The sequence below is a fragment of the Streptomyces sp. NPDC059373 genome (assembly GCF_042751495.1).
Lineage (GTDB): Bacteria > Actinomycetota > Actinomycetes > Streptomycetales > Streptomycetaceae > Actinacidiphila.
Map to the genome: position 1 here is coordinate 336,351 of NZ_JBHYXC010000002.1, position 113,910 is coordinate 450,260.

A 113,910-nucleotide genomic window follows, 5' to 3' on the forward strand; every position below is an offset into this window, starting at 1 on the left:
GATCACCGGGTCGTCGGAGGCGATGGCGGCGCGCAGCAGCCCGTACGCGTCCGCGACGGTGGCCGGGGTGACGACGTGCAGCCCGGGCGTGTGCAGGTAGTACGCCTCGGAGGAGTCGCTGTGGTGCTCGACGCCGCCGATGCCGCCGCCGTACGGCACACGGATGGTGAGCGGCAGCGGCAGTTCGCCACGGGTGCGGTTCCGCATCCGCGAGACGTGGCTGACCAGTTGCTCGAAGGCGGGGTAGGCGAAGGCGTCGAACTGCATCTCGACGACCGGCCGCAGCCCGTACATCGCCATGCCGACGGCCGTGCCGAGGATGCCGGCCTCCGCCAGCGGTGTGTCCGTACAGCGGCTGTCGCCGAACTCCTTGGCCAGCCCGTCCGTGATGCGGAAGACGCCGCCCAGGGTGCCGATGTCCTCGCCGAGGAGATGGACCGACGGGTCGTCGGCGAGTGCGTCGCGCAGGGCGCGGTTGAGCGCCTGCGCCATGGTGGCGGGCTTTCGCGCGGTGGCAAGGGCGGTGGTCATGACCCGGCCTCCGCGTCCAGCTCGGCGCGCAGCATCTCGGCCTGCTCCCGGAGCTGGGGGGTCGGCTCGGCGTAGACATGGGCGAAGAGGTCCATGGGATCCAGGGCCGGGTCCTCGTTCATGCGGTCGCGCAGGTCGGCCGCCATCCGCTCGGCCTCGTCCTCGGCGGCGCTGACCAGGGTCTCGTCGAGCAGCCCGCGGGCCCGCAATTCCTGCTCCAGCAGGGCGATCGGGTCGCGGTCGCGCCAGGCCTCGACCTCGGCGTCGTCGCGGTAGCGGCCGGCGTCGTCGGCGTTCGTATGCGCCTCGATCCGATAGGTGACGGCCTCGACCAGCGTCGGCCCGCCGCCTTCCCGGGCCCGCCGCACCGCTTGGGTGAGGACCTCGTGGACGGCGGCCGCGTCATTGCCGTCGACGAGCCGGCCCGGCATGCCGTAGCCGACGGCCTTGTGGGCGAAGGACGGCGCGGCGGTCTGCTTGGCGAGCGGCACGGAGATGGCGAAGCCGTTGTTCTGCACGAAGAAGACGACCGGCGCCCGCCATACGGCGGCGAAGTTCAGGGCCTCGTGGAAGTCGCCCTCACTCGTGCCGCCGTCGCCGACCATGGCGAGGGCCACGACATCGTCGCCCTGGAGCCGGGCGGCGTGGGCGAGGCCGACGGCGTGCGGCAACTGGGTGGCGAGCGGGGTGCTGAGCGGCGCGACATGGCAGGCGCGGGAGTCGTAACCCGAGTGCCAGTCGCCGCGCAGCAGCGTGAGCACCTGGACGGGGTCGACGCCACGGGCGACGACGGCGAGGGTGTCGCGATAGCTGGGGAAGAGCCAGTCCTGCGGCCGGAGCGCGAGCGCGGCGGCGATCTGGCAGGCCTCCTGGCCGGCGCTGGAGGGGTAGACGGCGAGCCGGCCCTGCTTGGTGAGCGCGGTGGCCTGCCGGTTGTAGCGGCGGCCGTGCACCAGCCGGCCGTACAGCTCGGTGAGCAGACCGGGCTCGAGCGTGCGGGCCTGCGGGGTGCCGAGCACACGGTAAGGCTCCGCGTCGGGCAGCAGCGGCGCGGGCTCGGTGCGGGGGTGCCAGACGGGCTGGTCCAGGACGGTCATCGCGAGCACCTCCTCGTGGGCATGTTCGAATCCCGGGTCTCACCGGGCCGAAGAGCGGGTATCGCTCCCCTACCGATTGTTCGGTCGTCGGAGGCATTTTGGCTACAGGTCGGTTCCGCCTGTGGACAAACGGTTCTCCACAGCCTGAGATGGAGCCAGTACGTCCATGGTAGGGAGGCTCGGGGGCGTGACAGATGAACAGATGGCCGATACCGCGCCGGCCGGGCGCCCTCTCGACGCCATCGACCGCGCGATCCTGCGATACCTGCAGGAGGACGGACGCGCCTCGATACGGTCCGTCGCCGAACGCGTCCACGTGTCGCGGGCCAATGCCTACGCGCGCATCAACCGGCTCATCGAGGACGGCGTCATCCGTGGCTTCACCGCCCGCGTCGACCACGAACGCGCAGGTCACGGCGCGTCCGCGTACATCACTCTCAAGATCGTCCAGAATTCCTGGCGCACGGTCCGCGAAAAGCTCCTCGCCCTTCCCGGCGTCGCCCACATCGCGCTGGTGAGCGGCGATTTCGACGTCCTGATGCTGGTCCACACCCCCGACAACCGCAGCCTGCGCGAGCTGGTCCTCACCCGCATCCAGGCGGTGCCGGAAGTCCTGAGCAGCCGCACCCTGCTGGTCTTCGAGGAGACCGACCAGGTCCTGGGCTAGGAGCAGCCGGGCCCGGTCCGCCCGAGCGGCGCCTACGCGCGGCGCAGCCCGTCGAAGGCCAGGTGCACCACCGCGTCCGCGACCTGGTCGCTTTCGAGGCCCCCGCCGTCGTCCTTGGGGCGGTACCACTCCACTATGGAGTTGATCATCCCGAAGAGCAGCCTGGTCGCCAGCCTCAGGTCCACGTCGGCGCGCAGATCGCCTTCCGCCGCGGCCGCCTTCAGCAGGTCCGTCACGCGGTGGTCGAACTCCCGGCGCCGCTCCATGGCCCACCGCTCGGTCTGCGTGTTTCCGCGCACCCGCAGCAGCAGCGTGACGTACGGCAGCTCCGCCATCAGCACCTCGGCGGTGCGCCGCGTGACGTATTCCAGCCGCTCGACCGCCCGCCCGTCCTGTGCGGCGGGCTCCTCCAGGATGCCGAACAGGCCGTCGAGCGCCCGCCCCACGGCCCGGCGCAGCAGTTCCTCCTTGCCGCGTACATGGTGGTAGATGGAGGACTTGGAGATTCCGGCGGCCCGCGACAGATGCTCCATGGAGGTGCCGTCGTAGCCGCGCTCGATGAACACCTCGACGGCGACGGCGAGGAGGGTCTCGGGCGTGTACGTGTCGCGCTGGGCCATGGTCATGATTACAGCAGCCTCTCCTGGGAGGCCGCGCGGCGGATCAACAGCTGAGAAGGCGCGTAACGGCCGGTCGGATGTGTGGTGTGCATCAGCTCGAGGAATGCGCAGACCCAGTCGGCGCCGAGGAGTTCGCCCCACCGCAGGGGGCCCAGCGGATAGTTGACACCCAGGTGCATCGCGATGTCGATGTCGTCCGGTGACGCCACGCCCTTGGCGGCCGCGTCGGCGGCGAAGTCCACCAGCATGGCGACGGTACGGGCGACGATCAGGCCGGGGGTGTCGTCGATGACACTGACCTTCTTGCCCAGCGCCTGGAAGAGGCCGATCGCGGCCTGGACCGTCTCGGGGCGGGCCGTGTCGGACGGCGCCAGGGCGATGCGGGTGGCGGCGCGGTAGTCCAACGCCAGGTCGAACTGCACGCGGTCGTCGCCGAACGCGGTCGCCAGGCCGCCGTCGGCCAGACACAGCACACCACCACCGGGCAGCTCGACAGAGCCGTCGTACGCGCCGTCCGGCTCGCCCTCCACCACCTCGATGCCCGCCGCGGCGATCAGTTCGGGAAGCACGGCGGCGGGCCCCCGCCCGCCCGGGCGCACGGTGACCTCGGCGGGCGCCTTCTCCAGTGCGGCCGTACGCGGTTCGGGGCGCGCCGCGCCGTCGTACGCGTACCAGCCCCGCCCGGACTTACGGCCCAGCCGCCCGCCCTCCACCAGGCGCCGCTGCGCGAGCGACGGAGTGAACTTCGGGTCCTGGAAGAAGGACTCCCACACGGAGCGGGTGACCGCCTCGTTGACGTCCTGGCCGATCAGATCGGTCAGCTCGAAGGGCCCCATCCGGAAACCGCCGCACTCGCGCAGCACCGCGTCAATGGTGGCGGGATCGGCCGCGCCCTCCTCATAAAGGCGGAACGCCTCCGCGTAGAAAGGGCGGGCGACCCGGTTGACGATGAAGCCCGGGGTGTCGGTGCAGCGCACCGGCGTCTTGCCCCAGGCGACCACCGTCTCGTACGCGGCCGTGGCCGCCGCCTCGTCGGTGGTGGCGGCGGCGGAGACCACCTCGACCAGCGGCAGCAGGGGAGCGGGGTTGAAGAAGTGCAGGCCGAGGAAGCGGCCGGGGCGGCGGAGGGCCGCCGCGACGGCGGTGACGGACAGGGACGAGGTGTTGGTGGCCAGCAGGCAGTCGTCGCCGACGACGGTCTCCAGGGCGGTGAAGAGCTGCTGCTTGGCGCCCAGGTCCTCCAGGATCGCCTCGATGACCAGCTCCGCGCCGGCCAGCTCGCCCAGCTCCGCCGCCGGGGCCAGCCGGGCGCGGGCGGCATCCCTCACTGCGGCGTCCAAGCGGCCCTTGTCGACCAGCCGGTCGAAGCGCTCCGTTATGGCCTGCTCGGCCAGCTCGGCGCGCCCGGGGGCGACGTCGTAGAGCCGCACATGGTGACCGGCGGCCAGGGCGACCTGGGCGATTCCCTGGCCCATGGTGCCCGTGCCGACGACGGCGATCGTGCTGCTTCGGTCAAGCGGGTCCGGCGCGGTCATGGCGAGCTGCTCCTCGGCGAGTTATCCACAGGTCCGGCCGACCCCTCTTGTCCCGACCGAACATTCGGTTAATCTAGCGGTGTTGCCAGCACGAAGCATCCCGCCCATCCGCCCGCACCAGCTCGACGAGGAGTTGGCCCATGGCTGCCGAGCTCACCGATCCCACCGGTCTCACCGCTGTCCCCTTGATCGAACGGCATCGCGAGACCCTCGACAAGGCCCTCGCCGCGATCCGTACTCGCGAGTACTGGTCGCCGTACCCCGAGCACCCCAAGGCGTACGGGGACGGCGAGACCGGCAAGGCCGCCTTCGACGCCCTGCTGCACGGCCGCTTCGACCTGGACCAGCCCGGCACGGACGGCTGGACGGGCGGCGAGGTGTCGCCGTACGGCATCGAGCTCGGCGTGGAGTATCCGCACCCCGATGCGGATGTGCTGCTCCCGGCGATGCGCGCCGCCCTCCCGGCCTGGCGGGACGCCGGCCCGGAAACGCGGGCCGCGGTCAGCCTGGAGATCCTCTCCCGGATCAACGCGCGGACCAATGAGTTCGCGCACGCGGTCATGCACACCTCAGGCCAGGCCTTCATGATGGCGTTCCAGGCGGGCGGCCCGCACGCCCAGGACCGCGGCCTCGAGGCGGTCGCGTACGCCTACGCCGAGCAGACCCGCACCCCGGAGGCGGCGGAGTGGGTCAAGCCGCAGGGCAAGCGGGATCCGCTGAGTCTGCGCAAGGACTTCAAGGCGGTGCCGCGCGGCATCGCGCTGGTCATCGGCTGCAACACCTTCCCGACCTGGAACGGCTACCCGGGGCTCTTCGCCTCCCTGGCCACCGGCAATCCCGTGCTGGTCAAACCGCACCCCCGGGCCGTGCTGCCGCTCGCGCTCACGGTCAAGGTCGCCCGCGAAGTGCTCGCCGAGGCCGGCTTCGACCCGAATGTGGTCGCCCTGGCCGCCGAACATCCCGGCGAGGGCCTGGCCAAGACGCTGGCGGTGCGCCCCGAGATCCGCGTCATCGACTACACCGGCTCGACCGCCTTCGGCGACTGGCTGGAGGCCAACGCCCGCCAGGCCCAGGTCTTCACCGAGAAGGCCGGGGTCAACACGGTGATCATCGAATCCACCGACGACTACCGCGGCCTGCTGTCCAATCTCGCCTTCTCGCTCTCGCTCTACAGCGGCCAGATGTGCACCACCCCGCAGAATCTGCTGATCCCCCGCGACGGCATCGACACCGACGCCGGTCACAGGACCTACGACGAGGTGGTCGCCGACCTCGCCGGGGCCGTGGGCGGACTCCTCGGCGACGACGCCCGGGCCAACGCCCTGCTCGGCGCCCTGGTCAACCCCGACGTGAAGAGCCGCCTGGAGGCCGCCCCGTCCGTCGGCGAAGTCGCCCTGGCCTCACGTGCCGTGCCCAATCCGGAGTTCCCCGACGCCGTGGTCCGCACCCCGGTGATCGTGAAGCTGGACGGCGCCAAGCCCGACGACGAAGCGGCGTACATGACGGAGTGCTTCGGCCCGGTGTCCTTCGCGGTCGCCGTCGACTCGGCCGAGGCCGCGGTGGACCTGCTGCGCCGCACGGTGCGGGAGAAGGGCGCGATGACGGTCGGCGGCTACACGACCTCCCCCGAGGTGGAGCGGCTGATCGAGGAGGCCTGCTGGGACGAGTCGGCGCAGCTGTCGCTGAATCTGACCGGCGGGGTCTACGTCAACCAGACCGCGGCGTTCTCCGACTTCCATGGCTCGGGCGGCAATCCGGCCGCCAACGCGGCCCTGTGCGACGGCGCGTTCGTCGCCAACCGTTTCCGGGTCATCGAGGTCCGCCGTCCCAATGGAACAGGGTCATAGCCACGCTGGTGGCGAGGTTGTAGCTGGAGACCTGGGGGCGCATGGGCAGCGCCACCAGCCGGTCCGCGCGGCTGCGCAGTTCCGCCGAGATGCCGTGCCGCTCGGAGCCGAAGGCGATCAGGGCATCGTCGGGGATGACGACGGACCGGATGTCCTCGCCCTCCGGGTCGAGGACATGGAGCGGCCCGGGCGGCAGGTCGTCGACGCCGAGCCGCTCCACGGCGGTGGCGAAGTGCAGCCCGGCCCCGGCTCGTACGGCATTGGAGTGCCAGGGGTCCAGGTCGCCGGTGGTGACCACGCCCGTGGCGCCGAAGCCGGCGGCGAGGCGGACGACGGCGCCGACATTGCCCAGGTTGCGGGGGTTGTCCAGGACGACGACCGGCGCCGGCCGGGGAAGCCGGAACAGGCTCTCCCGGTTGGCGCGCTCGCTCGGCCTGACCGCCAGCGCGGCGACCCCGGTCGGGTGGACCCGGGGCACCAGCTCCTTCAGGACGGCGGCCGGGACCTCGACGACCGACGCGGCGAGCGCATCGGTGAGGTCGTCCGCCAGCTCGGCCGCGAGGCCGAGCACCGCGTCCTTGTCGGCGGCGACCGCCAGCCTCACGTCCGCGCCGAAGCGCAGGGCGTGCTTCAGCGCGTGGAAGCCGTCGAGGAGCACGGCTCCCGGGGCCAGCTCACGCCACGCCCGTGCAGCGGTCTTCGCCTCGTTGTCGCTGGTCACCCCACGAGGTTAGACCGGGCGGGATCGGCAGACGGCTCCGGCTGCCCTTCGGCCCCGTCCTCGGCACCCGCCGCGGCTGCGGCCGCAGGCTCCGGGACCGTACGGCCGCTGATACGGCGCACCCGCCGGGAGACCCGGTCGCCCACCCAGCGCAGGAAGCCGGTCGGCAGGAAGACCGCGTCGGCGGTGATCATCGCGAGGGAGAAGAACGGCAGTCCGAGCACAACCGCGATCGAGGCGTGCTCGACCATCATCAGCGCCAGCAGCACGTTCTTCACCCGGCGGTTGAAGAGCGTGAAGGGGAAGGCGACCTGCACGATCACCGTGCCGTAGGTGATGACCATGACCATGAGACCGCTGCTCGCCATGGCATGGGACAGCTCCGGCCAGGGACTGAAGTCATCGAGGTGGAGCGGGTAGTACAGCGCGGTGCCGTCCTGCCACCGATTGCCCTGGATCTTGTACCAGCCGGCGGTGGCGTAGATCAGGCAGACCTCGACGATGATCACCAGAAGCGTGCCGTTGTGCGCGAGGTTGGCGAAGATGTCCAGAACGGTCCGGGGCTCGCGGTCGGGCGCGTAACGATTCACCGCCCACCAGGCGGCCTGTGCGAGCCAGATGCCCCAGAAGATGGCCGCCCAGCCCCAGCTCAGCAGCCCCAGCGCGGTGACGAGCACCAGCGCCGCGCCCAGCAGCGACCAGAGCACGACGCCGGTGGTGTCACGCTTCGGGCCGCGTTCCGAGCCGTATTCCGAGCCGTATTCCGGACCGTTTTCCTGGCCGTATTCCTCGCCGTATTCCGGAGCGTCTTCCTGGCCGTTTTCCTGGCTGTCCTGCGGGCTGTCCTCATGGCCGGCCTGCGCGATCCGGGCCCGGCGCCGCGAGTCCAGCGACCAGACCTGGCCGCAGCGGGTCAGGACGAGGTAGATCGCCATGAGGTGGATGACGTTGTCGCCGCCGTCGCCGACGAAGACGCTGCGGTTCTGCAGCGACAGCACGCCGATCATGAACAGCACCGACGCGGTACGGGTCCGCCAGCCGAGCAGCAGCATCGCTGAGGCGAGGATGGCGCCCACGTAGACGAACTCGAACCACAGCTGGCCACGGGTCCACATCAGGACGGAGAAGGCGTGGTTGTCCGCGATGAGCTGGTGCGCCATGTCCCAGCTCCACACGCCGTCGGGCCCGTAGAGCTCCTGGCGGTGCGGCCACTCGCGCAGCAGGAACAACATCCAGGCCAGCGAGAAGCCCATCCGGACGACCGCCGTCTGGTAGCGGCCTATGGCCGTACCGGTGAGCCGGGCCAGACCCCCCGCGACGCCCTTGTCGATCCCCCTTCCCAAGCCTGCGAAGGGGGACGGAACGATGGTCCGCTCACTCACGAGCCGTCCTCCACTGTGTTCACGGGCCACCAGGGGAGCACCTGGTAGGTGGTCGTGGTGTTGATCTTCTCGTTGCTCCAGGGGGGCGCTGCGACCGGCATGGTGCTCGCGCGGACCTGGACCCGCTCGACGGCCCCGCCGTTGAGGCGCGGACCGAAGCGGGTCTCGACGATGCGCTGGACGTACGCCCTGCTCATCTCGCCGCGCGCGCCGATAGGGCGGTTCTGGTCGCCGTGCGTACTGGTGTAGAAGGACCAGGCCCGGCGCAGCTCGTTCTGCTTGGTGTGGCTGGGCGCCGGGTTGTGCCGGATGTCGGCGATGTCCATCGCGGTGAGGTCGACCCAGCCGGTGATCTCGGTGCTGCCGTCGTTCTTCCGCACCTCGGCGCGCGCCCAGACGTGGGTGTTCTGCTGCACCGGGTTGGGGGCGAACAGCTTCCAGTTCTGCTCGAACTCGGGATAGATGTACTCCGCCACCAGGTCGCCGTGCTTCTGGGTGATCGTGTTCTCCGGCGCCACGTGCAGGAACACGGCGAGGAGGTGGACGGCGACCATGACCGCCACGGCGGCGACGGCCAGCGCCACCGCTATCCGGGAGGGAAGCGACAGGGCGCCCAGGCCGCCACCACCCGGTCGTGCCCGTACGTCCTCGGGTGGCTCCATGTCGTCAGTACTCCTCGTTCCCCACGTTGCTTTCCGCACGGAACGGTACTCATGCCACACAGCCGCGGTACAGCCATCCCGGTTATCTCGGTTGTCCACAGGCCGCCGGGGATTGATCTTGACACCCTCCGGGGCCCGGCCCACCATGGGATCCAGTGCACCGAACGATCGGTCGGTCGGGAGTAAGGGGGCTCCGCATGACAACGACACCAGCGGTGGAGGAGGCGACGAGTCCGCCTTCCTGGCCGCCTTCGAAGCGGCAGTCGCCGCGGATTCCAGGATCGAGCCGCGATACGCCGGCCTGCCAGTCGCATCCGGCCGGCGATGCCGTGGAGGTGGACTTCGACGCCTGACCCCCCTAATCTGACACACCGTCAGAATGGTGGGTGTCGGCTGGGAGGTCGGGGCAATGGACTTCAGCTTCAGCGAGGAAGAGCTGGCGGCCGTCGAGGCGGCCCGGGCGGTCTTCGCCGGCGTGTCACCGGACGCGGTGCCCAGCCCGGCGCTCACCCCTGGGCCGGTGGCCGAGGACTTCGACCGGGTGCTGTGGCGCAGGCTCGCCGAGGCCGACCTGCTGAGCCTGGTCCTGGACGAGGCGTATGGCGGGGCCGGGCTCGGTCCGGTGGCCCTGTGCCTTGTCCTGCGCGAGGCCGGGGGTGTGCTCGCCCGAGTCCCGCTACTGGAGACCTGCGCCGCCGCGCTCGCCGTCCAGCAGTACGGCCCGCCCGAGCTGCGCGACCGGCTGCTGCCCGCGGTGGGGCGGGGCGCCCTCGTGCTCACCGTCGCGGCCAATGGCCGCACCGGCCACGATGCGGCGGAACTCGCGGTCAGCGCACGGCAGGTGGAGGGGGAGGGGGGTGGGTCCCCCGCCTCGTGGATCCTCGACGGCACCCACACCGCCGTCCCCTGGGCCCAGCACGCCGACCACATCCTCGTCCCCGCCGTCGCCCCCGACGGCCGGCCCGTCATCGCCCTGCTGCCCCGCACCGCCGCCACCGTGACCCTGGCCGACCAGGTCTCCACAAGCGGTGAACGCCTCGCCGAGGTCCGCCTCGACGGCGCCCGGGTGCCGGCCGCCGACGTCATCACCGCCGACGGCGCCTGGGACCGGCTCCGCCGGCTGCTCACCGTCGGCACCTGTGCGCTCGCGCTCGGCCTGGGCTCGGCCGTCCTCCGGATGACCAGCGAGTACACCGGCAAGCGCGAGCAGTTCGGGCATCCGATAGCCACGTTCCAGGCCGTCGCCATGCAGTCCGCCGACCGCTACATCGACCTCCGTGCCATGGAGGTCACCCTCTGGCAGGCGGCCTGGCGGCTCGACCCCACCGATGTCGCCGTCGCCAAGATCTGGGCCTCGGAAGGGGTCCGCCGGGTCGTCCAGACCGCCCAGCACCTCCACGGCGGCTTCGGTGCCGACACGGACTACGCGCTGCACCGCTACCACGCCTGGGCCAAGCAGCTCGAGCTCTCGCTGGGCCCGGCGGCAGCGCACGAGGAGGCCCTCGGCGACCTGCTCGCCGCCGAGGCCTAGCCCGGCAGCCCGCCAGCCCGTCCGCCAGCCCGGCAGCACGCCCGCCGGCCCGGCCGCCCCTACAGCACGTACGCCTCGGCACCGCCGTCCGTGACCAGCGGACGCCCCGCGGCCTCCCACCCCAGCATGCCGCCGTCGACGTTGACCGCCTCGACGCCCTGCGCGATCAGGTACTGCGCGACCTGCGCCGAGCGGCCGCCGACCCGGCACACCACATGCACGCGCTGGTCGCCCGGGACCTCGGCAGCCCGCGCGACGACCTCGCCCATGGGGATGTGCAGCGCCCCCTCGGCGTGCCCGGCGGCCCACTCGTCGTGCTCGCGCACATCCAGCAGGAATCCGTCCGCCGGCACGGCGGCGGCGTCCACCGCGGGCAGCTGGGCGTGGAACATGAAGATCGGCCTCCTCGACAGGGCGTTGACACGGCGATACGCCGAAAACGTACCGCTCAGTCCTTCGAGGAGCGAACGAGCTCCTCCAGCCGCGCCTCGCGATGGGCGACCTGGTTGAGCAGGGACTCGGCGATCTCGTTCAGCAGCCCGTCCGGGTCGTCCGGCGCGAGCTTCATCATCTGCCCGATCGCGCTGCCCTCCAGGTCGGCGGCGATCACGGCCAGCGTCTCCTTGCGCTCGGCCAGCCACTCCAGCCGGGCGTAGAGCACCTCGGCCTCGGTCGGCAGCTCCTCGTCCAGCGGCGGGCCGGCCGCCCATTCCTCCGCCAGTTCGCGCAGCTTCGCCTCGTCGGCGTAGGCGTACGCCTCGTTGACCCGGGCGATGAACTCGCTCCGCCGCTGCTTCTCCCCCTCGTCCTGCGCCAGGTCGGGGTGGGCCGCGCGGGCCAGCTCGCGGTAGAGCCGCTGGGCCTCCTTGCCGGGGCGCACCCGGCGCGGCGGGTTCGGGTCCTCGACCGGCCGGACGCCGTCGGCGCCCAGCAGCCCGCCGAACAGCTCCTCGACCCCGGGCATGGGCATGACCAGGGCGCGCGCCTCCCAGGCGCGCTTGATGTCGTCGCGGTCGCCGCTGCTGGCCGCGACCGCCTCCGCGATCAGCGCGTCCAGCTCGTCGAGCCGGGCGTACATCGGGCCGAGCTTCTGGTGGTGGAGCCGGGAGAAGTTCTCCACCTCGACCCGGTAGGTCTCCACCGCGATCTCGAACTCGATCAGCGCCTGCTCGGCCGCCCGCACCGCCTTCGCCAGCCGGTCCTCGGGCTTCGCGCCGTGCGCGCCGCCTTGGGAGCCGGCTGCCGCGCCGGACGCCGAGCCGGCTTGCGGGTCGGCCGCCGAGCCGGCCTGCGAGGCGTTCTCACGGTTCACGGAGGAGTTCGTCACCGGGACAGCGTACGAGGATGGGCCGCTCATATTCCAAGCTCGGCCGGTATCCGCCCACCGCGCACCGCCGCCAGCAGCTCAGCGTGGTCCGCTTCCGTACGATCCGCGTACGCCACCGCGAATGCGGCCACCGCCTCGTCCAGTTCCTCGCCCTTGCCGCAGTAGCCCGCGATCAGCCGCGGATCGGCGGTGTGCGCGTGCGCCCGGGCCAGCAGCGCGCCGGTCACCCGGGCGTAGTCGTCGATCAGCCCGGCCTGCAGCGAAGCCGGGTCGACGCTGCCCTTACGGTTCCGGAACTGCCGCACCTGACAGGGGCGCCCGTCGACCGTCGTCCAGCCCAGCAGGGCATCGCTCACGACCTGCATCCGCTTCTGCCCGAGCACTACCCGCCGGCCCTCGTGCTCGACCTCCGGCGTCTCCCAGCCGGCCTTCGCCAGGTACGGCACCAGGGCCGAGGGCCGCGCCTCCTTCACCTGGAGCACCAGCGGCTCACCGAGGTGATCAAGGAGCAGCACCACGTACGACCGCAGCCCGACGCTCCCCGTCCCGACCACCCGGAAGGCGACGTCGTGCACCGCGTACCGGCCGAGCAGCGGCAGCCGGTCCTCGCCCAGCGTCGCCAGATACCGCTGCAGGGACAGGGCGACGGCCGCCGCCTCCGCGTCCGGCACCCGCCGCAGCACCGGCGGGGCGTCGACGAAGCGCCGTCCGCCGCCGTCCACCGCCTCGGTCGCCCGCGCCGCGAACTTCGCGCTCGTGTTCTTGCGGGCCTTCTCCGAGACCTGTTCGAGCGTGACGGTCAGTGCCCCCGCGTCCGCGTGCGCGACCAGGCCCTCGTCCGCGATGGCGTTCCAGGCCTCCAGCACCGGCAGCTTCGCCAGCAGCCGCATGGTCCGCCGGTAGGCGCCCACCGCGTCGAAGGCCGCCGCCCGGCAGACCGTCTCGTCCGCGCCCGCCTCCCGGCCCGCGAGTACGAGCGAGGCCGCGAGCCGCTTCACGTCCCACTCCCAGGGACCGCGCACCGTCTCGTCGAAGTCGTTGATGTCGATGACCAGGCCGCCCCGCGCGTCCCCGTACAGGCCGAAGTTGGCGGCGTGCGCGTCGCCGCACAGCTGGGCGCCTATCCCGGTGGCGGGCGTGCCGGCCAGGTCGGCGGCCATCAGCCCGGCCGAGCCGCGCAGGAAGGCGAAGGGGCTTGCCGCCATCCGTCCCACCCGCAGCGGTACGAGTCCGGGGATGCGGCCGGCGTTGGAGGCCTCCAGGGACTCCGCCGTGCCCGGCCGGTCGGCGCCGATCTGAAGGACGTCGTGCAGGGCTCGCGGCACCGGCCGGCGCAGCGCCTTCCCCTCCGCCTTCGGCGAGCCGTCGTGCGGCCACCGCTGGAATCCCGACACCCACGGCACGCGCGCCACGTCCGGTCCCGTCCCCTGCCCCAGTCCCTGGTCCACCATGAGCCCCTCCCTGCCCAGGAAGCGCCCCGAAAACGCTTCCGCCGAACTGACTTGCCCCCTTGGTCGTATCTGGGGGCAATCTGGCCATTTACCGGACCACTACCGGTGGTTCATGCTTGCCTGGATCCACCACGCACGTCGCAGCACAAGGCTCAGCACGACGCTCAGCACAACCCCCGGCACGACTCGCAAGGACACGCGCGACTCGCCGTCCGACACCGAATACTCCCTCAGCGCCGAACCGGCCCGAACCGCAGGTGCACCAGCTTGGACGAGATGACCCGGCTGCCCGCCGCCACGACGAGCCCGATCGCGACCACGGGCTTTTCCGCTCTGCTCCGCCTTGCCGTCCTGTGCGTGGATCCCGACGGCCACATCTCCTACTGGAACCGTGGTGCCGAGGAGCTGTTCGGCCACCGCTGGGAAGGTGTCTTCGGCCGGCCCGCCTCAGGTCTGCTGCCCAATCCCACCGGTGACCGCCAGGACACCCTCGACCAGCTCGACGACCTCACCCACCCCGCGTGGGCCGGCGCCCTCGCCGCCACCGAACGCGACGGCGGCGTGCGGGACGCCCTGTGGTGGTCGTACCGGATCATGGAGCCGGTCGGCCGCAGCCTGCTGCTCCTCGCGGCCAACGCCCAGCCGCTGCGCACCGGCGCCCTGCGCATCGCGCTGGGCGACCGCATGCTGCCGTACGCGGCCGCCGACGCCCCCGACAGCCCGCTCCGCCACGAGAACGTACGTATCGCGGCCCGGCTCGCCAGGGTGTCCGACGCGGCGCACGCCGACCAACTGGGCGCCCGCCTGGGCGCGGTGCTGCCCCGGGTGAGCGCGGGCCGGCTGGAGCGGATCATGCGGCAGATCGTGCCGTACGGCTATCCGGTGCTGGAGGTGGAGGGCAATGTCACGCTGCCGGTGCTGCCGTACGAGCAGGGCGGCCGGCCCGTCACCCACCCCGCCAACGGCCGTCCGCCGCGCCCGCCCCGCACGGCCGAGCGCAAGGAGCTGCTCCCCGGACCGCGCCCGTCGCCCGCCCAGGCGTCCCAGCCCTACCAGCCCGCTCCGGGCACGGCGGTCCCGCACCCGGCTCCCTCCCCCGGGCACACCCTCGACGAACAGCTCGCCCTGCTCCGCGAGATCGGCACCAAGGTCGGCAGCACCCTCGATCTGGGCACCACCGCGCGGGAGTTGTGCTCGGTCACCGTCCCGCGCTTCGCCGACTACGCCGCGATCCTGATCGTCGACCAGCTCTTCTCGGACACCGATCCGCCCAAGGACGACCGCCCGTCCGGCATGATCACCGCCCGCCGGGTCGCTGTCACCCACAACGGCCGGCCCGGCGGCCCCTGGGACACCGCCCTGCCCGAGGGCGAGTTGCTGCCGCTGGCCGCGAACGAGATCACCCCGCGCCTCGGCGAGCCATTACTGATTCCCGTGATAGACCCAGCCCTTGCCGAGGACATCGCCGCCGACCTGGGCGTCCCTGCGCTCGGCCCGCTGCTGCCCGAGCACTCCATGATCGTCGTCCCGCTCACCGCGCGCGGCACCGTCCTCGGCCGCATGTGCCTGCTGCGCCGCCCGGGCCGCCGGCCCTTCGACGCCACCGACGCCGTGACCGCCGGCGAGGTCGTCGCCCGTGGCGCCGTCCATCTCGACAACGCCCGCCTGCACCGCCTCGAGTCGCGCGCCGCCGTCACCCTCCAGCGCAGCATGATGCCGACCCGCCCGCCCAAGATCCCCGGCGTCCGGATCGCCCACCACTACCGCCCCGGCGACCGGCAGGCCCAGGTCGGCGGCGACTGGTTCGACGCGATCCAACTCCCCGGCGGGCGCGTCGCGTTGATCGTCGGCGATGTCATGGGCCACGGCCTGCTCTCGGCCGCCGTGATGGGCCAGTTCCGTACGGCCGTGATCACCATGGCCGCCCTCGACCTGCCGCCCGCCCAGCTGCTGCGCCACCTGGACAACCTCGCCCACCGCCTGGGTGCCGAACACCTCGCCACCTGCGTGTACGCGGTCTACGACCCGATCCACCGCAAGCTGACCATCGCCAACGCCGGCCACATCCCGCCGGTCCTCGCCCGCCACGACGGCCGCAGCGAGCTGCTGGAGATCCCCAAGGGCGCCCCCATCGGGGTGGGCGGCGTGCCCTTCGAGACGGTCGAGATCCCGGTCCCGGACGGCAGTTGGCTGGTGCTGTGCACCGACGGCCTGGTCGAGGTGCGCGGGCAGGGGATAGACGCGGGCCTGGCCGCCCTCTGCTCCAACGTCATCGAGCCGGACCAGACGCCCGAGGACGTCTGCGAGCAGATCCTCAGCCGCGTCCACTCCGACGACCGCGGCGACGACGTGGCCCTGCTGGTCGCCAACTTCCAGGGCATCCCGTCGGACGACGTCGTCGAGTGGAAGCTGGAGTTGAACCGCTCCGAGGTCCGCCGCGCCCGCGAGCTGACCCGCGATCAGCTCACCCGCTGGGGCCTGACCGGGATCGTCGAGCTGACCGAGCTGCTGGTCAGCGAGCTGGTGACCAACGCCCTGCGGGCCGCGTCCCATGCGGTGAGCCTGCGGCTGATGCGCGTCGGCACACTGCTCGTCGAGGTCACCGACGACGACCACAACCTCCCCCAGCTGCGGCGCGCGGACGCCAACGACGAGGAGGGCCGCGGTCTCACCCTCGTCAGCCATCTCTCACGCCGCTGGGGCACCAGCCGCAAGGCGGTCGGCAAGGTCGTATGGTTCGAGCTTCCGCTACCCGGGTAGATGGTCATTGACCAGCACGAACGTGCGAATCAAATGTACGATGCAGAGATGCCGAGCAGAGCGCCGAACGGGGCAAGCAGAGAGCAGTCCGTCGAGACCATCCAGGGTGAGATGGCCGCCTTCGCCCGGCGGGCGCGCGGCGTGGCCGCCCGTATGCACCCGGAGTTGTCCCTGGTCTCGTTCACGATCCTGGCCCACCTGGACGCGACGAAGGGCTGCCGGGCCACCGATCTGGCCACGGAGTTCACGCTGGACAAGTCCACCGTGAGCCGGCAGATCACCGCGCTGGAGCAGCTCGGCTTCGTCGAACGCCGGGCCGAACCCGCCGACCAGCGGGTCCAGTTGCTACGTCCGACCCCGGCCGGCAGCGCCGTCCTCGCGGCCGCCACCGCCGCCCGCCGCGAGGCCTTCCGTACCCGGCTCATGGACTGGGACGAGGCCGACCTCGAGCGCTTCGCCGCGTATCTGGTCCGCTACAACGAGACCTCGGGGCAGAAGGAGGCCTCAGACCAGGCCGGGCAGCGCTGAATCAGCCGCTGAGTCAGCCGCTGCGCCGGCGTCGTCGCCGTCGTCGCTCTCGGCGGCCCCCGGGCACGTCGTCGCCACCGGCAGATCGCCGGGCAGGTACGACACCGCCCACGTACGCAGTTCCTCCAGCGCCGGACCCAGGGCCCGCCCGGCCTCGGTGAGCCGGTAGCTGACCCGCAGCGGCGGGCCCGTCTCGACCTCCCGGGTCAGCAGTCCGGCCTCGGCCAGCTCGCTCAGCCGGTCCGAGAGCATCCGTTCACTGATCTTCGGAATCGCGCGGCGGAGCTCTGCGAAGTACCACGCGCGCTGTGTGAGGACGGCCACGATCAGGCCGGTCCACCGCTTACCGAGCAGCGCGAAGACCCGCGTCAGGGCCACGTCGACCCCGGAACACGGCTCCATCGTCTCTTCCTGCTGCTGTGCCATCCCCTCAGGCTACTACCCTTGTCACTAGGAGCTGCAAAAAAGTAAGCTCGTGCTGCAGAAAAGTAAGTTCCTGTGGTACCAATAGCTGCATACGAATATTTCGCCGTTCCCCACGGCTCGAACGTCACGAAAGTGGAGGCACCCCCATGCCCACCCTGCTGCACATCGACTCGTCCATCTGGCCCGCCGAGGGTTCTTCGTCCCGTGACGTTGCCGCCACCTTCCGCAAGGAATGGGAGGCCCAGCACCCGAACGGCACCGTCATCTACCGCGACCTCGCCGTCGAGCCGGTTCCGCACATCGACGCCGCCCACTACCTCGGTGGCGCCGAGCACCCGCTGCGCGACACCCTGGCGACCGAGCTCGAGCAGGCCGACGCGGTCCTGATCAGCGCGCCGATGTACAACTTCGCGATTCCCTCCACCCTGAAGGCGTGGCTGGACCAGGTCATCATCCTCGGCCGCACCGCCGGTGAGACCCCCTCCGCCGCCGGCACCCCGACCGTTGTCGTCGCGTCCCGCGGTGGCGGCTACGGCCCCGGCACTCCGCGTGAGGACCACGAGTTCGTCATCACCTACCTGGAGAAGGCGCTGGGCGCCCTCGGCCTCGACGTGCACTTCGTGGTTCCCGAGCTGACCCTGGCCCGTCAGGTGCCCGCCATGGCCGGCCTGATCGACCTCTCCGACGCCTCCAAGGCCAAGGCCCACGAGGAGGCCGCGGCCAAGGCCAAGACCTTCGCCGCCAAGGTCGCCTGAGACCTTCCCGCGCCACCCGGAAGCGGCCCGCCCTCCCTCGGTGTCGGGGCCGCTTCCGCCTTCCCTCAGCTCTTCCCTTTAGCTCTTCTTTGCCTTACTCGGGATGAAATGTGGGCGATACACAAGTTGCCTACGATGACTAAATCCATCGCCACTTTCCCCGGGGGGACCTTCCGCATGACCACATCCGCCGACACCGGACGACGAAGCAGCGGCAACGCCATCGTCGCCGTGCTCTCCTTCGCGGGCATCGTCGTCGCCGTGATGCAGACCCTCGTCGTCCCGCTCATATCCCAGCTGCCGACGTTGCTGCACTCCTCCGCCTCCGACGCCTCCTGGGTGGTCACCGCGACCCTCCTGGCCGGCGCCGTCGCCACCCCCGTCATGGGCCGCCTCGGCGACATGTACGGCAAGCGGCGGATCCTCTTCGTCAGCCTCGGCCTGCTGGTCGCCGGCTCGGCCCTGTGCGCCTTCACCTCGACGCTCCTGCCGATGGTGATCGGCCGGGCCCTGCAGGGCGGCGCCATGGGCGTCATCCCGCTGGGCATCAGCATCATGCGCGACGAGCTGCCGCGTGAGCGGATGGGCTCCGCGATGGCCCTGATGAGCTCGTCCCTGGGCATCGGCGGCGCACTCGGCCTGCCGGGCGCCGCGGCCATCGCCCAGCACTCCGACTGGCACACCCTCTTCCTGGTCTCCGGCGGGCTCGGCGTGGTCGCCATCGCCCTCGTCGCCTTCCTCGTCCCCGAGTCGCCGGTACGTACCCCGGGCCGCTTCGACATCCCGGGCGCGATCGGCCTCACCGCCGGCCTGATCTGCCTGCTCCTGCCCATCACCAAGGGCGCCGACTGGGGCTGGGGCAGCGGCACCGTCCTCGGGCTGTTCGGCGCCGCCGTCGTGATCCTTGTCTCCTGGGGCGTCCTGGAACTGCGTACCGACGCGCCGCTGGTGGACCTGCGGACCACCGCGCGCCGCCAGGTGCTGCTGACCAACCTCGCGTCGGTCCTGGTGGGCTTCGTCCTGTACGCCCAGATGCTGGCCCTGCCGCAGATCCTGGAGCTGCCCAAGGTCACCGGCTACGGCCTCGGCCTGTCCATGGTCGCCGCCGGCCTGTGCCTGGCACCCGGCGGCCTGGTCATGATCGTGATCTCGCCGATCTCCGCCCGGATCTCCGCCACCAAGGGCCCCAAGGTCTCGCTGCTGATCGGCACCGTCATCGCCACCGGCGGTTACGCGCTCGGCTTCGGCCTCATCCACTCGGTGTGGGAAGTCATACTCGTCGGCACCGTCATCGGCTCCGGCATCGCCTTCGCGTACGCGGCCATGCCCGCCCTCATCATGGGCGCCGTGCCGCCCTCCGAGACCGCCGCCGCCAACGGCCTCAACACCCTGATGCGGTCCATCGGCACCTCGACCTCCAGCGCCGTCGTGGGCGTCGTCCTGGCCCACATGACGATCACCCTCGGCGAAGGCACCTCCGCCGCCGTCGTGCCCTCCATGGACGGCTTTCGGACCGCCTTCGGCATCGCCTGCCTGGTCGGGGTGGTGGCCCTCGCCGTCGGCGTCTTCATCCCGGGCAGGACGGCGGAGGGCCGCACGGCCTTCACCGTTCGACCCTCCGCCGAGGCCGGGACCGAGGCAGAAGCCTCAGCCGAGCCCCTGAACGAGTCCGAGCCTCAGATGCTGACGCCGAAGTCCTGAGCGATGCCGCGCAGGCCGGAGGCGTACCCCTGGCCGACGGCGCGGAACTTCCACTCCGCGCCGTTGCGGTACAGCTCGCCGAAGACCATGGCGGTCTCGGTCGAGGCGTCCTCGGTGAGGTCATAGCGGGCGAGCTCTTTGTCGTCGGCCTGGTTCACCACGCGGATGAACGCGTTGCGGACCTGGCCGAAGCTCTGCTGGCGGGTCTCGGCGTCGTAGATCGACACTGGGAACACAATCTTGGAGACCCCGGCCGGCACCGTCGTCAGGCTGACCTTCACCTGCTCGTCGTCACCCTCACCCTCACCGGTGATGTTGTCGCCGGTGTGCTCGACCGAGCCTTCGGGGCTCTTGAGGTTGTTGAAGAAGACGAAGTGCTTGTCCGAGACGACCTTGTTGTCCTCGCCGACGAGCAGCGCGCTCGCATCAAGGTCGAAGTCCGTGCCCGTGGTCGTACGCACGTCCCAGCCCAGACCGACGGTGACCGCGGTCAGTCCCGGGGCCTCCTTGGTCAGCGAGACATTGCCGCCCTTGGAAAGGCTGACACCCATGGATCTCCCTGCGCAATCCGGCGCGGGCCGCGCCCCTTGACGATTCCTTTGCCCAATGCGTCCAACGCGCACCTACCCGCCCCGGTTCCCCGTCACGCACCCGCTCACCCACGTGCAGCAAACAAAAGATCCCGCAGGTCCGAAGACCTGCGGGATCTCACTGTGCGCGAGGGGGGAGTTGAACCCCCACGCCCTTTCGGGCACTGGAACCTGAATCCAGCGCGTCTGCCTATTCCGCCACCCGCGCATGGGTGCTGCCGTTCGATTCTCACACACCCCCGGACTCCTCGTCCGGCCGGTGCGGGAGCGCCTCCCGACATCCAGAAGATTAGCACGCGGCTCAGGGTGGAATCACATCCGTTTCCCGCGGGCGGGCGGCGCGCGGACCTCGGGGGACCGGCAGTGGGACGACCGTGGTCGGAGCCACACCTTCCAGCGGCCGGGGAACGCCCGTTGTTGCGGGACACTGACAGGAGGCACCTCTACCATCCCTGTGGGGGGAGCGGCGGTGGAGCGTGTGAGCGTTGACACCGGCCCGCTGGGCAGGAGTGGGGAACCACTTGTTTTCCTGGCGCGTGGATACGATCAGTAAGCAGTACCGGAAGGATCGTGGCAAGGACCGCCGTGATCCGCCGCAGGACCTCTAGGAGGGAGGTGCACCGTGGGAGTACTCAAGAAGTTCGAGCAGCGTCTCGAGGGCTTCGTGAACGGCACCTTCGCCAAGGTGTTCAAGTCCGAGGTCCAGCCTGTGGAAATCGCGGGCGCGCTCCAGCGTGAGTGCGACAACAACGCGACCATCTGGAACCGCGACCGCACCGTCGTACCCAATGACTTCATCGTCGAGCTGAGCGGCTCGGACTTCGACCGGCTGAGCCCTTACGCGATCCAGCTCGGGGACGAGCTGGCCGGCATGGTGCGCGACTACGCGAAGCAGCAGCGCTACACCTTCATGGGCAACATCAAGGTCCATCTGGAGAAGGCCGACGATCTCGACACCGGTCTGTACCGGGTGCGCAGCCGCACGCTCGCGTCCAGCGAGTCGCAGTTCCACCAGGAGCCGCCGCAGGGCCGGCAGCAGCAGGCACCGGCCCGTCCGGCGGCCGCCGGCCAGGCCCCGTATCTCGCGCCGTCCCGCCCCGCGGGCCCGCCGCCGATGCCGGCCGGCCCACCGCCGTCCATGGGCGCACGCCAGGCCGGCCCCGCGCCGGTGACCCGGCTGCCCGGCACGGGAGCCCCGGCCGAGGCGGGTCCGGTGCGCCGCTGGATCGAGATCAACGGCACCCGGCACCAGTTCTCCCGGGCGACACTGGTGCTCGGCCGCAGCACCGAGGCGGACGTACGGGTCGACGACCCCGGAGTGTCCCGGCGCCACGCCGAGATCCGGGTCGGATCGCCTTCCGTGGTCCAGGACCTCGGATCGACAAACGGGATCGTGGTGGACGGGCAGCACACCCAGCGCGCTACGCTCCGCGACGGCTCTCGCATCGTCGTGGGGAGTACCACCATCGTGTACCGGCAAGCCGAAGGGTGAAGCGGGGGCAATGTCAGAGCTGACCCTGACGGTCATGCGGTTGGGTTTCCTCGCCGTATTGTGGCTGTTCGTCATCGTGGCCGTACAGGTCATCCGTAGCGATCTGTTCGGGACGCGGGTGACCCAGCGCGCTTCGCGGCGCGCGGAATCCGGCAACCGGCCGCCGCAGCAGCGCCAGCAGGCGCAGGCTTCCCAGCGGCAGCAGCAACCGCCGCAGAACAACCGGGCGCGACGTGGCGCCCCGACAAAGCTCGTGGTCGCCGAGGGCTCGCTTGCGGGCACCACGGTGGCCCTGCAGGGCCAGACGATCACGTTGGGCCGCGCGCACGACTCGACGATTGTGCTGGACGACGACTACGCGAGCAGCCGGCATGCCAGGATCTATCCGGACCGTGACGGCCAGTGGATCGTCGAGGACCTCGGATCCACCAACGGCACCTACATGGACCGGAACCGGCTGACCACGCCGACCCCGATCCCGCTGGGTGCCCCGATCCGCATCGGCAAGACCGTCATCGAGCTGCGGAAGTAGTCGCATCAATGGGCAAGCCCAGGGAGCACGGCCAGCGAGCGAGAGGGTGGGCAGCGTGCGGATGTACCCGGAGCCGACAGGCGAGGTGCGTATGAGTCTGTCGCTGCGCTTCGCCGCCGGTTCGCACAAGGGCATGATCCGGGAGGGCAACGAGGACTCCGGCTACGCCGGGCCCCGCCTGCTCGCGATCGCCGACGGCATGGGCGGCCAGGCCGCCGGTGAGGTCGCCTCGTCCGAGGTGATCTCCACCCTCGTGACGCTCGACGACGACATCCCCGGCTCGGACATCCTCACCTCGCTCGGCACCGCCGTGCAGCGCGCCAACGACCAACTGCGCGTCATGGTCGAGGAGGACCCCCAGCTGGAGGGCATGGGCACCACGCTCACCGCCCTGCTGTGGACCGGCCAGCGGCTCGGCCTGGTGCACGTCGGCGACTCCCGCGCGTACCTGCTGCGCGACGGCATCCTCACCCAGATCACCCAGGACCACACCTGGGTGCAGCGCCTGGTCGACGAGGGCCGGATCACCGAGGAGGAAGCCGGTACGCACCCGCAGCGCTCGCTGCTGATGCGCGCCCTGGACGGCCGCGGCCAGGTCGAGCCCGACCTGTCGGTCCGCGAGGTCCGGGCCGGTGACCGTTATCTCATCTGTTCGGACGGTTTGTCCGGCGTCGTCAGCCACCAGACCCTGGAGGACACCCTCGCGGGTTACCAGGATCCGGGCGAGACCGTGCAGCAGCTCATCCAGCTCGCGCTGCGCGGCGGCGGCCCCGACAACATCACCTGCATCGTCGCCGACGTCCTGGACATCGACGACAACGACACCCTCGCCGGCCGCCTCCACGACACCCCCGTGGTCGTCGGGGCCGTGGCCGACAGCCAGCTCCCGCTCTCCGACCCGCGGCACCTGCAGACCCCGGCCGGCCGCGCCTCCGAGCTGGGCCGCCCCCAGGCCCCCGAGGGCGCCTTCGGGCCGCCCGGCAGCGGCGACATGACGATGGCCGGCGTGCCGCTCGGCAGCTTCGGCGCCTTCGAGGGCGAGAGTGCCGACGACTGGGACAAGCCCCGCAGGTCCCGCAAGTGGCTGAAGCGCTCGGCGATCCTGGTCGTCGTCCTCGGCCTCATCGGCGGCGGCATGTACGGCGCGTACCGCTGGACCCAGACGCAGTACTACGTGGGCGTCAAGGGCAACCACGCCGCGATCTACCAGGGCATCGAGCAGAAGCTGGCCTGGATCAACCTGTCGAAGGTCCATGAGGACCGCCCCGCGATCGAACTCAAGTACCTCCCCGACTACCAGCGCAAGAACGTCGAGGACACCATCGCCGCCGGCAGCCTCGGAGACGCCCGCAGCACCGCCGACTCGCTGGAGAAGCAGGCCAAGGTCTGCCAGACCAAGGAAGCCATCGACAAGGCGGCCAAGGCCAAGGCAGCCGCCGGCAAGGCCAAGAAGACGTCGACGACGACGTCCACCGGCACGGCCAACGCCGCTTCCGGTTCGGCGTCCGCCACAGCGTCGCCGAGCGCGTCGGCCACCCCATCATCCTCGCCCAGCACCACCCTCTCCCCGGAGGACCAGACGCTGGCCCAGCAGTGCCCCAGCGGCCAGTAGCAGTCCCAGGAGGGGGCGGTACGCCACCATGTCCGTCATCAGCAACACCACGACCATCACGTCCGTAGGCGCGCCGAGCCGGCGCAACACCGAGCTGGCACTGCTGGTCTTCGCCGTCGTCATCCCGGTCTTCGCGTACGCCAACGTGGGCCTGGCGATGAACGGCAAACTGCCGTCCGGCATGCTCAGTTACGGCCTCGGGCTCACCGCGCTCGCGGCCGTGGCGCATCTCACGGTACGCAAGTTCGCCCCCTACGCCGACCCGTTGCTGCTCCCTCTGGTGACGCTGCTCAACGGCATCGGTCTGGTGTTCATCTGGCGGCTGGACCAGTCCCCGCGGCTCATCCAGCGGGCCAAGACCCTCTACGGCGCGTTCAGCCCCGACACCCCCAAGCAGCTGCTGTTCTCGGCCGTGGGCGTGGCGCTCTTCGTCGCGGTGCTGGTGCTCCTGAAGGACCACCGCATCCTGCAGCGGTACACGTACATCTCCATGGTGGTGGCGCTGGTGCTACTGATCATGCCGGTGTTCTTCCCCGCGGTGAACGGCGCCAAGATCTGGATCAGCATCCCCGGCGTCGGCACCATCCAGCCCGGCGAGTTCGCGAAGATCATCATTTCGGTCTTCTTCGCCGGCTATCTGATGGTCAAGCGCGACGCCCTGGCCCTGGCCAGCCGCCGCTTCATGGGCCTGTACCTGCCGCGTGGCCGCGACCTCGGACCGATCCTGGTGGTCTGGGGCATGTCCATCCTGATCCTGGTCTTCGAGACCGACCTCGGCACCTCGCTGCTGTTCTTCGGCCTCTTCATCGTCATGCTGTACGTGGCCACCGAGCGCACCAGCTGGATCTTCTTCGGCCTGCTGATGTCCGCGGCCGGAGCGGTGGGCGTCGCCACGTTCGAACCGCACGTCCAGGAACGCGTGAGCGCTTGGCTCGACCCCTTCGCCGCGTTCCAGGCCGGCACCAGCGACCAGGTGGCCCAGGCCCTGATGTCGTTCGGCTCCGGCGGCATCTTCGGCACCGGCCTCGGCCAGGGCAACTCCGACCTGATCGGCTTCGCCGCCAACTCGGACTTCATCCTCGCCACCGTCGGTGAGGAGCTGGGCCTCGCCGGGCTGATGGCCTTCCTGCTGATCTACGGGCTGATCGTCGAGCGCGGGGTCCGCACCGCCCTCGCCGCCCGTGACCCCTTCGGGAAGCTGCTGGCCATCGGCCTCTCCGGGGCCTTCGCCCTCCAGGTCTTCGTCGTCGCCGGTGGTGTCATGGGGCTCATCCCGCTCACCGGTATGACCATGCCGTTCGTCGCGGCCGGCGGTTCGTCCGTGATCGCCAACTGGGCGCTGGTCGGCATCCTGCTGCGGATCAGCGACACCGCCAGAAGGCCCGCCCCCGCGCCCGCCCCGTCCCCCGATGCCGAGCCGACCCAGGTGGTTCGAGTCCAGTGAACAAGCCCCTGCGCCGAGTCGCCATCTTCTGCGGTCTGCTCGTCCTCGCCCTGCTCATCAGGGCCAACTACGTCCAGTTCGTACAGGCCGACTCGCTCAAGAACAACGTGCACAACCGCCGTGTCGCCATCAACCAGTACGCCAACCCGCGCGGCGACATCATCGTCGACGGCAAGGCGGTCACCGGTCACACCGCGACCAACGGCAGCGACTTCAAGTACAAGGCGACCTTCAAGAACGGCTCCATGTGGGCCCCGGTCACCGGTTACGCCTCGCAGGCCTTCGGCACCAGCATGCTCGAAGGCGTCGAGGACAAGGTCCTGACCGGCGACGACGACCGGCTCTTCTTCAACCGGACCATCGACATCCTGTCCGGCAAGAAGAAGCAGGGCGGCGACGTCGTCACCACCCTGAACGCCGCCGCCCAGAAGGCCGCCTTCGACGGACTCGGCAGCAAGAAGGGCGCCGTCGCCGCGATCGACCCCCGGACCGGTGCCATCCTCGCGCTGGCCAGCACGCCCTCGTACGACCCCTCGACCTTCGCCGGGAACTCGACCACGGACTCCAAGAACTGGAACCAGCTCAAGGACGACAAGGACGAGCCCATGCTCAACCGGGCGCTCCGCCAGACCTACCCGCCCGGCTCGGCCTTCAAGGTCGTCACGGCGGCGGCGGCCCTGGAGAACGGCCTGTACACCAGCATCGACGAGAAGACCGACTCGCCGGTGCCGTACACCCTGCCGAACACCACGACCGAGCTGAAGAACGAGGGCAACATCCCCTGCGAGAACGCCACGCTGCGGATCGCCCTCCGTTACTCCTGCAACACGGTCTTCGGCAAGATCGGCGCGGACCTCGGCCGCGACAAGATGGCCGCGGAGGCCGAGAAGTTCGGCTTCAACGACGAGCTGTTCGTCCCGGTGCGCGCGGCCAAGAGCAACTTCTCCACCACCATGGACAAGCCGCAGACCGCGCTCTCCTCGATCGGCCAGTTCGAGACCGCGGCCACCCCGCTGCAGATGGCCATGGTGGCGTCGGCGGTCGCGAACGACGGCAAGCTCATGGAGCCGTACCTGGTGCAGAAGCTTCAGGCGGCGAACAACAGCGTCATCGAGCAGCACACGGACAAGACCTACTCCCAGCCGCTCAGCTCGGCGAACGCACAGAAGCTTCAGGCGATGATGGAGACGGTGGTGAAGTCCGGCACCGGAACCAACGCGCAGATCTCCGGCGTCACGGTCGGTGGCAAGACCGGCACCGCCCAGCACGGTGTGAACAATGACAAGAACCCGTACGCCTGGTTCATCTCGTACGCCAAGACCGACAGTGGCTCGCCGGTCGCGGTCGCCGTGGTGGTCGAGGACGGTTCCGCCAACCGCGGTGACATCTCCGGTGGCGGCCTGGCCGCCCCGATCGCCAAGAAGGTCATGGAGGCCGTCCTGAACAAGTGATGCCGGTCACGCCGTACTGAGGTATGTGGACGTCCTGCGTGCGTCGCGATACCGGTCGGATATCGGCTGCCGGTCTGCGCCAGGGTCGGCACAGCACGACGGGTACGGTATGCCCGAGCAGCCACACGGACGGTTAAGGAAGGGCTAGCGCTATGGAAGAGCCGCGTCGCCTCGGCGGCCGGTACGAGCTGGGCTCGGTGCTCGGCCGCGGTGGGATGGCCGAGGTCTACCTCGCCCATGACACCCGGCTCGGCCGCACCGTCGCCGTGAAGACGCTCCGGGTGGACCTCGCCCGCGATCCGTCCTTCCAGGCCCGGTTCCGCCGTGAGGCCCAGTCGGCCGCCTCCCTGAACCACCCCTCCATCGTCGCTGTGTACGACACCGGCGAGGACTACGTCGACGGCGTCTCCATCCCGTACATCGTCATGGAGTACGTCGACGGTTCCACCCTGCGTGAGCTGCTGCACTCCGGCCGCAAGCTGCTGGCCGAGCGCTCCCTGGAGATGACCAGCGGCATCCTCCAGGCCCTGGAGTACTCGCACCGCTCCGGGATCGTCCACCGGGACATCAAGCCCGCGAACGTCATGCTGACGCGCACCGGCCAGGTCAAGGTCATGGACTTCGGCATCGCCCGCGCCATGGGCGACTCCGGCATGACCATGACGCAGACCGCCGCCGTCATCGGCACCGCCCAATACCTCTCCCCGGAGCAGGCCAAGGGCGAGCAGGTCGACGCGCGCTCGGACCTGTATTCGACGGGCTGCCTGCTCTACGAGCTGCTGACGGTGCGGCCGCCCTTCGTGGGCGACTCCCCGGTCGCGGTCGCGTACCAGCACGTACGCGAGGAGCCGCAGCCGCCGAGTGTGTACGACCCCGAGGTCACCCCCGAGATGGACGCCATCGTCCTCAAGGCCCTGACCAAGGACCCCGACTACCGCTACCAGTCCGCCGACGAGATGCGCGCCGACATCGAGGCCTGCCTCGACGGCCAGCCCGTCGCCGCCACCGCCGCCATGGGCGCCGTCGGCTACGGCGGGTACGGCGGCTACGGCTCCGACGCCCCCACCACCGCCCTCCCGCCCCAGCAGGACGCCGGCACCTCCATGCTGCCGCCGCTGCGCGAGGAGGACGGCGGCTACGGCTACGACGAGCGCCCCGACCGGCGCCGCCAGCCCAAGAAGAACCACACCTCGACCATCCTGCTCGTCGTCGCGGGCATCCTGGTCCTGGTCGGCGCGATCTTCATGGGCAAGGCGCTGTTCACGGGCAACAACGCGAACGACACGATCACCGTGCCGCAGTTCATCGGCGCGACACAGACCGAAGCCAAGGACCGGGCCACCAACGCCAGCATCACCATCGCGTGGGGCCCCACGGTGTTCTGCGACGACCAGGACAAGGGCAAGGTCTGCAAGCAGTCCGCCGACGCCAACACCAAGATCTCCAAGAGCGAGACCATCACCCTGAACCTCTCCAAGGGCCCCACCCAGGTCGCCGTCGCCGACGTGACCGGCAAGACCCAGGACGAGGCCACGACCATCCTCGAGAACGCGGGCTTCACGGTCGTGCCCAAGGAAAAGACGACCACCAGCGCCGACCCGGGCACCGTCCTGTCCCAGAACCCCAAGGGCAACAGCAAGGCCGACAAGGGCGCGACCGTCACCATCACGGTCGCCAAGGCGCCGACGAAGATCACGCTTCCCAACGTGCTCAACACGAACGTCGACGACGCGAAGAAGCTCATCGCGAAGGCGGGGTTCACCAACGTCACGGTGACCACCGAGGCCAACAGCGCCTCCGCGAACACCGTGATCGCGCAGACGCCCGACGGCAACGCCGACTACACCCCCGACACGGCCATCACCCTGACCGTCTCCAGCGGCCCGAGCCAGACGACCGTGCCCAGCGTCGTCGGCCAGACGGTCAAGCAGGCCAAGCAGGCCCTGCAGGCGGCGGGCTTCAACAACATCGCCTTCGCCAACGGCAGCTCCTCCGACGACAACGCCCTCGTCTCCGCCCAGGACCCGGGCGGTAACAGCCAGGCCGACCCGACCAGCCAGACGGTCACCCTCACCACCGTGGGCGGCAACGGCAACAACGGTGGCTTCATCGGCGGCAACGGCGGCTAGCGCCGGCCGGCCGAACAGCGCGAAAAGGGGGGCCGCGGACATCACGTCCGCGGCCCCCCTTCGCCGTGTGTCAGCCCAGTTCCTTCGGCGGCGTGCGGTCCGCGTCGACCTTCTGCGTACGGACCAGCTGGGCCCAGACGATGTAGCGGTAGCGGGAGGTGTAGACCGGCGTGCAGGTGGTGAGGGTGATGTAGCGACCGGCCTTCTTCTTGCCGCTCTCCTTGGGGATCTGGTTGATGACCTTGACGTTGTACTTCGAGGTCTCGGGAAGGATCTTGTAGACCTTGTAGACGTACCAGGTGTCGCGGTCCTCGAAGACGACCGGGTCGCCGTTCTTGATCTTGTCGATGTTGTGGAACTTCGCACCGTGGCCGTCGCGGTGCGCGGCGAGCGTGAAGTTACCCGTCCTGTCCCACGGCATGGCCGACTTCACGGGGTCGGTGTAGTAGCCGGCGACGCCCTCGTTGAGGACGTCGGTGGAGGTGCCCTTCTTCACCAGGAGCTCGAAACCCTTGCCCATGGCGGGGACGTGGAGGAAGCCGATGCCGTCCTTGGTGTCGAGCCGGCCGGGCTTGCTGTCGCCGGAGCCGGAGGAGGTGGCCCAGTCGTGGCGGACGGCGTCGGAGGCCTTCTTGGCCTGGCGGTCCGCTATGACGTTGGTCCACCACAGCGAGTAGACGACGAAGAGGCCGAGGATCAGCCCGGCGGTGATGAGGAGTTCGCCTGTCGCGCTGATCGTCGCGGCGACCCTGCTCCAGGTGCGGCGGCGCGGCGGCGGCGCGACCTCGCTGTCCTGACCGTGATCCGTCGTTGTCACCGCTCGCGCCCCGATCGCCGTACGTAGGTCATTGGACCAGCGCGTCGGGCTTCCCCTCGCTGCGCGGTCGTTCCTCGACCATCTTGCCCCACACGATCAGCCGGTACTTGCTGGTGAACTCCGGCGTACAGGTGGTGAGTGTGATGTACCGGCCCGCCGTGGTGAAGCCGGATCCGGTCGGGATCGGGTTGATCACCGAGGTGTTGGCGGGGGAGGTGGACGGGAGGGTGCTGGTGACCTCGTAGGTGTAGTACGTGCTCTCGGTCTCGACGACGACCTTGTCGCCCTTGACCAGCTTGTTGATGTAGCGGAACGGTTCGCCATGGGTGTTGCGGTGGGCGGCGAGCGCGAAGTTGCCCGTCTTGTCCCATGGCATGGCGGTTTCCTGCTTGCCGGAGTAGTGGCCGACCATGCCCTTGTCGAGGACCTTGTGCTTGTCGGTGCCTTCGGCGATGGGGGCCTTCACGTCGAGCTTGGGCAGGTAGATGATCGCGAAGCCCTCGCCGGGGGAGAAGGTGCCGGGGTCGCGGTTGGAGCTCTTGCTGCCGTCCCACTGCTTCTCGAGGTTCTTGGTGGCGCCGCCGGCCTCCTGGTGGGCGAGGACGTTGGTCCACCAGAGCTGGTAGGTGACGAAGAGCAGCATCAGCACGCCGATGGTGATGAAGATCTCACCCAGCACCCGGCTGGCGATGACCGCCGGGCTCTCCTTCGCCGCCTTCGCCGCCCTGCGGGCCTCCATACGGGACCGGGGGGCCGCCGCGGCCACCTCTGCCGCCTCTGCCGCCCCTGCTGCCTCTGTGGCGGGTTTGGCCGCTCCGGCCGCCCTTCGCCCCCGGCCACCCCGTCGTGTGGCCTCCTGGGCGGCTTTACGGCGCGCGGCGCGGCCGCCGTCGGGCGGCGGGACCGGGGCTTCCGGCTCGGGCTCGGCCGCGGGCTCCCGTACGGAGTCCGGTACGGCCTCCGTACCGGGGTCGAGCAGCGGCATGGCGGCGGTTTCGCCGGGGGCTCCGGCCGCCCGGCGGCGGGCGGTGGCCCGTTCGGCTTCGGATACGGGCTGCTGGCGGGGCAGGATCCGGGCGCCGGCGGGGAGTTGCTGCTCGGCGGGGGCGTAGTACTGGGCGTCGTAGGGCGCCTCGGACGCGGACTCGTACGCGCCCCGGTACGGCTGCGCCGACGCGGGCTGCTGCGGTTGCTGCGGCTCCGGCTGCTGGCGGAACCAGGGCGAGCCGTCCTGCGCCACCGGAGCCGCAGCCGGAACCGGAGTCTGGGCCGGAGTCGTGACCTGCCCCGGCAGCGGATCGCTGAGCGGATCGGTCAAGTGTTCGACGGCGGCGGCGAATTCGGCGGTGTCGCCGAAGTGACGGCGCTCCGCCGCCATGTCACACCCCGGCCTTACCGACCACGGGCGCGAGGCCCGCAGAGCGCTCGACGGCACCCGGATCGCCGCATTCCACGAGCCAGTTGGCGAGCATGAGATGGCCCCACTCGGTGAGTACGGACTCGGGATGGAACTGGACGCCCTCGACCCGGGCCGTGCGGTGCCGCAGGCCCATGATGATGCCGTTGTCGGTCCAGGCCGTGACCTGCAACTCCTCGGGCACCGTGTCCCGTTCGACCGCCAGTGAGTGGTACCGGGTCGCGGTGAACGGCGTCGGCAGCCCGGCGAAGACCCCGGCGCCCTCGTGCGTGACCAGCGAGGTCTTGCCGTGCAGCAGCTCGGGTGCGCGGTCCACCACGCCTCCGTACGCCACCGCCATGGACTGCAGGCCGAGGCAGACACCGAAGACCGGGACGTCGGTGGCGGCGCAGTGCCGGACCATGTCGACGCAGACCCCGGCCTCCTCGGGCGTACCGGGGCCGGGGGAGAGCAGGACGCCGTCGAAGCCGTCCTGGGCGTGGGCGAGCGCGACCTGGTCGTTGCGCAGCACCTCGCACTCGGCGCCGAGCTGGTAGAGGTACTGGACCAGGTTGAAGACGAAGCTGTCGTAGTTGTCCACGACGAGAATCCGTGCGGTGCGTGCGGTCATCGGACGGCTGCCATCCCCTGGTCGACCGTAACGTCATTGAACGGGAGCAGTGGCTCCGCCCAGGGGAAAACGTACTGGAAGAGCACGTATATGACGGCCAGAACCAGCAGGAGCGAGATCAGCGCCCTCACCCACACGTTGCCCGGCAGATGCCGCCAGATCCAGCCGTACATGCGATGCGCTGCCCTTCGTTCCGGGTTTCCGGTCCAAGATTAGCCGGACAAGCTGTCCGGCATGCCGTCCTCCACAGGCTGGGTCGCCGCCAGGTGTCCCCAGGCGATCAGCCGGTGACTGTGGCCCCACTCGGGCTCACAGGTGGTCAGCGTCAGATACCGCCCCGGCGCCGTGAAGCCGGACTTGACCGGCACGGGGTCGATGACGCCGATGTCCGACGGGACGGTCTTGTAGGGGCCCCGGTCGATCTCGTACGTGTACCAGGTGGTGCCGTCGGTGAGGACGACCTTGTCGCCCCTGCGCAGGGTGGGGAAGTCCTTGAAGGGGTCGCCATACGTGCGGCGGTGGCCGGCGACCGCGAAGTTCCCCGTCGCGCCGAGCCGCGCGGTGGCGGCGTAGTGGCCGAGGCCCTTCTTGAGGGTGCCGGTCCCGGTGCCCTGGAGGACCGGCTTGTGCCAGTCGCGGCCGAGCCGGGGGATGTACATGACGGCGAAGGCGGTGCCGTCCCGATAGGCGGGCTGCCGCGGGGCGGTCGCGGTCGCGGTCGCGGTGGGAGACGCCGTCGGCGTGGCCGCGGGAGAGGCCGTCGCCGTCGAGATGGGTTGACCGGCCCACTGGTCCTGAAGCCGGCTGATCTCGTGGTCCATGGAGGTGTCGGCCCGTACGCCGGTCCAGAACAGGACGTAGACCACGAAGAGAACGATGACCGCGCCCACGGTGATGCACAGTTCGCTGACCGTGCGCACCAGCAGTCGCAGGCGCACCGGTCATCACCCCCGTCACCCCACAGGCTTGGCGTAATGCAGGTCCACTGTGCCGGAGTAGCCGGGAAGAGTCACCCGCCCGGAGTCCTCGACTTTCCAGCCGAGCCCGTAGGCGGTGACGTACTGCAGGTAGTTCTGGATGGCCGGGCTGTCGTCCAGCGCCTTGTGCAGCTTGGCCTGGTCACCCACAGCGGTGATCTTGTAGGGCGGTGAGTAGACGCGGCCCTGGAGGATCAGGGTGTTGCCGACGCAGCGTACGGCGCTGGTGGAGATCAGCCGCTGGTCCATGACCTGGATGCCGGTCGCGCCGCCCGCCCACAGGGCGTTCACCACGGCCTGGAGGTCCTGCTGGTGGATGACCAGGTCGTTGGGCTGCGGGTCGGGCACGCCGGGGATCAGGGGCGTGGCGTTGGGCGGGGCGTCGTTGAGGGTGACGGCGACCGCGGGGCCGGTGAGCTTCTTGGTGCCGGCCGCCTTGCTCAGCGCGTCGATCCTCTTGCGGGTGGCGTCGCTGACACCGCTGTCGGCGTGGGCGAGCTGGTCGACATCGCTCCGCAGGCCGGAGAGCCCGGTCTCCAGGTCGGCGTTCTGTTTGCTTTTCTCCTGGATCCGGTCCGAGAGTCGCAGGAGGGGGGCGTCGGTGCGGATGTCGACGCCCTTGGCGGTGTCGAAACTCATCCAGAAGATCAGTCCGGCGAGCGCGAACACGCCCGCGCTCAGGGTACGAAGCACCATAGAACGGACAGAGTGACGGGCGGAGGAGGTGTCGCCGGAATCGCTCACCTAGCCTTATCTCCTTCCAACCCGAGGAAGCACTACGCTAACGGACGCCTGGCGGCGGTAGTGTCCCCTTCCCCGCCTCGCATGATCACACCACCCCGCGCGGTTACGCAGCGCATCGACAGGAGAGTCCCTCGTGCCGAAGTCACGGATCCGCAAGAAGGCCGACTTCACCCCGCCGCCGGCGAAGACGACAGCCATAAAGCTCAAGAGCGGCCGCAGCTGGGTCGCCCCGATGATGCTGGCGTTCTTCCTCATCGGGCTGGCCTGGATCGTCGTGTTCTATGTGTCGGCCACCAAGCTGCCCATCGACGCGCTCGGCAACTGGAACATCGTGGTCGGCTTCGGCTTCATCGCGGGCGGGTTCGTCGTCTCGACGCAGTGGAAGTAGCCAGTTATCCACAGGGCTGTCCACAGTGTTGAAAAGGTCGCATGATCTGTGGATAACCACTACCAGGTTGACGCCGGTGTGACCGGTGGTCCGGTGTACGGGCCACCGGTCATTCATTGATCTTGCAGGGAAAACGCGTTCGGATCCGCTGGTCTGCGGCGCTCCCAGCGGCCCCGCACGCCATGCACAGGACGGCCTACCCTCTGTGGATAACGTCAGATCAACGCCACCGGTTACGGCCTCCGGGCGAACGGTCAGCCCGTGATCCGGGCCAGCGCGACCGCCGTCACCGCGACCACTGCCACCAGCACCGCCGCGCAGGTACCCCACTGCACCAGGCGCCGCCGCTGCCGGGGCGCGTACGCCATCCCTATGGCGACCAGCGTGCCCGTCACCAGCCCGCCGATGTGGCCCTGCCAGCTGATGCCGGACCAGGTGAAGGTGAAGAGCAGGTTGAGCCCGAGCAGGATCAGCACCGGCCGCAGATCCTGCCGCAGCCGCTTCATGAACACCGCTGTCGCCCCGAACAGGCCGAAGATCGCCCCGGAGGCGCCCAGCGTCCCCGCATTGGGTGCCAGCAGCAGCACCAGGGCGCTGCCGCCCAGGCCCGAGATCAGATAGAGGGCCAGATAGCGTGCCCGCCCGAGCACGGTCTCCAAGGGCCCGCCGATCCACCACAGCGCGAGCATGTTGAAGGCGATGTGGGCGATCTCCTTGTGCAGGAAGACCGAGCTGAGCAGCCGGTACCACTGGTCGGGCCCCTCGGCGGTCCAGGGCCCCCACAGGATCAGGTCGTTCTCGAGGTTGCCGCCGAAGGCGTTCACGGCCAGGAAGACCGCGACGTTCAGCCCGATGATGATCTTGGTGAGCAGTCGGGGGTCGGCCGCGAGGCTGCCGCCCGCCATGGTGCGCGGCTCCGGCATCGACTGGCGGCCCTCCCGGACACACTCCGGGCACTGGAAGCCCACCGAGGCGCTGACCATGCACTCAGGGCAGATCGGCCGCTCGCAGCGCGTGCACCGTATGCCGGTCTCCCGGTCCGGGTGGCGGTAGCAACAGACCGTCTGTTCCATCATGTCCTGGCCTCATCCCTCTGCGAAGGCTCGCCCACAAGAACTCGCCCCGCCCGTCATACGCGCGGGCGGGGCGATTCGGTTCCCGAAGCGGGCTACTAGCGGCGCTCGACCACGACGGACTCGATGACCACGTCCTGCAGCGGGCGGTCGGTGCGCGGGTTGGTCGGGGTGGCGATGATCCCGTCCACGACCTTCTGGCTGGCCGGGTCGGCGACCTCACCGAAGATCGTGTGCTTGTTGGTCAGCCACGCGGTCGGGGAGACCGTGATGAAGAACTGCGAGCCGTTGGTGCCCGGCCCTGCGTTGGCCATGGCCAGCAGGTACGGCTTGTTGAAGCTGAGGTCCGGGTGGAACTCGTCGCCGAACTTGTAGCCCGGGCCGCCGGTGCCGTTGCCCAGCGGGTCACCGCCCTGGATCATGAAGCCGGAGATGACACGGTGGAAGACCGTGCCGTCGTACAGCTTCGCGTTGGACGGCTTGCCGGTCTTCGGGTCGGTCCACTCGCGGGTGCCCTCGGCGAGCTCGACGAAGTTCTTCACGGTCTTCGGCGCGTGGTCCGGGAAGAGCCGGATCACGATGTCCCCGTGGTTGGTCTTCAGGGTGGCGTAAAGCTGCTCGGCCACGATCTACCTTCCATAGTCTTCAATGACAGGGACAAATCCTCGCACGCCTCGGCTTCCGGTGAGTAACCATCGCGCGGAAGCCCCCTCCGTGGCATTGTCGGTAGGAGTTCCCGACAGCTCCCCTTGCTCCGCACCTGCCCTGCCTTGACCCGTATGCCCGCGCGCGAATGCCGGATGCCGTACTGACGGGCATGATTTCAAACCGGGTGGAAAGGCGACCTACAGTACGCCACCGAGGAGGAGGTTCTCGTGACCCGCATCGACAGCGTGCGCCACGCAGCCGACAGGACGAAGGACAGCGTGCGGCACGCCGCGGACGTGGTGGCGCCGTATGCGAGCACGGCCAAGGACAGTGCCGCACACTACGCGGACGAAGCCCGGCAGCGACTGGCGCCGAAGGTGTCGACGGCCGCCCAGCAGGCCCGGGCGACGGCCCGCACGCAGTACGACGCGCATCTGGCGGCGCGCGTCGACCAGGCCCGTGACCAGGCCCTCGCGGCGGTGCCGCCGGGGGTGCAGCAGGCCGCGTCGACAGCCGCCGACCGGACCCGTAAGACCGCCCGGCAGGCCGCCGAGTACGCGGCGCCGCGCGTCGAGCAGGCGGTGACGCAGGTTCGCGCCGCCGCCGGTCCGGCCCGTGAGGAGGCGGTCACCAGGAGCGCGGCGGCGGTCGCCGCGCTGCGCAGCCATGTGACGGCCACCGACATCGAGAAGCTGGACCGCCGGCTCGCCCGCCGGTCCAGGAACGGCCGGATCGCCAAGCGGCTGGGCTTGCTCGGCATCATCGGCGGGGCGGGTTTCGCCGCCTGGCGCTGGTGGAGCAAGCAGACCCACCCCGACTGGCTGGTCGAGCCGGCCCCCGCCACGGAGGTCTCCGACCGGTCATCGCTCAACGGCGGTGTCTCCGCCGACGCCTCGCTCGGCCAGGTCGACGGCTCCCCCGTCGACGCCCTCGACCCCGAGGTGCAGGCCAAGCAGGCCGAGGAGGAAGCCGCCGAGCGCCGTGGCCGCGGCGAGACGTACCCGTAGCAGGCCACTGGCGTGCAGCCGCCGTACAAAGGTCCGCCCCTGCGCCGATGAGGCGCGGGGGCGGTTCGCCTGCGGCCCGCCGGTATCAGGCCGGAACAACTTCGGGCTCCTCCTCCGGCACGTCGATGACAGCCGGCACCGAGCGCAGGGTGAACAGCGCCGCCACCGCTCCGGCCGCGATGAGCGCCGCGCCGGCCAGAGTCGTGACCTGGATGCTGTGGCAGAAGGCCTGGTAGGCCGCCTGGGCCACCGCCGGGCCGCCCTGGGCCGCGCCGCTGACCGAGTCCCGGGCCGCGTGCGCGGCGTCGGCCGGGACGCCGGCGGACAGGTCGAGTGAGCCCCGGTAGACCGCGGTGAGCACGGAGCCGAGCACCGCGACGCCGAGTGCGCCGCCCAGCTCCATCGCGGTTTCGGAGATCGCGGCGGCCGCGCCGGTGCGTTCCTTGGGGGCGCTGGCCAGGATCGTGTCGGAGGTGACCGAGATGATCAGGATGATGCCGACGCCGTTGACGAGCAGCGGCGCGAAGATCTGCGCCCAGTAGTTGGCGTCCGGGGTGCTCGCCCGGCCCAGCACGGCGGTGCTGACCGCCAGCACCGTCAGCCCGAGGGCGACCACCTTCGCCCGTCCGATCCTGGGGATCAGCACCGATGCGAGAGGCGCCGCGAAGACCGCCGCCAGCGGGCCGGGCAGCAGGGCGAGGCCCGCCGTCAGCGGTGACCAGCCCCGCACCACCTGGAAGTAGAGCGAGAAGGCCAGCGACAGGGTCGACGAGGCGAAGATCATCACCAGGTTGGAGCCGACCGCCCCGCTGAAGGCCGGGTTACGGAACAGCCGCACGTCGATCAGCGGCTCGGCCACCCGGGTCTGCCGGCGCCCGAAGAGCAGCAGGGCAACCGCACCGACTGCCGCGGCGGCCCACACCTGGCCCTCGTCGAAGCCGTCCCGCGCACCGGTCTTGATCGCATAGATCACGCCGAGCAGTCCGACGATCGACAGCGGAACGCTCACCCAGTCCAGCCGCCCCGGCCTCGGGTTGCGCGACTCCGGCAGCACCACGGCCCCGGCGATCAGCACGACCACCATCACCGGCACGTTGATCAGGAAGACCGAGCCCCACCAGAAGTGGTCCAGCAGCAGGCCGCCGACCACCGGGCCGAGCGCGAAGCTGGCGGCGCCGAGCCCGCCGCTCAGGCCCATCGCGGTCGTGCGCTCCCTGGGGTCGGTGAAGGCGTGGCGCACGATGGACAGCGTCGAGGGCATGATCATCGCGCCGGCGACGCCGAGCAGCGCCCGCCCGGCGATCAGCAGCTCGGGGCTGGTCGCGTACGAGGTGAGCAGCGAGGCCGCGCCGAAGGCGGCAGCACCGATCATCGCCAGCCGCTTCCGGCCGAAGCGGTCGCCCAGGTTGCCCATGACCACGAGCAGGGCGCCCATCACGAAGGCGTAGATGTCGGCGATCCAGAGGATCTCGGTGCTGGACGGGTTCAGGTCCTTCACCAGCGAGGGGATGGCGTAGTTGAGGACGCTGTTGTCGATGCCGAGCAGCATCCCGGCCAGGCAGCACACCACCAGCGCCGCCCAGCGGCGGGGGTTCAGGGTTTCGTTGGATGTCGTCGTCATGCCCGTCACAGTGCGCGTGCCCGCTGACCGTCCGCGTACCGCTGTCTGACCGCCGCTGACCGCTGCTGACCGCTGCTGACCGCTGCTGACTGCCGCTGACCGCTGCGGGCACGGCCTTACAGCGGGTCGGTCAGCGCCTGGAGCGCCTGCTCCCGGCCGAGCTCCGCCCCGCGCGCGAAGGCGGCCTCGTACGCGGCTTCGCCGAGCGCGGCGCGCGCCCCGTCCGCCGTACGCAGGGCGTCCGGGTCGGAGAGGAGGTCGCGCTCGCGCAGCGCACGGCACATGCCCAGCAGTTCGGCGGCCCGCAGCGGGTCGCCCTCCAGCAGGGCCAGCCCGCCGAAGGTCTCGGCGGCGACGGCTCCTGCGAGCGGTACATAGCGGGCGTGGTCGAGGGAGACCGCCTCGGGGTAGTACGTACGGGCCCGCGCTGCGTCGCCCTCCGCGACGGCGATCCGGATGAGAGCACCGAGTACGGCGGCGCGGGTGCTGTTGCTGGAGAAGTAGCCGGCCGGGCACTCGGTCAGTGCCCGCTCGCAGAGACTGCGTGCCTCGGGGAGGTCGCCCCGGAGCCGGGCGGACTCCGCCAGGCCCAGGTGGGCACGGGCCGCGAACTCGGGTGTCCCTGCCCTGCGGGCCAGCTCGGCGGCCCGCAGCCCGTCCGCGCGCGCCGCATCGTGTTGCCCGGCCCTCACGCCGAACCCGGCGCGCTGGCTGAGCAGTTCGGCCATGTCCTGGAGGGCGTCGAGCTCGGTGGCGAGGGTCAGTGCCTCGTCGGTCAGGTCGATGGCGCGCGCCAGGTCGCCCCGATGGCCGGAGATGTCGGACAGCACGCTCAGGGAGGTGATGATCCCCCAGCGGTCGCCGAGCTCCCGGAAGGAGGCGAGGGATTCGCCGACCTCCCGCTCGGCGGCATCGGGGTCGACCTCCACCAGCCACCTCTGGAAGCCGGCGCCGAGCCGGGCCAGTGCTCTGAGCCACGGATGGTCCTCGGCCGCCAGGAAGGCGTCCAGCAGCTCGTTCGCCGCCGCCGGGTCCTCGGGGACCCCGGCGAAGGGCGCCCAGATCACCGTGAGGACGGGGTACTGGCGGGAAATCCTGCCGATCCGCTCGAGGATCGCCGCGGCCGCCGCGACATGCTCGGCGTACTCGTCCGGATCCGGCAGGTCGGACACCGCCGCCAGCACGCACAGCGCGTACTCCTCGTCCCGGCCCGCCGGGGCCTTGGGTCCGATCGCGGCCAGCACCTGCCGGGCGGGCGCCGCGCCCTCGTAACGCACTCCGCGCAGCAGCCAGTACGACGACAGAGCGGCGATCATCCGCAGGGCTCGCGCCGTGTCGGCCGCCGCGACGGCCCGGCGCAGCACCGCGTGCAGGTTGTCGTGGTCGGCGGCGAGCACCCGCAGCCAGTGCACCTGCTCGGCCCGCCGCATGTACTGGTCGGCGGTCAGCGCCAGGCCTATGAAGTACTCGGCGTGGGCGACGCGCAGCGCCTCCTCCTCACCGGCTTCGGCGAGCCGCTCGGCCCCGTACACCCGGATGGTCTCCAGGAGCCGGTAACGCAGCGAGTCGCTCCCATCGGGGCGGTAGGCCACGACGAGGGATTTGTCGACGAGGGAGTCGATCAGATCGAGCACGTCGGATTCCTCGATGCCCTCGTCCCCGTCCGGGCAGACCGCCTCCGCCGCCGCGAGCGTCCAGCCGCCGGCGAAGACCGAGGCCCGGCGCAGCACCGCCCGCTCGTCATCGGTCAGCAGGTCCCAGCTCCAGTCGACGACTCCGCGCAGCGTCCGCTGCCGTGGCTGGGCGGTACGGCTGCCGCGGGAGAGCAGCCGGAAGCGGTCGTCCCTGCCGAGCCGTTCGGCGATCTCGGCGGCGGTCAGGGAGCGCAGCCGGGCGGCGGCCAGTTCGATGGCGAGCGGCATCCCGTCCAGGGCCGTGCAGATGGCCCGTACCGCCTCCGTCTCGCCCGCCGGGTCGAAGTCCGGCCGTACGGCGGCGCCTCGCTCGGCGAAGAGCTGGGCAGCGGTGGTGCCGGGCAGCGGCGCCAGCGGGCACAGCGTCTCGCCGGTGATACCGAGCGCCTCCCGGCTCGTGGCGAGGATACGGACCGCTCCGCAGGCAGTGAGCAGAGCAGCGGCGAACCGGGCGGCGGCGGCCACCAGATGCTCGCAGTTGTCCAGGACCAGCAGCAGGTCGCGATCCGCCAGCGCCGCCGTGAGCCGGGCCAGAGGATCGGGCGCCCCGCCGTCCCGGCCGCCGCCGGACGGCGGAAGCAGCCCCGCCTCGCGCAGGCCCAACACCCCGGCGACCGCCTGCGGTACGTCCCCGCCGTCGGTCAGCGCGGACAGGTCGACGAAGCAGGCCTCACCGGGATGGCGGTCGGCGGCCTCGACGGCCGTACGGGTCTTGCCCGCGCCGCCGGGGCCGATGAGTGTGACGAGCCGGGCCTCACCGAGGAGGGAGCCGATCCGGGTCAGCTCCTCGTCGCGGCCGACGAAACTGGTGAGCTGGGCGGGCAGCGTGTGGGCGTGGGTGTGCCGGACGGCGGATGTTTCACGTGAAACACCCGTGTGGTCGCCTCGCAGCACCGCCAGATGCGCCTCGGCCAGCTCCGCCCCCGGGTCGGCGCCCAGCGATTCGGCGAGCTCCCGCCGCGCCTCCTCGTAGACCCGCAGCGCCTCGGACTGCCGCCCGCAGCTGTACAGCGCCCGCATCAACTGCGCCCGCAGCCGCTCCCGCAGCGGATACTCCGCGATCAGCTCCCGCAGCTCGGCGACCAGCTCCAGATGCCGGTGCGCGTCCAGCGCCAGTTCGGCGGCGATACGGTCCTCCACCGCAGCGATCCGCAGCTCCTCCAACCGCGTCACCTGCGGCCCCGCGAAGGGCGCGTAACCCACATCCGCCAGGGCCGAGCCACGCCACAGCCCCAGCGCTTCCCTCAACAGCCCTGCCGCCCGCGCCGGTTCGCCTGCCGCCAACGCGTCCCGGCCCTGCTGCGAGAGCCGCTCGAAGCGGTGCACGTCGATCTCGTCGGCGGGGATCGCCAGCCGGTATCCGGCGGGATGGTTCTCGATGGGCGCCCGCAGCGCCGACCGCAGCCGCGACACCTGCGACTGCAGCGCGTTGGCCACCCCGGCCGGCGGGTCCTCCCCGTACAGCCCGTCGATCAGCCGCCCGACGGTGACGATCCGTCCCGCCTCCAGCAGCAGCATGGCCAGCAGCGCACGCCGTCCCGGACCGCCCACGGCAGCCGCGCTGCCGTCAGCCAGCCGCGCCTGCGTCTCCCCCAGGATGCCGAACCGCACGCCGTGATTCTTCCGCACGCCTCACCGCCCCCGCAGTCGGATAGAAGCGGCCAGGCCGCGCAAACGACGAGGGCGAGTCCTGTTCGCGCTTGCGGACAGGACTCGCCCTCGTACTCGTGGAGCCTAGGGGAGTCGAACCCCTGACATCTGCCATGCAAAGACAGCGCTCTACCAACTGAGCTAAGGCCCCGTGCCGCAGACCAGGGTACCGGGTGCGGCGGCGATCACCGACCGAGTATCGGGGTCCGTAGGATGGTTTGCAAGATTCGCAGCCGCAAAGAAGAGTCTCCCGGGAGCGTGCATGGACACATCGCCGCAGGACGCCACCATGCGCGCGCAGGAGCTGCAGCGAGGCTGGTACGGGGAGCCGTTGGGAGATCTGTTCCGGCGGCTGATCGGCGACCTGGGGCTCAACCAGTCACGGCTGGCGGGGGTGCTCGGGCTGTCGGCGCCGATGCTGTCGCAGCTGATGAGCGGGCAGCGGGCGAAGATCGGCAACCCGGCGGTGGCGCAGCGGCTGCAGGCGCTGCAGGAGCTGGCCGGGCAGGTCGCGGACGGGTCCCTGACGTCCGTGCAGGCGGCGGCGCGGATGGCGGAGATCCGGCAGTCGGAGGGGTCGTCGCTGCTCGCCACCGGGCACAGCACCTCCTCCGGTGAGCGGCTGCCGCCCGCGCGACGGGTCGTACGGGAGATCCAGTCGCTGCTGCGGTCGGTCGCCTCCGCCGAGGAGATCACGCAAGCTGCCGACTCCCTCGCCCCGGACCACCCCCAACTGGCAGAGTTCCTCCGTGTGTACGGCGCCGGGCGCACCGATGACGCGGTGAGCCACTTCGAGGCGCATCAGGACTGACGACGGAACCGACGGGACTGAGACGACGGCATGGGTGAGGTCTTCGCGGGCCGGTACGAGCTGGTGGACCCGATCGGGCGGGGCGGGGCGGGCGCGGTCTGGCGTGCCTGGGACCGGCGGCGCGGGCGGTATGTCGCGGCGAAGGTGCTGCTGCAGAGCGACGCCCACTCCCTGCTCCGCTTCGTACGCGAGCAGGCGCTGCGCATCGACCACCCGCACGTCCTGGCCCCGGCCAGCTGGGCGGCCGACGACGACAAGGTGCTGTTCACCATGGAGCTGGTGCGCGGCGGCTCGCTGTCGCACGTCATCGGCGACTACGGGCCGCTGCCGCCGCGCTATGTGTGCCTGCTCCTGGACCAGTTGCTGTCCGGGCTGACGGCCGTGCACGCCGAGGGCGTGGTGCACCGCGACATCAAGCCCGCGAACATCCTCCTGGAGGCCACCGGCACCGGCCGGCCGCACCTGCGCCTGTCGGACTTCGGGATCGCGATGCGCAAGGGCGAACCCCGGCTCACCGAGACCAACTACGTAGTCGGCACGCCTGGTTACTTCGCGCCCGAGCAGATGCTGGGCGCCGAGCCGGACTTCCCGGCGGACCTGTACGCGGCCGGGCTGGTCGCGCTGTATCTGCTCAGCGGGAAGAAGCCGGACCAGCAGGCGATCTTCGCGATGTACGAACACGGCACGCCGAGGGCACCGGTGGGTGTGCCCGATCCGCTGTGGCAGGTGATCGGCGCGCTGCTCCAGCCGGACCCGGAGGCCCGGTTCCGTACGGCGACGGGCGCACGCAAGGCGCTCGCGGCGGCCCAGGAGCTGCTGGCGGAACCGGGGATCGACGAGGAGCCGGTCGAGGTCTTCGACCAGATCGGCCCGCTGCCCGAGGGCTTCGGCCCGGCAGGCCCGACCCGGGCCACCCCGGTGGCGGACCCGGTGCCCTCCGCCGAGACGACCGGCAGCTTCCATCTCGCCCCGCCGCTGCCGGTCCCCGAGCGCCCCGTCACCGAGCGCCCCGTCACCCCGCCGACGCCCCCGACCCAGGCCCCGGCCACCCCGCCGGGCACCCGCCCGTACACGGCGCCGCCGGTGGCCACCCCATCCTTGGCGACGCCCGTACGCCGGCCCGGGCCGCCGGCCAGAGTGGTCGTGCCCGTGCTGGCCATCGCCGCGCTCTGTTTCGCCTTCGGGATCTGGGCGCTGTCAGCCGGCTGAACCGGCAGGCTGCCGCCGCGCCGTGATCGTCCACGCCCCCAGCGACAGCACCAGCACGGTGCCCGCCCCCAGCGCCGCGAAGCCCGCGAAGCGCAGCGCGGAGCCGCCGGCCGCGCCCGTTCCGCCCGACGCGTCCGAGGAAGCGGCGCCGACCCCGAAACCGGCCTTGCCGGGATCGCTGACGTACGCCGGCCCGGCCTCCGCGTCGCCCTTCACATTGATCCGCAGCGTGACGCCGACCTTGCCGTCGACGAAGTCCCGGACGGCCGGGCTGAGCGTTATCTCCAGGTAGTACCAGCCGGAGAAGCGCATGGCGCTCACCGCGCTGGTGCTGTCGAAGCGGTTGGCATACCGGGCCGGTGCCGTGCCCAGCGCCACGGAGGCCTGATCACCGCTGTAGGAAACCGAGGCGTCGTCGACGGCGCCGCGCGCGGTGTTGTAGAGGTCCGTCTGCACGCCGCTGCCGGCGAAGCCGCCGCTGTCCGTCACCTTGGCGTTGCCCAACTCGGTGGTGGCGAAGAGCTGCTGCCCCCAGCCGACCGGCACCTGGTAGAAGAGCGTCTCGCCGGGCTCGATCTCGTCCCTGTAGACCCCGGTGGCCAGCGTCGCCGCGTCGTTGAAGCCGGTGCCGCCGCTGACGCTCCGGCCCGCGCCCGTCGGCGGGGCGGGCGTGGCCGAGCTCCAACTGCTCGGCGAGGGTGCGGTGGTGGCCGTTGTCCTGACGCCGGGCTCCAGCATGAAGCGGAGCTCCGTCGTCCAGGCACCCGGATCGGAGGTCGCGGCGCTGTCGCGTTTCACCACGAAGAGGTAGTGGTCGGCCGTCTGGCACTGGCCGTCCTTGATGATCCGGCGGGTCGCGTAGTCCGCGATCGGCCGCGCGGCCTCGGCCGAGCCGAAGGACGCGTCGCCGTCGAGGCTGCAGGAGTTGCCGTTGGTGTCCTGCAGGGAGACCGTGATGCCGTCGGAGTACCCGACCTGGGTGCCCGGCTTGGGCGCGGCCACCGCCGAGACGAAGGCACTGGAGACGTCGTCCAGGTCCACGCCGTAGAACTTCTCCTCGCCCGCACCGATGGTGTCGGTGTACGTCCCCGGCCTGATCAGCGGCGCGTCGGTGCTGCCGGCCGTGCCCTTCACCGGAGCGCCGGCGGTCCTGTAGAGCGGGATGCCGGAGTCGGCGAAGGCGGAACCCACCGGTCCGGCGACGGCCACCAGCACGGCCGCCACCACCGCAAGCACCCTGCGCATCACGCCCCGCCCCTCGTCCTGCGGCGCACCGCCGCCGTCACCGCCAGGCCGGCGAGCGCCACCATCCCGCCCGTGCCTGCCGCGATCAGATCGCTCCCGGTCACGGATCCTCCCCCGTCCCCCACAGCCGTGTCCCCCGTCTTCACCGAATCGCCCACCGCGGAAGAGCTGCCGCTCCTGTCGGTGCCACTCCCGCTCGCGGCCGGCGCCTTGTACTGCGGCCCGGCCAGCTCCGTCCCCGTCACGCTCACCCGCAGCACCACCCCCACCGCCGCGTTCTCCGCGAGCCGCGCCGCCCCGGGCCCCAGCGACACCGCGATGTAGTAGTCGCCCGCGCTGTGCACCGCCGGGGCCGCGCCGCCGCTGACCCAGCGGTTCGTCCACGTCACAGCAACCGTACCCAGCCCCACTGACAACGGCTTGCCGAAGTACGTCCGCTGCTCCGACGAGCCCGACGCGTCCCGCACCGGCAGCCGCTGCGGCGCGTACGCCCCGGTCCGTACGAAGGACCAGTCCGCCGACGAAGTCCCCTTCAGCACCGGCTCGTTGGCGAACTCCGCCGTGTAGCCGAGCCGCTGCCCCCAGCCCACCCGCACCTTGTAGAAGCGGGTCTGACCAGGCAGCAGCTTGTCCCGCCAGACGCCCTTGGTGACCGTCGTCGCGTCGTTGAAGCCGGTGCCGCCCGCCACGTCCTTCGGCTCGCCCGTGACGGCCGCCGGACTCAGCCCGTACACCGTCTCGGCCGGCGCCGGAGTCGCTCCCGACGCCAGCGGCGCCTCGTTCGCGTACCGCAGCTCCAGCGTCCAGCGGCCCCGGTCCGAACCCGCGTCGCTCGTCCGGTGCACGGACAGCAGATAGCGGCCCTTCTTGTCGCAGCTCCCGCCGCCCTTGGCGCTCGGCACCCGGCTCACCGCCGTGCTGAGCACCATCGCGCCTTCCTCCTGCCCGAAGTGCGCGTAACCGCTGTCACAGGTGTACGCGTAGCCGCTCGCCGTCTGCAGCCTCAGCTCGATCCCGTCCCCGTACGCGACCTTCGCCCCCGTCGGCGGCACCGCCGTCACCGCCAGGTCCGCGGCGGACACGGCGTCCAGCCCGGCCGCGTACCAGCGCGTCTCGCCGGGCCCGATGGTGTCCACGTACTGCCCGGTCCGCAGCGCCGCCGCCCGCCCGGCGCTCGCGCCGCCGGTGACCTGCTCGCCCTCGGCCTTGTAGGCGTCCGCGCTGAGCCGCGAGGCCCGCTCCAACTGCCGCGCCAGTGCCGCCGCGTCGGGGGCGTCGTAGTACGAGCCGTGCCCGGCGCCCGCGATGCACTCCAGCTGCGTACGGGCCTTGCCCCGCACCTGGAAGCCGACGGTGTCGATCCGCAGGCCGACCGCGTTGCCGGCGGAGTCCGCGAGCTGTTTCGCGACCTCGCAGGGCCCCGGGTCCCCGCAGTTGTCCTCCCCGTCCGAGACCAGCAGGACCGTCCCCCGGCCGCCCTCCGGCAGGTCCCCGGCGGCTTTGCGCAGCGAGAGCCCGATGGGGGTGTCGCCCTTGGGCTCGACCGCCGCCACCGCCCTCTTCACGGCGGCCCGGTCCAGCGGCTGTACGGGTTCCACCAGCGACGTGTCGTCGCAGCCGTGCGTCTTGCCGGCGCCGTAGACGCGCAAGCCCGTGGGATAGCCGTCCGGCAGGGTGTCGACCACCTCGTCGACGGCCTTCTTGGCCGCCGCCATGCGCTGGCCGGCCATCGAGCCGGAGGAGTCGAGCACCATGATCAGGCTGTCCTCGGAGGCGGCCGCCGCCTGGGCCGGAACCACCGCCCCCGCGACCACCGGCCCGCCGACCAACGCGAGCAGCAGCCCGCCGATCAGGGCCCATCGTCCACGCATGTGCCGCTTCCCCCTCGCGTCATATTTGCTGCTGCGAAGCTATTGATTTGCGGCAGCAAATTCAAGCCGTCGTCCGTCACGGTCCGGCAACAGCGAAGCCCCGGCCGCCATGCGGCCGGGGCTTCCCGAAAAACCTGGCGTCTCAGACGCTCGCACCGGAACCTGCCGGAACGGAGTCGGTAGCCTCCGTCCACAGGTCCTGCTCGGCGCGGTCCGCCTGGATCTGGCGGTACACGAGGAGACCGCCGATGGCGGCCAGTGCGACCAGGAGAAACTTCTTCACCGCGCGACCTCGTCCTTCTTGGCGTTGGGGGTCCTCCGACGGGCCCGACTATACACACCGGTCGATATCGAACGGTGACCTGCTACCCGCCCAACCTATGCGGCCCCGATAAGGAAACGGCCCGTACGAATCTTGGTCCGTACGCGCCGTTTCCTCCACGCGGTGAGGCTAACCGGACCTGAACCCGTGGCCTCTACTGCACGTCGACGAAGTCACCGGCGGTGGTGAGCGCCGAAGTGGTGGCGGTGCCGGCGAAGCTCCAGCGCCAGAAGCCGTCCACGGAGGCCTTGACGGTGGTCTTCAGCGCACCCTTGGCACCCGACGTCACGGTCTTGACCGTGGTGTACGTGGAACTGCCCTTCTTACGGAACTGCAGCTTCACCGGCTGGCTGGTGTAGCCCGCGTACTTGTTGGGCGACCAGTTGGCACGGGTCAGAGCACCGGTGACCGTGATGGTCCTGCCCTTCTTCACCGGCTCCGGGGCGGCGTTGACGGTCAGGTGGGACTGGCGCTGGAGCTTGAAAGTGCCCGCGTTGTCCTTCTGGATGCCGTCGCCGTCCTTGGCGTCCACGGCCGCCCAGACCTTCCAGGTGCCGGCGGCGGTGTTGGCGACGATGTCTCCCGCACTTTCGCGCGGGTCGAGAGTGATCTTCGTCGTGCAGGTCGCGGTGGTGGCGCTGGAGGCCGTGCACGACCCGTTGTCCTCGGCAGGTCCCGCGATGCCGTCCACGTCGTCGAGAGAGGCGCCGTGGTACACGAAGACGCTGAAGTCCCCGATCCCGGAGTTGTCGGTGGCGGTGACACTGACGGTGAAGACCTTCTTGACGGTGGTACCGACCACCACCGGCTTGCCGCCGTTGACGACAACCTTGGTGATCTCGGTGTCGCCCTTGCTGTCGTCCGCGTGAGCGGCCGGAACGGCAAAGGCGGACAGAGCCAGGGCGCCGGACACAATGGCGACAGTGGCACGAGCACGCATGAGTCCCCCACAAGGAAAGAGTGGCCTGCCAGTTCCCCCCGGCAGGCCGTGTTGACCTTCACATCATATTCACGCCGTGAAGCTCAGGCCATGGCTGTTTCACGTCCGTGACAGGACCACCACAGTCTCGGTGACCAGCGACAATCCGGGAGGCTGATGTCACCCGTAGATGCAAACGACCACCTACTCGGTGAGTAGGTGGTCGTTTCGCCGGTGGGGCTAACAGGACTTGAACCTGTGGCCTCTTCCTTATCAGGGAAGCGCTCTAACCGTCTGAGCTATAGCCCCGCGCTGCGTTGAAAGATTAGCGCACCCGGGCCCATGTCCCAAAATCGGTATCGGCGGCCTACTCGTCCTCCGCCAGCGTCAGCTCGATGCCGCCCACCATGCCCGCGGACAGGTTGTAGATGAACGACCCCAGGGTGGCCAGTGCCGTGGCCAGGACCACATCGATGACCGCGATGATCGAGGTGAAGGTCAGCACGTGCGACAGGGAGAGGAAGGCCTCCAGGTCGAAGCCGCCGCCCGTGCCGGAGTCGGTGGCCTGGCTGATGGTGCCGCCGACGGTGGAGAAGACCCCGAGGGTGTCCAGGACCATCCACAGGGCGGCGACGGCCACGATGGTGCAGATGCCCAGCGCGATGGAGAGCAGGAAGCTGACCTTCATCACGGACCAGGGGTCGGCCTTGGCGACCCGCAGCCGTGCCTTGCGGGTGCGCGGGACCGTACGGGCCGCCGGGCGCGGCCGGCGCACGCCCGCCGCCTCCGGGGGACCGGACGGCGGGGCGTAGGCCTGCGGAGGCTGTACCGGCGGTGCCGGGTGCGCGGGCTGCTCCTGCGGCGGGGCCGGGACCCCGGCGCCGTAGGGCTGCTGCTGCCGCACTGCGTGGTGATGCGGCGGACGGGTGTCGGTCACGGTGTTTCCCCCCTGCTGCGGGCTGTTGCCCGTGGGTGAGCCAGGGGCGCCGCCGGGCGCTTCGGGCAGGGCAGCCGGTAGTGGCTGCGCTCCCTCGGCGCCCGTCCCGCCCGCGTCGCCCGTGGCTCCACTCACGGCTTACTCCTCTGATTCGGCGGCCTCGGGCTGCGCTTCCGCGACGCCCTCGGCACCTTCGACCTCTTCGACCTCATCGGCGGCGACGACCTCCTCGGCCTCCGCCCCCGCCTCGGCGTTGCGCGCGATGCCCACAACCGCATCCCGCTTACCGAGGTTGATCAGTTGGACGCCCATGGTGTCACGTCCGGTTTCACGCACTTCATTGACCCGTGTACGGATCACACCGCCGCTGAGGGTGATGGCGAGGATTTCATCGGTCTCCTCCACCACCAGTGCCCCGACCAGCGAGCCGCGATCCTCGACGATCTTCGCCGCCTTGATGCCGAGCCCGCCACGCCCCTGGACCCGGTACTCGTCCACATTGGTGCGCTTTGCGTACCCGCCATCCGTAGCGGTGAAAACGAAAGTACCCGGGCGCACGACATTCATCGAGAGAAGTTCGTCACCTTCGCGGAAGGACATGCCCTTCACCCCGGATGTCGCGCGTCCCATGGGGCGCAGACTCTCATCCGTAGCTGTGAACCGGATGCACTGCGCCTTCCGGGACACCAGCAGCAGATCGTCGTCGGCCGACACCAGCTCCGCGCCGATGAGTTCGTCCTCGGCGCCCGAGTCCGTCTCGCGCAGGTTGATCGCGATGACACCGCCCGAGCGGGGGGAGTCGTAGTCCTTGAGCGAGGTCTTCTTCACCAGGCCGGACTTCGTGGCGAGCACCAGATACGGCGCGGCCTCGTAGTCGCGGATCGCCAGGATCTGCGCGATCCGCTCGTCCGGCTGGAAGGCCAGCAGGTTCGCCACGTGCTGGCCGCGCGCCTCGCGGCCGGCGTCCGGTAGCTCGTACGCCTTGGCCCGGTAGACCCGGCCCTTGTTGGTGAAGAACAGCAGCCAGTGGTGCGTGGTGGAGACGAAGAAGTGGTCGACGATGTCGTCCTGCTTCAGCTTCGTGCCGCGCACGCCCTTGCCGCCGCGCTTCTGCGAGCGGTAGTCCTCGGTCTTCGTACGCTTCACATAGCCGCCACGTGTGATGGTGACGACGATGTCCTCCTCGGCGATCAGGTCCTCCATGGACATGTCGCCGTCGAAGGGCACCAGCTTGCTGCGCCGGTCGTCGCCGAACTTGTCGACGATCGCGGTCAGCTCCTCGCTGATGATCGAGCGCTGCTTCTCCGGGGAGGCCAGGATCGCGTTGTACTCGTTGATCTTCGCCTGCAGGTCGTCGTGCTCGGCGACGATCTTCTGCCGCTCCAGGGCGGCCAGTCGGCGCAGCTGCATCTCCAGGATCGCGTTCGCCTGGATCTCGTCGATCGTCAGCAGGCCCATCAGGCCCTCGCGCGCGATCTCGACGGTGTCGCTGCGCCGGATCAGCGCGATGACCTCGTCGATGGCGTCCAGCGCCTTGAGCAGGCCGCGCAGGATGTGCGCCCGCTCCTCGGCCTTGCGGAGCCGGAAGCGGGTCCGCCGGACGATGACCTCGACCTGGTGGGTCACCCAGTGGCGGATGAACTGGTCGATGGACAGGGTGCGCGGCACGCCGTCGACCAGCGCCAGCATGTTGGCGCCGAAGTTGGACTGCAGGTCGGTGTGCTTGTAGAGGTTGTTCAGCACGACCTTGGCGACGGCGTCGCGCTTGAGCACGACCACCAGACGCTGGCCGGTCCGGCTGGACGTCTCGTCGCGTACGTCGGCGATGCCGCCGATCCGGCCGTCCTTCACCAGGTCGGCGATCTTCTGCGCGAGGTTGTCGGGGTTGGTCTGGTACGGCAGCTCGGTGACCACGAGGCACTGCCGGCCCTGGATCTCCTCGACCTCCACCACCGCGCGCATCGTGATCGAGCCGCGCCCGGTGCGGTACGCCTCCTCGATGCCCTTGCGGCCCACCACCAGGGCGCCGGACGGGAAGTCCGGGCCCTTGATCCGCTCGAGCAGCGCGTCGAGCAGCTCCTCGGGGGTCGCCTCGGGGTTGGCCAGGTACCACTGGGCGCCGTCGGCGACCTCGCGCAGGTTGTGCGGCGGGATGTTGGTCGCCATACCGACCGCGATCCCGGCCGAGCCGTTGACCAGCAGGTTCGGGAAGCGCGCCGGCAGGACCGTCGGCTCCTGGTTGCGGCCGTCGTAGTTGTCCTGGAGGTCGACGGTGTCCTCGTCGATGTCCCGGACCATCTCCATGGACAGCGGCAGCATCTTGCACTCGGTGTAGCGCATGGCCGCCGCCGGGTCGTTGCCCGGAGAGCCGAAGTTGCCGTTGGAGTCCACCAGCGGCATCCGCATCGACCACGGCTGGGCGAGGCGCACCAGGGCGTCGTAGATCGAGGAGTCGCCGTGCGGGTGGTACGTGCCCATGACGTCGCCGACGACGCGGGCGCACTTGTAGAAGCCCTTCTCGGGCCGGTAGCCGCCGTCGTACATCGCGTACAGGACGCGGCGGTGCACCGGCTTGAGGCCGTCGCGGACATCGGGCAGCGCGCGCGACACGATGACGGACATCGCGTAGTCGAGATAGCTGCGCTGCATCTCCGTCTCGAGGCCGACCGGCTCGATGCGGAGCACGGTGTCGGCCTCAGCGGCGCCTTCGGGAATTGCTGGGGTGCCTGGCGTGGTGTCGTCGGCCATTGCTGGTCAAAGTCCTTTCGAGCTGCGGCTGCTGATACGGGCCGACTCAGATGTCGAGGAAGCGGACATCCTTGGCGTTGCGCTGGATGAAGGAGCGCCGGGCCTCGACGTCCTCACCCATCAGCACCGAGAAGAGGTCGTCGGCGAGCGCCGCGTCGTCCAGGGTGACCTGGCCGAGCACACGGTGGTCGACGTCCATCGTGGTCACCCGCAGCTCCTCGGCGTTCATCTCACCGAGACCCTTGAAGCGCTGGATCGAGTCCTCCCGGACCCGCTTGCCCTGCTGGCGTCCCAGCTCGATCAGGGCGTCGCGCTCGGAGTCGGAGTACGCGTACTCGAAGTCGTCCCGGCCCCACTTGATCTTGTACAGGGGCGGACGCGACAGGTACACGTGCCCGGCCTCGACCAGCGGGCGCATGAAGCGGAACAGGAACGTCAGCAGCAGCGTGTTGATGTGCTGGCCGTCGACGTCGGCGTCCGCCATGAGGATGATCTTGTGATAACGGAGCTTCGTGATGTCGAAGTCCTCGTGCACACCCGTGCCGAAGGCCGAGATCAGCGCCTGGATCTCGGTGTTCTGCAGGATCTTGTCGATCCGCGCCTTCTCGACGTTGAGGATCTTGCCGCGGATCGGGAGGATCGCCTGGTACTGCGGATTACGGCCGGACTTCGCCGAGCCGCCGGCCGAGTCACCCTCGACGATGAAGATCTCGCACTTGGACGGGTCGTTGGACTGGCAGTCGCTGAGCTTGCCCGGCAGCGACGCCGTCTCCAGCAGGCCCTTGCGACGGGTCAGGTCACGCGCCTTGCGGGCCGCGACCCGGGCGGTGGCCGCCTGGATCGACTTGCGGATGATGTCCGCGGCCTCGTTCGGATTGCGGTCCAGCCAGTCGGTGAGGTGCTCGTGCACGACCTTCTGCACGAAGGTCTTCGCCTCGGTGTTGCCCAGCTTGGTCTTGGTCTGGCCCTCGAACTGCGGCTCGCCCAGCTTGACCGAGATGATCGCCGTCAGACCCTCGCGGATGTCCTCGCCGGCGAGGTTTTCGTCCTTCTCGCGCAGCAGCTTCTTGTCACGCGCGTAGCGGTTCACCAGACCCGTCAGCGCCGCACGGAAGCCCTCCTCGTGCGTACCGCCCTCATGGGTGTGGATGGTGTTCGCGAAGCTGTAGACACTCTCGCTGTACTGAGTGTTCCACTGCATGGCGACCTCGACCGAGAGCAGCCGCTCCTTGTCCTCGGCCTCGATGTCGATGACCGTGGGGTGGATGACCTCGCCCTTGCGGGAGTTGAGGTACTTCACGAAGTCGACGATGCCGCCCTCGTAGAAGTACCGGACCGACAGCGCGCTGCCGTCCTCCTGGACGTGCTCGGGGCGCTCGTCGGTCAGCGAGATGGCCAGCCCCTTGTTGAGGAACGCCATCTCCTGCAGGCGCCGCGACAGCGTCTCGAAGGAGTACTCGGTGGTCTCGAAGATGTCCGGGTCCGCCCAGAAGGTCACCGTGGTGCCCGTCTCGGACGTCGGCTCGTTCTTGGTCAGCGGAGCCGTCGGCACGCCCAGCTTGTAGTCCTGGCTCCAGCGGTAGCCCTCACGCCGGACCTCGACCGACACCCTCGACGACAGAGCGTTGACGACCGATACACCCACGCCGTGCAGACCACCGGAGACGGCATAGCCGCCGCCGCCGAACTTGCCGCCCGCGTGCAGCACCGTCAGCACGACCTCGACGGCCGGCTTCCCCTCCGAGGGGACGATGTCCACCGGGATGCCACGACCGTTGTCGATGACGCGTACGCCACCGTCGGCGAGGATCGTCACGTCGATGGTGTCCGCATGCCCTGCCAGAGCCTCGTCGACCGAGTTGTCGACCACCTCTTGGACGAGGTGATGCAGACCACGCTCGCCCGTCGAGCCGATGTACATACCGGGACGCTTACGCACCGCGTCAAGGCCCTCGAGGACCGTGATCTGGCTGGCGTCGTAGGACGAACCGTTGGACGGCACGCCTGAACCGGCTGCTGTGGACTTATTGATCTCGTTGGGGTTGCCGGAATCGGCCACGAAGCGCCCTTTCTGGCACAGCACGAGCCGTCTCCCGCTGCGGCGGGGGCGGCTGCGTCGTTCGACTTGTTCCGCGATTGGGCGGTGTAGCTACCAGTCTACCGGTAGCGCCGACATAGATGGGGCTTTGCCGGTACCTGAGTTCCCATGTGCCGTCCTGAAGCGCCTCCAGCCGACTCCCTACACGTGGACCCGGCTCAAAAACCGCTCACGCGGGCGCTCAGGGCTTCGGGCTGTCAACCCCTGGCTACCCATAGGTATCGCCTGGACCACGGCTGCCCGGCGCCCGCAGGCGGCCGTAGGAGCGCGGCGGGCCGGCCGGGCCCAGCACCTTGATCACTTTGACCGTGCCATGGCCCAGATCGGCGTTCAGCCTGGCCACAAGGGTCGGCGCGAGCAGCCGCAGCTGCGTCGCCCACGCCGTGGAATCACACTGCACGGTGAGCACGCAGGCTTCCTCGTCGTACTTCTGCGGCTCGCAGTGCAGCGCGATGTCGTCGCCGACCAGCTGCGGCCAGCGCCCCATCACCCCGCCCACCGCCGCCGGGGCCTCCCAGCCCCGCTCGGTGATCAGACGGTTGATCGCCGCGCCCAGCGGCAGCGGGTCCCGGCCGTCCGCCCGCGCACCACTGCGGAGGCCACCACGCCTGGCCTGTTTCTTCTGCTGCGCCGCCGCCCCGCGCGCCCGCGCCTGCTCCTTGGCCGCACGCAGCGCCACCCGGGCCAGATCCACCCCGGACGGCTCGGCTGCGGTCTGCGGCGGGACCGGGACCTCGTCGTCGCTCACGCCCGCTCCACCGTCCCGTCCTCCACCACGAAGCGTGCGCCGACCAGCACGTCCGGTACGTCGTCGTCCACCGCCGCCGTCACCAGCACCTGCTCGCCGGGCGCCACGAGTTCCGCCAGCCGCTTGCGCCGCTTCTCGTCCAGCTCCGCGAAGACGTCGTCCAGGACCAGCACCGGCTCGTTGCCGTCGGCGCGCAGCAGGTCGTACGAGGCCAGGCGCAGCGCCAGCGCGTACGACCAGGACTCGCCGTGGCTCGCGTAACCCTTCGCGGGCAGCTGCCCCAGCTTGAGGACCAGGTCGTCGCGGTGCGGGCCGACCAGGGTCACGCCGCGCTCGATCTCCTGCTTGCGGGACTCGCCCAGGGCCTCCATGAGGGCCGCGAAGAGTTCCTCGCGCCCGGAAGCCACGGCGATCCGTTCGCCGATCGAACTTCGGTACTCCAGCGCGAGCGGGCCGCCGCCGGGGGCCAGCTGCTCGTACGCCTTGTCGGCCAGTGGCTGGAGGGCGTGGACGAGATCCAGCCGGTAGGCCAGCAGCTCGGCGCCGACCCGGGCCAGGTGCTGGTCCCACACGTCCAGGGTGGTGAGGGCTGAATCTCCGGCGCGCCCGGTACCGCCGCCGTGGCGGCGGGCCATCGCGGCGGACTTCAGCAGGGTGTTGCGCTGCTTGAGGACCCGCTCGTAGTCGCTGCGGACGCCCGCGAGCCGCGGGGCGCGGGCGGTGAGCAGCTCGTCCAGGAAGCGGCGGCGCTCACCGGGATCGCCCTTGACCAGGGCCAGGTCCTCGGGGGCGAACAGGACGCTGCGGACTATGCCGAGGACGTCGCGCGGCCGCACCTGCGACGAGCGGTTGATGCGGGCGCGGTTCGACTTTCCCGGGTTGATCTCCAGCTCGACCAGCTGCTGCCGGTCGCCCTGGACGACCGCCGCCCGCACGATCGCCCGGTCCGCGCCCATCCGTACCAACGGGGCGTCACTGGCGACCCGGTGGCTGCCGAGGGTCGCCAGATAGCCGACCGCCTCGACCAGATTCGTCTTGCCCTGGCCGTTCGGCCCCACGAAGGCCGTCACGCCCGGATCGAGCGGTACCTCGACCCGGGCGTAGGAGCGGAAGTCGGCGAGCGACAGATGCGCGACATGCATGGCTGTGCGCCGGCCTCCTTCCCTTGCGTGCTGTTACTTGCTCTCGACCGCGTGGCCGCCGAACTGGTTGCGCAGGGCGGCGACCATCTTGATCTGCGGCGAGTCCTCCTGGCGGGAGGCGAACCGGGCGAACAGCGAGGCGGTGATGGCCGGCAGCGGCACCGCGTTGTCGATCGCGGCCTCCACCGTCCAGCGGCCCTCGCCGGAGTCCTCCGCGTAGCCCTTGAGCCCGGCGAGGTGCTCGTCCTCGTCCAGCGCGTTGACCGCCAGGTCCAGCAGCCAGGAACGGATGACCGTGCCCTCGCGCCAGGACCGGAAGATCTCGCGGACGTCGGTGACCGAGTCCACCGCTTCCAGCAGCTCCCAGCCCTCGGCGTACGCCTGCATCATCGCGTACTCGATGCCGTTGTGGACCATCTTCGCGAAGTGCCCGGCGCCGACCTTGCCCGCGTGGACCGAGCCGTACGGGCCCGCGGGCTTCAGGGCGTTGAGGACCGGCCGGACCTTCGCCACGTCGTCGGGCTCGCCGCCGTACATCAGCGCGTAGCCGTTCTCCAGGCCCCAGACGCCGCCGGAGACACCGCAGTCGACGAAGCCGATGCCCTTGGCGGCCAGCTCCTTGGCGTGCTTCTCGTCGTCGGTCCAGCGCGAGTTGCCGCCGTCGACGACGACATCGCCGGGGGAGAGCAGCTCGGCGAGCTCGTCGACCGTCGACTGGGTGGCGGCACCGGCTGGGACCATCACCCACACGACCCGCGGCGCGGCGAGTTTGTCCACAAGCTCCCGGAGGCTGTGGACATCGGCGAGATCCGGGTTGCGGTCGTAGCCGATGACGGTGTGGCCGGCCTGGCGGATGCGCAGGCGCATGTTGCCGCCCATCTTGCCGAGACCGATGAGACCGAGCTCCATCGTTGATCCTTCGTTCGAAGCCTTGCCTGACCTACGTTGAGCCTACGTCGGGCGTGTACCCCCGGTGCAGCAGGCTCAGCGGACAGACTCAGCCCGAAAGCCGGACCGGCATGATCAGGTACTTGTACGCCCCGTCGGCCTCGGCGTCGATCGCCGGACGGCCGCTCAGGAGCGCGGGCTTGGTCGAGGTCGTGAACGACAGCTGGGCCACCGGGGAGTCGATCGCGCTGAGCCCGTCCAGCAGGAACTGGGGGTTGAAGGCGATCGAGATGTCGTCGCCCTCCAGCTTGGCGTCGACCCGCTCCACAGCCTGTGCATCGTCGCTCGAACCGGCTTCCAGGGTGAGCACACCCTGCTCGAAGCTCAGCCGGACCGGGGTGTTGCGCTCGGCGACCAGCGCGACGCGCTTGACGGCCTCCACGAAGGGCGGCGTCTCGATCACCGCGACCGAGGCGAACTCGGTCGGGAAGAGCGTGCGGTACTTCGGCAGGTCGCCCTCGAGGAGACGGGTGGTGGTGCGGCGGCCCGCACCCTCGAAGCCGATCAGGCCCTCACCGGCACCGGAGCCGGCCAGGGCGATCGACACGGTGTCGCCGTTGGTGAGCGCCTTGGCGGTGTCCAGCAGCGTCTTGGCGGGCACCAGGGCGACGGCGGAGATGTCGGGCTGCTCCGGCTTCCACAGGAACTCCCGGACCGCGAAGCGGTAGCGGTCGGTCGAGGCCAGGGTGACGGTGTCGCCCTCGATCTCGATCCGTACGCCGGTGAGCACCGGCAGGGTGTCGTCACGTCCGGCGGCGATGGCCACCTGGGCGGCCGCCGCGGCGAAGACCTCGCCGGGGACGGTGCCGGTGGCGACGGGCATCGCGGGCAGTGCCGGGTACTCGTCCACAGGCATGGTGTGGAGTGTGAATCGCGAGCTGCCGCAGACCACGACGACACGGACGCCGTCGGTGGAGATCTCCACAGGCCTGTTGGGAAGTGCGCGGGAGATGTCGGCGAGCAGGCGGCCGGAGACCAGGACGGTGCCGTCCTCCTCGACGTCGGCCTCCACGGAGACCCGGGCCGAGACCTCGTAGTCGAAGCCGGACAGGCTGAGCTTGCCGTCCTCGGCCTTCAGCAGGAGCCCCGCGAGAACCGGCACCGGGGGACGGGCCGGCAGACTGCGGGCCGCCCAGGCCACTGCCTCCGCGAGTACATCGCGCTCCACCCGGATCTTCACCGGAACCGCCTCCTGCTGTTGCTGGCTGTCTGTGGCCGACTGTGCTTGGCCCTCGTGGCCCTCTTGCCGGAGAACAGTCTGACAGCCGCCACGGACAACCGGTGCGGGTTGGGTCAAGCGAAGTCCGTCGTGGCCCGACGGCCCGCGGCTCGGTTGTGCACAGGACCCACTTCGAAGCAGGTTTCCCGGGATCTATGGGTAGTCGTAGTAATAGGGGTTGTGGATACCGTGGATAAGTGGTTCCAGCCCTGGTCAGGCCCGGTTTTTTATCCACCGCGCCTGTGGGTGGGGCCCGTGGACAACCGGCCTGTTCTGTGGACGGCCGAAAGTTGTGCACACGGGATGCACAGGACATGCCCGGTTCTCCCCAGCACTGTCCCCAGGAATACCCAGGTTCTCCCCAGGCCAATCCACCCCCTTGGTGTGACGGCTTTCACTCGTACCGGGGAGAGGGCGCGTTTCGTTGCCGAACAGTGGACAGGGCTGTGGAGAAGCTGGGGACAACCGGCCCTGGGCTGTGGGCGGCCGGTGGACAACTCCGATCGGCCGCTGTGGGCGGTGGATCTGTCCACAGCCTGGGGACGGAGGTTGCCCACAAATCCCCAGCCCTCCCACCTGGAGTCATGAGTATGCCGGACTCCCCGCTGTGGACAGGATCGGGACAACGCGGGCATCCCCAGGCTGTGGACGGGCTCGGCGGCCCGGAATTGTGGAGAGACGTTCCTGTCGGCGCGGGCCGGCCGAGGATTCGAACAACGAGCAGCGCCCCGGGAGTTGGCTCCCGGGGCGCTGCGGTGTTCGTACGGCTGCCGATGCGGCCTCGTGTCAGCTCTTGATGCGGTTGGTGAGCTCGGTGACCTGGTTGTAGATGGAGCGCCGTTCGGCCATCAGCGAGCGGATCTTCCGGTCGGCGTGCATCACCGTCGTATGGTCGCGGCCGCCGAACAGCGCGCCGATCTTCGGCAGCGACAGGTCCGTGAGCTCACGGCACAGGTACATCGCGATCTGCCGGGCGGTGACCAGGACCCGGCTGCGGGACGACCCCGAGAGGTCCTCGACGTCCAGGCCGAAGTACGAGGCCGTCTCCGCCATGATCGCCGGCCCGCTGATCTCCGGCAGGGAGTCCTCGCCGCCGGGGATCAGGTCCTTCAGCACGATCTCGGTCAGCTGGAGGTCCACCGGCTGCCGGTTGAGGCTGGCGAAGGCGGTGACCCGGATCAGGGCACCCTCCAGCTCGCGGATGTTGCGGGAGATCCGGGAGGCGATGAACTCCAGAACCTCGGGCGGGGCGTTGAGCTGCTCCTGCACGGCCTTCTTGCGCAGGATCGCGATCCGGGTCTCCAGCTCGGGCGGCTGGACGTCGGTGATCAGGCCCCACTCGAAGCGGTTGCGGAGCCGGTCCTCCAGGGTGACCAGCTGCTTGGGCGGCCGGTCGGAGGAGAGCACGATCTGCTTGTTGGCGTTGTGGAGGGTGTTGAAGGTGTGGAAGAACTCCTCCTGCGTCGACTCCTTGCTCGCCAGGAACTGGATGTCGTCGACCAGCAGGATGTCCATCTCGCGGTAACGCTTGCGGAAGGTGTCGCCCTTGCCGTCGCGGATGGAGTTGATGAACTCGTTGGTGAACTCCTCGGAGCTCACGTACCGCACCCGCGTGCCGGGGTAGAGGCTGCGCGCGTAGTGGCCGATGGCGTGCAGCAGGTGCGTCTTGCCGAGGCCGGACTCGCCGTAGATGAACAGCGGGTTGTACGCCTTGGCCGGCGCCTCGGCCACCGCGACGGCGGCCGCGTGCGCGAAGCGGTTGGACGCCCCGATGACGAAGGTGTCGAAGAGGTACTTCGGGTTCAGTCGCGCGGTCGGCTCGGCGGGACCCTGCGCGGTCGAGGCCTTGGCGGGCGGCGCGTGCCGGACCGGGGACTGCGGTTGGTGCTGGGGCTGGTGGTGCTGCGGCTGGTGCTGCTGGGGCGGGGGGTGCGACTCGTAGCGGGGCTGCGGCGGGGACAGATACGGGTCGCGCTCGCCGTAGCCGCCGGGACCGCCGGGGCGCTGCTGCTGCCAGGCGTCGGGCCCGGGCTCGCGGGGCGGCCAGCCGCCGGGGCCGGCGTCGGGGTAGGCGCGGCGCATCCGGGGGCCCTCGTCGGTCGGGCGGTCGTACGCCTCGTCGTACTCGCGGCGGTGCTGCCCGCCGTACGGCTGGGGAGGCTCGGCGCCGTACTCGTCGCCGTACGCGGGGCCCTGGGACTGGGCGGGGAGCTCCGGCGCGGGTTCCTGGGGGGCGACTTCGGCCTCGGCGCCGGAGGCGACGGCGATGGCGATGCCGACGGGGTGGCCGAACTCATGGCTGAGCACCTCGGTGATCAGCGGGAGCAGCCGTCCTTCGAGGACGCTCTTGGCGAACTCGTTGGGGGCGGAGAGCACCGCGGTGCCCGCGACCAGCGCCAGGGGCTGGGTGCGCTTGAGCCAGTCCGCGTCCTTCGGCTTCAGGTCCTCGCTCTCGACCAGGATCTTCTGCAGGACTCTTGGCCACACTGAGGCAAGATCGGCAGTTACGTCAGCCACAGTGCACGCTCTCTCGGTCGCTGGTTCGGTGCCGATGAATCCCACGAAGGTGTGGTTCTTGGGACGGACGGGAAGGATGCGGGGATGGGTTGGTGGGGGTAACCGGGTTGGGCCACGGTAGTCAGCGCGACGTACGTGGTTCAAGTCGTTGTCCACAGGGTGTGCAAAAGCACGTCCGGATGGACGCGCCCCAGGGGCGGGTGGTTGCCGGTTTGACCTGATGACCCGGCCGCGCGTACCGTAACGAGGTCGAGTTGTCGATGGCTGCTGCCGCCTGCCTACCGATGGGCGAGGGTCACCCGGAGCTTTTTCCAGGTGACCGTGAAGCGGTGCACCCGAATGTTCCGCGAGTTTCTCGTGGGCGCACGGTGACAGCCAGGCGACGCCCCGCCAACACACGATTTCCTCTGGAGCCCCCGAGTGAGCAAGCGCACCTTCCAGCCGAACAACCGTCGTCGCGCCAAGACCCACGGCTTCCGGCTGCGTATGCGTACGCGCGCCGGCCGCGCGATCCTGGCGACCCGTCGTGGCAAGGGCCGCGCCAAGCTGTCCGCCTGATCGCGACAGGTCTCATGTCGTGCTGCCCACCGAGAATCGGCTGAGGCGGCGCCAGGACTTCGCGACCGCGGTACGCCGGGGACGCAGGGCCGGACGCCCGTTGCTGGTCGTCCATCTGCGTACGGACAGTGACCACACGGACCCGCACGCGGCGGGGAGCAGTGCTCCCCAGGCGCGTGCGGGTTTCGTCGTGAGCAAGGCCGTGGGCAACGCGGTCACGCGCAATCTGGTCAAGCGTCGGCTTCGGCACCTGGTCCGCGAGCGTCTGAGTCTGCTGCCCCCCGGTAGCCTGGTAGTCGTACGAGCGCTGCCCGCCGCGGGCGACGCCAACCACGAAGAGCTGGGCCGAGACCTGGACGCCGCGTTGCAACGGCTCCTGGGGGTGGCGCGATGAAGTACCCGCTGCTGGCGTTGATCAAGATCTATCAGTGGACGATCAGCCCGCTGCTCGGTCCGGTCTGCAAGTACTACCCCTCGTGCTCCCACTATGGGTTCACGGCCATCGACCGGCACGGTGCGGTCAAGGGCACTGCCCTGACCGCATGGCGGATCCTGCGATGCAACCCCTGGTCGCTGGGCGGGGTGGACCATGTTCCGCCGCGCAAACGGCCGCCGTGGCACGATCGGCTGCGGCGCCACTTGCGGGGCCGCGGAGGCGGGTCCGTCACTCCCGAGCCCGTCGAGACCCCTAACGCCCAAGGAGCCTGACCGTGGGGATCTTCAACCCCCTCTACGACGCTGTTTCCTGGATCATCGTCCAGTTCCACTCGCTGTACAGCCTCGTCTTCGACAAGGACAGCGGCTGGGCGTGGGGTCTTTCGATCATCTCGCTGGTGATCCTGATCCGGATCTGTCTGATCCCGCTCTTCGTGAAGCAGATCAAGTCGACCCGGAACATGCAGGCGCTCCAGCCGAAGATGAAGGCGATCCAGGAGCGCTACAAGAACGACAAGCAGCGCCAGTCCGAAGAGATGATGAAGCTGTACAAGGAGACGGGCACCAACCCGCTCTCCTCGTGCCTGCCGATTCTGGCGCAGTCGCCGTTCTTCTTCTCGCTGTACCACGTGCTCAGCTACATCGCCAAGGGCAAAGAAGTCGGCGTCATCAACCAGAACATGGTGGCCAGTGCCCAGCACGCGCACATCTTCGGTGCTCCGCTGGCGGCGAAGTTCACCGACAGCGCCAGCACCCTCGCGAAGCTGGGCGCCACGGTCACCGATGTGCGTGTTGTCACAGTCATCATGATCATCCTGATGTCGGGCTCGCAGTTCTACACGCAGCGCCAGCTGATGACGAAGAACGTCGACATGACGGTCAAGACGCCGTTCATGCAGCAGCAGAAGATGCTGATGTACGTCTTCCCGGTCATGTTCGCCGTCTTCGGCATCAACTTCCCGGTCGGTGTCCTCATCTACTGGCTGACCACCAACGTGTGGACCATGGGCCAGCAGATGTTCGTGATCCGCCGGAATCCGACCCCGGGCAGCCTCGCGTTCAAGCAGCGCCAGGACCGACTGCGTGCGGCGGGCAAGCTGAAGGACGACGCGAAGGCCGCCGCCAAGACCGGCGAGGGCGGCGCCCCGGCAGACGCCGCGCCGGTGAAGCGTACGCAGCCCAAGCGGCAGACCAAGTCCCAGCGCCAGACGACGGGCAGTGGCACGCAGGCGCAGGCGGGTGGTGGTGCGGCCAAGAAGCCGGGCACGCCACCGGCGGACGCCCAGTCCAAGCCCAAGGCGCAGCCCAAGCCGAACCTGTCGAAGAAGAAGTAGAGGAGTCCATCCGTGACGGACGGCAACACCACCGACGCGCTGACCCGCCTGGAGCAGGAGGGCGAGATCGCGGCCGACTACCTCGAGGGTCTGCTGGACATCGCCGACCTCGACGGTGACATCGACATGGATGTCGAGGGCGAGCGGGCCTCTGTCTCGATCATCGGCGAGGGCACCGGCCGCGACCTGAACAAGCTGGTCGGGCGGGACGGCGAGGTGCTCGAGGCGCTGCAGGAGCTGACCCGGCTCGCGGTGCACCGGGAGACCGGTGACCGCAGCCGTCTGATGCTGGACATCGCCGGCTTCCGGGCCCGCAAGCGGGCCGAGCTGGCGGAGCTGGGCGCGAAGGCGGCGGAGGAGGCCAAGGGCACCGGTGAGCCGGTGAAGCTGGATCCGATGACCCCGTTCGAGCGCAAGGTCGTGCACGACGCGGTCGCCGCAGCGGGTCTGCGCAGCGAGTCCGAGGGCGAGGAGCCCCAGCGCCGGGTGGTTGTCCTCCCGGTCTGATCCGGGCCGGCTGTACTCAGGTACGCCATCCGGTATGTGATCCATCGGCCCCGTCTGCCTCGCAGGCGGGGCCGAATCTTGTCAGCCTGGTAGTGAGACGACGGAAGGACGGTCCTCGTGACGGAGGAGGCAGCGGAGCTCCCCCCGGCGCCGGAGGCGGCCCGGACGGTCTTCGGGGAGCGCTACGCGGACGCGGTGCGCTATGCGGAGCTGCTTGCCGACGCCGGCGTGCGGCGAGGACTGATCGGTCCACGGGAGGTTCCCCGGCTGTGGGAGCGCCATCTGCTGAACTGCGCGGTGCTGTCCGAGGTGATTCCGCAGGGCGTCTCGGTGTGTGACGTGGGCTCGGGTGCCGGGCTGCCGGGGATCCCGCTGGCGCTGACCCGTCCCGACCTCTCGATCACGCTGCTCGAGCCGCTGCTGCGGCGTACCACCTTCCTGGAGGAGGTGGTACGGCTGCTGGGCCTGACCAATGTGACGGTGGTGCGCGGCCGGGCCGAGGAGATGGTGGGCAAGCTCCCGGCGGTGGATGTGGTCACCGCCCGGGCGGTGGCGCCGCTGGACCGGCTGGCGGGCTGGGGACTGCCGCTGCTGCGTCCGCACGGGGAGATGGCCGTCCTCAAGGGGGATACCGCGGAGGAGGAGCTGAAGGCGGCCCGTGCCGCCCTGAGCCGGCTCGGTGCGGTGGAGACCTCGGTGGTCCAGGTCGGCGAGGGGATAGTGGATCCGCTGTCGACGGTGGTGCGGGTGCTGGCCGGGGAGAGTCCCGGTGGTGTGCGGGCGGCGACCCGGCGGGCGAAGGCGGCTCGGGCCCGGCGTCACCATAGATGATCCGGCTGCGGCTGCTTGGCTCCATACAAGCGGTCAAAACTACATAATTCGGAGTGTCGCGTAGGAAACCGGGCGCGATGCTGCGCATCGTGTTTCACGTGAAACGTCGCTCCCTGCTTCCAGGAATCCTCAGCCGAGCCCGTGCGGCGGCCGAATCACGTCCCTACAAGGCCGCTGAGTCGACTCAACCGGTGGATTCATCCACAGGAGATCGGGCCTCACTGGTTCACAACCCCCAAAGCATGGCAGGCTCTCTTCATTGCGAGCTTGTAGTCGAGGAGAGTGAATCCTTGCGGTCCGACGCCAACATCGCGGGACCGATGGCCGATCCGGTCCCCGGTCCCCGCACCGAGTCGTATGGGGAGGATGTTTCACGTGAAACACCGCCCCCGATGGACGACACCCCCATCGGCCGTGCCGCCCAGTTGGCGGTCGAGGCACTGGGCCGGGCCGGCGAGGGGCTCCCCCGGCCCGCCGAGACCAGGGTGATCGTCGTCGCCAACCAGAAGGGCGGGGTCGGCAAGACCACCACCACGGTCAATATGGCAGCCTCGCTGGCCCTGCACGGGGCCCGCGTGCTTGTCGTCGACCTGGACCCCCAGGGCAACGCCTCCACGGCCCTGGGCATCGACCACCACTCCGAGGTGCCGTCGATCTATGACGTCCTGGTGGAGAGCAAGCCGCTCTCCGAGGTCGTCCAGCCGGTCCCCGATGTCGAGGGGCTGTTCTGTGCCCCCGCCACCATCGACCTGGCCGGCGCCGAGATCGAGCTGGTGTCCCTGGTGGCCCGGGAAAGCAGGCTGGAGCGCGCCCTCCAGGCTTATGAGCAGCCGCTGGACTACATCCTCATCGACTGCCCGCCCTCACTCGGCCTGCTGACGGTCAACGCCCTGGTGGCGGGCGCCGAGGTGCTCATCCCGATCCAGTGCGAGTACTACGCCCTGGAGGGCCTCGGGCAGCTGCTGAGGAATGTCGAGCTGGTCCGTGGCCACCTGAACCCCAAGCTTCACGTCTCCACCATCCTGCTGACCATGTACGACGGCCGGACCCGGCTGGCGTCCCAGGTGGCGGACGAGGTACGCACCCACTTCGCCGAGGAGGTGCTGCGCACCAGCATCCCGCGCTCGGTCCGTATCTCGGAGGCGCCCAGCTACGGCCAGACCGTGCTGACGTACGATCCGGGATCCAGCGGAGCGCTGTCCTATCTCGAGGCGGCGCGGGAGATGGCGCTGCGCGGCATCCCGGGCAGCTCCGAGTTCAAACAGTTCAATAATGAGCACAGCAAGAACGAGCACAGCATGTCGGAGGGGATCCAGTGAGTGAGCGACGCAGAGGACTAGGCCGCGGTCTCGGCGCGCTGATTCCGGCCGCACCGTCGGGGGCGGACAAGTCCGCCGCCGCGGCTGTGGCCGCAGCCGCCGCGCCGTCCGCGGTACCGGTCCTCACCGCCGAGCGAGGAGTTGCCGCGGCCAAGGTGGCCGGGCTTGCGGGGCGTAACGGGCACACCGAGGCGCCGGCGGCGACCATGCCGGTGATGCGCGAGACCGAGTCCGCAGCCGAGCAGGCCCCGGCGGAGGTGGCAGGGGCGTACTTCGCCGAGCTGCCGCTGGACTCCATCACGCCGAACCCGCGCCAGCCGCGCGAGGTCTTCGACGAGGACGCGCTCGCCGAACTCGTCACCTCCATCCAGGAGGTCGGTCTGCTGCAGCCGGTCGTGGTGCGCCAGACCGGAGCCGACCGCTATGAGCTCATCATGGGCGAGCGCCGGTGGAGGGCTTGCCGTGAGGCCGGTCTGGAGAAGATCCCCGCGATCGTCCGGGCCACCGACGACGAGAAGTTGCTCCTGGACGCCCTCCTGGAGAACCTGCACCGCGCCCAGCTGAACCCGCTGGAAGAGGCCGCCGCCTACGACCAGTTGCTGCAGGACTTCTCCTGCACCCATGAGCAGCTCGCCGACCGCATCGGCCGCTCCCGCTCCCAGGTCTCCAACACCCTGCGACTCCTCAAGCTCTCCGGGCCCGTGCAGCGGCGGGTGGCCGCCGGAGTTCTGTCGGCGGGCCACGCGCGCTCGCTGCTGGCCCTGGAGGAGGTCGAGGACCAGGACCGGCTCGCCAGCCGGATTGTGGCCGAGGGGCTGTCGGTGCGTGCGGTCGAGGAGATCGTGCACCTGATGAACGCCGAGCCGAAGGCCGTCAGGAAGACCGCAGGGCCACGGGCCGGCCGGCGGGTGTCGCCGGCGCTGACCGATCTCGCGCTGCGGCTGTCCGACCGCTTCGACACCCGGGTGAAGGTCGACCTGGGCCAGAAGCGCGGAAAGATCGTCGTGGAGTTCGCATCGATAGAGGATCTGGAGCGCATCCTCGGCACCATCGCGCCCGGCGAGGGCAAGGTGCTCGAGCGCACGCTGACGGACGGTACGGACGAAGACGACGAGTGAGTCCCCCTTGTGCGGTTGGGCGGGCCGGACTCTCGGGGGGTCCGGCCCGCCCCTCGTTCTGATCTCTTTGCTGTGCTCTTTGCATGCCGCCGGTGTCGGACTTGTCCCATCGCGGATACGATGCGTAGAAGATGGAGCGGCACCTCCGGGGAGGCGAGCCCATGCAGTCCGTGCGGCACAGCGGGGTGGAGCACGAGTGGCAGACGGCGGCACTGGTGGCGGCGGGGCTTGGCCTCGGGGCCGTGGGCGGCTTCGTCGGCAGTTGGGTCCACGACAGAAACGAGGGTCTGACCACATGGGGCGTCGGCTCGTTCCGCTCACGCTGGACAACCTCCCGGACCTCCCCAAGCGCTGCCACTCCTGTGTCTTCTGGGAGCTCGACCCGGTAAGCGGCGAGGCGGCGGTCCAGACCGGCAAGCCGGAGCTGGAGAAGGAGGCGTGGATCTCCGCCGTCCTTCTGGAGTGGGGATCGTGCGGGCGCGTCGTCTATGTCGACGACGTCCCGGCGGGCTTCGTCCTCTACGCGCCTCCGGCTTACGTGCCGCGTTCCCTGGCCTTCCCCACGAGCCCGGTCTCCCCTGACGCCGTGCAGCTCATGACGGCCCGCATCATGCCGGGTTACCAGGGCCAGGGGCTGGGGCGGGTGCTGGTGCAGACGGTCGCCAAGGATCTGGTCCGCCGGGGCGTCAAGGCGGTCGAGGCCTTCGGTGATGCGCGGTGGGAGGAGCCCGGGTGCGTGCTGCCCGCCGACCATCTGCTCGCGGTGGGCTTCAAGACGGTCCGCCCGCATCCCCGCTTCCCCCGGCTGCGGCTGGAGCTGCGTACGACGATCTCCTGGAAGGAGGACGTCGAGATGGCCATCGACCGGCTGTTGGGGGCCGTCCAGAAGGAGCCGGTGCTACGGCCCTTGTGACGCCTTCCGAGAACGCGAACGGGCCCGCTCCGGAAGGAGCGGGCCCGTTTCACGTGAAACGTCAGCCGATGAAGTCCGACAGGTCGCGCTCGATGGCGGCCTTCGGCTTGGCACCGACGATGGTCTTCACGACCTCGCCGCCCTTGTAGACGTTGAGGGTCGGGATGGACATCACACCGTACTTGGCGGCGGTGACCGGGTTCTCGTCGATGTTCAGCTTGACGATGGTGATCTGCTCGGCGTGCTCGGCGGCGATGGCCTCCAGCGACGGAGCGATCTGGCGGCACGGGCCGCACCACTCGGCCCAGAAGTCGACGAGGACGGGCTTGTCGCTGTTCAGTACCTCGTCGTTGAAGGTCGCGTCGGTCACGATCTTGGTGTTGCCGGCCACTGCGTTCTCCTCAGTGTTCTTGTTGGGGACTTCAGACCGCAGCAGCGGTCTTCTCGGGCTCGCGGGTCTGCTCGGCCTCGGCGTCGCTCAGGGCGGCCAGGTAGCGCTCGGCGTCCAGAGCGGCGGAGCAGCCGGTGCCGGCTGCCGTGATCGCCTGGCGGTAGGTGTGGTCCACCACGTCGCCCGCGGCGAAGACACCGGGGATGTTGGTGCGGGTGCTGGGGGCCTCGACCTTGAGGTAGCCCTCGTGGTCCAGGTCCAGGGTGCCCTTGAAGAGGTCGGTGCGCGGGTCGTGGCCGATGGCGATGAACAGTCCGGTGACGGGCAGCTCGGAGGTCTCGCCGGTCTTGGTGTTGCGCAGGGTCAGACCGGAGAGCTTGTTGTCGCCGTGGATCTCGGCGACCTCGCTGTCCCAGACGAACTTGATCTTCGGGTCGGCGAAGGCGCGCTCCTGCATCGCCTTCGAGGCGCGCAGCGTGTCGCGGCGGTGCACGACGGTCACGGAGGTGGCGAAGCGGGAGAGGAAGGTCGCCTCTTCCAGCGCTGTGTCGCCGCCGCCGATGACGGCGATGTTGTGCTCCTTGAAGAAGAAGCCGTCACAGGTCGCACACCAGGACACGCCACGGCCGGACAGCTCGTCCTCGCGCGGCAGGCCCAGCTTGCGGTGCTGGGAACCGGTCGTGACGATGACCGTCTTCGCCTGGTGCACCGTGCCCGCCGAGTCGGTGACGGTCTTGATGTCGCCGGTCAGGTCGACCTCGACCACGTCGTCGGGGATCAGCTCGGCGCCGAAGCGCTCGGCCTGGGCGCGCATGTTGTCCATCAGGTCGGGGCCCATGATGCCCTCGCGGAAGCCAGGGAAGTTCTCGACGTCGGTCGTGTTCATCAGCGCGCCACCGGCCGTGACAGCGCCTTCGAAGACGAGCGGCTTCAGGGACGCGCGGGCGGTGTAGAGCGCGGCCGTGTAGCCCGCCGGCCCGGATCCGATGATGATGACGTTGCGGACGGTCGTCACGGGTTTCTTCCTCGTCTCTGCCGACTTCTCTGGACCCTGGCGGGGGACTGTGTCCATCCCGCCTAACGGATCCTACGGGCCCGGCATTCCCGTCACCCCGCCGCCACTATCGCGCGTACGTGTCCTTGCTCAGAACCGTGCCCGGCTTGCCCGGCGTGACGGCGACGCAGGAGGCGTCGACCAGGTAGGCGTCGACCTCGGCTGCGTTGCCTGCGTTGGGGTAGACGACGAGGTAGGAGTCGGCGCCCTCGTAGGTGGCACGGTCGAATGCGAGCGGTGTCCCGGAGCGGCCGATGCCCTCCGTCACGCAGGCCGGAAGGCTTCCGGAGCTTTTCACCATCGGGCCGTTGCCTGTGCCGGCGCCGCCCTCGACGTGCGCGGAGGCTCCGGCGGTGGCCAGCAGTTGGTGCACATGGGCCTGCAGGCTCTGCTGGGACGCGCCCGCGGAGTCGCTGACGGCCGCGTCGCTGCTACTGGAAGCCCCGGAGCCGGCGGTGAGGGAGTGGGTGAGAAGCCCGCCGAGGCCAAGAACCGCGGCCGCGGAGGCGGTGACGAGGGCTCCCTTGACCCAGCGACGGCGACGGCTTCGCGGTCGGCCCGGGCCGCTGGGTGCGGGGGAATGGCCGCTCGGACGGTCGGCGGCGGTCGTTGTTTCACGTGAAACATCGCTCGCTGCTGTTTCACGTGAAACAGGGATCGGTGAAGCGTCGAGGAGTGCCTCCGCGGCGAGTGCCGCGTCGATCCGCCCGGCGATGTCCGCGGGCATCCGGGGCGGGCCGGGAAGGGTACCGAGGAGATCGCGGATCTCGTCCAGAGAGGCCCGTACGTCGGCGCAGAGAGGGCACGTGTCGAGGTGCCCGCGTACGTCGGTGGAGCGGTCCGGCGGGAGAATGCCTTCGGCGAGGGCGGAAATCTCCGCGACCTCGGGGTGCTCTTCGGTGCCGGTGCCGGTCCTGCCGGTCGTGGAAGTCACTGGTTTCCACCTCCGTCCTTCGTGATGCCGCGCTCTGGCCCGTGCGCCGGTCCGGTCCCCGTCTCTGGGACGGAAGTTCTCTCCGTCCGGTTCCTTCCCCCGCCCGCCTCGCCACTACCCCCGGTGTCGGCGCGCAGATGAGTGAGGAGCGGCAGGAGTCTCGCGCGGCCACGCGCGCATCTGCTCTTCACGGTGCCGGCGGGCACATCCAGGACGGCGGCGGCCTCGGCGACCGGATAGCCCTGCATGTCGACCAGGACGAGAGCGGCCCGCTGCTCGGGCGGCAGCGTGGAGAGGGCGTGCAGCAACTCGCGGTGCAGCTCGCCCCGCTCGGCGGGTGCCTCGGCGGACTCATGGGGTTCGAGGAGGTCCTCGAACTGCTTCTCGTCGACCACCGACGAGGTCCGGCGGGAGGCGGCCTTGCGGGCACGGTCCAGACAGGCGTTGACGGTTATTCGATGCAGCCACGTCGTCACCGCGGACTGTCCCCTGAAGGTGTGCGCGGCCCGGAAGGCCGAGACAAGCGCGTCCTGCACGGCGTCCGCGGCCTCCTCCCGGTCCCCCAGCGTCCGCAGGGCCACCGCCCACAGCCGGTCGCGGTGGCGTCGCACGAGCTCACCGAAGGCATCCGGGTCCCCCGCGACATGACGGGCGAGGAGATCGCTGTCGCTGACCTCCCCGCCCGTGCCGGCTTCTGCCACGCGCTCCCCCGTTCTGCTTCAGCTCGTGACGTTGATCTCGGAGATCCGGCCGCGGTAGTGGCCGTCGTTGGTCTGGGGCAGATTGGTCAGCCAGACCAGAACGTACCGCGCCTTCAGGGTCTTGTCCGGCTTGAGGGTCACCGTGGTTCCGGTCCCCGACGCCACCTTCGAGTAGTCACTCAGGCTGGTTGGCATGGAGGAGCTGCTGGACGCGGCCCGCAGCTCAACCGAAGTGGTGTCCCCTATGAAGTTGACCTTCACCGATCCAACGCGCTGGGACTTGCCCAGATCGAGGATGAGGCCGACGCCCGACTTGAGATTGCCGAAGTCTGCGCTGTTGTACCAGCTGGTCTCCCAGTACGTGGCCGCATCGCCGTCGTAGGCCTTGCTGACGCTGTCGGGGTTCTCCCCGTCCTGGCCCTCGGGGTCGAAGTCCTTGGCGCCGGAGATGACGATGCGCTTGCCCGAGGTGCCGGTTCCGCCCGACGTGCCACCGCTGTCACTGGCCGAAGGAGATGCGCCCGCAGAGGTGTTGTCCTGGGGGCTCTGGCGGTTCATGAGCGTGTCCGCGAGCTGCCAGCTGCCCAGGCCCAGGGCGGCGATGAGGAGGCTGGAGACGGCCCATTTGAGGGCCTTGCCGGTGCGGCCGCCGGGGAGGGCGGGGGGAGGGCCGCCGGACAGGGGGGCGGTGGGTGGGCCGGGGGGGATTTGGCGGGCTGGGGGTTGGCGGTAGGCGCCCTGTTGGTAGGTGGTGCGCTGGTAGGGCGATCCCGGGGGCCGAGCGGTCTCCGGGGGCCGGATCTTCGGGAGTGTGGCGATCGCCTTGGCCAGCTCCTCCGGCGTGGCGCAGGGCTGGAGTTCACGGGAGGCGGTCGCGCCGTCGTTGACCAGGGCGCGCATCGAGACCTCGGACAGCCCGCGGTGCACCCGCGCCCGTACCTGGTCGGGGGCGACCAGACCGACGTCCTTGGGGAGCCCGGTGAGCCCGTACTGGTCCTCGGGGTACGGCCAGCGCTGGGTCAGTGATGCGTACAGCAGGGCACCGATGGCCTCGGTGTCCTCGCGCTGCGGGCGGTCGGAGCTCACGCCGTGCAGTGCCGCCGCGACGGCCAGGCCCCGGATGCGGTACTGGCCGGACTCGGTCCGCAGTACGCAGTCCGGGCTGAGCTGCAGGTGCGACAGCCCCTCGCGGTGGGCGGCGGCCATCGCCTGGGCGACCTGACTGGCCATCTGGTAGCAGTCGTGCGCCTCCTGCGGCCCTGCGGCGAGGATCGCGGTCAGGTCGGTGGCGTCGGGCAGCCATTCATGGATGACGTAGACGAGGTCGTTCTCCTCGACGGCGTCGAGGACCTGAACGAAGCGCGGGTCACCGAGCAGCGCTGCCGAGCGCGCGGCGGCGAGCACTGGCCGGGCTCGGCTGTGGTCGGCGGGCAGGATGTGGATCCCGACGGCGCGACGCAGCTTCTCGTCGACCGCTCTCCAGCTGCTGAAGCCGTCGATACGGGTGAGGCACTCCTCCAGGCGGTAACGCCTGGCGAGCTTGTGGCCGCTGTGGAGCTCCGGCGGCTCCGAGCTCTGCGCGCTCTTCTCAGGCTTGGAGTCGGGTAGTTCCGCTGTCTCCGCTGTCTCCTCGGGGATGGTCTGCTGCGGCGCGTCGTTCTCCTCGCCCCGGTCCGTCGCATCGTCGGCAGTGGCACTGTCCGCTTGGGCGGCGAGCGGCTGGGTGTCGCCGCTCTCATTGGCCACTCCGACGGCAGCCGTGCTCCGTTCCGCCACCGTCGTTCCTGCCTCCCCATCCGTTGCAAGATCTGACAACACAGCCAAGGACAATTGTGCCAACAGTCGGCCGCTATGCACGACACGCGGCGAGCCGCGATGGTTGCATTCGGGCCGTCAGCGTCCCAGCCGACCGCGAACCATACCGACCATGGCCGTCATCTCCTCGATTCGCATGCGTTTCGCCGCCACGAAGAAGACGCCGATCAGCGCGAGTCCGCCGGCGACAACCGCGAGTAGAGCAGCGGGTACCCCGTTTCCGAGGGTTCGAGTCACGCCGTAGCCGACGACCGCGGCCACCAGGGCGGCCGGGACGCTGGCGCCGATGAGCCGGGTGTAGGTCCGTACGACGCGTTTGCCGTCGAGGTCCCCGCCGAGGCGCTTGCGCAGCCGCTTGACGGCGACGCCCACACCGATCACGTACGCCAGCCCGTACGAGGCGCCCATTCCGACCACGGCCCAGCGGGCCGGGAGCACCACGAAGCAGATCGCGGAGGCGGTGGCGTTCACTGCGGCGACGATGACCGTGTTGTAGAAGGGGGTGCGGGTGTCCTCGTACGCGTAGAAGCCACGCAGGACGACGTACTGGATGGAGTAGGGGATCAGGCCGAGGCCGAAGGCCATCAGGATGAAGCCCATGTTCTGGGCGGCCTCGTGGCCCGCGCCGGGGAACATCAGCTCGCACAGCGGGATGCCGAGGGCGAGGAAGGCGAAGGAGGCCGGGACGATGGCCACGGCCGAGGTGCGCAGGCCGTAGGAGATGTCGTCGCGTACGGCGGCGGCGTCGCCGTCGGCGGCGGCGCGGGAGATCCGTGGCAGCACCGCGGTCATCACCGAGACCGTGATGATGGCCTGAGGCATCTGCCAGATCAGCAGGGCGTTCGTATAGGCCGCGATTCCCGCGCCGTCATGGCCCTGGGCGTCTGCGGTGCTGCCCGCCCAGGTCGCGAGCTGCGTGACGACGATCAGGCCGAGCTGGTTGGCCAGCACGAACAGGAACGTCCACTTGGCGAGCTTGGCGGCGTGACCGAGTCCGTGGCCGCGCCAGTCGAAGCGCGGCCGGAACTTGAAGCCGGCGTCGCGGAGGTAGGGGAGCATCGCCAGGGACTGGACGACGAGGCCGAGGAGGGTGCCGATGCCGAGTAGCCGGACACCCTCGGGGGTGATCGTCGTGGCGTTCATGTGGGTCGTGCGGTAGGTGCCGAAGACCCAGAGGAACGAGGCGAACGTGAAGATGATGACGATGTTGTTGAGGACCGGGGTCCACATCATCGCGCCGAAGCGGCCGCGGGCGTTGAGGATCTGACCCATGACCACGTGCAGGCCCATGAAGAAGATCGTGGGCAGGCAGTAGCGGGTCAGGGTGACCGCGACGTCGAACTGCGCCGGGTCCTGCGCGAACTTGCTGGCCATCATGCGGACCAGCAGCGGTGCGCCGATCACCATGAGCCCGACCACCGCACCCATGCCGCAGATCACCAGCGTGAGCAGCCGGTTGGCGTACGCGAGGCCGCCGTCCTCGTCGTTCTTCATGGAACGTACGAGCTGCGGGACGAAGACCGCGTTGATGGCGCCGCCGCCGACCAGGATGTAGATCATCGTCGGCAGGGTGATGGCGACGGTGTAGCCGTCGGCGAGGGTGGCGGCACCGATCGCGGCGGTGACCACCAGGTTGCGGACGAAGCCGGTGAGCCGGGAGACGAGCGTGCCGGCGGCCATGACGGCGCTTGACTTCAGGATGCTGCCCGCCCGGCCGCCGGCCTTGGGCGCGGCGGCGGGCTCCGGTTCCTGCTGGGGCTCCGGCGGGGCCGGCGGCTGCGGCTGGTCGCGGAAGAGGTGCTCGTACGGGTCGGGCTCGGCCTGGTCGTCGTACGCGGCGTGAGAGACCAGCTCGTCGACGCCGACGTACTGCGGCTGCGGCTGCTCGTACGGCGGGTAGGGCGGGTGCGCGGCGCGGTCGTAGAGCGCCTCGCCGACCGGGTCCTGGGTGGTCGGGTCCTGCCCCTGGTACGGATCGCGGGCGTAGGTGTCCTGCAGGTACGGGTCGGGCGCGGCGGGACGCTGCTCGGGCTGCTGCGGGAAGGCGTCCCCCGCAGCCCGGCTGCGGTCACCGTCGTACGGCGCGTTCACTCACGCTCTCCTCGCCATGTCGCTCCGGGATGCCCGGCGGACCTGTCTTTCGGCTGGGGTTCCGGGGGGTCACCCCCGGGGGGACTGCGGTACCACTCGCCCACCTTATTGAATGTGCGCGGGATTGCTGGTGCGCGGACTGCCGTTCTCGGGTGCCGGGTCGTGCGGATTCTCGGATTCGGGACTGCCGTCGTCGCCGCCGTCGTCGCTTTCGGCGGCATCGGCGGCGGCTGTACGCTTCCGCTGGCGGTACATGCGAACGCCCGCGAGGACGAGGAGCAGGAGGCCGCCCGCGATGACCAGCATGACCGTGGAGGTGATGGAGGTGACATTCACCTGGAAGGTCATGCTGTCGCCGTAGGGCGTGCCGTCCTTGGTGTAGAGCTGGGCGATGACCGTGGTCTGGCCGTTGCGCTTGGCGTTGGCGTCGAACTTCAGGGAGCGGGTGTGGCCGCCCTCGACGGTGACCGCCTGGGGGGCGCCGATGTCGAGGCTGTTGTCCTGGGCCGAGGTGAGGCGCAGTTCGAGGCCGGTCACGGTCTGGCCGAGCTCGTTCTTGACGGTGACCGGGATGGTCGCGCTGCGTCCGGAGAGGGTGAGCTGGCCGCCCTTGTCGAGGATGTGGACGAGCCCCGTGAGCTCCGAGAGGTAGTCGCCGATGGCGTTCCGGAAATTCTTGGAGCCCTTCGCGTCGCCACGCCACTGGGTGGACATGGAGCGCAGCAGCGCGGTCCCGAAGGGGACGCTGACCCGGTCCTTGCGGCTGAGGATGACCACGAAGCCGTTGAGGCGGCTCTGGACGGACTGGATGGTCTGGAAGGCCTTGGTGCCCATTTCCTGTTTGCTCAGGCTCGCGGGGTAGGCCGAGCGGCTGGGCACGGTGCGGCTGGCGCCCGGGTCGGGGGTCGCCTTGGCAGCGGTGGCGAAGGTGGCCGACTGGGCCCAGCCGCTCTGCGTGACAGTGGTGATGGCCCGTGCCATGGCCTGGGCCTGGGAGGCGGTGGGCATGCGCTGCGGGGCGACGAGGATGCTGCGCTTCTTCTCCGGCGCCTGCAGGGTGATCATCAGGGTCTGGGAGACGAACTTCTCGACTGCGAGGGTCTCGTTCGCGGCCTTGATCATGTCGCCCTGGAAGGCCTTGGACAGCAGGGAGTCGGCGACCAGAGCCGTGGTGCCGCCGCCGAGGGGCCGGGCGGCGGTGGGCGTGTAGCTGAGAGTGGCGGACTCGCGGAGGCTGTCGCTGCGCGCGATGATCTTGTCGGCGCCCGCCGCGGTGGCGACGTCGATGATGGAGGAGTCGACAGCGCCGTCCACCGGCCACACGGTGTCGGTCGTGGGCGTGATGCCCAGGACGGTCTCGACGGTGTTGGTCGACAGGTCGGTGGCGGTCTTGAGATTGCTCAGGGTGCCGGACACGTTCCTGCCGTGGTGGGCGATGGAGGCGATGTCCGGGTCGGAGAAGGGCAGCGCCACGACCTCGCGCTTGCCCACCGCGGCCTTCAGGTCCTTGAGCCACTGCTTGGCGTCGTCGGTGCCGGTGCCGGTCCTGGTGTTCTTCAGGTCACCGTTGTCGCCTGCGACCTGGTACTTCTTCGTCATGGCGTCGACGGTCGCGAGCAGGTCGGGGTCGATCACCCAGGTCACCGGGAGGTCCTTGCCCAGCGCCACCATCTGCTGCAGCCGGCCGCCGGGGGCCAGGTCCTTGGCGAGGTCGTCGTTGAGGAAGATCGGGCTCTGCTGGTCGTCGCTCTCGCTGCGTACGGTCAGGTGCGGGCGGTCGATCAGCGGCCACAGGAAGGTGTACTGGGTGCTCTTGGCGCCGCCGTTCGCGTACCAGGGCAGGAAGGTCCGCTCGATGCCGAGGATCTGGGCGTAGCCGACGCCGGGGACCTGACCGGTGAGGGAGACACCGAGCTGGTACACGCCGTCCGTGCCGAGCCCGAGCGCGCTGACCGGAACCTTCAGGGTGAAGGAGCGGGTGACGCCGGCCGGGAGGTCCGGCACGGCCGTCGTGCGGGAGGCGAGTTCGTAGCCGTCGCTTGTTACATAACTGGTACGGGACGCGGCGGTGGTGATGGCGCTGCGACTGGTCAGTGGGCCGCCGGGAGCGACGCGCAGGCCGACGTGGGCGTCGCTGACCGTCTGCTTGCCCTCGTTGGTGACGGTGCCCGACACGGTCACCGTGTCGCCCTTGGCGGGCACGGTGGGGGTGAGTGAGTCGACGGACACGTCGACACTCCGGGTGTCGCTCCCGGTGGCCGCGTAGGCTGCCGGGGCCGCCTGGGCCTGCAGGAGCCCGGCGAAAAGCGACGCCCCGGCGAGCAGGGCGGCCATCCGCCGCACCCGCCGCGAGCGGGCCTGTGGTCTCCCGGGGTGCTGTACCGCCTCGCCCACGCGTTGGCCGTCCCTCGTCGTCATCGTCTTCATCACCGGATGTGCGTCCTGGCATGGTAACGATGCTCGCTGAGTCAAAGTGCTGGGGACCGCCTTACAAGATCGGCAGCCGGGCCGGGGGTGGGCGCGTGGAAACCTGTGAGCCGCGGGGCGCCGGGCCACGTACCCTTTTCTGTTGTGCCGAATGCCAACAACGCCCCCCAGACCCTGCGGACCGCCCATAAGGTCGCGCCGGTGGCCGAAGACCTCGGTCGCCGCTTCCAGGACGCCGGATTCAAGCTCGCCCTTGTCGGCGGCTCGGTCCGCGACACGCTGCTCGGCAGGCTCGGCAATGACCTCGATTTCACGACCGACGCCAGGCCCGAGCAGGTCCTGAAGATCATCCGCCCCTGGGCGGACTCGGTCTGGGAGGTCGGTATCGCCTTCGGCACGGTCGGGTGCCGCAAGGAGGGCTACCAGATCGAGGTGACGACGTACCGCTCCGAGGCGTACGACCGCACCTCGCGCAAGCCGGAGGTCTCCTACGGCGACACCATCGAGGAGGACCTGGTCCGCCGTGACTTCACGGTCAACGCCATGGCCGTCGCCCTGCCCGGCATCGAGTTCGTGGACCCTTACGGCGGACTCGACGACCTCGCGCAGCGCGTACTGCGGACCCCGGGCACTCCGGAGTCGTCGTTCTCGGACGACCCGCTGCGGATGATGCGGGCCGCGCGTTTCGCCGCGCAGCTGGATTTCGAGGTGGCGCCGGAGGTGGTCGCCGCGATGACGGCGATGGCGGACCGGATCGAGATCGTCTCGGCCGAGCGGGTGCGGGACGAGCTGAACAAGCTGGTCCTGTCCGAGCACCCGCGCAAGGGGTTGCGGCTACTGGTGGACACCGGCCTCGCCGACCGGGTGCTGCCCGAGCTGTCCGCGCTGCGGCTGGAGAGCGATGAGCATCACCGCCACAAGGACGTCTACGAGCACAGCCTGACCGTCCTGGAGCAGGCCATCGACCTGGAGACGGACGGCCCGGACCTCGTGCTGCGGCTCGCCGCACTGCTGCACGACATCGGCAAGCCGAGGACGCGACGCTTCGAGTCCGACGGGCGGGTCTCCTTCCACCACCACGAGGTGGTCGGCGCGAAGATGACCAAGGCCCGGATGACCAAGCTCAAGTACCCGAACGACATCGTGAAGGACGTCTCCCGCCTGGTGGAGCTGCATCTGCGGTTCCACGGCTACGGTGCCGGCGAGTGGACCGACTCGGCGGTGCGGCGGTACGTCCGCGACGCGGGGCCGCTGCTCGACCGGCTGCACAAGCTGACCCGCTCGGACTGCACGACCCGCAACAAACGCAAGGCCGCGGCACTCTCGCGCACGTACGACGAGCTCGAGGCGCGGATCGCCGAGCTCAAGGAGCGGGAGGAGCTGGACGCGATCCGCCCGGACCTCGACGGCAACCAGATCATGGAGATCCTGGGCGTCGGCCCGGGCCCGGTGATCGGCAAGGCCTACCAGCACATGCTGGAACTGCGGCTGGAGAACGGGCCGATGAGTGAGGACGAGGCCGTGGCGGCACTCAAGGACTGGTGGGCCACGCAGGGCCGATAGGGCCTCACGTAGGGGATCTTGCGGACAGGGGGTCGTGTTTCACGTGAAACACGACCCCCTGTCGCTGAGGGGTGCCACTGCCCGAAGCCCGGATGTTTCACGTGAAACATCCGCGCGGGGGAGCCGAGGGCTACTTCTTCAGCTCCGTCATGCAGAGGACGACGGTGCGCTTCTTGTGCCGCGTGCCGGAGGTCTCCTTGTACGCGGTGTGCTGGTCGTCACAGACCGACAGGAGGCCGGTGTTCTTGTGTACGCCCGTCACTTTGAACTGCGCCTCCGAGGAGTTGCAGTCCACGATGTTCATGTCGGGAGCGTTCGTCGTGCCGCTGTTGTGCATGCAGTCGCCGTACACGGCGTTCTTGGCGTCATCCGCGCTCAGCCATGAGGCACCCGCCCAGATGACCCCGACGACCGCGAGCAGGCCGACGACCTTGATCAGGTTCTTCAGCAGATCGTTGCTGTCATCGCTCCGTGGCGGGGTCGGCGCCGGAGGTGTCGGTCCTCCGGGTGCGGGCGCTCCCCACTGCTGTTGCTGCGGCGGATAGGCGTAGCCACCCTGTGGCGGATACGGCTGCTGCGGCTGCTGCGGATAACCACCCTGTGGCGGCGGCGGATACGACACAAAGTTCCCCTCGTTGGCGATCGGTTCGCGAACGAAGCCACGTACGTTATCGGGGAGCGCTGACACGGAGCCAGTCGTGGCCCTCGTCCGTGCCCCAGACGATGCCGAGGGCCACCAGCGCGTAGAGGGCGGCCAGTACGACCAGGAGAAGCGCTGAACGGCCGTCAGGCGGCAGCATCAGCACGGAGACCGCGGCGGCGCCGACGTAGGCCACGTTGAACAGGACGTCGTAGAGGGAGAAGATGCGCCCGCGGTAGGCGTCGTCGACCGAGGACTGGACGACGGTGTCGGTGGCGATCTTCGCGCCCTGGGTGGCGCAGCCGAGGAGGAAGGCGGCCGCCAGCATCGGCGCCGGCTCGAACGGCAGGCCCAGCACGAGCAGCAGCACCGCCGCCGCGCCCGCGCACACCGCGACCCAGCCGGAGGTGCCGAACCGCGCCGTGGCCCAGGGGGTGACCACCGCGGCGGCGAAGAATCCCGCGCCCGAGACCGCCACCGCGAGCCCCAGCAGCGCCAGGCCGCCGTCCGGATTCGGGGCCGAGCCGGAGGGGCGCGGATCGGACCAGGCGTACCGACACAGCATCAGCAGGGTGACCGTCAGGCCGCCGTAGCAGAAGCGCATCACCGTCATCGCGGCCATCGTCCGGGCGGCGGTGGGCCGCATCCGCAGGTGCCGCAGCCCGTCGGCGAGCCCCCGCGCGGTGTGCGCCACCGCCGTACGCAGCCCGGGCCGTACGCGGGAGGCGTCGGGCCCCAGCAGGTCCGGCGGCATCAGCAGCGCGGCCAGCCCCGCGCACAGGTAGATCAGTGCGCCGAGCAGCACCACCACCGCATCCGCCCCGGCGCCCTTGGTGAGGCCGAGGTGCACCAGGAAGGCGAGTCCGCCGCCCGCGGTGGCCGCGAGCGTACCGGCCGTCGGGGAGACCGAGTTGGCCATGACGAGGCGTTCCTGGCCGTCCACGACGCGCGGTAGCGCCGCCGAAAGCCCGGCCAGCACAAAGCGGTTGACCGCCGTGACCGACAGGGCGGAGAGATAGAACAGCCAGTCCGGGACGTGCAGCAGCATCAGCACCGCCGTCCCGGCCGAGAGCACCGCGCGCAGCAGATTGCAGTACAGCAGCACCTGGCGCCGCCGCCACCGGTCGAGCAGCACCCCGGTGAAGGGCCCGAGCACGGAGTACGGAAGCAGCAGCACGGCCATCGCGGAGGCGATCGCGGCCGGCGAGGTCTGCTTCTCCGGCGAAAAGACCACGTACGTCGCCAGCGCCACCTGGAAAACGCCGTCGGACAACTGGGAGAGCAGCCGCACCAGCAGCAACCGCCGGAAGTTCCGCAACCGCAGCAGCACCCGGAGGTCCCGCACCACACCCACGCCACCCATACGGCACAGCCTCACATGACGCACAGGCCGCCGAGTGCAGCACCCCGCCCTGGCGGCACGCGTCGCGGCGGCTCAGGCGGCCCCGGCACGACGGACGGAGGCCCCTGGGGCCGGGCAGTGCGCGGGCGGCGTTGAGAAATGGAATCGCACAGGCCCCCGGGCGGAGCACCCGGGGGCCTGACGGTGTGCGTCGTGACGCTGATGGCCGGACGGCTCAGCGCTCGACCTCGCCGCGGATGAACTTCTCGACGTTGTCGCGGGCCTCGTCGTCGAAGTACTGGACCGGCGGGGACTTCATGAAGTACGAGGACGCCGACAGGATCGGGCCGCCGATACCGCGGTCCTTGGCGATCTTCGCGGCGCGCACGGCGTCGATGATGACACCGGCGGAGTTCGGGGAGTCCCAGACCTCGAGCTTGTACTCCAGGCTCAGCGGGACGTCACCGAAGGCGCGGCCCTCGAGGCGGACGTACGCCCACTTGCGGTCGTCGAGCCACTGCACGTAGTCCGACGGGCCGATGTGGACGTTCTTGGCGCCCAGGTCGCGGTCGGGGATCTGCGAGGTGACGGCCTGCGTCTTGGAGATCTTCTTGGACTCCAGGCGCTCGCGCTCGAGCATGTTCTTGAAGTCCATGTTGCCGCCGACGTTCAGCTGCATGGTCCGCTCGACGACGACACCGCGGTCCTCGAAGAGCTTGGTGAGCACGCGGTGCGTGATGGTGGCGCCGACCTGCGACTTGATGTCGTCGCCGACGATCGGCACGCCCGCCTCGGTGAACTTGTCCGCCCACTCCTTGGTGCCGGCGATGAAGACCGGCAGCGCGTTGACGAAGGCAACCTTGGCGTCGATGGCGGCCTGCGCGTAGAACTTCGCGGCGTTCTCGGAACCGACGGGCAGGTAGCAGACCAGGACGTCGACCTGCTTCTCCCGCAGGACGGAGACGATGTCGGCCGGCTGCTCGGCGGACTCCTCGATGGTCTCGCGGTAGTACTTGCCCAGGCCGTCGAGCGTGTGGCCGCGCTGCACGGTCACGCCGGTCTGCGGCACGTCGCAGATCTTGATGGTGTTGTTCTCGCTGGCGCCGATGGCGTCCGCAAGGTCGAGGCCGACCTTCTTCGCGTCGACATCGAAAGCGGCCACGAACTCGACGTCACGCACGTGGTAATCGCCGAACTGCACGTGCATGAGGCCAGGCACGCGGCCGTTCGGGTCGGCGTCCTTGTAGTACTCGACACCCTGCACCAGCGACGCGGCGCAGTTGCCCACGCCAACGATGGCTACGCGAACCGAACCCACGGTTGCTCCTTGTGTAATCAGTGAAATCGTCATGCGGTTCCCCGGCTAGGGCCGGTTGCGCCGCCTTCTTCATCTGTGTCGGATCCGGACGGCGGTTGTGTCCGCCCGGCTCGCTCGGTCTCGATCAGCTCGTTCAGCCAGCGGACCTCGCGCTCCACCGACTCCATGCCGTGCCGCTGCAGCTCGAGCGTGTAGTCGTCGAGCCGCTCGCGGGTACGCGCGAGGGACGCGCGCATCTTCTCCAGGCGCTCCTCCAGGCGGCTGCGCCGCCCTTCGAGGACACGCATCCGTACGTCACGTGACGTCTGGCCGAAGAAGGCGAAACGAGCCGCGAAGTGCTCGTCCTCCCACGCGTCGGGGCCGGAGTGGGCGAGGAGCTCTTCGAAGTGCTCCTTGCCCGCGGCTGTCAGCCGGTAGACGATCTTCGCCCGGCGGCCGGCGAGCGGCGCGGCGAGCGGATCGATCTCAGGGCCGGTCTCCTCGACCAGATAGCCCTGGGCGACCAGCGTCTTCAAGCAGGGATAGAGGCTGCCGTAACTGAACGCGCGGAACACACCGAGCGAGGTGTTGAGCCGCTTGCGCAGCTCGTAACCATGCATCGGGGATTCGCGCACCAGGCCGAGGACAGCGAACTCAAGGATGCCGGCGCGCTTGCTCATGCCCGCATCCTCCTCGTCCTCAGGTTCTCGTCGCCACTTATCTCGCCTTGATGTATCGACTCGATACATCCTGACGATAGAGGGGCCTCACGGGCGCGGCAAGGCGACCCACAGTGAGCGGCGTCACATAGCCAAATCTCTACGGTTTCAACCGTCCGTTATGTGATGAACGCTGACCCGGTGCGTGTTTTGACCCTGCGTACTCTGTTCGCCATGCAGAGCACTGGGAACCGAGTGACGCAAGTGAGCGTCCTGTTCCTTGGTGCGGTGCGGCCGTCGGGGGATACGGTCGCACTCCGGGGGGACCGGGAATCCTTGCCGCCTTCAGGTGCGATGCCGCCTGTCCTAGGAGTTAGCAGTCCATGAGCGAGCACCGTCGCAAGCCGCCGCAGTCGCCCGGCGGCGGCCGCGCAGCCGCCCGGCGCGGCGCGCAGCAGCAGCCTCCGCAGCCCAGCGGCCGGCGGCCTGCGCCCCGATCGCAGTCGTACGACTCCGGCCACGGCCGGGGCTCCGGTCCGGCCCCCACTGAGCCGCAGGCTCCGTACCAGGGCCGGGCCGCCGCCCGCCGTGCCCAGCAGGGCGGCAGGCGCCGCGCGGCCAACGCCTCGGGGCCCGCAACCGGCAAGCCGCGCTCGAAGTGGCGCGTCGTCGACTACCCCCGCTGGGGCAAGCAGGGCTGGCGCCGCTGGAGCCCGTCCTGGAAGCTCGTCACGGGGATGTGCCTCACGTTCTTCGGCAGCATCATCGCGGTGGCCGGCATCGGGTACGCCATGGTGAGCGTGCCCAATGTGAACGTGGCGGCCACCTCGCAGAGGAACGTCTACTTCTGGGACGACGGTACCCAGATGGCCACGTCCGGCAGTGGTGACAACCGGCAGATCGTGACCATCGACAAGATCCCCAAGGCCATGCAGAACGCGGTCATCGCGGCCGAGAACAAGACGTTCAGGACCGACTCCGGCGTCGACCCCATGGGTATCGCCCGTGCACTGCTCAACATGGCGAAGGGCGGTGACACGCAGGGCGGTTCCACCATCACGCAGCAGTACGTGAAGAACGCCCTGCTGGCCGACCAGTCGCAGACGGTCACCCGTAAGTTCAAGGAACTGTTCATCGCGATAAAGCTCCGCGCCGAGAAGACGCCGGACGAGATCCTCGAGGGCTACCTCAACACCTCGTACTACGGCCGTGGGGCGTACGGCATCCAGGCCGCCGCCCAGACGTACTACGGCGTGGACGCCGAGAAGCTCACCCCGAGTCAGTGCGCCTTCCTGGCAGCCCTGCTGAAGGGCCCGACATACTACGACCCGGTGGGCAACACCAGCATCGACTCCGCCGCGACCCCGGCGGCGAACAGGGCGCGCTCCGAGTCCCGCTGGAAGACAACCCTCGAAGCGGAACTCACCCAGCACTACCTGACCCAGGCCGAGTACGAGACGGCCACCAAGACGTACCCGATGCCCGACGGGCTGAAGGCGACCGCCGGTATGACCGGCCAGGTCAGCTACCTCGTCGACACCGCCAAGAACTACGTGATTCAGCATTCCAAGATCACACAGGCGCAGCTCGACCAGGGCGGCTACCAGATCCACACGACCTTCAACAAGAAGAAGGTCGACGCCCTGCAGAGGGCCGTGGAGAAGGTCAAGAAGGCTCGGATCGACCCCAAGACGCGCGAGAAGGACAAGTACGTCCAGTTCGGCGGCGCCTCCATCGTGCCGGGCGACGGCAAGATCGTCGCGATCTACGGCGGCACCGGCTACGAGAACAACCACTTCACGAACAACGCCAACACCACCAGTGTGCCGGTCGGTTCGACCTGGAAGCCCTTCGTCCTCGCCGCCGCCATGCAGTACGGGACGGTCAACAACCCCAACGTGCCCGTGAACCCGTTGAGCAAGTACAACGGCAACGATCACCTGAAGGTCAAGCAACCCGACGGCAGCTACGTCCTGAACAAGGACAACTCGGTCTTCTACCAGGAGAATGAGAGCAACTACCGCTGGGGCTACATCACCCTGCGCAAGGCGATGGAGCAGTCCATCAACACGCCGTTCGTCCAGCTCGGTGAGGACGTCGGGCTGAGCAACGTGCAGAAGATGGCCGAGAACGCCGGCATCAACAACGGCTTCGAGGCCCTCAACGCCTCGTTCTCGATCGGTACCTCCACCCCGAGCGCGATCCGTATGGCCGACGCCTACGGAACCTTCGCCGCCTCGGGCAAGCAGGCCGATCCGTACTCGGTGACATCGGTCATCCGGAACGGCACCGACGTGCCCAGCTTCACCAAGCCCACGGGCAAGGCCACCCAGAAGATCGAGGCCAACGTCGCCAACAACGTCACCGACACGCTGGAGAACGTGATCCAGAACGGTACGGCGACGAAGGCGAAGGCGCTCGGGCTGACGGCGGCCGGCAAGACCGGTACCACCGACAGCAACAAGTCGGCCTGGTTCGTGGGGTACACCCCGAAGCTCTCGACCTCGATCGCGATGTTCCGTGAGAACGAGAAGAAGCCCGGCTTGATCTCCATGAACGGAACGGCGGGTGTCGCGTCCATCCACGGTGGTGACATCCCCACCGCGATCTGGACCGACTACATGCAGACCATCATGAAGAACGCGTCCGACGTGCCCTTCCCCGCCGCCACCAAGATCGGCAAGGTCCAGAACGAGTCCGGTGCCCCGTCCCCGACCCCGTCGGTGACGATCACTCCGTCGGCGAGCCCGACCGTGACTGCGTCCGACACACCGACCGCGTCGAGCTCGCCCACCCCGACGGTCACGTCGACCTGCAGCAAGTGGGACGTGACCTGCGGCGGTGGAAGCACGGGATCGGCGTCGCCGACCGGTACCGCGAGCTCCAGCAGCAGCAGTAACGGGAACGGCAACGGCGGACTCTTCAACAGTGGCGGCACCGGCGGTTAGCGCCGCACCGGGCCCCCACCGTGGCCGTGGAGAGCACCCGCTCTCCACGGCCACGGCCGTTCCGGGCGGATCGGGAAGAGAAGGAGAGCGGAGTGGAGGCCGCGACAGCCCTCACTCAGCTGCGTAGGGCAGGATGTCGCCATGACGAGTGTGCGCGAAGAGACCGTGCCGCCGACGGCGGAGGATCCGGTGGCCCGGGCCGGGAGTGAGGTCATCGGGGGTCCGCTGGGGCGATGGGCGGCCATCGGGAGGCACTCGTGGTGGAATCCGCTGCGGGTGATCGTGATCGTGGCGATCGGGATGTTTGCGCTGGGGATGGTGCAGAAGATCCCCTGTTACGACAGCGGCTGGTTCTACGGCGCGAACGCGCAGTACGCCCATGCCTGCTACTCCGACATCCCGCACCTGTACTACGGGCGCGGCTTCGCCGACGACCTGGTCCCGTACTTCAACCACATCCCCGACGCCGTCTCCGGGGGCATGGGATACCTGGAGTACCCGGTCCTGACCGGCCTCTTCATGGAGGTCGCGTCCTGGCTGACCCCGCACAGCGGCACCATCCAGAACCGCGAGCAGATCTACTGGATGGTCAACGCGGGCATGCTGCTCGTCTGCACCGTCGTGATCGCCGTGTGCGTCGCCCGCACCAACCGCCGGCGCCCCTGGGACGCGCTGCTGGTCGCCTTCGCGCCCGCTTTCGCGCTGACCGCCACCATCAACTGGGACCTCTTCGCGGTCGCCCTGACGGCGGCGGGAATGATGTTCTGGTCCCGCAGCCGCCCGCTCGCCGCGGGCATCCTCATCGGCCTGGCCACCGCAGCCAAGCTCTATCCGGTGCTGCTGCTGGGGCCGCTGTTGCTGCTGTGCCTGCGCGCCGGGCGGATGCGGGCCTGGGGGGCGGCATTCGGCGGCGCGGTGGGGGCGTGGCTGGTGGTCAATTTGCCGGTGATGGTGTTCGCGACCAAGGGCTGGGAGAAGTTCTACACCTTCAGCCAGGAGCGGGGCGTCGACTACGGCTCGGTCTGGCTGATCATCTCGCAGCAGACCGGCAAGACGATCAGCGGCGCCAATTCGTACGCGACCGCCCTGATGCTGCTGCTGTGCGCCGGCATCGCCGCGCTCTCGCTGTACGCCCCGCGCCGGCCGCGTTTCGCGCAGCTCGCCTTCCTCGTCATCGCGGCCTTCATCCTCACCAACAAGGTGTACTCGCCGCAGTACGTCCTCTGGCTCGTCCCGCTGGCCGCCCTGGCGCGGCCGCGCTGGCGTGACTTCCTGATCTGGCAGGCGGCCGAGGTCGCGTACTTCCTCGGCATCTGGATGTACCTCGCCTATACGAGCGGCGGCAACAACAAGGGCCTGCCCCAGGACGGCTATCACGTGGCGATCGCGGTGCATCTGCTGGGCACGCTGTACCTGTGCGCAGTCGTCGTGCGCGACGTGCTCTTCCCGGAGCAGGATCCGGTGCGCGGCGACGGCGCCGACGACCCCTCGGGGGGCGTGCTGGACGGGGCGGAGGACGTGTTCGTACTGGGCAGGCGGCGTGAGGGGCGGCATGCGGCGACGCACTACGTGAGCGGGCCCGGGGCGCCCTGAGCTCAGCCGGGAGAAAGCAGAGGAGGGGGCGGCCGCAGTCCGACGTTGCGGCCGCCCCCTCCGGGCTGTGACAGGTCAGGCGTTCAGCGGTCGACGGAGCGGTCGAAGGTCGTCGTGGTGTGCCGGAGGTGGGCCACCAGCTCGTCGCCGACGGCCGGCGGGGCGACGTCGTTCGGCAGGAAGAGGATCGACACCTGCATGTGCGGCGGCTCGGCGAACCAGCGCTGTTTGCCCGCCCACACGAAGGGCGACAGATTGCGGTTGACGGTGGCCAGCCCGGCCCGGGCGACGCCCTTGGCGCGCGGCATCAGGCCGTGCATGGCCTTGGGGGCCTCCAGGCCGACCCCGTGGGACGTGCCGCCGGCGACGACGACCAGGTGGCCGTCGTCGGCGGCCTTCTGCTGCCGGTAGCCGTAGCGCTCGCCCTTCGCGATGCGGGTGACGTCGAGGACGGCGCCGCGGTACTCCGTGGCGTCGTGGTCGCCGAGCCACAGGCGGGTGCCGATGCGGGCCCGGAAGCGGGTCTGGGGGAACTGCTGCTGGAGCTGGGCGAGCTCGGTGGCCTTGACGTGGCTGACGTACATCCGGCCCAGGGGCAGCCGGGCCGCCCGCAGCCGCTCCATCCAGGCGAAGACCTCCTCCACCGCGTCGGACCCGTCGGTGCGGTCCAGCGGGAGGTGGATGGCGAAGCCCTCGAGCCGTACGTCGTCTATAGCGGAGTGCAGCTTGACGAGGTCGTCCTCGCTAACGCCGTGCCGCTTCATGCTGCTCATGACCTCGATGACGACCCGGGCGCCCACCAGCCCCCGTACGCCCTCGACCGAGGAGACGGACCGTATGGCGCGGTCCGGCAGCGGGACGGGCTCCTCGCCGAGGCGGTAGGGGGTCAGGACGAGCAGGTCGCCGCTGAAGTAGTCCTTGGTCTTCGCGGCTTCGTACGTGGTCCCGACCGCGAGCGTGTCGGCGCCGAGGCGGGTGGCCTCGTCGGCGAGGCGCTCGTGGCCGAAGCCGTAGCCGTTGCCCTTGCAGACGGGGACGAGGCCCGGGAACTGCTCAGCCACGGACTGCTGGTGTGCACGCCAGCGTGCGGAGTCGACGTACAGGGTGAGCGCCATGGCGAAGGCAGCGACCTTTCTCAGCGGCGGGACATGTAGATGTCAAGGGCCTTGTGGAGCAGCTTGTTCAGCGGGAAGTCCCACTCGCCCAAGTATTCGGCAGCCTGGCCGCCCGTGCCCACCTTGAACTGGATAAGGCCGAAGAGATGGTCGGTCTCGTCCAGGGAGTCGGAGATGCCGCGCAGGTCGTAGACGCTCGCGCCGAGCGCGTAGGCGTCCCGGAGCATCCGCCACTGCATGGCGTTGCTGGGCCGCACTTCGCGCTTGTGGTTGGCCGAGGCGCCGTACGAGTACCAGACGTGCCCGCCGACGATCAGCATCGTCGCGGCGGCGACCGCCTCGCCCTCGTGCTTGGCGAGGTAGAGCCGCATGCGGTTGGGGTCCTCGGAGTTCAGCGACTTCCACATGCGCTGGAAGTACGAGAGGGGGCGCGGCCGGAAGTGGTCGCGGACGGCAGTGACCTCGTACAGGTCCTGCCACAGCGGCAGGTCGTCGTAGCCGCCCTGCACGACCTCGACGCCGAGCTTCTCGGCCTTCTTGATGTTGCGCCGCCAGAGCTGGTTGAAGCCCTTCTGGACGTCCTCCAGGGAGCGGTTCTCCAGGGGCACCTGGAAGACGTAGCGGGGCTGTACGTCGCCGAAGCCGGCGCCGCCGTCCTCGCCCTGCTGCCAGCCCATGCGGCGCAGCCGGTCGGCGACCTCGAAGGCGCGGGGCTCGATGACGGTGGCCTCGACGTCGCGCAGGCGCTTGACGTCCGGGTCGGCGATGCCGGCCTTGATGGCGGTGGCGTCCCAGCGGCGGATGACGACCGGCGGGCCCATCTTCACGGTGAAGGCGCCCTGCTGCTTGAGGTGGGCGAGCATCGGCCGCAGCCACTCGTCGAGGTTGGGCGCGTACCAGTTGATGACCGGGCCCTCGGGCAGATAAGCCAGGTAGCGCTTGACCTTGGGGAGCTGCCGGTAGAGCACCAGACCCGCGCCGACGAGCTCACCGGTCCTGTCGTCGAACCAGCCGAGGTTCTCGGACCGCCACTCGTTCTTGACGTCCGCCCATGCCGGAACCTGGCAGTGGCTCGCCGAGGGCAGGCTCTGGATGTACGCCAGGTGCTGTTCCCGACTGATGTTCCTCAGGGTCAAGCTCATGCGGGGCGCTCCCCATCGCTGCGGCTGAACGGCCTTGCTGCCATTTACTGCGCCGAAGCCTACTGCGAACAGGCAACGCCCCCGCCGGGCTACCCCACTACGCCGCCGAAGAGGCCGCCGTGTGCCATGCCCAGGTAGAAGCCGACGCCGGCCAGCCCGAGCCCGATGATCAGTGCGAAGCGCTCCGCCGTGGTCGCCGAGCGGTACTGGCCGTACGCGCCCGTCAGGATCCCCGCCAGCCCGGCCCAGGAGCTGACCAGGTGCAGGCTGTAGAAGAAGGCCGTGACGAACGCGACCAGCCCCAGCGTCACCGTGACCGCGACCAGGGTGTTCTCCAGCGGATGGGGCTGCCCGTCCGTGTTGAGGGTGATCCGGTGGTGGGTGGGCTGCTGGGACTCTTGCCGCACTGCCTGTGCCATGGGGAACCTCCGGTCGTGGAGAGGTGGCGCACAGTGGCGCCGGTCACACCCGATGTGTACAGATTGGGGGCTTTGGGGGGCGGATTTCAACCGGAAGGCGCGTGCGGGTAGTGTGTACCGTCTGCACCGGTGTCTGCGCTGCCCAAACGAGCGGCATGCTCGATTGTCAGTGGCCCGCGATACCGTTGCGACGCGATGAAAAACCCTCCTGCCACGGAAATGCCGTGGCCGCTGAGTCCAAAGGAGGTGGGTTCCACATGCGTCACTACGAGCTGATGCTCATTCTCGACCCCGATCTCGAGGAGCGCGCTGTCTCCCCGCTGATCGAGAACTTCCTCGGCGTCGTCCGCAATGGCGGCGGCAAGGTCGAGAAGGTCGACACCTGGGGCCGTCGTCGTCTCTCGTACGAGATCAAGAAGAAGCCCGAGGGCATTTACTCGGTCATCGACCTCAACGCCACTCCCGAGGTTGTCAAGGAGCTCGACCGTCAGCTCAACCTGAACGAGTCGGTCCTCCGGACCAAGGTCCTCCGCCCCGACACCCACTGAGCCTGACGGCTCAAGGCACATCGGGAAACCGAGAAGCCAAGAAACGCCGAGAGGTCACCCACCATGGCAGGCGAGACCGTCATCACGGTCGTCGGCAATCTCGTCGACGATCCCGAGCTGCGCTTCACCCCGTCGGGTGCGGCGGTCGCGAAGTTCCGTGTCGCGTCCACACCCCGCACCTTCGACCGGCAGACCAACGAGTGGAAGGACGGCGAGAGCCTGTTCCTCACCTGCTCGGTCTGGCGGCAGGCGGCGGAGAACGTGGCCGAGTCGCTCCAGCGCGGCATGCGCGTCATCGTGCAGGGCCGGCTGAAGCAGCGGTCCTACGAAACCACGCAGGGCGAGAAGCGGACGGTCTACGAGCTGGACGTCGACGAGGTCGGCGCCAGCCTGCGTAGTGCCACCGCCAAGGTCACCAAGACCGCCGGTGGCGGCGCTTCGCGCGGCGGCCAGGGCGGCGGCGGTTACAGCGGCGGCGGTGGCGGCCAGGGCGGCAGCTGGGGCGGAGGCTCCGGCGGCGGCCAGGGCGGCGCTCCGGCCGACGACCCGTGGGCGACCAGCGCTCCGGCCGGTGGCGGCCAGGGCAGCGGTGGCGGCGGTGGCTGGGGCGGCGGCTCCGGCTCCGGCAACTCCGGCGGCGGCTACTCGGACGAACCGCCCTTCTAGGGGCGGATCCGTACCAAAACTTCTTGATCATACTGGAGAGAGACCATGGCGAAGCCGCCTGCTCGCAAGCCTAAGAAGAAGGTTTGCGTGTTCTGCAAGGACAAGATCACGTACGTCGACTACAAGGACACGAACCTGCTGCGGAAGTTCATTTCCGACCGCGGCAAGATCCGTGCCCGCCGGGTCACCGGCAACTGCACCCAGCACCAGCGTGATGTCGCCACGGCCGTGAAGAACAGCCGTGAGATGGCGCTGCTGCCCTACACCTCGACCGCTCGCTAAGGGAGGGTGAATCAAGCATGTCGAAGATCATCCTCACCAACGAGGTCAGCGGCCTCGGTGCCGCCGGCGACATCGTCGATGTCAAGCCGGGCTACGCCCGCAACTACCTGATCCCGCGCGGTTTCGCGATCGCGTGGACCAAGGGTGGCGAGAAGGACGTCGAGCAGATCCGCCGTGCGCGCCGGATCCGCGACATCCACACCATCGAGCAGGCCACCAGCGTCAAGGGCCAGCTCGAGGGCGTCAAGGTCAAGCTGGCCACCCGCGCGGGTGACGCCGGCCGCCTGTTCGGCTCGGTGACCCCGGCCGACATCGCCGCTGCCATCAAGGCCGCCGGCGGTCCGGACGTGGACAAGCGCCGCATCGAGATCGGCTCGCCGATCAAGACGCTGGGCTCGCACCGCATCTCGGTCCGTCTGCACCCCGAGGTCGCGGCCTCGGTCGACGTCGAGGTTGTCGCAGCCTGACGTAAGGCGTGACGAAGGGCCCGGAACCGCTGTCGGTTCCGGGCCCTTCGCGTTGCTCAGGCGCGTACGGCGCCCGTCACCAGCCACTTTCCGGAGCGGGCGCGCAGCCCCAGGGTGGCCGTACGGGTCAGCATCATCAGCATCAGCGCCCACCACAGGGCCGACAGGCCGCCGCCCAGCGCGGGCACCGCGAAGGCGGCCGGGGTGAACACGGCGAGCGTGACCAGCATCGACCAGGCGAGGTACGGGCCGTCGCCGGCGCCCATCAGCACGCCGTCGAGGACGCAGACCACCCCCATGACGGGCTGGGACAGCGCGACGATCAGCAGCACCGGCATCAGTACGTCCCGCACCGCCGGGTCCGAAGTGAACAGCGGCACGATCAGCGGCCGGGACACGACCACCAGCAGGCCGAGTACGACGCCGGAGGCGATACCCCACTGCACCATGCGCCGGCAGGCCGCCGCGGCGCCGGCCGGGTCGTCGGCGCCGAGGTAGCGGCCGATGATGGCCTGCCCGGCGATGGCGATGGCGTCGAGGGCGAAGGCCATCAGCGTCCACAGGGTGAAGGCGACCTGGTGGCCGGCGATGGAGACATCGCCGATCCGGGCCGCGACGGCGGTCGCGATCACCAGGATCGCCCGCAGGCAGAGCGTACGCACCAGCAGCGGCCCCCCGGCCCTTGCGCAGGCCCGGATCCCGGCGGCGTCGGGCCGCAGCGACTCCCACCATCCCGGTCGCGCTCCGCCTCGACTCCGCTGCGTCTCGGCTGCGCCGCTCAGGTGCCGGCGGGCTCCCCTGACCACCACCGTGAGGTAGACCGCCGCCATGGCGTTCTGGGCGATGACCGTGCCCCACGCGGAGCCGGCGATGCCGAGCCCGGCACCGTAGACGAGGGTGACGTTGAGCCCGGCGTTCGCGGCGAAGCCGGCGACGGCGACGTAGAGCGGCGTACGGGTGTCCTGGAGTCCGCGGAGGACGCCGGTGGCGGCGAAGATGACGAGCATCGCCGGGATGCCGAGGGAGCTGATCCGCAGATACGTCACCCCGTAAGGCGCCGCGGTCGCGGAGGCGCCGGACAGGTCGATGAGGGCCGGGGCGGCGGGTATGGCCACGGCGACGACGACGGCGCTGATGATCAGGGCGAGCCAGATGCCGTCCATGCCCTGGCGGATCGCGGTGGGCAGGTCGCCGGCGCCGACCCGGCGGGCGACGGCGGCGGTCGTGGCGTAGGCGAGGAAGACGAAGACCCCGACGGCGGTCGCGATGAGGGTCGCGGCGACACCGAGCCCGGCGAGCTGCGGGGTACCGAGGTGGCCCACGATGGCGCTGTCGGCGAGGAGGAACAACGGCTCGGCGACGAGCGCTCCGAAGGCAGGGAGGGCCAGGGCGATGATCTCCCGGTCGTGGCGGCGGGGCGCCCGGTCGGGGGCGGCGCGGAGATCATCGGGTGCCTGTGTCATTCGCTCAGGGTAATCATCCACATGTAATGACCGCAAGTAGCGCCTGTCTATTACCGGCGACTGCGTAGCGTGATCTCCTCCGTGCCGTTTGTCAGGATCTTGAGCCGACCGGGGAAGTTTTTCTTGTCCACAGTGGGTGGATGAGGAACTCGCAGGTCAGATGGCTGATCATCGGGTGATTGTGTGCTTGTCCACGTGGCTGTCCCCCGCCCTGTACACAGGTTGGAGGGGCTTCTCCACAGGCATGGCCTCTTTCATCCCCAGGCTTCCCCAACCCCTGTGGATAACCATCTTGGCTGACGGCGCCATACACCCCTACCGTGGACCGTCACCCGACGCGCCGCTGCCCTCCCCACAGGGCTCGACTGTCAGCGCTGTGGCGTAAGAAAGCGTAAGCAACAACAAGCACACAGCGGTCCGCCGCTCGGGAGGAGGTGACGGGGGTGAGCCAGCCCGAACCCGCGGACGACCACTGGGGAGAGGAACCCCCCTTCCCCCCGGACAACGGCCCCGGCGACCGCCTCCCCGTCTCCCGCTTCCGTAAGAAGGACGACTCCCGCGACGGCGACAAACGCCGTGACGACGCCTTCGCCGGCGGCTTCGAGCGCGTACCCCCGCAGGACCTGGACGCCGAGCAGTCCGTCCTCGGCGGCATGCTGCTCTCCAAGGACGCCATCGCCGACGTCGTCGAGGTCCTCAAGGGCGCCGACTTCTACCGGCCCGCCCACGAGACCATCTACGCCGCCGTCCTCGACCTCTACGCCCGAGGCGAGCCCGCCGACCCCATCACCGTCGCCGCCGAGCTCACCAAGCGCGGTGAGCTCACCAAGGTCGGCGGCCCCCCTTACCTCCACACCCTCGTCAACGCGGTCCCCACCGCCGCCAACGCCGAGTACTACGCCGAGATCGTCCACGAACGGGCGGTGCTGCGGCGGTTGGTCGAGGCCGGCACCCGCATCACCCAGATGGGTTACGCCGCCGACGGCGACGTCGACGAGATCGTCAACTCCGCCCAGGCCGAGATCTACGCCGTCACCGAACAGCGCACCTCCGAGGACTACCTCCCGCTCGGCGACATCATGGAAGGCGCCCTCGACGAGATCGAGGCCATCGGCTCCCGCAGCGGCCAGATGTCCGGCGTCCCGACGGGATTCACCGACCTGGACTCCCTCACCAACGGTCTCCACCCCGGCCAGATGATCGTCATCGCGGCCCGGCCCGCGATGGGAAAGGCGCTGGCTCTGGACACTGTGCTCCCCACTCCTGCCGGGTGGACCACCATGGGCGAGGTCAACGTCGGAGACTTGCTGCTCGCTGCCGACGGGACACCGACCCGGGTGGTCGCCGCCACCGACGTCATGGTCGGGCGTCCCTGTTACGAAGTCACTTTCGACGACGGGACGGCAGTCGTCGCTGACGCGGATCATCAGTGGCTCACCGACACCAGGGCCTCACGGCGGTCGGCTCGGGAAAACAGTCCGGATCGCCAGAGAACTCACGCTGCGGTCAGGACGACCAAAGAGATCGCTGCCACGCTGCGTTGTACGAGCCTGGCTGACCAGCGGCTGAACCATAGCGTGAAGAACGCGGCCCCTCTTGATCTCCTAGATCAGAAGCTGCCTGTTCCGCCGTACACGCTTGGTGCATGGCTCGGCGATGGCCACAGTGAAGCCGCACGGGGCAGTCTCCGGACGGCGCTTCGTGACTTGGGCGTCCTGGGCGACAAGCACATTCCACAGGAGTACCTGCGCGGTTCCATCGCGCAGCGGAGGGCGTTGCTGGCCGGTCTACTGGACACTGACGGAACGGTCACCAACACCGGTTCGATTCAGTTCACAGTCACCAATCGGGTCCTGGCGGAAGGATTCCGTGAGCTTCTTGTGGGTCTCGGTTACCGCTGCGGCATGACGACCAAGACCGTCAAGGGGCGCACCGAGAAGTCATCCATCGCGTACATCGTCAATTTCACTACGTCCGATGATGTCTTCGGGCTGGAGCGAAAGCGACGAGTGCACGCCGAGCGGCGACGACGTGGCACTCCCAAGCTGTCGCAGCGCTTCATCACCGATGCGCGAGAGATCGAGAGCGTCCCGGTTCGCTGCGTCCAGGTGGACAATCCGGAACACCTGTACCTGGCCACCCGCTCGATGGTGCCGACCCACAACAGCACGCTGGCCCTGGACTTCGCGCGCGCCTGCTCGATCAACAACGGCATGCCCAGCGTCATCTTCTCCCTCGAAATGGGCCGCAACGAGATCGCGATGCGCCTGCTGTCGGCCGAGGCCCGGGTCGCCCTGCACCACATGCGCTCCGGCAGCATGACGGACGACGACTGGACCCGGCTGGCCCGCCGTATGCCGGACGTCTCGGCGGCGCCGCTCTACATCGACGACTCCCCGAACCTGTCGATGATGGAGATCCGCGCCAAGTGCCGCCGTCTGAAGCAGCGGAACGATCTGCGGCTGGTCGTCATCGACTATCTCCAGCTGATGCAGTCCGGCGGGTCCCGGCGTCCGGAAAGCCGGCAGCAGGAGGTCTCGGACATGTCCCGAAACCTCAAGCTGCTGGCGAAGGAGCTGGAGGTCCCGGTGATCGCGCTGTCCCAGCTGAACCGTGGTCCCGAGCAACGTACCGACAAGAAGCCGATGGTCTCCGACCTCCGCGAGTCGGGCTCGATCGAGCAGGACGCCGACATGGTCATCCTGCTGCACCGCGAGGACGCCTACGAGAAGGAGTCCCCGCGCGCGGGCGAGGCCGACCTGATCGTCGCCAAGCACCGTAACGGCCCCACGGCGACGATCACGGTGGCGTTCCAGGGCCACTACTCCCGCTTTGTGGACATGGCGCAGACGTAGAAGGCCCGGTGTAGGTTCTCGGCGAACAGGACGCGCCACTACGGTGGACCGATGGCATCGATCAAGCAGGTCCAAGTCACCTTCGACTGCGCAGAACCTGAGCGCGTCGCTCGTTTCTGGTCCGAGGTGTTGGGGTACGTCGCACCGCCGCCGGAGGGGTTTGCTACTTGGGACGATTTCGATCGCTCGCTGTCGCCTGAGCATCAGGGTCCAGCGTTCGCATCATGCGCTGATCCCTCAGGTGTGGGCCCGCGACTGTTCTTCCAGCGCGTTCCCGAAGGCAAGGTCGTCAAGAATCGGCTGCATCTTGACGTGCGGGTCGGCACCGGGCTCGTGGGTGAAGAGCGCCTGGCCGCACTTGAGGCCGAATGCGCACGACTTGTCGCGCTCGGCGCGGTACGCGTGCGACTACTGCGTGCCGATGGCGACAACGAGTCGTGCCTCGTGATGCAGGACATCGAGGGCAACGAGTTCTGTCTCGACTGAGGGGCCGGGCCGGAGGCTGAGAACCTACACCGGGATCAGTCGTCGAGGATGGTCAGATCGATCCGGCTGAGGCGCGCGGGGTCGGCGAGGATGTCGATCTCGACGATCCTGCCGTTGGTGACGGTGAAGCCCATGACCGCGAACGCCTGCCCGTTCGGGATGGTGATGAACCCGGGGGTTCCGTTGACCAGCACGGGCCGGGCGTACGCGTTGTAGCGGGAGAAGGCGAGCGCCTGCTCGACGACGGTCCGCGCACCGCGCACGATCTTGGACAGGCCCTGGGACATGACACCGCCGTCGGCGCGCAGCACGACGTCCGGGTCGAGAACCGCGAGTAGCGCCTCGAAGTCTCCGCCCCGTGAGGCGGCGAGGAAGGCGTTGACGACCTCTCGCTGACGGGAGAGGTCGGCGTCGGGGACCGGGGCGTTTCCCTGGACGCGACGGCGGGCGCGGCTGGCGAGTTGGCGGGTGGCGGCCGGGGTGCGGTCGACGACGGGGGCGATCTCGTCGAAGGGCACGGCGAACATGTCGTGCAGGACGAACGCGAGCCGCTCGGCGGGGGCCAGCGTCTCGAGCACCACGAGCAGGGCGAGACCCACGGAGTCCGCCAGCAGCGCTTCGTGCTCCGGGTCGATCCGGTCGGCGTGGCTCACGATCGGCTCCGGCACATGTACGTCCCAGGGCTCCTCGCGGCGGGCGCGGCGCGAGCGGAGCGTGTCCAGGCATACCCGTCCGACGACCGTCGTGAGCCATCCGGCGAGGTTCTCCACGTCGCTGGTGTCGGAGCGGCTGAGCCGCAGCCAGGCCTCCTGCACGGCGTCGTCGGCCTCACTGAGGGAGCCGAGCATCCGGTAGGCCACCGCCCGCAGGTGGGTGCGGTTCTCCTCGAAGCGCTCTGCCAGGAATTCGTGTGTGTCCATCGGTCACATTCTTCCGTCGCGTTCCGTCAGAGCCATGACGAGCAGAACCCGGTGGATGTGACAGGAGAACAGTCATGCAAGCACGTATGAAGAACCCGGCCTTGGTCATCCCCGACGCCATGGAGCCCATCCTGGCCATCCTCAAGGCCGCGAAGAAGGGGGGTGTGCCGGACGCGACGCTGGAGCTGGTGCATCTGCGCGCGAGCCAGATCAACGGCTGCGGCTTCTGCGTCGACGGGGGCGCGCGCAGCGCCAGGAAGGCCGGGGAGACCGAGGAGCGGCTGTTCGCGGTGGCGGCCTGGCGGGAGGCGCCCTACTTCACTGACGCCGAGCGTGCCGCGCTGGCGCTCGCCGAGGCGGCCACCCGGCTGGCCGACCGGGCCGATCCGGTGCCGGACGAGATCTGGGACGAGGCGGCCGACCACTACGACGAGCAGCAGCTCGCGGCCCTGCTCCTCTGGATCGGCGTGACCAACCTCTTCAACCGGCTCAACGCCACCACCAAGCAGGTCGCGGGCGCGGTGACCTGGTAGCGGGGGCTCAGTCGCGGCGCGGGGCGGGGGCGCGGGTGCCGGGGGCGTCCGCCGCCCAGCGGTCCGCCCACCGCGACAGCCCGCCCAGCGCTTCCACCGCCTCGCGGCCGAGCGCGGTCAGCCGGTACCCGGCACCGGGTTGCGCGCCGCGCTCGACGAGGCGTGCCGCCTCCAGTTCCACGAGCCGCCGGCTGAGCACGCTCGACGACATGCCGTCGCAGCGCGCCTGCAGCGGGCGGAAACCGGACTCGCCGCCCTCCCGCAGCTCCCACAGGACACGCAGCACCCAGCGCCGTCCGAAGAGGTCGAGGGCCGCCATCAACGGCCGTCCGGTGGTCGATCCGCGTACGGGGCGGCCTGGTTCGGGGATTCCCATGCGGCTAGCGTAGGGCCAAGTGCTTCTGATTCCGAAGCACCAGGAGCGCGAAGAGGCCCAGGAGGCCCCGGATGACCGCAAGGATCCCGCCCCTCGAAGCCCCCTACGACCCGGACGCCGCCGACATCCTGGGCCGTATGATGCCGCCCGGCGCCGAACCGATCGCCCTGTTCCGCATGCTGGCCCGCAACCTGCCGCTCGCCGAAGCGATGCACGACTGGGGTGCGTACGAGCTGGCGCGGCACCCCGGACTGACGCTGCGCGACCGTGAGATCGTCATCGACCGCACCACGGCCCGCTGCGGCTGCGAGTACGAATGGGGGGTCCACGTCGCCCACTTCGCCGCGCGCGCGGCTCTCACGCCCGAACAGATCGGCTCCCTCACCCACGGCACGAGCGCCGACCCCTGCTGGAGCGAGCCGCGCGACCGGCTGCTGCTGGACCTCGTCGACGCCCTCCACGCCGACGCCGACGTGCCCGACGCCCTCTGGGAGCGGCTCATCACCCACTTCGGCCGCGAGCAGCTGCTCGACCTCATCACCCTCTGCGGCTGGTACCACGCCATCGCCTTCCTGGCCCGCGCCACCCGCCTCCCGCCCGAGCCCGGCGCCCCGCGCTTCGGCGACTGCGCCGGCCAGAACTAGCCGAGGGCGACCATGAGGGGCGTGTGGCGGCGGCGGTCGTCGCCGGGGAGGTCGCGATCGCCCAGCACCATGAGGGTGTTGGGGAAGCCGGGCAGCACTCCGTGGGCGGCGGCCCAGTGGTGGAGGCCGTCGGTGTCGGCGGGGCGGTCGGTGCGCAGGTCGAGGCGTACGGCGGTGTCGGGGCCGGCGGTGCGCGCGAGGGCGGCGATCAACTGGCGGGCGGTAGCAGGGGTGTCGGCGATGACGGGGCCGATGACGAGGGTGTCGATGTTCCGCCAGGCGGCGGCGTAGCCGGTGAGCGTGCCGTCGGGTGACTCCGGCTCGGCCAGGACGGTGTGTTCCGCGAAGTGGGGGAGCCGGCGCAGCAGCGGCGCGCGGTCGGCGCCGAAGACGTCGGCGTCGAGGCTGAGGAGGGCGGGCAGGTCGGCCTCGGTGGCCGGGCGGACCGTCCCCGTCCCGGACGGATGGTCGGCGGGGGGTGTGAAGCGGCCGACGTGCGTGATGACGGTGCCGATCGGGCGGAAGCCGAGCTTCTCGTAGAGGGGGCGGCCCCGGTCGGTGGCGTGGAGGGTGACGGTGGCGTCGCCCGCCTGGTCGATGACGTGTGACATGAGGCGGCGGCCGAAGCCTCGGCCTTCGTAACGGGCCGCGACCACGACCATGCTGACGGCGGCGAGGGTGCTGCCGTAGCGGGTGAGGATGGTGGTGCCGGCCAGGCCGTCGCCGTCCGGCGCGTCGATTCCGAAGACCTCGCCATGGGTGAAGAGGAAGCGCCACTTGTGGTCTTCGGGGCCCCAGTCGCGGCTGACGGCGAGCTCGAGGCAGTCGGCCAGGTCGTCGGCGAGGGTCAGTCGGCGGATGGGGGGTTTCGTCATAAAGGCAGAATGCCCTGGTGGGGGTGCGGCGGGCATCCGGATTTCGGGAGGGGTACGGCGTGGCACGGCTGCATATCTTCGACATGGACGGGACGCTGATGCGGGGGTCGTCGGCGAGCATGGAGATCGCCCGGGAGATCGGCCTGGTCGAGGAGTTCCGGGAGCTGGAGGCGGCGCTGGGGCGGGGTGTCATCGACCCGCCGGGCTACGCGGAGCGCGCGTACGAGCTGTGGGCGGTGCTGACCGAGGCGCACCTGGCGGCGGCCTTCGAGCGCTCGCCGTGGCTGGCCGGCATACGGGAGGTGTGGGCGGACATCACGGCGCGCGGGGAGTACTGCGCGGTGGTGTCGCTGTCGCCGGAGTTCTTCGTACGGCGGCTGCGCGACTGGGGTGCGCACGAGGCGCGGGCCTCCCGCTTCCCGGAGGTGCCGTTCCCGTCGGGGGCGGTACTGGACCGGGCGGGGATCATGCTGCCGGAGACCAAGGTGACGGTCGCCGACGAGCTCTGCGCGCGGTACGGGGTCGGGCGGGCGGACTGCGTGGCGTACGGGGACTCGCTGTCGGACACGGCGCTGTTCGCGGCGGTGCCGGTGTCGGTTGCGGTCAACGGCGACCACTATGTGCGTGATTTGGCCACATTTGCCTACAACGGCGACGATCTCCGGGAAGCATACGAAATGACGCGTGGCATGGATCACGAGAATCCGTGAGCCCTTGTGGAGTCGGCGGCTCCGGGTAGGGTCGACTGCGTTCTGCGCGGAGAGAAGCCGCGAGCGCGACAGCCTAGCGCCGCTGGTATCCCCCTTTCCCGTACTTCCGGCACTTTGTCCGGTGCGGCTGAATCTCCGTGGCAGGCTTACCCGGCAGGACTTGCGGCCGACGTACGGAAACGAAGCTGACCATGGACGCTGTGACCACCAACTCGGCCGAACCTGACGGCTCGGGCTGGTTCACGCCCCGTAGGCCCGTCCGCCCCGAGCAGCCGGGCGCGGCGCCGCCTGCCCGGGCGCCGGGGCAGGCCCCCGGGCAAGTCCCCGGGCAGACCCGAATACCGATACGCCCGGTCGGCAGCAGCACGTCCCGTATGCCGCCTCCGCCCCGGCCCGCGCCTCCCGAGAAGCCGGAGCGGGTGCCCGAGCAGCGTCCCGCCACCGCGGAAGCCCCGGGCGCGCCGGAAGCCGCGAGCGCGCCCCAAGCCCCGGGCGCGCCGGAAGCCCCGGAGCCCCCGAAGGCAGCCGGGCAGCCCGAGCCGTCGCCGGACGCGGTGCTGATCCGCCGCACGATGGCCGAGGTCGGCCCGGTCGCCGACAAGACGACGTCGTACTTCTACGCTCTGCTCTTCATCCGGCACCCGGAGCTGCGCGAGCTGTTCCCGGCGGCGATGGACGCTCAGCGGGACCGGCTGCTGAAGGCCCTGCTCACCGCCGCCGAGCACATCGACAACGGCCAGGTGCTGACCGAGTACCTGGCCAACCTGGGCCGGGGGCATCGCAAGTACGGCACCCGGCCCGAGCACTACCCGGCCGTCGGCGAGTGCCTGATCGGCGCGCTCACCCGCTACGCGTCGGCGATCTGGAACCCGGAGGTCGAGGCCGCCTGGGTGCGCGCCTACACCGCGATCTCGCAGATCATGATCGACGCGGCGGCGAAGGACGAGCGGCACTCCCCGCCCTGGTGGCAGGCGGAGATCGTCTCGCACGAGCGCCGCACCTCCGACATAGCGGTGGTGACGGTCCGCGCCGACCGGCCGTATCCCTTTCTCGCGGGCCAGTACACGGCCCTGGAGACCCCCTGGTGGCCGCGTGTGTGGCGGCACTACTCCTTCTCATCCGCCCCCCGTCCCGACGGCCTGCTGTCCTTCCACGTCAAGGCCGTCCCGGCGGGCTGGGTGAGCACCGCGCTGGTGCACCGGGCCCGGCCGGGCGATGTCATCCGGCTCGGTCCTCCGGCCGGTTCCATGATTGTGGACCACAGCACTGACAGCGGGCTGCTGTGCCTGGGCGGCGGCACCGGCATCGCCCCGATCAAGGCGCTGGTCGAGGATGTCGCCGAGCACGGCCGCAAGCGTCCGGTCGAGGTCTACTACGGCGCCCGCACCGACCACGACCTCTACGACCTGGATACGATGCTGCGTCTGCAGGGCAAGCATTCTTCGTGGCTGTCGGTGCGGGCCGTAGTGGACGGCCCGCTGCCGGAGATCGTGGGGCAGTTCGGGCCGTGGCATGAGTACGACGCGTATCTGAGCGGGCCGCCCGGCATGATCCGCAGCGGCGTCGACACCCTGGTACGCAGCGGCATCCCCTCGCGGCGGATCCGGCACGACCGGGTCGAGGAACTGGTGGCGGCAGGCGACTAGCAGCGACCCCGGCGTCAGCCCAGGTCGGGTGAGAGCAGCCCCAGGACGCCCTCGATGTTCGCGTCCAGGTAGTGCCGCAGCGTCAGCGGCACGATCTCGACCGAGGCCAGCCCGACCCGGCTGAAGGGCACGCGTACGACGTCGTACTCGCCGGTGGGCTCCTCCACCTCGGGGCCGTGCCGCCGGTCGGGGTCCATCGACTCCAGGCGGCAGACGAAGAAGTGCTGCACCTTGACGCCGTGCGAGCCGTCCTCCGCGATGTGCTCGATCGTGTCGACGAAGGCCGGGACGACATCGGTGGCCTTGGCGCCCAGCTCCTCGTCCAGCTCGCGGTGGAGGGCGTCGACGATCGTGGCGTCCCCGGGATCGACACCGCCGCCGGGCGTGATCCAGTACGGGGAGAGTCCGGGCTTGGTGCGCTTGATGAGGACCAGGGAATCACCGTCGAGCAGGATGGCGCGGGCGGTGCGTTTGACCACGGGCCGGGTGGCCCCGGTGGCCGGTGCTTCGATGTCCGGGGGCATGCCTGAGATCTGCCGCGGCACGGGTGGCGGCAAACGCCTCCGGGGCGGCAAATCCGGAACGTACGGTTCACCAGGCGCCGGCGGCGCGCAGCAGGTGGTCGTGCGCCCGCGCGATGTTCGGCAACGCCAGTGTCCCGGCCCGCACCGACAGGAAGTACGTGCGCAGCGGCGGCAGCGGCGGGTCCAGCAGGGCGCTGACCTGGCCGCGCGTCATGGCCTCGCTGCACAGATAGCGCGGCAGGACCGCCATGCCGACCCCGGCGATCACGCACTCCAGGACCGCCCGCAGGTCGGGCACGACGACCGCGGGGACGTGCGAGGTCCGGGCGTCGAAGACCGCCGACCAGTAGTGGGTCAGCAGCGGCAGCGACTCGTCGTACGAGATGACCGGTACGTCGTCCAGGGCCGAAGGCCCGTGCGTACGGACCGCAATGGGACCGCCGATCCGCTCCAGCCAGGCCGGCGAGGCGATCAGCACCTGCTCCTCGTCCCACAGCGGGGTGGCGGCGAGCAGCCGGTCGCGCGGCTGCACGGTGCCGATGGCCAGGTCGTGGTGGCCCGCGGCGAGGCCGGCCAGCGCCTCTTCCTCGCGGCTGATGGTGACCCGCAGCTCCAGGCCGTCGCTGGCCAGCGGTGCGAGGGCGGGCAGCGCACGTAACGCGGTGAAGCTGGGCGGGCCCACGAGGTGGAGGGTTCGACTGGCGGACTCGTCGTCCAGTTCGTGCTCGGCGATCTGGAGGAGCGCGTCGAGGTGCGGGGCGACCTTGTGGGCGAGTTCGTCGCCGATGGTCGTCGGTGCCACCCCGCGCGGCAGGCGGTGGAACAGCGGGCGGCCGACCTGGCGTTCAAGAGTGCGTATCTGGCCGGTGACGGCCGGCTGGGACAGGCCGAGCAGCTGGGCGGCCCGGGTGAAGGAACCGGCTCGGTGCACCGTCACGAACGTGCGCAGCAGAGCCAGATCCATCGGGCGCCCCCTTGTTGTGGAGTCCACGAACCGGTGTCATGAGGTCCGCAACGATAAATATATCGATAGGTCTGCATTGATTCTGTGATTGGACACTGACGCAGAGTCAACTAGCCTTGTTCGAGCGGATCTCGGCACATCCGCCATATGGGCAGGGTGGTCCGAGCCACGAGGGGGGAGGCTCGGGCCACCCATTCTGCGTAGGGCGTGCGTAGATATTTCTACGGAGCATCGCCTGACGTTCTACTTTCCCGCCACATCCAGGGCATGCGTCACATCCCGCACAATGTCGGCCGCGTCCTCCACGCCCACCGAGAAGCGGATGAACCCCTCCGGCACCGCGTCGCCGCCCCAACGGGCCCGCCGCTCGGCCGTGCTGGTCACGCTCCCGAAGCTGGTCGCCTCGGTGGTGAGCAGCAGCGCCCCCAGAAAGCGCTCGGCGTACTCCCGGTCGGGCAGTGTGAAGGACACCACGCTCCCGAAGCGGTTCATCTGGGCGGACGCCACCGAGTGCGCCGGGTCCTCCGGCAGTCCCGGGTGGCGCAGACCGGTCACCTCGGAGCGTTCCCGCAGCGCCGCCGCCAGCGCCAGGGCGTTGACCGCCTGCTTGTCGACGCGCAGCGCCAGCGTGGCCAGCGACCGGTGAGCCAGCCAGCTCTCCATCGGCCCGGGGATCGCGCCGACCGTCTTGCGCCACAGCCTTACGGCCGCGGCCAGTTCGGGGTTGCGGGTGGTGACGTAACCGAGCTGCAGGTCGCCGTGGCCCGACAGCGCCTTCGTACCGCTCGCGACGGAGAGGTCCGCCCCCAGTTCGAGCGGCCGCTGTCCGAGCGGCGTGGCCAGCGTGTTGTCCACCGCGACCAGCGCCCCGGCCGCATGGGCGGCGTCGGCGAGACGGCGGATGTCGCACACCTCCAGGCCGGGGTTGGACGGCGTCTCGATCCACAGCAGCTTGGCGCCGTCCAGTACGTCCAGCTGCGCGTCGCCCGGGGTGGGTGCGAGGCGCACGGTCATGCCGTAGGACTCCAGGCGCTTCTGGAGCGAGCGGGTCGCCTGGTAGCAGTCCGACGGCAGCACGACCGTGTCCCCCGCACCGACCAGCGACAGCAGCACGGAGGAGACCGCGGCCATGCCGGAGGAGAAGACCAGGGTCTCCGCCGGCGCGTCCGGCGACTCGAGGGACGACAGGGCCTGCTCCAGCAGCGTCCACGTCGGATTCTCGTCGCGCCCATAGGTGTACGGCCCGGTGGCCTCACCCGGCAGGTGGTAGTGCGCGGCGAAGACGGGGCCCGGCAGGGAGGGCTCGTACGCCTCGGCCGGCGGCCGCCCGGCGTGCACGCTGCGGGTGCTGTCGCCGGGCGTGTCGTCGTACTCGGTCATGGCCGCCTCCATGGGTCGAAACTGCGTGCGTCCCCATCCAACCCGATGAGAGCGGCTCCCGCCGCGAGGCGTGGTCAGTCCTCGTCGGGCAGGACCATGTGCAGGGCCCACGAGACAATGCTGATGATCAGACCGCCGAGGACGGCAGCCCAGAAGCCGCTGACATGGAAGTCCAGGCTGAGCTTGCCGGACAGCCAGGAGGTGAGCAGCAGCATCAGGGCGTTCACGACCAGCGTGATCAGCCCGAGGGTCAGGATGAACAGGGGGAAGGACAGCAACTTCACGATCGGCTTCACAAGCCAGTTCACGACGCCGAAGACCAGCGCGACCAGCACGAGGGTGAGTGCCTTGTGACCGGTGCTGTCACCGGTGAGTGTGATGTTCTGTACCAGCCAGATGGCCACACCCAGGGCCACGGCGTTCGCGAGCGTCTTGACGACGAAGTTCTTCATGGCTGAGATCGTCGCAGAACTGATCGTAGAGGCAAGGGGCTGAAGAGCGTGAAGGTATTCCGGCTGGATGATCTGGAGGCGGAGCGCGCCGCCAACGACGGGGCATACCTCAGCTTTCTGCGCGAACGGCACATGTCCGCAGGGCTGTACGCCCTGAAGTCCGGCGAGCTCGATCCGCAGAAGCCGCACGCGCAGGACGAGATCTACCTGGTGGTGAGCGGCCGGGCGGCGATCACCCTGGGGGAGGAGACGACCTACGTGGCCAACGGCAGCGTCGTCTACGTCCCGGCCGGGGTGCCGCACCGCTTCCACCACATCACCGAGGACCTGAAGGTGCTGGTGGTCTTCTCTCCGCCCGAGGGGGAGCGTCGTTGACTGACGACAACGCCGCGAGCGCTGGTGCCAGGGCACGCGACGCCGCGGAGATCCACAAGACAGACCCTAGGGGGAAGGTCAGGGACGCATAGGGTCTGGGGAGCCTGCACCCTGAGGTCCTGCGGGCCTAGCCTGGAGGCAGATTCGAAACTACGGAGGAAACGGTGAAGGAACTTCTCGGCGGCCTGCCCTGGTGGGTCAAGTGGGTCGCCATCCCGGTGCTCGCGATCGTCGTCTTCGGCGGCCTCGTCGGCAGTCTGCTGGGCCTGCTGTTCGGCCTGCTCTTCAAGGTTGTGATCTTCGCTGCCCTGGTCGGCGGTCTGGTGTTCGTGGTGAAGAAGTTCACCTCGTCCTCCTCCGACTCTCGCGACACCTGGTGAAGCGCCGGACGGGCGACGTTTCGCGTGTTTCACGTGAAACAGGTCCGTCCGGCGCTTGGTCCAGCCAGCGCGCAGCTACTTCTTCGCAGCTACTTCTTCACGGCTACTCCTTTACGGAGACCCGCTCGGGCCGTGAGCCGTTCGTCGACGGGGCGGACGGCACGACGCCGTCCGTGCTCCCCATCGAGGCCAGCAGCTGGCGGGCCAGGCCGAGGCCGGTGCCGCCCATGGTGAGGGCCTTGGCGAACATCTCGGACATCCCGTCGGCACCGTTGAGCAGCACCATGTGGTCGACGTTGCCGAAGGCCTCGGCCCCGGCGCGGACGATCTCGGGCCAGTTCTCGGCGAGCTGCTGGGCGACGACCGCCTCCTGGTTCTCGGCGAGTGCGGCGGCCCGTGCCTTGATCGCCTCGGCCTCGGCGAGACCCTTGGCCTTCGCCGACTCGGCCTCCGCGAGACCGCGCGCCTGGGTCGCCGCGGCCTCCGCCTCACCCGTGGCGCGGGTGGCGGCAGCGGTGGCCTGACCGCTCACCCGGGTCATCTCGGCCTGGGCGGCGGCAGCGACCTTCACGCGGTTCGCCTCCGCGGTGGCCGCCAGTTCGGTCTCCCTGGCCTTCGCCTCGGCCGCCGAGATCCGCGCGTCACGGTCACCCTGGGCCCGGGTGCGGGTCTCGTACGCGGCGGCGTCGGCCGGCTTGCGTACATCCACCTGGAGCTGCTGCTCGCGCCGCTGTGCCTCCAGCTCGGCGACCCGGGTCTCCTGGATCACGACCTCCTGCCGGGCCGCGGCCTCCGCCAGCGGGCCGGCCTGCTGGGCCTTGGCGGCCGCCTTGTCGCGCTCGGCCTGGTAGCCCGCCTGCAGGATCTCGCTGTCGCGGGTCGCCTCCGACATACGGGCGGCGGCCTTCTGCTCGGCCTCGGTGGCCAGCCGGTCGGCCTCGGCCTGCGCGATACGGGCGTCACGGTGGACGGCGGCGGCGTGCGGGGCCGCCAGATTGCGGATGTAACCGGTCGGGTCCTCGATCTCGTGGATCTGCAGCGAGTCGATGATCAGGCCGAGCTTCTCCATCTCCGAGCCGGACGCGGCCCGGGTCTGGGCGGTCAGCTTCTCGCGGTCGCGGATCATCTCCTCGACCGTCAGTCCGCCGACGATGGACCGCAGATGACCGGAGAACACGTTGTGCACCCGGTCCCCCATGAACTTCTGCTGGTCCAGAAAGCGGCGGGCGGCATTCGCGATCGACACGAAGTCGTCGCCCACCTTGAAGATCACCACACCCCGCACCTTCAGCGGGATGCCCTGCTTGGTCACGCAGTCCACCAGCAGCTCGGCCTGGTTCAGGTCGAGCGACAGCTTGCGGACCGCCTGCACGCCCGGAACGACCAGCGTTCCGCGCCCCGTGACGATCCGGAACCCCAGCCCCTCCTCCAGACCGTCCATACGGTGCCTGGAACCGGAGATGACAAGTGCCTCGTTGGGCTCGGCCACCCGCCACATGAGCTTGAACAGCCCGACCAGGATGATGATTGCGGCGAGAACCACTCCCGCCACGGCGCCGATCAGCATCGGCATACGCCCCCTTACGATGGCCCCGAACTGGAGCCGCGTACGGGAGTGTGCGCCTGTGGCGACCGGCCGTGAAGACGCTTACGCATCCTTGTCGCAATCTTGATGCACAGTTGGATCGCCCCAGTTCAGCGCGGGGTGACGACGCGTCATCCGTACGCGGGAGCGACATACACCGTACGGGGCGCCTGGTACTCCACGACCACCACCAGCGTGCCCGGCTCCATCCGCTCCCCCGGCGTCACCGGATAGGCCAGGAAGGCCTCCGCGCCGCCGCGCACCTGCACCATGACCTCGCCCACCAGACCCGGCCCGACCGTCCCCGTCACCCTGCCCTGCAGTCCGATCACGGCATGGCCCCCTCACTTCGCGCGACGCCGACGGCCCCCGCTGCTACGGCCATTGTCGCGGTCCGCCGACACCACGAGGGCGGCCAGCAGCGACGTCAGCGGCACCGAGGCGACCAGGCCGATGCTGCCCACCAGGGTCCGTACGATCTCCTCGGCCACCAGCTCGCTGCCGGCGACCGTCAGTACGCTGCGCTGCGCGATCGAGAAGAGCAGCAGCAGTGGCAGGGCCGCGCCCGCATAGGCCAGGACCAGGGTGTTGACCACCGAGGCGATGTGGTCGCGGCCGATGCGCATCGCCGCCCGGTACAGCTTGCGCCAACTGGCGCCCGGATCGGCGTCCTTGAGCTCCCACACCGCTGAGGTCTGGGTCACCGTCACGTCGTCGAGCACACCCAGCGAGCCGATGATGATGCCGGCCAGCAGCAGACCGCGGATCTCGATGTTCGGGTAGAGGGCGTGGATGGTGCCGGTCTCGTCCGAGGTGTTGCCGGTCAGATGGGTCCAGGAGATGAAGACCGACCCGAGGAAACCGATCAGCATCAGCGAGAAGAGGGTGCCCAGGACCGCCACCGAGGTGCGGGCGCTGAGGCCGTGGCACAGATAGAGCGCGACGAGCATGATCGCGCTGCTGCCGATCACCGCCACCAGCAGCGGATTGTCGCCTTGCAGGATCGCCGGGAGGATGAACAGCGACAGGATCGCGAAGCTGATGACCAGCGCGACCAGCGCCAGCAGGCCGCGCATCCGCCCGATGACGACGACGGCGACCGCGAAGATCCCGGCGAGCAGCCACAACGGGAAGGCCCGGTCGACGTCGGTCACCGAGTACTGCAGGTCCTTCGGCGCGTTGGGCGCGTACGCGAGCAGCACCTTCTGGTTCAGGCTGTACTGCCGGGACTGGGTCGGCTGGACGACCTCGATGAAGGTGCGGCCCTTGTCCTTGCCGGTGGTGACCTCGATGGTCGCCTTCTTGCAGATGTCCGCCGCGGCGGACGGCGAGGCCGACGGCGAGGGCGAGGCGTCGGACGTCGTACTGCCGCCGCCGGCGTTGACGTCCGAGCACTTCACGTCGTCGATCTTGACGACCTGCCCGGACTGCGTCTGCTGGTCGAAGCCGACCCCGGTCCGCTGGTGCGCGGGCACACCGCCGGGCCACAGCACGATCATCCCGACGACCACCGCGGCGGCGAAGGGCACCAGAATCGCTGCGATGACCTTCCGCAGGTGCTTCGAGACCGGATGCACCGGACCGCCGTGACTGTGCCCATGGGCGTGAGCGTGCGAGTGATCGGAGTCGGAGTCCACGGCCCGATCATCGCAACACCCACTGGTGTGCGTCAGGCCGGACCCGCTAGCGTTGTGACACCTTTGCAAACCGCGGGAGCTCGGAGCACCGGGCTGAGAGGGCGCTGACGACCGGCCGGAGGGCCGCAGCTGCGCCGACCGCTGAACCTGTTACCGGGTAATGCCGGCGTAGGGAGTGGGTCTCATGACCATGCAGGATGCACGCACGCCTGAAAGCACCCTCATCGGGTCGCACAAGGGCTACGTCGACGGATCGCGCCCGGACATCCGGGTCCCGGTCCGGCGGGTGCACCTCACCGACGGCCGCGATGTGACGCTGTACGACACATCCGGCCCGTACACCGACCCGAACATCACCACCGACGTCCGCCGCGGCCTGCCGCCGCTGCGGGAGAACTGGATCATCGGCCGCGGCGACACCGAGGAGTACGCAGGCCGTCCCGTCCGTCCCGAGGACGACGGCCTCAAGCACACCTCACCGCGTGGCGGCCTGCGCAACCTCGACGCCGTCTTCCCCGGCCGCCCCCGCCTGCCCAGGCGCGGGCGTACCGGCTCCGGCGGACAGCAGGCGGTGACCCAGCTCGCGTACGCCCGCCGGGGCGAGATCACCCCGGAGATGGAGTACGTCGCGATCCGCGAGAACGTCTCGCCGGAGGTCGTACGCGAGGAGATCGCCGCCGGACGCGCCGTCCTCCCGGCGAACGTCAACCACCCCGAGATCGAGCCGATGATCATCGGCAAGCGGTTCCTGGTGAAGGTCAACGCCAACATCGGCAACTCCGCCGTCACCTCCTCCATCGAGGAGGAGGTCGACAAGATGACCTGGGCCACCCGCTGGGGCGCCGACACCGTCATGGACCTCTCCACCGGCCGCAACATCCACACCACCCGCGAGTGGGTGCTGCGCAACTCCCCCGTCCCCATCGGCACCGTGCCCCTCTACCAGGCCCTGGAGAAGGTCGACGGCAAGGCCGAGGAGCTGACCTGGGACATCTACCGGGACACCGTCATCGAGCAGGCCGAGCAGGGCGTCGACTACATGACCGTCCACGCCGGCGTGCTGCTGCGGTACGTGCCGCTCACGGCCCGGCGCAAGACCGGCATCGTCTCGCGCGGCGGCTCCATCATGGCCGCGTGGTGCCTGGCCCACCACAAGGAGAGCTTCCTCTACGAGAACTTCGAGGAGCTCTGCGACATCCTCGCCGCCTACGACGTCACGTACTCGCTCGGCGACGGACTGCGCCCCGGCTCGATCGCCGACGCCAACGACGAGGCGCAGTTCGCGGAGCTGCGCACGCTCGGCGAGCTGAACACCATCGCCAAGCGGCACAACGTCCAGACGATGATCGAGGGTCCGGGCCATGTCCCGATGCACAAGATCAAGGAGAACATCGACCTCCAGCAGGAGATCTGCGAGGAGGCGCCGTTCTACACCCTCGGCCCGCTGACCACCGACATCGCACCCGCGTACGACCACATCACCTCGGGGATCGGCGCCGCGATGATCGCCTGGTGGGGCACGGCGATGCTCTGTTACGTCACGCCGAAGGAGCACCTGGGCCTGCCGGACCGCGACGACGTGAAGACCGGCGTCATCACGTACAAGATCGCGGCCCACGCGGCGGACCTGGCCAAGGGCCACGAGGGCGCGCAGGCCTGGGACGACGCGCTGTCGGACGCCCGCTTCGAATTCCGGTGGGAGGACCAGTTCAACCTGGCCCTCGACCCGGACACGGCGCGGTCCTTCCATGACGAGACGCTGCCCGCCGAGCCGGCGAAGACTGCGCACTTCTGTTCGATGTGCGGTCCCAAGTTCTGCTCGATGAAAATTAGTAGAAGCATCACAGAGCAGTTCGCCCCTGACCTGGCCGGTCCGGCCAGTGACGAGGAGATCGAAGAGGGGATGCTCGCCAAGTCCAAGGAGTTCGCCGCCTCGGGCAACAGGGTCTACCTGCCGCTAGCGGAATGATCAAGTAGTTCGGTGGGGTCCTGATCGTGGGGACCCCACTGGGCTGCCCTCAGCTGTGCCGGGTCGCTGGGGCAGGGGTCAGCTCGCCGAAGCGTCTACGGCCGTACCCGGATCGCTTTACTCTCGAACTATGAGTGCCAACATCGGCAGGCGACTTCAGGAGATCCGGAAGCGGCGTGGATTGACACAGCGTCAGCTTGCGGCTGAATCCGGCGTCTCCCTTTCCTTGATCAGAAAATTGGAGCAAGGAGAGCGGGCGGACACTCGGCTTGAGACCGTCCGACGCCTGGCCGTGGCTCTGCGCTTGCCGACTACAGGCCTCATGGTTGATCAGGGTGGTGACTCCACTGAGAACGGGGACACGGCGGATCTGTGGGACCCGATTCGGTCTGCCCTCACTGCTCCTGTGAACGGCTACTCCTTGGAGGAAGAACCTACGATTCCGGGGGTTCGAGCAGCCATTGATTCGACGCTTCCGCTCTTCTCCGGCGACCGGTTCGCAGAGCTTCGCGCCATTCTCCCCCCGCTGATTCGTGATGCTGACCTTCTTGCGGAAACTGGCGCTGAAGGGCGGGCCCTGCGCGTACGGCTCATGCAGCTCACTGGGTGGTTGCTGACCCAGACACGGCAATTCGAAGCGGCTGAAACGGCCCTCAGGCGGTCACTGGACGACGCTTCGGACCGTCTTCAAGGGGCTGCGACCATCAATACCCAGTGCTGGCTATTGCTCCGTCAGGGACGTCTCTCCGAGGCCCGAGAGCTTGCCATCCGATGGGCTGACGAAGTGGAGCCGCGAATCTCACGTGCGACTCCGGAAGAGCTGAGTGCCTGGGGGTGGCTGCTGCTTCGCGCTTCGGCTGCGGCTATCCGGGACAACCGACCTGGTGAAGCGGAGGAAGCCTTGCGGTATGCCAACTCGGCAGCCGTGGCAATGGGCCGCGAATTCGCCCCCGGCGACGACTTCCTCAAGGCCTTCGGGCCCGTGACGGTGGCACTGAAGCGCACCGAGAATGCCATGATCATTGATCGGCCGGATTTGGTGCTGAAGCTCGCCGCCCGCATCCCCACGGAGGGGATGCGCCCCACTTCCAACAACCGGAATCGGCACCTTTTGGATGTGGCCGAAGCTCACGCTCGCTCGCGTGACTACGCGAAGACGGTTGAGATCTTGCAGGGCCTTCAGGCTACGGCCCCTCAGTGGCTTCCCAATCAGCGCTACGCGCGCGACATTTTTGGCCGTGTCATCGCCAAGCGACGCATGCTCACGCCTGAGATGCGGAGTCTCGCGGATGCTATAGGCGTGCCTATGTAACACCCTGTGGCACTTCGGATTCTTGTCCCGCCAAAGTGCCATTGATGAGTAACCAGGTCACTCCGTAGCGTCATATTCCATGGTGACGCAAGAGAGATCCACGGATGCTGACGACCTGGAAATCGGCACGCTTGCCGTTGACACGGCACGGGGCGAGGTGGGCGAAGTGCGGGGGCATGTGGGCCCGTACGTGCAGATGCGCCCGCAGGACGGCGGGCTGGAGTGGGACGCACGCCCGGAGAACATTCGGCCGCTGAGTGCTGCTGAGACGCTGAGTGCCAAGGTGGCCCAGGCCAACCGGCGTAGCGGTGGCGGGTACTGATGGGCGCACGGCAGCCGATGATCATCAAAGCGGCCGAGTGGACGCTGAGCGTCGAGACGGGTGAGGGTGCGCCGCAGAACATCTTCGCGGTCTTGTGCATCGCGTGCGGGGTGGAGTCACCTGCGGTGGATGATGATCGGTTGGCGGTCGAGCTGTGGGCGTTACAGCACACGGGTTCCCATCCGACGCATCGTCAGTATCAGCCGAAGATCCTCGGCTTCTGGCGGGTTGATCCAGCGCCGGGTAACCCGTACTACGCCCTGGAGGCGGGCGGGGGCGAAGGTTCATGAGACGGCTGACCGCGTTCCTCGGGCGCTTCGCGGGACCGCTCTTCATCATCACCGTGTCTTCTGCGTGCGGCTTCGTGATCGGGGTGGCCCTGACACTGCCGAACTCCTGAAGCTCCCGCCCCGGTCGGACGCCGACTGACCGCTCTGGGGCGGGCTCCATCGGCCCCGGTTGTTCGCATCTCCCCCGTGCGGATGGCCGGGGCTTCGTGCTGTCTTGGCTCGTCGTGGTGCGGTGCCTGGTGGTGCGGTGTGGGCACGTCGCCGGCCGTAGCTGTTTTGGCCGGTGTCCTGCCTGGATGGGGGCCGGGCAAGTCCAGGGGGCCTTACGCTGCCCCGGCGAATCGGGCGGGCTGCTGCCTGCCCGCGTTTACGACCGATGGGCCCCCTGGGCTTGTCCGGCGAGGGGCCCCGTCCAGGGAGGTGGCTAAAACCGCGTAGGCCGTCGACCCCCGGCCGAAGCGCCCCGGGCCCGCAAGCAATGGAACGGGGTTGCGGAGCAGGTTCACGTCGCTGGGTCGCCTTCGGTGTCGGGCGGTGGCCGCTCGACGGTCGCGGCCGAAGGTCGAGCGACCGGCGAGGGCGGCCGAAGCCGCCCGGCGCGCCGCAGGCGCGCCCTTGAGTAAGTGAAGACAGTTTCCGCCACGACTCCCGGCCCCGGACGCTCACGGCCCCGGGAAGTGCCCGGCATGGGTGAGCGCACGCGCCCGCAGCGGGCTACTGCCACTGCTCCGCAGGCCGGTGCAACCGCGCCCGGTAAAAGACACAACGTGCCTGCTCAGGGCCGTAATTCGATGGCTGGCAGGGATGCCCGAATGGGATCGTAGGGGGACGGGGAAAGCCCCGTTGACCAGCAATTTCACGCCCGTCGAACGACCGACTGACGCTCTGTCAGTCAGAGAAGGGGGAGCACTCGTGTTCCGCATCGACACCGT

General features: G+C 69.6%; 103 protein-coding genes, 3 tRNA genes and 1 pseudogene (1 of these 107 cut by a window edge). 45 read left to right on the forward strand and 62 right to left on the reverse strand.

The window, feature by feature from the left end:
• Together ACFXJ5_RS05765 and pdhA are read right to left on the reverse strand one after the other, a co-directional pair.
• Positions 1-531, reverse strand: the 5' portion of a protein-coding gene (locus tag ACFXJ5_RS05765; RefSeq protein WP_384627336.1) for an alpha-ketoacid dehydrogenase subunit beta. It extends 486 nt beyond the left edge of the window; the window shows 531 of its 1,017 coding nt (coding positions 1-531); it begins with the start codon at positions 529-531; its stop codon lies beyond the left edge, outside the window.
• A complete protein-coding gene (gene pdhA, locus ACFXJ5_RS05770; protein WP_384627338.1) occupies positions 528-1,628 on the reverse strand; it encodes a pyruvate dehydrogenase (acetyl-transferring) E1 component subunit alpha in 1,101 nt (366 codons plus the stop codon). Before pdhA ends, ACFXJ5_RS05765 begins: the two co-directional genes overlap by 4 nt.
• 166 nt (positions 1,629-1,794) lie before the next feature.
• On the opposite strand from pdhA, the gene ACFXJ5_RS05775 reads away from it, so the two are divergent.
• Positions 1,795-2,295 (forward strand): Lrp/AsnC family transcriptional regulator, encoded by a 501-nt coding sequence (locus tag ACFXJ5_RS05775; RefSeq protein WP_384627341.1) that lies wholly within the window; start codon positions 1,795-1,797, stop codon positions 2,293-2,295.
• 32 nt (positions 2,296-2,327) lie between these two features.
• On the opposite strand, the gene ACFXJ5_RS05780 is transcribed toward ACFXJ5_RS05775, so the two are convergent.
• Positions 2,328-2,921, reverse strand: a complete 594-nt coding sequence (locus tag ACFXJ5_RS05780) for a TetR/AcrR family transcriptional regulator (RefSeq protein ID WP_384627343.1) — start codon at positions 2,919-2,921, stop codon at positions 2,328-2,330.
• A gap of 2 nt (positions 2,922-2,923) precedes the next feature.
• Positions 2,924-4,450 (reverse strand): 3-hydroxyacyl-CoA dehydrogenase, encoded by a 1,527-nt coding sequence (locus ACFXJ5_RS05785; protein ID WP_384627346.1) that lies wholly within the window; start codon positions 4,448-4,450, stop codon positions 2,924-2,926.
• 140 nt (positions 4,451-4,590) lie between these two features.
• Here ACFXJ5_RS05785 and paaN point away from each other — a divergent pair, with 140 nt between their 5' ends.
• The gene (paaN, locus tag ACFXJ5_RS05790) at positions 4,591-6,297 is read left to right on the forward strand and encodes a phenylacetic acid degradation protein PaaN (protein WP_384627349.1); all 1,707 of its coding nucleotides are present in this window, start codon (positions 4,591-4,593) and stop codon (positions 6,295-6,297) included.
• Here paaN and ACFXJ5_RS05795 read toward each other — a convergent pair.
• The 3 genes from ACFXJ5_RS05795 to ACFXJ5_RS05805 are packed head-to-tail and all read right to left on the reverse strand — an operon-like array spanning position 6,260 to position 9,062.
• Entirely contained in the window at positions 6,260-7,018 is a 759-nt protein-coding gene (locus ACFXJ5_RS05795; protein ID WP_384627352.1) for a TrmH family RNA methyltransferase, read from the reverse strand. The genes paaN and ACFXJ5_RS05795 overlap by 38 nt on opposite strands.
• Positions 7,015-8,400 (reverse strand): HTTM domain-containing protein, encoded by a 1,386-nt coding sequence (locus ACFXJ5_RS05800; protein WP_459253979.1) that lies wholly within the window; start codon positions 8,398-8,400, stop codon positions 7,015-7,017. Before ACFXJ5_RS05800 ends, ACFXJ5_RS05795 begins: the two co-directional genes overlap by 4 nt.
• The gene (locus tag ACFXJ5_RS05805) at positions 8,397-9,062 is read right to left on the reverse strand and encodes a DUF5819 family protein (RefSeq protein WP_384627354.1); all 666 of its coding nucleotides are present in this window, start codon (positions 9,060-9,062) and stop codon (positions 8,397-8,399) included. Before ACFXJ5_RS05805 ends, ACFXJ5_RS05800 begins: the two co-directional genes overlap by 4 nt.
• 409 nt (positions 9,063-9,471) lie before the next feature.
• Between ACFXJ5_RS05805 and ACFXJ5_RS05810 the strand changes: the two genes are divergently transcribed.
• Positions 9,472-10,593: an acyl-CoA dehydrogenase family protein gene (locus ACFXJ5_RS05810; protein ID WP_384627357.1), complete on the forward strand. Its 1,122-nt coding sequence runs from the start codon at positions 9,472-9,474 to the stop codon at positions 10,591-10,593.
• A gap of 59 nt (positions 10,594-10,652) precedes the next feature.
• On the opposite strand, the gene ACFXJ5_RS05815 is transcribed toward ACFXJ5_RS05810, so the two are convergent.
• From ACFXJ5_RS05815 to ACFXJ5_RS05825, 3 genes are read right to left on the reverse strand one after another with little or no spacing between them, the layout of a single operon-like run.
• A complete protein-coding gene (locus ACFXJ5_RS05815) occupies positions 10,653-10,985 on the reverse strand; it encodes a rhodanese-like domain-containing protein (RefSeq protein WP_384627360.1) in 333 nt (110 codons plus the stop codon).
• 56 nt (positions 10,986-11,041) lie between these two features.
• On the reverse strand, positions 11,042-11,950 hold the full coding sequence (locus ACFXJ5_RS05820; protein WP_384627363.1) for a hypothetical protein: 909 nt from the start codon (positions 11,948-11,950) through the stop codon (positions 11,042-11,044).
• Complete coding sequence (locus tag ACFXJ5_RS05825) at positions 11,947-13,371, reverse strand: DUF2252 domain-containing protein (protein WP_384627366.1); 1,425 nt, start codon at positions 13,369-13,371, stop codon at positions 11,947-11,949. The genes ACFXJ5_RS05820 and ACFXJ5_RS05825 overlap by 4 nt, the downstream gene beginning before the upstream one ends.
• 276 nt (positions 13,372-13,647) lie before the next feature.
• Here ACFXJ5_RS05825 and ACFXJ5_RS05830 point away from each other — a divergent pair, with 276 nt between their 5' ends.
• Together ACFXJ5_RS05830 and ACFXJ5_RS05835 are read left to right on the forward strand one after the other, a co-directional pair.
• Positions 13,648-16,131 (forward strand): SpoIIE family protein phosphatase, encoded by a 2,484-nt coding sequence (locus tag ACFXJ5_RS05830; RefSeq protein ID WP_384628330.1) that lies wholly within the window; start codon positions 13,648-13,650, stop codon positions 16,129-16,131.
• Positions 16,132-16,179: 48 nt separating this feature from the next.
• Positions 16,180-16,659: a MarR family winged helix-turn-helix transcriptional regulator gene (locus ACFXJ5_RS05835; RefSeq protein WP_384627368.1), complete on the forward strand. Its 480-nt coding sequence runs from the start codon at positions 16,180-16,182 to the stop codon at positions 16,657-16,659.
• Here ACFXJ5_RS05835 and ACFXJ5_RS05840 read toward each other — a convergent pair.
• Positions 16,636-17,085, reverse strand: coding sequence for a winged helix-turn-helix transcriptional regulator (locus tag ACFXJ5_RS05840; RefSeq protein ID WP_384627370.1), 450 nt, complete (start codon positions 17,083-17,085; stop codon positions 16,636-16,638). The two genes, ACFXJ5_RS05835 and ACFXJ5_RS05840, sit on opposite strands and share 24 nt — an antisense overlap.
• Positions 17,086-17,231: 146 nt before the next feature.
• Between ACFXJ5_RS05840 and ACFXJ5_RS05845 the strand changes: the two genes are divergently transcribed.
• Together ACFXJ5_RS05845 and ACFXJ5_RS05850 are read left to right on the forward strand one after the other, a co-directional pair.
• Positions 17,232-17,840, forward strand: a complete 609-nt coding sequence (locus tag ACFXJ5_RS05845) for an FMN-dependent NADH-azoreductase (RefSeq protein WP_384627373.1) — start codon at positions 17,232-17,234, stop codon at positions 17,838-17,840.
• 177 nt (positions 17,841-18,017) lie between these two features.
• A complete protein-coding gene (locus ACFXJ5_RS05850) occupies positions 18,018-19,541 on the forward strand; it encodes an MFS transporter (protein WP_384627375.1) in 1,524 nt (507 codons plus the stop codon).
• Here the strand turns inward: ACFXJ5_RS05850 and ACFXJ5_RS05855 are convergent.
• Both ACFXJ5_RS05855 and ACFXJ5_RS05860 read right to left on the reverse strand, forming a co-directional pair.
• A complete protein-coding gene (locus tag ACFXJ5_RS05855) occupies positions 19,517-20,092 on the reverse strand; it encodes a TerD family protein (RefSeq protein WP_384627377.1) in 576 nt (191 codons plus the stop codon). The two genes, ACFXJ5_RS05850 and ACFXJ5_RS05855, sit on opposite strands and share 25 nt — an antisense overlap.
• A gap of 163 nt (positions 20,093-20,255) precedes the next feature.
• Positions 20,256-20,339: transfer RNA gene (locus tag ACFXJ5_RS05860), tRNA-Leu, on the reverse strand.
• A 414-nt stretch (positions 20,340-20,753) separates the two neighbouring features.
• Here ACFXJ5_RS05860 and ACFXJ5_RS05865 point away from each other — a divergent pair.
• From ACFXJ5_RS05865 to pknB, 6 genes are all read left to right on the forward strand, one after another.
• Complete coding sequence (locus ACFXJ5_RS05865; protein WP_384627380.1) at positions 20,754-21,623, forward strand: FhaA domain-containing protein; 870 nt, start codon at positions 20,754-20,756, stop codon at positions 21,621-21,623.
• Between the two features lie 10 nt (positions 21,624-21,633).
• Positions 21,634-22,155, forward strand: coding sequence for an FHA domain-containing protein FhaB/FipA (locus tag ACFXJ5_RS05870; RefSeq protein WP_384627383.1), 522 nt, complete (start codon positions 21,634-21,636; stop codon positions 22,153-22,155).
• A gap of 61 nt (positions 22,156-22,216) precedes the next feature.
• Complete coding sequence (locus tag ACFXJ5_RS05875) at positions 22,217-23,767, forward strand: PP2C family protein-serine/threonine phosphatase (RefSeq protein ID WP_384628332.1); 1,551 nt, start codon at positions 22,217-22,219, stop codon at positions 23,765-23,767.
• A 28-nt stretch (positions 23,768-23,795) separates the two neighbouring features.
• Positions 23,796-25,211 (forward strand): FtsW/RodA/SpoVE family cell cycle protein, encoded by a 1,416-nt coding sequence (locus tag ACFXJ5_RS05880; RefSeq protein WP_384627386.1) that lies wholly within the window; start codon positions 23,796-23,798, stop codon positions 25,209-25,211.
• Entirely contained in the window at positions 25,208-26,662 is a 1,455-nt protein-coding gene (locus tag ACFXJ5_RS05885) for a peptidoglycan D,D-transpeptidase FtsI family protein (protein ID WP_384627388.1), read from the forward strand. Before ACFXJ5_RS05880 ends, ACFXJ5_RS05885 begins: the two co-directional genes overlap by 4 nt.
• Positions 26,663-26,814: 152 nt before the next feature.
• The gene (gene pknB / locus ACFXJ5_RS05890; RefSeq protein WP_384627391.1) at positions 26,815-28,791 is read left to right on the forward strand and encodes a Stk1 family PASTA domain-containing Ser/Thr kinase; all 1,977 of its coding nucleotides are present in this window, start codon (positions 26,815-26,817) and stop codon (positions 28,789-28,791) included.
• Between the two features lie 70 nt (positions 28,792-28,861).
• Here pknB and ACFXJ5_RS05895 read toward each other — a convergent pair whose 3' ends face one another.
• The 6 genes from ACFXJ5_RS05895 to ACFXJ5_RS05920 are packed head-to-tail and all read right to left on the reverse strand — an operon-like array spanning position 28,862 to position 33,308.
• Positions 28,862-29,608, reverse strand: coding sequence for a class E sortase (locus tag ACFXJ5_RS05895; RefSeq protein ID WP_384627393.1), 747 nt, complete (start codon positions 29,606-29,608; stop codon positions 28,862-28,864).
• A 28-nt stretch (positions 29,609-29,636) separates the two neighbouring features.
• Positions 29,637-30,986, reverse strand: a complete 1,350-nt coding sequence (locus ACFXJ5_RS05900) for a class E sortase (protein ID WP_384627396.1) — start codon at positions 30,984-30,986, stop codon at positions 29,637-29,639.
• Position 30,987: 1 nt separating this feature from the next.
• Positions 30,988-31,635, reverse strand: a complete 648-nt coding sequence (locus ACFXJ5_RS05905) for an aminodeoxychorismate/anthranilate synthase component II (protein WP_384627399.1) — start codon at positions 31,633-31,635, stop codon at positions 30,988-30,990.
• Positions 31,632-31,808 carry a hypothetical protein gene (locus tag ACFXJ5_RS05910; protein WP_384627401.1) on the reverse strand — a complete coding sequence of 59 codons (177 nt, stop codon included), beginning with the start codon at positions 31,806-31,808 and terminating at the stop codon, positions 31,632-31,634. The genes ACFXJ5_RS05905 and ACFXJ5_RS05910 overlap by 4 nt, the downstream gene beginning before the upstream one ends.
• A 39-nt stretch (positions 31,809-31,847) precedes the next feature.
• Positions 31,848-32,573, reverse strand: coding sequence for a class E sortase (locus tag ACFXJ5_RS05915; RefSeq protein ID WP_384627404.1), 726 nt, complete (start codon positions 32,571-32,573; stop codon positions 31,848-31,850).
• Positions 32,574-32,588: 15 nt separating this feature from the next.
• On the reverse strand, positions 32,589-33,308 hold the full coding sequence (locus ACFXJ5_RS05920; RefSeq protein ID WP_384627406.1) for a DUF881 domain-containing protein: 720 nt from the start codon (positions 33,306-33,308) through the stop codon (positions 32,589-32,591).
• A 181-nt stretch (positions 33,309-33,489) separates the two neighbouring features.
• Between ACFXJ5_RS05920 and crgA the strand changes: the two genes are divergently transcribed.
• Positions 33,490-33,744: a cell division protein CrgA gene (gene crgA, locus ACFXJ5_RS05925; RefSeq protein ID WP_127354748.1), complete on the forward strand. Its 255-nt coding sequence runs from the start codon at positions 33,490-33,492 to the stop codon at positions 33,742-33,744.
• A 254-nt stretch (positions 33,745-33,998) separates the two neighbouring features.
• On the opposite strand, the gene ACFXJ5_RS05930 is transcribed toward crgA, so the two are convergent.
• Positions 33,999-34,820, reverse strand: coding sequence for a rhomboid family intramembrane serine protease (locus ACFXJ5_RS05930; protein ID WP_384627409.1), 822 nt, complete (start codon positions 34,818-34,820; stop codon positions 33,999-34,001).
• Positions 34,821-34,915: 95 nt separating this feature from the next.
• Positions 34,916-35,443, reverse strand: coding sequence for a peptidylprolyl isomerase (locus tag ACFXJ5_RS05935; protein ID WP_384627412.1), 528 nt, complete (start codon positions 35,441-35,443; stop codon positions 34,916-34,918).
• A 249-nt stretch (positions 35,444-35,692) separates the two neighbouring features.
• Here ACFXJ5_RS05935 and ACFXJ5_RS05940 point away from each other — a divergent pair, with 249 nt between their 5' ends.
• Positions 35,693-36,472: a DUF5324 family protein gene (locus ACFXJ5_RS05940; RefSeq protein ID WP_384627415.1), complete on the forward strand. Its 780-nt coding sequence runs from the start codon at positions 35,693-35,695 to the stop codon at positions 36,470-36,472.
• Between the two features lie 85 nt (positions 36,473-36,557).
• On the opposite strand, the gene ACFXJ5_RS05945 is transcribed toward ACFXJ5_RS05940, so the two are convergent.
• The 3 genes from ACFXJ5_RS05945 to ACFXJ5_RS05955 all read right to left on the reverse strand — a co-directional run bounded on the left by ACFXJ5_RS05945 (position 36,558) and on the right by ACFXJ5_RS05955 (position 41,588).
• Positions 36,558-38,093, reverse strand: a complete 1,536-nt coding sequence (locus ACFXJ5_RS05945; RefSeq protein ID WP_384627418.1) for an MFS transporter — start codon at positions 38,091-38,093, stop codon at positions 36,558-36,560.
• Positions 38,094-38,209: 116 nt separating this feature from the next.
• Positions 38,210-41,398, reverse strand: coding sequence for a BTAD domain-containing putative transcriptional regulator (locus ACFXJ5_RS05950; RefSeq protein WP_384627421.1), 3,189 nt, complete (start codon positions 41,396-41,398; stop codon positions 38,210-38,212).
• Between the two features lie 117 nt (positions 41,399-41,515).
• A tRNA-Ala gene (locus tag ACFXJ5_RS05955) sits at positions 41,516-41,588 on the reverse strand.
• A 111-nt stretch (positions 41,589-41,699) separates the two neighbouring features.
• Between ACFXJ5_RS05955 and ACFXJ5_RS05960 the strand changes: the two genes are divergently transcribed.
• A complete protein-coding gene (locus ACFXJ5_RS05960; protein WP_384627424.1) occupies positions 41,700-42,248 on the forward strand; it encodes a helix-turn-helix domain-containing protein in 549 nt (182 codons plus the stop codon).
• A gap of 30 nt (positions 42,249-42,278) precedes the next feature.
• Positions 42,279-43,457, forward strand: coding sequence for a serine/threonine-protein kinase (locus tag ACFXJ5_RS05965; RefSeq protein WP_384627427.1), 1,179 nt, complete (start codon positions 42,279-42,281; stop codon positions 43,455-43,457).
• On the opposite strand, the gene ACFXJ5_RS05970 is transcribed toward ACFXJ5_RS05965, so the two are convergent.
• The 13 genes and pseudogenes from ACFXJ5_RS05970 to dnaA form a co-directional block, all read right to left on the reverse strand.
• The gene (locus tag ACFXJ5_RS05970) at positions 43,446-44,702 is read right to left on the reverse strand and encodes a hypothetical protein (RefSeq protein ID WP_384627430.1); all 1,257 of its coding nucleotides are present in this window, start codon (positions 44,700-44,702) and stop codon (positions 43,446-43,448) included. The genes ACFXJ5_RS05965 and ACFXJ5_RS05970 overlap by 12 nt on opposite strands.
• Positions 44,702-46,573, reverse strand: a complete 1,872-nt coding sequence (locus ACFXJ5_RS05975) for a VWA domain-containing protein (protein WP_384627433.1) — start codon at positions 46,571-46,573, stop codon at positions 44,702-44,704. The genes ACFXJ5_RS05970 and ACFXJ5_RS05975 overlap by 1 nt, the downstream gene beginning before the upstream one ends.
• 142 nt (positions 46,574-46,715) lie before the next feature.
• On the reverse strand, positions 46,716-46,856 hold the full coding sequence (locus tag ACFXJ5_RS05980; RefSeq protein WP_018559211.1) for a DLW-39 family protein: 141 nt from the start codon (positions 46,854-46,856) through the stop codon (positions 46,716-46,718).
• A gap of 193 nt (positions 46,857-47,049) precedes the next feature.
• Entirely contained in the window at positions 47,050-47,835 is a 786-nt protein-coding gene (locus ACFXJ5_RS05985) for a DUF5707 domain-containing protein (RefSeq protein ID WP_384627438.1), read from the reverse strand.
• A gap of 214 nt (positions 47,836-48,049) precedes the next feature.
• Positions 48,050-48,123 (reverse strand) — tRNA-Ile (locus tag ACFXJ5_RS05990).
• Positions 48,124-48,181: 58 nt separating this feature from the next.
• Entirely contained in the window at positions 48,182-48,886 is a 705-nt protein-coding gene (locus ACFXJ5_RS05995) for a DUF3566 domain-containing protein (RefSeq protein WP_384627441.1), read from the reverse strand.
• 3 nt (positions 48,887-48,889) lie between these two features.
• The gene (gyrA, locus tag ACFXJ5_RS06000) at positions 48,890-51,499 is read right to left on the reverse strand and encodes a DNA gyrase subunit A (RefSeq protein WP_384627444.1); all 2,610 of its coding nucleotides are present in this window, start codon (positions 51,497-51,499) and stop codon (positions 48,890-48,892) included.
• A 46-nt stretch (positions 51,500-51,545) separates the two neighbouring features.
• On the reverse strand, positions 51,546-53,582 hold the full coding sequence (gyrB, locus tag ACFXJ5_RS06005; protein ID WP_384627447.1) for a DNA topoisomerase (ATP-hydrolyzing) subunit B: 2,037 nt from the start codon (positions 53,580-53,582) through the stop codon (positions 51,546-51,548).
• Positions 53,583-53,805: 223 nt separating this feature from the next.
• Entirely contained in the window at positions 53,806-54,345 is a 540-nt protein-coding gene (locus ACFXJ5_RS06010) for a DUF721 domain-containing protein (protein ID WP_384627450.1), read from the reverse strand.
• Complete coding sequence (gene recF, locus ACFXJ5_RS06015; protein ID WP_384627452.1) at positions 54,342-55,487, reverse strand: DNA replication/repair protein RecF; 1,146 nt, start codon at positions 55,485-55,487, stop codon at positions 54,342-54,344. Before recF ends, ACFXJ5_RS06010 begins: the two co-directional genes overlap by 4 nt.
• 33 nt (positions 55,488-55,520) lie before the next feature.
• A pseudogene (gene gnd / locus ACFXJ5_RS06020) lies at positions 55,521-56,408 on the reverse strand (phosphogluconate dehydrogenase (NAD(+)-dependent, decarboxylating)); the annotation flags it as partial.
• A 76-nt stretch (positions 56,409-56,484) separates the two neighbouring features.
• Positions 56,485-57,615, reverse strand: coding sequence for a DNA polymerase III subunit beta (gene dnaN / locus ACFXJ5_RS06025; RefSeq protein ID WP_384627455.1), 1,131 nt, complete (start codon positions 57,613-57,615; stop codon positions 56,485-56,487).
• 825 nt (positions 57,616-58,440) lie between these two features.
• Positions 58,441-60,171, reverse strand: a complete 1,731-nt coding sequence (dnaA, locus tag ACFXJ5_RS06030) for a chromosomal replication initiator protein DnaA (protein WP_384627459.1) — start codon at positions 60,169-60,171, stop codon at positions 58,441-58,443.
• A 420-nt stretch (positions 60,172-60,591) separates the two neighbouring features.
• Here dnaA and rpmH point away from each other — a divergent pair, with 420 nt between their 5' ends.
• From rpmH to ACFXJ5_RS06075, 9 genes are all read left to right on the forward strand, one after another.
• Entirely contained in the window at positions 60,592-60,729 is a 138-nt protein-coding gene (rpmH, locus tag ACFXJ5_RS06035) for a 50S ribosomal protein L34 (RefSeq protein ID WP_329315469.1), read from the forward strand.
• A 19-nt stretch (positions 60,730-60,748) separates the two neighbouring features.
• Positions 60,749-61,123, forward strand: a complete 375-nt coding sequence (gene rnpA, locus ACFXJ5_RS06040) for a ribonuclease P protein component (RefSeq protein WP_384627463.1) — start codon at positions 60,749-60,751, stop codon at positions 61,121-61,123.
• Positions 61,120-61,437 (forward strand): membrane protein insertion efficiency factor YidD, encoded by a 318-nt coding sequence (gene yidD, locus ACFXJ5_RS06045; protein ID WP_127354734.1) that lies wholly within the window; start codon positions 61,120-61,122, stop codon positions 61,435-61,437. The genes rnpA and yidD overlap by 4 nt, the downstream gene beginning before the upstream one ends.
• Before the next feature lie 2 nt (positions 61,438-61,439).
• Positions 61,440-62,498 (forward strand): membrane protein insertase YidC, encoded by a 1,059-nt coding sequence (yidC, locus tag ACFXJ5_RS06050; protein ID WP_384627466.1) that lies wholly within the window; start codon positions 61,440-61,442, stop codon positions 62,496-62,498.
• Positions 62,499-62,510: 12 nt separating this feature from the next.
• Entirely contained in the window at positions 62,511-63,005 is a 495-nt protein-coding gene (locus ACFXJ5_RS06055; protein WP_384627469.1) for a protein jag, read from the forward strand.
• A gap of 117 nt (positions 63,006-63,122) precedes the next feature.
• Positions 63,123-63,836 carry a 16S rRNA (guanine(527)-N(7))-methyltransferase RsmG gene (gene rsmG / locus ACFXJ5_RS06060; protein ID WP_384627472.1) on the forward strand — a complete coding sequence of 238 codons (714 nt, stop codon included), beginning with the start codon at positions 63,123-63,125 and terminating at the stop codon, positions 63,834-63,836.
• A gap of 242 nt (positions 63,837-64,078) precedes the next feature.
• Complete coding sequence (locus tag ACFXJ5_RS06065; RefSeq protein WP_384627475.1) at positions 64,079-65,155, forward strand: ParA family protein; 1,077 nt, start codon at positions 64,079-64,081, stop codon at positions 65,153-65,155.
• Positions 65,152-66,273: a ParB/RepB/Spo0J family partition protein gene (locus tag ACFXJ5_RS06070; RefSeq protein ID WP_384627476.1), complete on the forward strand. Its 1,122-nt coding sequence runs from the start codon at positions 65,152-65,154 to the stop codon at positions 66,271-66,273. The genes ACFXJ5_RS06065 and ACFXJ5_RS06070 overlap by 4 nt, the downstream gene beginning before the upstream one ends.
• 295 nt (positions 66,274-66,568) lie before the next feature.
• The gene (locus tag ACFXJ5_RS06075) at positions 66,569-67,186 is read left to right on the forward strand and encodes a GNAT family N-acetyltransferase (protein WP_384627479.1); all 618 of its coding nucleotides are present in this window, start codon (positions 66,569-66,571) and stop codon (positions 67,184-67,186) included.
• Between the two features lie 61 nt (positions 67,187-67,247).
• Here ACFXJ5_RS06075 and trxA read toward each other — a convergent pair whose 3' ends face one another.
• From trxA to ACFXJ5_RS06110, 7 genes are all read right to left on the reverse strand, one after another.
• Complete coding sequence (trxA, locus tag ACFXJ5_RS06080; protein WP_384627482.1) at positions 67,248-67,577, reverse strand: thioredoxin; 330 nt, start codon at positions 67,575-67,577, stop codon at positions 67,248-67,250.
• Positions 67,578-67,608: 31 nt separating this feature from the next.
• A complete protein-coding gene (gene trxB / locus ACFXJ5_RS06085) occupies positions 67,609-68,592 on the reverse strand; it encodes a thioredoxin-disulfide reductase (protein WP_384627484.1) in 984 nt (327 codons plus the stop codon).
• Between the two features lie 106 nt (positions 68,593-68,698).
• Positions 68,699-69,565 carry an anti-sigma factor family protein gene (locus ACFXJ5_RS06090; RefSeq protein ID WP_384627487.1) on the reverse strand — a complete coding sequence of 289 codons (867 nt, stop codon included), beginning with the start codon at positions 69,563-69,565 and terminating at the stop codon, positions 68,699-68,701.
• Positions 69,562-70,266, reverse strand: coding sequence for an RNA polymerase sigma factor SigM (gene sigM / locus ACFXJ5_RS06095; RefSeq protein ID WP_384627489.1), 705 nt, complete (start codon positions 70,264-70,266; stop codon positions 69,562-69,564). The genes ACFXJ5_RS06090 and sigM overlap by 4 nt, the downstream gene beginning before the upstream one ends.
• Positions 70,267-70,284: 18 nt before the next feature.
• Positions 70,285-72,042 (reverse strand): protein kinase family protein, encoded by a 1,758-nt coding sequence (locus ACFXJ5_RS06100; protein ID WP_384627492.1) that lies wholly within the window; start codon positions 72,040-72,042, stop codon positions 70,285-70,287.
• 117 nt (positions 72,043-72,159) lie between these two features.
• A complete protein-coding gene (gene murJ, locus ACFXJ5_RS06105; RefSeq protein WP_384627494.1) occupies positions 72,160-74,172 on the reverse strand; it encodes a murein biosynthesis integral membrane protein MurJ in 2,013 nt (670 codons plus the stop codon).
• 105 nt (positions 74,173-74,277) lie between these two features.
• Positions 74,278-76,590, reverse strand: a complete 2,313-nt coding sequence (locus ACFXJ5_RS06110; protein ID WP_384628334.1) for a DUF6049 family protein — start codon at positions 76,588-76,590, stop codon at positions 74,278-74,280.
• Positions 76,591-76,743: 153 nt separating this feature from the next.
• On the opposite strand from ACFXJ5_RS06110, the gene ACFXJ5_RS06115 reads away from it, so the two are divergent.
• Entirely contained in the window at positions 76,744-78,162 is a 1,419-nt protein-coding gene (locus tag ACFXJ5_RS06115) for a CCA tRNA nucleotidyltransferase (RefSeq protein WP_384627497.1), read from the forward strand.
• A 130-nt stretch (positions 78,163-78,292) separates the two neighbouring features.
• Here ACFXJ5_RS06115 and ACFXJ5_RS06120 read toward each other — a convergent pair whose 3' ends face one another.
• The 4 genes from ACFXJ5_RS06120 to ACFXJ5_RS06135 all read right to left on the reverse strand — a co-directional run bounded on the left by ACFXJ5_RS06120 (position 78,293) and on the right by ACFXJ5_RS06135 (position 82,121).
• Entirely contained in the window at positions 78,293-78,784 is a 492-nt protein-coding gene (locus ACFXJ5_RS06120) for an LppU/SCO3897 family protein (protein ID WP_384627500.1), read from the reverse strand.
• A gap of 46 nt (positions 78,785-78,830) precedes the next feature.
• On the reverse strand, positions 78,831-80,156 hold the full coding sequence (locus tag ACFXJ5_RS06125) for an MFS transporter (protein ID WP_384628337.1): 1,326 nt from the start codon (positions 80,154-80,156) through the stop codon (positions 78,831-78,833).
• A 223-nt stretch (positions 80,157-80,379) separates the two neighbouring features.
• Positions 80,380-81,462, reverse strand: coding sequence for an inositol-3-phosphate synthase (locus tag ACFXJ5_RS06130; RefSeq protein WP_384627503.1), 1,083 nt, complete (start codon positions 81,460-81,462; stop codon positions 80,380-80,382).
• Between the two features lie 29 nt (positions 81,463-81,491).
• Positions 81,492-82,121, reverse strand: a complete 630-nt coding sequence (locus ACFXJ5_RS06135; RefSeq protein WP_384627506.1) for a PadR family transcriptional regulator — start codon at positions 82,119-82,121, stop codon at positions 81,492-81,494.
• Between the two features lie 362 nt (positions 82,122-82,483).
• Here ACFXJ5_RS06135 and ACFXJ5_RS06140 point away from each other — a divergent pair, with 362 nt between their 5' ends.
• Positions 82,484-85,048, forward strand: coding sequence for a transglycosylase domain-containing protein (locus ACFXJ5_RS06140; RefSeq protein ID WP_384627508.1), 2,565 nt, complete (start codon positions 82,484-82,486; stop codon positions 85,046-85,048).
• A gap of 141 nt (positions 85,049-85,189) precedes the next feature.
• On the forward strand, positions 85,190-86,641 hold the full coding sequence (locus ACFXJ5_RS06145) for a glycosyltransferase family 87 protein (protein WP_384627509.1): 1,452 nt from the start codon (positions 85,190-85,192) through the stop codon (positions 86,639-86,641).
• Positions 86,642-86,724: 83 nt separating this feature from the next.
• Here the strand turns inward: ACFXJ5_RS06145 and ACFXJ5_RS06150 are convergent, their stop codons facing one another.
• From ACFXJ5_RS06150 to ACFXJ5_RS06160, 3 genes are all read right to left on the reverse strand, one after another.
• A complete protein-coding gene (locus ACFXJ5_RS06150) occupies positions 86,725-87,756 on the reverse strand; it encodes an alanine racemase (RefSeq protein ID WP_384627512.1) in 1,032 nt (343 codons plus the stop codon).
• 20 nt (positions 87,757-87,776) lie between these two features.
• Entirely contained in the window at positions 87,777-88,898 is a 1,122-nt protein-coding gene (locus ACFXJ5_RS06155; RefSeq protein WP_384627515.1) for a lipid II:glycine glycyltransferase FemX, read from the reverse strand.
• An 89-nt stretch (positions 88,899-88,987) separates the two neighbouring features.
• On the reverse strand, positions 88,988-89,317 hold the full coding sequence (locus ACFXJ5_RS06160; RefSeq protein WP_384627517.1) for a hypothetical protein: 330 nt from the start codon (positions 89,315-89,317) through the stop codon (positions 88,988-88,990).
• Positions 89,318-89,574: 257 nt separating this feature from the next.
• Here ACFXJ5_RS06160 and rpsF point away from each other — a divergent pair, with 257 nt between their 5' ends.
• The 4 genes from rpsF (at position 89,575) to rplI (ending at position 91,280) form a co-directional block, all read left to right on the forward strand.
• Complete coding sequence (gene rpsF, locus ACFXJ5_RS06165; protein ID WP_329315540.1) at positions 89,575-89,865, forward strand: 30S ribosomal protein S6; 291 nt, start codon at positions 89,575-89,577, stop codon at positions 89,863-89,865.
• 63 nt (positions 89,866-89,928) lie between these two features.
• Positions 89,929-90,531 carry a single-stranded DNA-binding protein gene (locus tag ACFXJ5_RS06170; protein ID WP_384627520.1) on the forward strand — a complete coding sequence of 201 codons (603 nt, stop codon included), beginning with the start codon at positions 89,929-89,931 and terminating at the stop codon, positions 90,529-90,531.
• Positions 90,532-90,576: 45 nt separating this feature from the next.
• Positions 90,577-90,813: a 30S ribosomal protein S18 gene (gene rpsR / locus ACFXJ5_RS06175; protein WP_026250812.1), complete on the forward strand. Its 237-nt coding sequence runs from the start codon at positions 90,577-90,579 to the stop codon at positions 90,811-90,813.
• 17 nt (positions 90,814-90,830) lie between these two features.
• Positions 90,831-91,280 (forward strand): 50S ribosomal protein L9, encoded by a 450-nt coding sequence (gene rplI / locus ACFXJ5_RS06180; RefSeq protein WP_384627522.1) that lies wholly within the window; start codon positions 90,831-90,833, stop codon positions 91,278-91,280.
• 56 nt (positions 91,281-91,336) lie between these two features.
• Here the strand turns inward: rplI and ACFXJ5_RS06185 are convergent, their stop codons facing one another.
• A complete protein-coding gene (locus ACFXJ5_RS06185; RefSeq protein ID WP_384627525.1) occupies positions 91,337-92,743 on the reverse strand; it encodes an MATE family efflux transporter in 1,407 nt (468 codons plus the stop codon).
• A 443-nt stretch (positions 92,744-93,186) separates the two neighbouring features.
• On the opposite strand from ACFXJ5_RS06185, the gene dnaB reads away from it, so the two are divergent.
• Both dnaB and ACFXJ5_RS06195 read left to right on the forward strand, forming a co-directional pair.
• Entirely contained in the window at positions 93,187-95,598 is a 2,412-nt protein-coding gene (dnaB, locus tag ACFXJ5_RS06190; protein ID WP_384627527.1) for a replicative DNA helicase, read from the forward strand.
• Between the two features lie 51 nt (positions 95,599-95,649).
• Positions 95,650-96,084, forward strand: coding sequence for a VOC family protein (locus tag ACFXJ5_RS06195; RefSeq protein ID WP_384627530.1), 435 nt, complete (start codon positions 95,650-95,652; stop codon positions 96,082-96,084).
• 35 nt (positions 96,085-96,119) lie between these two features.
• On the opposite strand, the gene sigJ is transcribed toward ACFXJ5_RS06195, so the two are convergent.
• Positions 96,120-97,004 (reverse strand): RNA polymerase sigma factor SigJ, encoded by an 885-nt coding sequence (gene sigJ / locus ACFXJ5_RS06200; protein WP_384627532.1) that lies wholly within the window; start codon positions 97,002-97,004, stop codon positions 96,120-96,122.
• Between the two features lie 74 nt (positions 97,005-97,078).
• On the opposite strand from sigJ, the gene ACFXJ5_RS06205 reads away from it, so the two are divergent.
• On the forward strand, positions 97,079-97,537 hold the full coding sequence (locus ACFXJ5_RS06205) for a carboxymuconolactone decarboxylase family protein (protein ID WP_384627535.1): 459 nt from the start codon (positions 97,079-97,081) through the stop codon (positions 97,535-97,537).
• Between the two features lie 7 nt (positions 97,538-97,544).
• Here ACFXJ5_RS06205 and ACFXJ5_RS06210 read toward each other — a convergent pair whose 3' ends face one another.
• Positions 97,545-97,913 (reverse strand): winged helix-turn-helix transcriptional regulator, encoded by a 369-nt coding sequence (locus ACFXJ5_RS06210; protein ID WP_384627538.1) that lies wholly within the window; start codon positions 97,911-97,913, stop codon positions 97,545-97,547.
• A 71-nt stretch (positions 97,914-97,984) separates the two neighbouring features.
• Here ACFXJ5_RS06210 and ACFXJ5_RS06215 point away from each other — a divergent pair, with 71 nt between their 5' ends.
• Entirely contained in the window at positions 97,985-98,557 is a 573-nt protein-coding gene (locus ACFXJ5_RS06215; protein WP_384627539.1) for a carboxymuconolactone decarboxylase family protein, read from the forward strand.
• On the opposite strand, the gene ACFXJ5_RS06220 is transcribed toward ACFXJ5_RS06215, so the two are convergent.
• Positions 98,554-99,432, reverse strand: a complete 879-nt coding sequence (locus ACFXJ5_RS06220; RefSeq protein WP_384627542.1) for a GNAT family N-acetyltransferase — start codon at positions 99,430-99,432, stop codon at positions 98,554-98,556. The genes ACFXJ5_RS06215 and ACFXJ5_RS06220 overlap by 4 nt on opposite strands.
• Before the next feature lie 59 nt (positions 99,433-99,491).
• On the opposite strand from ACFXJ5_RS06220, the gene ACFXJ5_RS06225 reads away from it, so the two are divergent.
• Positions 99,492-100,142: an HAD family hydrolase gene (locus ACFXJ5_RS06225; protein WP_384627545.1), complete on the forward strand. Its 651-nt coding sequence runs from the start codon at positions 99,492-99,494 to the stop codon at positions 100,140-100,142.
• Positions 100,143-100,333: 191 nt separating this feature from the next.
• Entirely contained in the window at positions 100,334-101,788 is a 1,455-nt protein-coding gene (locus ACFXJ5_RS06230; RefSeq protein WP_384627548.1) for a globin domain-containing protein, read from the forward strand.
• A 14-nt stretch (positions 101,789-101,802) separates the two neighbouring features.
• Here ACFXJ5_RS06230 and ACFXJ5_RS06235 read toward each other — a convergent pair whose 3' ends face one another.
• The 4 genes from ACFXJ5_RS06235 to ACFXJ5_RS06250 form a co-directional block, all read right to left on the reverse strand.
• Complete coding sequence (locus tag ACFXJ5_RS06235; protein ID WP_384627551.1) at positions 101,803-102,312, reverse strand: NUDIX domain-containing protein; 510 nt, start codon at positions 102,310-102,312, stop codon at positions 101,803-101,805.
• Between the two features lie 67 nt (positions 102,313-102,379).
• Positions 102,380-103,276 carry a LysR family transcriptional regulator gene (locus tag ACFXJ5_RS06240; RefSeq protein ID WP_384627553.1) on the reverse strand — a complete coding sequence of 299 codons (897 nt, stop codon included), beginning with the start codon at positions 103,274-103,276 and terminating at the stop codon, positions 102,380-102,382.
• A 243-nt stretch (positions 103,277-103,519) separates the two neighbouring features.
• Positions 103,520-104,656 carry a cystathionine gamma-lyase gene (locus ACFXJ5_RS06245; RefSeq protein ID WP_384627556.1) on the reverse strand — a complete coding sequence of 379 codons (1,137 nt, stop codon included), beginning with the start codon at positions 104,654-104,656 and terminating at the stop codon, positions 103,520-103,522.
• 74 nt (positions 104,657-104,730) lie between these two features.
• Complete coding sequence (locus tag ACFXJ5_RS06250) at positions 104,731-105,108, reverse strand: phage holin family protein (protein ID WP_384627559.1); 378 nt, start codon at positions 105,106-105,108, stop codon at positions 104,731-104,733.
• Positions 105,109-105,156: 48 nt separating this feature from the next.
• Here ACFXJ5_RS06250 and ACFXJ5_RS06255 point away from each other — a divergent pair, with 48 nt between their 5' ends.
• Both ACFXJ5_RS06255 and ACFXJ5_RS06260 read left to right on the forward strand, forming a co-directional pair.
• Positions 105,157-105,483: a cupin domain-containing protein gene (locus tag ACFXJ5_RS06255; RefSeq protein ID WP_384627561.1), complete on the forward strand. Its 327-nt coding sequence runs from the start codon at positions 105,157-105,159 to the stop codon at positions 105,481-105,483.
• A gap of 164 nt (positions 105,484-105,647) precedes the next feature.
• Positions 105,648-105,863, forward strand: a complete 216-nt coding sequence (locus ACFXJ5_RS06260) for a DUF5326 family protein (RefSeq protein WP_384627564.1) — start codon at positions 105,648-105,650, stop codon at positions 105,861-105,863.
• A gap of 103 nt (positions 105,864-105,966) precedes the next feature.
• Here ACFXJ5_RS06260 and ACFXJ5_RS06265 read toward each other — a convergent pair whose 3' ends face one another.
• The 3 genes from ACFXJ5_RS06265 to ACFXJ5_RS06275 form a co-directional block, all read right to left on the reverse strand.
• Complete coding sequence (locus tag ACFXJ5_RS06265; protein WP_384627567.1) at positions 105,967-107,436, reverse strand: SPFH domain-containing protein; 1,470 nt, start codon at positions 107,434-107,436, stop codon at positions 105,967-105,969.
• Between the two features lie 143 nt (positions 107,437-107,579).
• Positions 107,580-107,780: a hypothetical protein gene (locus ACFXJ5_RS06270; RefSeq protein ID WP_384627569.1), complete on the reverse strand. Its 201-nt coding sequence runs from the start codon at positions 107,778-107,780 to the stop codon at positions 107,580-107,582.
• Positions 107,781-107,792: 12 nt separating this feature from the next.
• Positions 107,793-109,085 (reverse strand): YibE/F family protein, encoded by a 1,293-nt coding sequence (locus ACFXJ5_RS06275; protein WP_384627572.1) that lies wholly within the window; start codon positions 109,083-109,085, stop codon positions 107,793-107,795.
• Between the two features lie 184 nt (positions 109,086-109,269).
• On the opposite strand from ACFXJ5_RS06275, the gene thiC reads away from it, so the two are divergent.
• From thiC to ACFXJ5_RS06295, 4 genes are all read left to right on the forward strand, one after another.
• Entirely contained in the window at positions 109,270-111,054 is a 1,785-nt protein-coding gene (thiC, locus tag ACFXJ5_RS06280; protein ID WP_384627575.1) for a phosphomethylpyrimidine synthase ThiC, read from the forward strand.
• Between the two features lie 130 nt (positions 111,055-111,184).
• On the forward strand, positions 111,185-112,366 hold the full coding sequence (locus tag ACFXJ5_RS06285; RefSeq protein ID WP_384627578.1) for a helix-turn-helix domain-containing protein: 1,182 nt from the start codon (positions 111,185-111,187) through the stop codon (positions 112,364-112,366).
• A gap of 79 nt (positions 112,367-112,445) precedes the next feature.
• Positions 112,446-112,688, forward strand: coding sequence for a hypothetical protein (locus ACFXJ5_RS06290; protein ID WP_384627580.1), 243 nt, complete (start codon positions 112,446-112,448; stop codon positions 112,686-112,688).
• Positions 112,688-112,978, forward strand: a complete 291-nt coding sequence (locus ACFXJ5_RS06295) for a DUF7848 domain-containing protein (protein WP_384627583.1) — start codon at positions 112,688-112,690, stop codon at positions 112,976-112,978. Before ACFXJ5_RS06290 ends, ACFXJ5_RS06295 begins: the two co-directional genes overlap by 1 nt.
• Positions 112,979-113,910: the final 932 nt, after the last annotated feature.

Bases quoted from the DNA above. Each gene is read 5' to 3' on its own strand.
- ACFXJ5_RS05850 (WP_384627375.1), top strand. From the start codon at position 18,018: ATGACCACATCCGCCGACACCGGACGACGAAGCAGCGGCAACGCCATC.
- ACFXJ5_RS05960 (WP_384627424.1), top strand. From the start codon at position 41,700: ATGGACACATCGCCGCAGGACGCCACCATGCGCGCGCAGGAGCTGCAG.
- ACFXJ5_RS06295 (WP_384627583.1), top strand. From the start codon at position 112,688: ATGGGCGCACGGCAGCCGATGATCATCAAAGCGGCCGAGTGGACGCTG.
- ACFXJ5_RS06195 (WP_384627530.1), top strand. From the start codon at position 95,650: ATGGCATCGATCAAGCAGGTCCAAGTCACCTTCGACTGCGCAGAACCT.
- ACFXJ5_RS05805 (WP_384627354.1), bottom strand. From the start codon at position 9,062: ATGGAGCCACCCGAGGACGTACGGGCACGACCGGGTGGTGGCGGCCTG.
- ACFXJ5_RS06205 (WP_384627535.1), top strand. From the start codon at position 97,079: ATGCAAGCACGTATGAAGAACCCGGCCTTGGTCATCCCCGACGCCATG.
- rpsF (WP_329315540.1), top strand. From the start codon at position 89,575: ATGCGTCACTACGAGCTGATGCTCATTCTCGACCCCGATCTCGAGGAG.
- ACFXJ5_RS06220 (WP_384627542.1), bottom strand. From the start codon at position 99,432: ATGACGAAACCCCCCATCCGCCGACTGACCCTCGCCGACGACCTGGCC.
- ACFXJ5_RS05905 (WP_384627399.1), bottom strand. From the start codon at position 31,635: ATGACCGCACGCACCGCACGGATTCTCGTCGTGGACAACTACGACAGC.
- ACFXJ5_RS05870 (WP_384627383.1), top strand. From the start codon at position 21,634: ATGTCAGAGCTGACCCTGACGGTCATGCGGTTGGGTTTCCTCGCCGTA.
- sigJ (WP_384627532.1), bottom strand. From the start codon at position 97,004: ATGGACACACACGAATTCCTGGCAGAGCGCTTCGAGGAGAACCGCACC.
- ACFXJ5_RS05855 (WP_384627377.1), bottom strand. From the start codon at position 20,092: ATGGGTGTCAGCCTTTCCAAGGGCGGCAATGTCTCGCTGACCAAGGAG.
- ACFXJ5_RS05815 (WP_384627360.1), bottom strand. From the start codon at position 10,985: ATGTTCCACGCCCAGCTGCCCGCGGTGGACGCCGCCGCCGTGCCGGCG.
- ACFXJ5_RS05845 (WP_384627373.1), top strand. From the start codon at position 17,232: ATGCCCACCCTGCTGCACATCGACTCGTCCATCTGGCCCGCCGAGGGT.
- ACFXJ5_RS05820 (WP_384627363.1), bottom strand. From the start codon at position 11,950: ATGAGCGGCCCATCCTCGTACGCTGTCCCGGTGACGAACTCCTCCGTG.
- ACFXJ5_RS05830 (WP_384628330.1), top strand. From the start codon at position 13,648: ATGACCCGGCTGCCCGCCGCCACGACGAGCCCGATCGCGACCACGGGC.
- ACFXJ5_RS05825 (WP_384627366.1), bottom strand. From the start codon at position 13,371: ATGGTGGACCAGGGACTGGGGCAGGGGACGGGACCGGACGTGGCGCGC.
- gyrA (WP_384627444.1), bottom strand. From the start codon at position 51,499: ATGGCCGACGACACCACGCCAGGCACCCCAGCAATTCCCGAAGGCGCC.
- ACFXJ5_RS06135 (WP_384627506.1), bottom strand. From the start codon at position 82,121: ATGAGCAAGCGCGCCGGCATCCTTGAGTTCGCTGTCCTCGGCCTGGTG.
- ACFXJ5_RS06235 (WP_384627551.1), bottom strand. From the start codon at position 102,312: ATGCCCCCGGACATCGAAGCACCGGCCACCGGGGCCACCCGGCCCGTG.
- ACFXJ5_RS05900 (WP_384627396.1), bottom strand. From the start codon at position 30,986: ATGGCGGCGGAGCGCCGTCACTTCGGCGACACCGCCGAATTCGCCGCC.
- ACFXJ5_RS05965 (WP_384627427.1), top strand. From the start codon at position 42,279: ATGGGTGAGGTCTTCGCGGGCCGGTACGAGCTGGTGGACCCGATCGGG.
- thiC (WP_384627575.1), top strand. From the start codon at position 109,270: ATGACCATGCAGGATGCACGCACGCCTGAAAGCACCCTCATCGGGTCG.
- rpsR (WP_026250812.1), top strand. From the start codon at position 90,577: ATGGCGAAGCCGCCTGCTCGCAAGCCTAAGAAGAAGGTTTGCGTGTTC.
- ACFXJ5_RS05780 (WP_384627343.1), bottom strand. From the start codon at position 2,921: ATGACCATGGCCCAGCGCGACACGTACACGCCCGAGACCCTCCTCGCC.
- ACFXJ5_RS05775 (WP_384627341.1), top strand. From the start codon at position 1,795: ATGGTAGGGAGGCTCGGGGGCGTGACAGATGAACAGATGGCCGATACC.
- ACFXJ5_RS06285 (WP_384627578.1), top strand. From the start codon at position 111,185: ATGAGTGCCAACATCGGCAGGCGACTTCAGGAGATCCGGAAGCGGCGT.
- ACFXJ5_RS05985 (WP_384627438.1), bottom strand. From the start codon at position 47,835: ATGCGTGCTCGTGCCACTGTCGCCATTGTGTCCGGCGCCCTGGCTCTG.
- recF (WP_384627452.1), bottom strand. From the start codon at position 55,487: ATGCATGTCGCGCATCTGTCGCTCGCCGACTTCCGCTCCTACGCCCGG.
- ACFXJ5_RS06230 (WP_384627548.1), top strand. From the start codon at position 100,334: ATGGACGCTGTGACCACCAACTCGGCCGAACCTGACGGCTCGGGCTGG.
- ACFXJ5_RS06245 (WP_384627556.1), bottom strand. From the start codon at position 104,656: ATGACCGAGTACGACGACACGCCCGGCGACAGCACCCGCAGCGTGCAC.
- ACFXJ5_RS06265 (WP_384627567.1), bottom strand. From the start codon at position 107,436: ATGCCGATGCTGATCGGCGCCGTGGCGGGAGTGGTTCTCGCCGCAATC.
- paaN (WP_384627349.1), top strand. From the start codon at position 4,591: ATGGCTGCCGAGCTCACCGATCCCACCGGTCTCACCGCTGTCCCCTTG.
- ACFXJ5_RS06215 (WP_384627539.1), top strand. From the start codon at position 97,985: ATGACCGCAAGGATCCCGCCCCTCGAAGCCCCCTACGACCCGGACGCC.
- ACFXJ5_RS05910 (WP_384627401.1), bottom strand. From the start codon at position 31,808: ATGTACGGCTGGATCTGGCGGCATCTGCCGGGCAACGTGTGGGTGAGG.
- ACFXJ5_RS06250 (WP_384627559.1), bottom strand. From the start codon at position 105,108: ATGAAGAACTTCGTCGTCAAGACGCTCGCGAACGCCGTGGCCCTGGGT.
- ACFXJ5_RS05970 (WP_384627430.1), bottom strand. From the start codon at position 44,702: ATGCGCAGGGTGCTTGCGGTGGTGGCGGCCGTGCTGGTGGCCGTCGCC.
- ACFXJ5_RS06160 (WP_384627517.1), bottom strand. From the start codon at position 89,317: ATGGCACAGGCAGTGCGGCAAGAGTCCCAGCAGCCCACCCACCACCGG.
- ACFXJ5_RS06065 (WP_384627475.1), top strand. From the start codon at position 64,079: ATGGCAGGCTCTCTTCATTGCGAGCTTGTAGTCGAGGAGAGTGAATCC.
- ACFXJ5_RS06240 (WP_384627553.1), bottom strand. From the start codon at position 103,276: ATGGATCTGGCTCTGCTGCGCACGTTCGTGACGGTGCACCGAGCCGGT.
- yidD (WP_127354734.1), top strand. From the start codon at position 61,120: ATGAAGTACCCGCTGCTGGCGTTGATCAAGATCTATCAGTGGACGATC.
- rplI (WP_384627522.1), top strand. From the start codon at position 90,831: ATGTCGAAGATCATCCTCACCAACGAGGTCAGCGGCCTCGGTGCCGCC.
- ACFXJ5_RS06210 (WP_384627538.1), bottom strand. From the start codon at position 97,913: ATGGGAATCCCCGAACCAGGCCGCCCCGTACGCGGATCGACCACCGGA.
- ACFXJ5_RS06145 (WP_384627509.1), top strand. From the start codon at position 85,190: ATGACGAGTGTGCGCGAAGAGACCGTGCCGCCGACGGCGGAGGATCCG.
- ACFXJ5_RS06185 (WP_384627525.1), bottom strand. From the start codon at position 92,743: ATGACACAGGCACCCGATGATCTCCGCGCCGCCCCCGACCGGGCGCCC.
- ACFXJ5_RS05875 (WP_384628332.1), top strand. From the start codon at position 22,217: ATGTACCCGGAGCCGACAGGCGAGGTGCGTATGAGTCTGTCGCTGCGC.
- ACFXJ5_RS05920 (WP_384627406.1), bottom strand. From the start codon at position 33,308: ATGGTGCTTCGTACCCTGAGCGCGGGCGTGTTCGCGCTCGCCGGACTG.
- ACFXJ5_RS05880 (WP_384627386.1), top strand. From the start codon at position 23,796: ATGTCCGTCATCAGCAACACCACGACCATCACGTCCGTAGGCGCGCCG.
- ACFXJ5_RS06170 (WP_384627520.1), top strand. From the start codon at position 89,929: ATGGCAGGCGAGACCGTCATCACGGTCGTCGGCAATCTCGTCGACGAT.
- ACFXJ5_RS06110 (WP_384628334.1), bottom strand. From the start codon at position 76,590: ATGACGACGAGGGACGGCCAACGCGTGGGCGAGGCGGTACAGCACCCC.
- ACFXJ5_RS05975 (WP_384627433.1), bottom strand. From the start codon at position 46,573: ATGCGTGGACGATGGGCCCTGATCGGCGGGCTGCTGCTCGCGTTGGTC.
- ACFXJ5_RS06155 (WP_384627515.1), bottom strand. From the start codon at position 88,898: ATGAGCTTGACCCTGAGGAACATCAGTCGGGAACAGCACCTGGCGTAC.
- ACFXJ5_RS05810 (WP_384627357.1), top strand. From the start codon at position 9,472: ATGGACTTCAGCTTCAGCGAGGAAGAGCTGGCGGCCGTCGAGGCGGCC.
- pknB (WP_384627391.1), top strand. From the start codon at position 26,815: ATGGAAGAGCCGCGTCGCCTCGGCGGCCGGTACGAGCTGGGCTCGGTG.
- ACFXJ5_RS06075 (WP_384627479.1), top strand. From the start codon at position 66,569: ATGGGGCGTCGGCTCGTTCCGCTCACGCTGGACAACCTCCCGGACCTC.
- ACFXJ5_RS06290 (WP_384627580.1), top strand. From the start codon at position 112,446: ATGGTGACGCAAGAGAGATCCACGGATGCTGACGACCTGGAAATCGGC.
- ACFXJ5_RS06140 (WP_384627508.1), top strand. From the start codon at position 82,484: ATGAGCGAGCACCGTCGCAAGCCGCCGCAGTCGCCCGGCGGCGGCCGC.
- ACFXJ5_RS05835 (WP_384627368.1), top strand. From the start codon at position 16,180: ATGCCGAGCAGAGCGCCGAACGGGGCAAGCAGAGAGCAGTCCGTCGAG.
- pdhA (WP_384627338.1), bottom strand. From the start codon at position 1,628: ATGACCGTCCTGGACCAGCCCGTCTGGCACCCCCGCACCGAGCCCGCG.
- ACFXJ5_RS06150 (WP_384627512.1), bottom strand. From the start codon at position 87,756: ATGGCGCTCACCCTGTACGTCGACTCCGCACGCTGGCGTGCACACCAG.
- ACFXJ5_RS05785 (WP_384627346.1), bottom strand. From the start codon at position 4,450: ATGACCGCGCCGGACCCGCTTGACCGAAGCAGCACGATCGCCGTCGTC.
- ACFXJ5_RS05840 (WP_384627370.1), bottom strand. From the start codon at position 17,085: ATGGCACAGCAGCAGGAAGAGACGATGGAGCCGTGTTCCGGGGTCGAC.
- ACFXJ5_RS05945 (WP_384627418.1), bottom strand. From the start codon at position 38,093: ATGACGACGACATCCAACGAAACCCTGAACCCCCGCCGCTGGGCGGCG.
- ACFXJ5_RS05930 (WP_384627409.1), bottom strand. From the start codon at position 34,820: ATGATGGAACAGACGGTCTGTTGCTACCGCCACCCGGACCGGGAGACC.